Source organism: Pseudomonas siliginis (genome assembly GCF_024072275.1).
In the GTDB taxonomy this organism is placed as follows: Bacteria; Pseudomonadota; Gammaproteobacteria; order Pseudomonadales; family Pseudomonadaceae; genus Aquipseudomonas; species Aquipseudomonas siliginis.
The window spans coordinates 4354120-4468243 of the sequence record NZ_CP099598.1 but is presented as its reverse complement, the minus strand read 5'-3'; the positions used below and the strand labels follow the sequence as shown (position 1 = coordinate 4468243).

The following is a 114124-nucleotide window of genomic DNA, read 5'->3' as shown; positions in this document are numbered from 1 at the left end:
CCATATTGCCTGCAAGCGGCGATTGCAGCGGTGCATGCGGAAGCGCCGTCGGCGGCGCAAACGGACTGGCAGCAGATTGTCGGTCTGTACGACGTGTTGCTGCGCGCGGTGCCGTCGCCGGTGATCGAGCTGAACCGCGCGGTGGCGGTGGCCAAACGGGATGGAGCGTTGGCCGGGTTGTTGTTGGTTGAAGGGATTTTGGCGCGTGGGGAGTTGCAGGATTACCACTTGGCGCATTCGGCGCGGGCGGAGTTTTGCCGGCAATTGGGCCGAGTGGAGCAGGCGCGGGCGGCGTATCAGCGGGCGCTGGAGCTGACGCGGCAGGAGCCGGAGCGGCGGTTTATTCGAGGACGGATCATGGCGCTGGAAATGCTCTGACCTTGGCGCTCTGGCGATTGTGGGCAGTCTGTGGATTGCCCTCACCCTAACCCTCTCCCAAAGGGAGAGGGGACTGATCGGGGGATATTGGAGGGATTCACCGACTTGAACGAATTGTCTTGAATCCATAATCGATAAGGTTTTTCAGGTCGATGCATAACGCCAGACACTTCGGTCGGCCCCCTCTCCCAAAGGGAGAGGGGGCTGATTGGGGATATTGGAGGGATTCACCGACTTGAACGAATTGTCTTGAATCCATAATCGATAAGGTTTTTCAGGTCGATGCATAACGCCAGACACTTCGGTCGGCCCCCTCTCCCAAAGGGAGAGGGGGCTGATTGGGTGGATATTGGAGGGATTACCGACTTGAACGAATTGTCTTGAATCCATAATCGATAAGGTTTTTCAGGTCGATGCATAACGCCAGACACTTCGGTCGGCCCCCTCTCCCAAAGGGAGAGGGGGCTGATTGGGGATATTGGAGGGATTCACCGACTTGAACGAATTGTCTTGAATCCATAATCGATAAGGTTTTTCAGGTCGATGCATAACGCCAGACACTTCGGTCGGCCCCCTCTCCCAAAGGGAGAGGGGGCTGATTGGGGATATTGGAGGGATTCACCGACTTGAACGAATTGTCTTGAATCCATAATCGATAAGGTTTTTCAGGTCGATGCATAACGCCAGACACTTCGGTCGGCCCCCTCTCCCAAAGAGAGAGGGGACTGATTGGGGGGATATTGGAGGGATTCACCGACTTGAACGAATTGTCTTGAATCCATAATCGATAAGGTTTTTCAGGTCGATGCATAACGCCAGACACTTCGGTCGGCCCCCTCTCCCAAAGGGAGAGGGGGCTGATTGGGGGGATATTGGAGGAATTCATCGACTTGAACGAATTGTCTTGAATCCATAATCGATAAGGTTTTTCAGGTCGATGCATAACGCCAGACACTTCGGTCGGCCCCCTCTCCCTCCGGGAGAGGGCTGGGGTGAGGGGCTTTTGATCTTATTCGAGCATCTTGCTGAGCAACCAGCTCCCCGCCGGCCCCGGGGGATACAAGCGCGACCACAAGGCGTCGACAAACACCGGTTTCGGCCAGCCGCGCACGTCGAGCTCTATCAGCAAGTCATTGGCATAGCGCTGTACCAGCCACCTCGGCAACGGTGCCCAGCCAAAGCCTTTTTCCGCCATTTCCAGCAGCATCAGATAACTCGGCGCCGACCACACCCGGCCTTTGCCACGACTGTCATACGGATTGACGATGGTCGCCAGGCGCAGCTCGCGATGTTGCTCGAGAATCTGCTGATCGACATGCTCAAGCTTCGCCAACGCATGCTCGCGGCTGACGAACAAGGCAATCTCCGTGCGCTCGGCCACCGTCGAGGTCACAAGGTCCGGCGGGTAGCTGTCCTGCATTTCCGCGAAGGCCAAATGCGCCCGGCCGCGCTGGACCAGTTCGATCAGGTCTTCGCATTCGGCAATCAGGCATTCCAGCTCAAGCTCCGGATAACGCTGCTCGAAACCCACCAGTGCCGCCTCGAAACGATACGACTGATAAGTGTCGGAAATCGCCACGGTCAGCTTCGGCTCGACGCCCTGCGCCAATTGCCGTGCGCTCATCTCTAGGCGGCTGGTGGCGGCCAGAATCGCCTCGGCTTTTTGCAGCATCACGTGGCCGGCAGGGGTGAGCGTGGGCTTGCGGCTGCTGCGGTCGAACAGCTGCAGATCCAGATCGATCTCCAGGCTTGCCACTGCCGCGCTGATGGTCGACTGACTGCGCCCCAACTTGCGCGCCGCCGCTGAGAACGAGCCTTGCGTCGCCGCTTGGACAAACGCCAACAGCACTTCTTGCGAAGCCATGAACTATCGCCTTGGTCGATGGTTATTGGTTATGAAGTATCGGTATTCAGTTGGATCATGGCAACCATCGTCAAACAAGGAGTCAGGCCATGACTGCCCACAAGTCCATTACCGAACGTGTTTTCCAGGCGGTTGGTTTCGAGTTTCTCGCGATCCTGATCTGCACGCCGCTGCTCGCATGGATCATGCAAAAGCCGCTGCTCGACATGGGCGCGGTGACCGTGTTGATCGCGCTGTTGGCGCTGGCGTGGAATGTGGTGTTCAACCGTTTTTTCGACCGTGCTCTGGCGCGGATGAATCTGCCGCACAACGCCTGGGTGCGGGTGGTGCATGCGTTGCTTTTCGAAGGTGGACTGATCGTGATGGGCGTGCCGCTGATTGCCTGGTGGCTGTCGGTCAGCCTGTGGCAGGCGTTGTTGCTCGATATCGGCGTGCTGCTGTTTTTCCTGCCGTACACCTATGTCTATCACTGGGGTTATGACGTCCTGCGCGAGCGCTTCATGGCCCGCCGCACATGTGAAAGCTGAGGTAAACCTGTGGTGAGGGGATAAATTCCCTCACCACAAAGGTGAGTCATCGCACACAAAGTCAGAGGAACATGCCGCCGGATGCCTCGACCCGCTGACCATTGATCCACTGTCCACCCTCTGACAGCAGCAGCGCCAGTGCACCGCCAATATCATCTGGTTGGCCGACGCGACCCAGCGCAGTGTTGCTGGCAACCATCGCGTTGACCGCGCTGTTATCGCGCACCGTGCCACCGCCAAAATCGGTTTCAATCGCGCCCGGCGCCAGAACGTTCACGCCAATCTGCCGCGCACCCAGCTCTCTCGCCTGATAACGCGTCAGCACTTCCATCGCGCCTTTCATCGCCGCATAGGCGCCATAACCCGGCAGGCTGAAGCGGGTCAGGCCGCTGGAAATATTGACGATGCGCCCACCATCATTGATCAGCGGCAGCAGTTGCTGAGTCAGGAAGAACGGTCCTTTCAACTGCACGTTCATCAGCAGATCGAACTGCTCAGGGGTGGTCTCGCTGAACAGCGCATGCACGCCGACCCCGGCGTTGTTGATAAGGAAGTCAAAGCGCTGGCGCTGAAAAGTCTGTTCCAGTGCTTGTTCAATCTGCTCGGCAAACGCGGCGAAGTTTTCGCTGCGGCCGACGTCCAGTTGCAGCATCGCCGCGTTCGCGCCGCGTGCCTGTAATTCGCTGACCAGAGTTTGCGCCTCGTCGGCGCGGCTGTTGAAGGTGCCGATGATGTCGATGCCTTGCGCGGCGAGGTGCAGTGCGGCGCTGCGGCCGAGGCCACGACTGGCGCCGGTGATCAGTGCGATTTTGCGATTCATGCGGACTTCCTCGATTGCGTTGAGTGGGGATGGAAGAAGTTTATTTATCCGCCCTGAGGTGATAAACACGGCAAAAGCGGAATCACTGATCGGCGGCCGAACAATCACCGGGGCTTGTCATGAACAAACTGGAACTGCTGCGTACCTTCGTTCGGGTCAGCGAACTGTCGAGTTTCACTCTCGCCGGTGAAAGCCTCGGCCTGCCGCGCTCCACGGTCTCCGAACAGGTGCAGGCGCTCGAAGCCTTGCTCGGCACGCGACTGTTGCAGCGCACCACGCGCAAGGTGCAGGCCACTCAGGACGGCATGGTGTTGTATGAGCGCAGCAAGGATCTGCTCTCGCACATGGATGAAATCGAGGGGCTGTTTCGTCAGGACGAGGCGTCGCTGACCGGGCGTATTCGTGTCGACATGCCGAACATTCTCGCGCGAAGGCTGATCCTGCCGCGCCTGCCGGAATTCATGGATCGCCACCCGAATCTGCAGATGGAAATCAGCAGCACCGATCGCCGTGTCGATCTGCTGAGCGAGGGTTTTGACTGCGTGTTACGCATCGGCGCGCAGCCGGATCAGTCGGTGGTCGCCCGGCATCTCGGCGACTTCCCGATGGTCAACTGCGCCAGCCCGGCTTACCTGCAACGTTACGGCGTGCCGCAGACCATCGAGGATCTGGCGCGGCATCGACTGGTGCATTACGTCGGCGTACTGGGCTCGCGTTCGGAAGGGTTTGTCTATGAGGAGGGTGGCGAAGTGCGGCGCGTGGCGATGGCCGGCAGTGTCACGGTCAACAGCACCGATGCCTATGAAGCGGCGTGCCTGGGCGGCTTCGGGCTGACCCAGGTGCCACGTACCGGCATGCAGCCGCATCTGGAAAATGGCGAACTGGTGACCGTACTGCCGCAACACACCGCACCGCCGATGGCGATTTCCTTGCTGTACGCACGGCAACGGCATTTGCCGCTGCGGGTGCGGGTGTTTATGGATTGGCTCGGCGATGTCGTTCGTTCAACGCTCTGACTTCTCACCTTGGCCAGAACTGTGGGAGCGAGCCTGCTCGCGAAAGCGCCATGTCATTCAACATTGATTTATCTGACACACCGACTTCGCGGGCAGGCTCGCTCCCACAGGGAGGGCTGTGTTGCGTGTGGGATATGCGCTCAGTAATCGCCACGCTTGCGAAACGCCCAGCGCCCGGCAATCACGGTGAACGTCGCCACCAGCGCAACCAGTACCCAAAATCCGTGCGGATCCTGGGACAGCGGCACACCGCCGACATTCATCCCGAAAAAACCGGCGATGATGTTGATCGGCAAGGCCAGCACTGTCACCACCGTCAGGGTGAACAGCGTGCGGTTGCTCTGTTCGTTGAGGTTGGCGGCGATCTCTTCCTGCAGCAATTTGATGCGCTCGCCGAGGGCGGTGAGGTCGTTGATGATCAGCGCAAACTCCTCGGTGGATTTGCGCAGTTCCTTGACGTCCTCCTTCTGCAACCACGGCGGCGGACGATTGAGCAGGCGCAGCAGCGAACCCGGCTCCAGCGCCAACAGCCGTTGCAGACGCACCAGCACGCGACGGTTGGCACCAAGTTCGGCGCGGTTGGTCGACAGGCGCGAGGAGAGCAGTTCGTCTTCGACCTGATCAACACTCAGGCTGGTCTTGCGCACGATTTGCGTCAGCACCTCACCTTGATCGCGCAGCAGATGCACGAGCAATTCCGAGGGCGAGCGAAAGCACTCGCCGGCCTTCACTGACGAGCGCAATTTGTCTACCGAATGCAGCGGTTGCAGGCGCGCGCTGACGATCAGTTTGCTGCGCACGCAGACCCACAGCGTCGACACGTCGGAGGAGACCATGCTGCTGAGGTTGAACACCACATCGTTGACCACCGCCAGCAGCGCCGAATCGACATGCTCGATGCGTGTCGAACGCGAACCTTCGTGCAACGCCTCGAAAAATTCCTCGGGCAATTGCAGATGACTTTTCATCCAGCGCTCGCACGCGGCGTGGGCCAGGTTCAGGTGCAGCCAGAGGAATTCGCCACTGTCGCTGTCGTCCTGCAAACAGCGCAACGCCGTCGCCGAATCGATCTCGCGACCGCGCTCCCCGGGCAGAAAACGAAAGCCGTAGAGCAAGCCAAACAGGTCCGGGTCGCGATGGCTGATATCGAGGCTGTGGTTCATGGCGGCTCGCTGCGAGGAGGGTGTCTGGGGCAGGATTTTCAGGTTCACCGGAGCGGCATCATCGCAAGCTCACATGACCGTTTTGTGACAGCAAAGTGACTGCAAATCAAAGCGTTACCGGCTGTCGGAAGTTTCTCAAGGAAGGCTCTGGCATGCCGATCACGGGTGAGTTAGGTTGCGCGCCATTGGCCTTGGTCATGGTACGTCGACAGGGAAGTCCGGCCATTTTTCACGTCCGTTCGGGCGTGCCTCATCCCTGCTTCGAGTACCTTGCAATGCTGCAAAAATCCCTGAGAGCGCAAATTCTCGCCCTGTTGAGCGGCAGTCTGCTGGCGATGCTGTTGATCGCTCTGGCCTGCTTTCATTTCCTCTCCAACGGCGTGCAAAGCTACAGCCAGTTGATCGCCGGCCCGCTGCACACTTCGCAACTGATCGATGAAGCCAACCTGCAATTCAAGGTGCAGGTGCAAGAGTGGAAAAACGTTCTGCTGCGCGGCAAGCAACCAGCGGATCTGGCGAAATACTGGAGCCAGTTCGAAGAGCGTCAGCGCGACGTGCAGAACATTCTCGGCGAACTGGCCGGCCAGAAAGGCATCGAGGCCAATCTCAAATCCCGCATCGAACGCTTGCGCGACGAGCATCGCCAGTTGGGTACTGCCTACCAGAAAGGCCGCGATGCCTACGTGGCTGCCGGTGGTGATCCGAGCGCCGGCGACGCAGCTGTCAAAGGCGTCGACCGCGCCACCAGCGAGCAGATGAGTGCATTGGTTGCCGAACTGCGCGAGCAGGGCACCGCGCAGTCGGCATTGATCAGTGCCAGCGCTGACCGTACCGTGTGGCTGGGCCTGTTGGTGATGCTCGCATCAGGCTTGCTGATCGGTCTGCTGAGCCTGTGGCTGGTCAGCCGCAACCTGATCGAACCGATCCGCAACCTCATCGATTACGTCACCCGCTTGAGCCGTGGCCAGTTGGCTGAACGTGTTGTCAGCGAGCGTCGCGATGAACTGGGCAACCTCGCTGCCGCAGCGAACACTCTGCGCGATTTTCTGGCGGACACCTTCACTCGCTTGCAACGCAGCGCCGGTGATCTGGACAGCGCCAGCGGCGAGTTGAACGCCATTGCCACGACCATGGCCGGCGGCACCAGCGAGCAATTCAACCGCACTGATCAAGTGGCCACGGCGATGAACGAAATGTCCGCCACGGCCCAGGAAGTCGCCCGTCACGCCGCCGATGCCGCACGTGCTGCCGACGATGCCGATCAGTCGGCGCAGCAGGGTGAAAAGGTCATGCAAACCACCATTCACTCGATCACGCAGATGCGCGGCGAAATCGCCAACACCGCCACGGTGATCCGTCGACTGGAAGCCGACAGCGGTCGTATCGGCAAGGTGCTGGAAGTGATTCGTGGCATTGCCGAACAGACCAACCTGCTGGCGCTCAACGCGGCCATCGAAGCGGCGCGGGCGGGTGAGGCCGGGCGCGGTTTTGCCGTCGTCGCCGATGAGGTGCGCAACCTCGCTCAGCGCACGGCGGAGTCGATCATCGAGATCAACCAGATCATTCAGAACGTGCAGACCGGCGCCGTCGATGCCGCGCAGGCTATCGAGAGCGGCCAGGCGCGCAGTGATGAAAGTGTCGAGCAAGTCACCCAGGCCGGCGCGATGCTGGAGCGCATCACCTTGGCGGTGGAGGCGATTCGCGACATGAACCGGCAGATCGCCACAGCGGCAGAAGAGCAGACGTCGGTGGCCGAGGATATCTCGCGCAACCTGACTGAAATCACCGCGATTGCCAGCACCAACCTGGACAACGTGCAGCGCACCGAAAGTGCCAGTCAGAATTTGCATGGGTTGTCGGGGCAGTTGAATGAGGTGACGGCGCGGTTGAGTGCTTGATTTTGGGTGGTGGTTTGTCAGCCCCTCACCCTAACCCTCTCCCAGAGGGAGAGGGGACTGACCGTGTTGATTGTTCGAGATTCGCCGACCTGAAATGCCGAGGCGTACTCAGGCTGGTAGTCGTTTGTGATGGCTTTTTAATTTTGAGGCGAACTCAGGCTCCGAAATTTCCCCGATCTGCTCCCTTTCCCCCTCGCCCCCTTGGGGGAGAGGGCTGGGGTGAGGGGGATCGAGTTCACAGAACACACAAAGTTTGCGCCTCAATCCGCAACCACAAAAAAGCCGCACGATCGTTAAATCGTGCGGCTCTTTAACAGCGGTCTATCAAGTGTCTTGCTTGTCGCTCAGCACTTTACCGGTGGTGGCATCAAAGTCCACGTCGAACTCTTTGCCGTCAGCAGTTTTAAGTTCAACTTCATACTCATAACCATTGAAGTGGTTATCCAGGTCGGTGTCGGTAATCGTTGCGCCCGGGTGCAGTTTCAGTGCTTCGGCGTTCATCGATTCCAGCGACTTGATCTTGCCGTCCTTGACCAGTTGCGGGATCTGGTCAATGCGAACATCAGCCTGAGCCAGGCCAGCGGTGAGGGTCAGGGCAGCGGCGGTAAACAGGGCAGTCAAAGTTTTCATCGGTTCATTCCTTGGCAGTGCGTTGAAGTGGTTGATCTGTGTAAGTGGGTTCAGATTAACCAGCGCAACTTAATTCACCCTTAAATCTCTGCTCCGCGATAAAACTGCTCTTTGCGGGAGCGAGCCTGATCGTGAAGCAGGCGACTCGATTACAAATCAGAAACCGTTCTTCTTCAAAACATCGTCAATGCTGCCAGCCGCCGGACGCTTATAAAACTTCAACAGTTCACTGGCGCGGTTGGTAAAGATGCCGTCGACACCCGCGGCCATGACTTTCTCGTAGTCCACCGGCTCGTCGACCGTATAAACATGCACCAGCATGCCCTGATCATGGGTGTACTGATTCATCCATGGCTGCACCAGGTCGGAGTAACTCTGGTCACCACCATGGGTCAGCTTCGCCGAAGGGCCGGTGCCGATCGCGCCCTGGGCCTTGGCGTAATCGACCCATTGCTTGAATTCCGCTTCTGACTTCGGTTCCTGCTTGCCGTAGAAAACGTTTTTGTCTTTCTCGCCGGACGCGGCAAACGTCACCGCAGATTTAGGCTCGATGCTGCCTTCGCCGACCCACAACAGCAGGATCTTCGGCACTTGCGGCATCTCTTTTTCCAGCAATTGCAGGCTGTTCTTATCGAAGGTCTGCAGGATCACCTTGCCTTTGCCCTGACCGACGCCCAGCGCACTTTTCGCCAGTTTCGAGCCGGCCGGACTGAGCCAGCCGCGATCCTGCAGTTTTTCCTTCAGGTCATGTTCGATGCCGGGAAACAGCTGCGGCTCTTTGGTTTCGATGTACAGGCCCGGCTTGTGCTGCGGGTTGGCGCGGGCGATGTCGATGATTTCATCGAGGGTAAGAATTTTCAGCCCGGCGTAGGACAGGCGTGCGCGGTCAGGGTATTTGGTGTTGAACCAGCTGCCGGCATCGAGGGTTTTCAGTTCGGCCATGGTGAACGCGGTGGCCGGGCTGTCCTTGCGCTCGGGGAATTTGCTGGCGACGTCGGTGGTGCGTTGCAGGTTGTCGTCGTGCAGGGCGAAAAGCACGCCGTCCTTGCTGCGCTGCAAATCCATTTCCAGGTAATCGGCGCCGAGGTCACGGGCGAGTTTGTAGGCCGCAGCGGTGGATTCCGGGGCATCGAACGACGCGCCACGGTGAGCAATCACCGCTGGATGCGGAATGCCGTTGGCGGCAGCGATTGCCTTGGGCTCGGGGTGGCTGGTGGCATGCGCCTGACCGAGGCCGAACAACAGACTCAGCACCAGAGCGCTTCGGGTAAAAGTGGCAGGCATGGTCGAGTTCCTTTCGCAGGTTTTTTTCGAGACGTACCTTTTAACAATTGAAGCGCCGCAGGGCTATCGCCAGACCGACATAAAGCGAGCAAAACGGAAATTTCCTGCACTTTTGTGGCGCTGTTTGCAGTACGCTTGCCCACGGCATATGCCCCGGCAGAGGGCGCGCCGCTACATTGCCCTGCGTGTAAACCATCGATCATCTTTCGTGAGGTTTACCATGCGCATCACCTCCCAACTCATCTGCCAGGCCGCCGACGACCTCAAAGGCTTCGTTGGCCTCAACCGCAAGACTGGTCAGTACATCGTGCGCTTCAGCGAAGATTCGTTCGGCATGGACGTCGCCGACGACGGCATCATCCCGGCCAATGAATTCGTCTGGGTGACGGCGTCGGAAACCACCATGACCCTCAAGCGCGAATTGATTCAGTTGCTGCTCGATCAACACATCGACGACCGCATCAACGTCACCGAGCCGCTGCGGGTTTACATGAGCAAGGTTGAAGTGCCGGAGATTGTTGCGGTGCGGAGTCTGGTGCGCGGTTGAAGTTTTGCTGTGTGGTTGCGGGCCTCTTCGCGAGCAGGCTCGCTCCCACAGGGATTTCGTGAACGCCACAGATCCAATGTGGGAGCGAGCCTGCTCGCGAAGGCGACCTTAGTTCTGGCACACGTGAGCGTGCAATTCGCTGGTCAGGCTTTCGATGCGTTCGGTGAGGGTTTTCGTCATTTCGGTGAGGCGGGTGTTTTGTTCCAGCAATGCCAGCAATTGCGCGGAATTCTTCGCCGCCTCTGCCTGACGTTCGGTATTGGCCAATGCCAGAGCTTCGCGGTGCTGCGCATCGGCGTCGGCCTGCGCTTTGTCGCGCGCGGCCTGACGGGTTTGTGCAAGCAGGATCAATGGCGCGGCGTAGGCCGCCTGCAGGCTGAAGGCCAGGTTCAGCAGGATGAACGGGTAGACGTCGAATTGAGTCACGCCCCATACGTTGAGGCCGATCCATACCGCAACGATCAAGGTTTGCGCTCCAAGGAACAGCGGCGTGCCGAAGAACCGCGCAAAGGCTTCGGCGCGCAGGGCGAAGGCGTCGTTGCCGAAGGTCGTATTCAGGTGGGCGTGGGGGCGGTGGAAGCGCAGGTGATCGATGGGGGCGTTGGTTACTTCGGGTTTTTCGTTATTCATGGGGCACTCGGCGGGGCTTGGGACGTGTCGTCACTATAGCTCTGCGTTGTGGCGGCCGACCTTCGCGGGCTGCCCACGAAGGTCGCGACTCGTTCTATCGACCCTGCACAAACCTCAATTCGGCACCCGCTCATTGGCAAACATGCTCACCGCATCCACCGCCTCACTGGCGCCATCGCGAATCTGCAGAATCACCGTGCCGGCCTGATTGGCCAGTTCCACGCCTTCTGCGGCGCGGTCGCGGGTGCCTTGCATGCTCTTGATCGCCTGCCGTGTTTCGCTCTGGATCAGACTGATCATGGTGGAGATTTCTGCGGTGGAACCGCTGGTGCGCGCCGCCAGTTGCCGCACTTCATCGGCGACCACGGCAAACCCGCGACCCTGTTCACCGGCGCGTGCCGCCTCGATGGCCGCGTTGAGGGCGAGCAGGTTAGTCTGATCGGCGATCGCGCGGATGGTGTTGACGATGGCGGTGATCTGCTCGGAGCGGTCGCCCAGTTGCGCGATCAACGTTGAAGATTGGCTGATGTCCTCGGCGATTTCGCGCATTTCGCTGGCAGCCTGTTGAATCACTTGCGTACCTTGCTCGGCGACTTTTCGCGTTGCTACCGAGATGTGGTAAGCGGTGCTGGCACTGCGCGCGTCCTGCTCGTGTTGCTCGACACGGGCGGTAACGTCAGACGCGAACTTCACGACTTTGTACAAGCGCCCCGAAGCGTCATATACCGGGTTGTAGTTGGCCTCCAGCCAGACGATCTGACCGCGCTTATCCACGCGCTCGAACTGTCCGTGGAAGAACTCGCCCTGATTCAGGCGCCGCCAGAAATCCTGATAGGCGCCGCTGTTGACCAGCGCCGGAGTGCAGAACAGGCGGTGATGCTGGCCCTTGAGCTCTGCGAGGCTGTAACCCATGCGCGTGAGAAAATTCTGGTTGGCGGTAAGAATATTGCCGTCGAGATCGAACTCGATCACCGCCATCGCGCGATCGATCGCCTGCAGCTTGGCGTTGGCCTCGTTCTCCTGCTGCACCTTGGCGGTGACATCCATCGCGTACTTGACCACTTTGATCACCCGTCCCGACGCATCCTTGATCGGGTTGTAACTGGCCTCCAGCCAGATCGGCTGGCCTTTGCTGTCGACCCGTTCAAAAGTGCCGGACTGGAACTGACCGTTTTTCAGGCGCGACCACAGCTCAGTGTATTGGGCACTGCGACCGAACTCAGGTGTGCAGAAATGCCGGTGCGGCTGGCCAATCGCCTGGGCAGCCGTGTAACCCATGGTCTTGAGGAAATTGTCATTGGCACGCAACACCACGCCATCAAGATCGAACTCGATCACCGCCATCGAACGGTTGATCGCTTCGAGCATCGCGGCCTGGTCAAAAACGGTGTGTTGCAGTTCAGCGAGGGCGGCTTTCTGGCGATTGAAAAACATGCTTGCGATACTCGGGAAGTGGGGAAAATCAAAAGGATTCAGTCCCTATTCCTGCGCCGGCAAACCGAAATGCACAGGCGGCATTCGGTGGTGACTGCTCAATGCCAACGTTCCGTTACTGGCAGATGGCTACTTATACAAAACTTAATAAAGTTGTACAAGAAAGGAATTTTTCGCGAGGTTGTATAACTTTTTACGAAATTAGTTGTACACGGCTCGACGAGCCGGTGATTCACCGCTGATACAGTGCCAGGAACATCTCCAGCGCCGACTCGGCAACTGCATTCTGCGCGTCTGGATCAAGGGCCGCGCGACCCAGCGAGATCTGCGGCCAGAACGCGAATGCCTTGAGCAAACCTTGTACTTGATGCGCGGCAAATTCCGGATCCACCGGTTTGAGCCGTCCGTCGGCTTGCGCCGCGCGTATCCAGACGGTCAGGCCTTCCTCGCGCTCGCCCATGCGCTCGATCATATTCTGCGCACGTTCAGGGGAATGAATGGTTGCGGCAATCGCCACCCGGGCGAGGGTGAGAAAATTCTCGTCAGCCATCATCTGCACTTTTTCTCGCAGCATCAGGCGCAGCTGCTCATGCAGCGGTTGCTCGCGGTCGTAGTGCACCGATGGCTCGGCGATGATCCGCGCCCACAACTGATTCAGGATCTCGGCGAACAGCTCTTCCTTGCTGGGGAAGTGGTTGTACACCGTACGCTTCGACACGCCGGCCGTAGCGGCGATCTTGTCCATGCTGGTGATTTCGAAACCGTGGGCACGGAATTCGGCGATCGCCGCCTGGATGATGGCTTCGCGTTTGCGGTCAGTGAGGCGTTGTGGAGCGGTCATGAGCGGGCTTCGGCCGAGAGGAATGAAATTACACTCGGCAGTTTACTTGGCGTCGGCTTTGATGCAACCTAGAAACTACACCGCTCAGTGTAATGTTGCGTTAATCCTCGCACCTTACAAACCAGAGCGTTTGGCCCTTGCGTGCAGCTTGGCCATTTTCATTTCCCATGGAATACCGTGCAGCACACGGTTTTTCGGAGTCGTTCAGTCATGGCCAATCCAGTCTCACTCCCGGATAAGACTCCCACGCCTGAGGCCTCGCGCCAGGATCAAGGGCTGTTTCGCAATCATGCGCCGGTGCAGCGCGAAGGGGTACGCAAAATGCTGCGGATCATGTGGAACATGATTTTCCACAAACCGCGCGACACCCGTCCGAGCGCCGCCATTCCTGTGCAGCCGCTGACCCGTGAAGATCTGCTCGCAGCGCCCAATCACAGCGTTTACCGCTTGGGGCACTCGACGCTGTTGTTGAAGATGCGCGACAAATTCTGGATCACCGACCCGGTCTTCGCCGAGCGCGCCTCGCCAGTGCAATGGGCTGGCCCGAAACGCTTCCACCAACCGCCGATCAGCATTGACGAGTTGCCACCGATCGAAGCGGTGATCCTCTCCCACAATCATTACGACCATCTCGACTACGAAGCGGTACTTAAACTCGCCGCCAAAACCACTTACTTCCTGACTCCGCTGGGCGTGGGCGACACCCTGATCAAATGGGGTATCGACGCCAGCAAGGTGCGCCAGTACGACTGGTGGCAGGGCACCGAAATCGCCGGTATCCGTTTCGTCGCCACCCCTTCGCAGCACTTCTCCGGCCGTGGCCTGTTCGACGGCAACAGCACGCTGTGGGCGTCGTGGGTGATGATCGACGCCGACACACGAATCTTTTTCAGCGGCGACAGCGGTTACTTCGACGGCTTCAAACGCATCGGCGAACAATACGGCCCGTTCGATCTGACCCTGATGGAAACCGGCGCCTACAACGTCGAATGGCCGCACGTGCACATGCAACCGGAAGAAACCCTGCAAGCCCACATCGACCTCAAGGGCCGCTGGCTCTTCCCGATCCACAACGGCACCTTCGACCTGGCCATGCACGCCTGGCACGAACCCTTCGACCGCATCCTCGCCCTCGCGTGGGAACGCAGTATTGCGATTACCACACCGCGAATGGGGGAGGCGTTCAACCTTGCGCATCCACAACGGGGGAGTGCGTGGTGGATGGCGGTTGAAGAGGAGAGTGATGCGGTGGTACAGAACGCATGAATCCGTTCAGTTGGTGAGGGGCGTCCCCCTCGCCAGCTTAATCAGCCATCGCAAAATCCCCACGCCCCACCGATTCCCCTGCCATACCCTGCGCCCTGACACTGCGCCCCGGTGCGAACCCCGGAAAGAACACCAACCCCTGCGCTTCAAACCGATAAGCCAGTGCCAGTCTCGCGGCGTCCGCTACGTCCTGCTGCGCTTCGAACCGCTGGATATCTGCCACCGCCACCTCGGCCTCGCGCGACAGTTGTTCAACGCTCCAGCCCAGCATGGCGCGGGCCTGGACGCAGTGGGTCGGGGTGAACTGGAAAAGGGCAATGCGTTCGAGGACGTGGTTCATCGCAAGAGAGGCCATGGTGTGCTCCGGGCTCAAAAGTGCTGATTGAAAATGTACTGTGTTTTTGTACAGTTGTTTTCGGCCGGGATCAAATGCATTTTTCGAGTTTGCCTAGTTCGTCGGCTCCAACCAGACGGACGGTGCCTGTCCCAGCACTCGCCGAAACATCGTCGAAAACGCCGCCGGGCTCTCATAGCCGAAGTCCAGAGCAATCCGCGTCACCGCTTCCCCCGCCGCCAACCGTGCCAACGCCTGCACGACGCACGCCTGCTGGCGCCACTGACGAAAGCTGAGCCCGGTCTGCTGCCGAAACAATCTGTTAAAGGTACGCAAGCTTATGTGTAACTGGTCGGCCCAATCCTGCGGCGATTTGTGGGCATTGGGCATGTTCAGAAAGGTCTGACACAGACTGAGGAGCTTTCCTTCGGCGGGCATGGGAATGTGTAGGGCAAGGGGCGCGCAGCGTGTCAGTTCATGCAACAGCAAGTTGATCAGCACACCGTCGCGTCCGGCCTGGTCGTACATCAGTGGCACGTCCACCGCTTCCATCAGCAAATGCCGCAGCAGCGGCGACACATTGAGCACTTGGCAGTCCGGCCCCAATTCCACGTTTCCCGGCTCGATATATACACTGCGCGTGCTCACCCCGAGCATCAATACCTCGTGGGCCACGCCCGGCGGAATCCACACCGCGCGTTGCGGCGGCACCAGCCAATTACCGTTCTGAGTGCTGACCTGCATCACGCCGGTGGCGCCGTAGAGCAATTGCCCACGGCGATGCGTATGAAACGGGAGTAGGTGGCCGTGGGGATAATCGGTACCGATGGCCACGACCGGGCGAGGCGTGTCATCGAGCTGATTGATCGAAATATTGCGCATCAGGCGTATTCCAGCGATTGGCGTAAACGCGAACATTATTGGCCCAACTACTGAAGCCGGCCAGTGCATCACGCTCTAATGTCCTGGGCTCCCCCGATCCTGGACGCCCACCATGTTCTACCTCCTGCTTACATTGTTCGGTTGCCTCGCCGGCATCAGCGCCGTGCTTTTCGGTTTCGGCGGCGGCTTCGTCATCGTGCCGCTGCTCTATCGCATGCTCACCGCCAGCCACGCAGCTGACGACCCCATTGCCCAGTCGGCCATGCACATCGCCGTGGCCACCTCGACCTGCGTAATGATCGTCAACGCCCTGATCGCCACACGCAAACACCAACGCGCCCGCAATCTGCTCCGGGACTACCTCTGGCCATTGGGCGGGTTTATCGGCGTAGGCGCGGTCGTCGGCGCCATCGCTGCGATGTGGGTCAGCGGTCAAGTGATCCGCTACGCCTTCATCGCCTACCTGGGCGTGACCATCGTCGATTGCCTGCTGCGCCGAGGGTTTCTCACACAGTCCCAAACCACATTCCCACGGCGACTGACCTCAACAGAAACGTCCGCCGGCGGTGTAGGCATCGGCGCCATCGCGACGTTTCTCGGTGTAGGAGGAAGCGTCATGACTGTGCCGCTGCTACGCCGTTGCGGGCTGAGCATGTCGCAAGCGACCTCCATGGCCAATCCGCTCAGCGTGCCAGTGGCGCTGGCCGGCACACTGACGTACATGGCGCTGGCCGGGTTCACCGAGGCTGATCTGGGGGGTTGGTATATCGGGTACGTCAATGTGCTGGCGTTTGCGCTGCTGACGGTTGGCTCGTTGCTGGGGATCAGATTGGCTGCGCGGTGGATTGGGCGGATACCGGATCGGGTGCATGCCTGGATCTATATTGGTTTGCTGATCCTGGTGCTGCTGAGCATTTCGCTGAAATGAATCGTTGATTGACGCAGGCGAAAGAAATCAGAATCAGCGGCAGAGCGTCGCCCTCCAGTCTTCAGCAGAGAACCAGGATGTTGATCTTCAATTGCACCGAAGCCGCCAGTAAGTTCTTCAGCCGTGTCCATAAAGGCAAAACGATCACGCCGGTGGACACCAAACCGCCGTCATCAGTTATTGAGGATGATGAGCTGAACGGCGCGGACGAACAGTGGTTGGTTCATGCGATCACTGTGCAGCGCAAACATGCGTTGTTGGTCCTGCACATCAAAACCCGCTATTGCGTGATCCTGGCTGATGCCAAAAAGGCCGACGCCGAAGGGTTTGTAGCGTGGTTTAACGAGCGTTGGCGCGAAGGTCTGATCCGCGATGCAATCAATCATGACCTCATGCAATGGGTTGATGCGGGGACAATGACCGATCGTCTCGAGCTGAGTCGCGAGTATCGTTTTTATCGCCGTGGCCATCGCAGCGCACAAAAGCACATCGAACAAATCGCCTGGTTTTTCGAGGATTGCGCGGCAGAGTGGGGCTGTTTGCCCCAAGGCGAACGTGCAGCTATCGGTTTAGATGCGCGGATGAATTCGCAAATTCGAAACACCAAGGACCGAAAAGATTACTTTCGCCCTGATGAAGAAATGCTCGCTCATTGGCTGCTCCAGTATTGCGGAGTGGAAGATCTGGGCGTTCAGGCTGCACTTGAGCGACGCAGGGAGGCGGAGCGGGAGATTCGAGCGTTTGAAGAAAGGGCACGCATCAACTGAGCTTCACTTCAACCCCGGCGCTTCACGAATAATGAAGTGATCCAGGTTCTCGATATTGGCATTGAAGACCTCGAAAGGTTTTTCGGGGTTCTTCTTGCCGGGCACCTGCTTCAACTCCGGCGTCACCCCATAGAAGAAACAGAACAACGTCTTGTCGCTATCCACCGCGTGCTTGATCTCCTCCAGAAAGGCCTTGCGCTTGCGGTAGTTGTCGATCAGCTTCTTGTTCAGATAAACGCTGACCGGATACGGCTTCTTCTTACTGTCCTCGGGCTTCTTGAACCAGACCTTGTCCTCGAAGTCGATCCGAAAACTGGCACTGTGGAAGTCCTCGATCTTCTTGATCCGCCCCCAGTAAATCAGCCCCTTGTTGTCCGTCAGATATTCGATCTTCTTGAAGAACGAACTGTACGGCGCCGTATGCTCGCCGACCTTCAACGGCATGCGCTTGAGCAAATCCTTGTCGGCGAAGTTGGAAACAAAACACTCCACCGGATGCGCAAACACACTGGTCTTGTCCGGCGCCGACTCACGACTCGCCGACTCTTTACCATTGCCCGCCGCCGCCCGCACCGAGTCATCGCGCAACACATCCGCCGCCCCCGCTGGCGCGACAGGCTTGCGCACATACTCACGCCGGGTCAGCAACAACTCCGATGGGAAATGCTCCTCACGCCCGTCATCCACCTCGCCATCCGCCGTCTCAACACCCGACGCCGACGCCTTCAAACTCGCATACGGACAACCCGTCACATGCTGCGTCGTGGGCAGATTCTTGAAGTGCGGCGTGCGCACGTAATTCACATTCTTGGCATTGAACGTACCCAACTCATTGGAAGCCTCGAACGCCGCACGACAGGCATCGTTGGGGCACTGGAAGTGTTCCTTCGCCGAGTCAAACGCCACCGTCTCATCGAAATTGAGATCGCGAACGTCATAGATCGACAACTTGTCGTCGAGGCTGAGGCAGTAGGCGAGATCGAATTTCATGGTGGGGCTCGGATCCTTGAGTGGGGGAGGGGTATTAATAGCGGGAGGTGCGTGGTAGTGCACCTACTAATTCTTTTTTTGCTGCAGTGAAGTGGGCATTTTCTAGGCTTCGCTAAAGCATTCTAGAGAGAGATGTGGAACACATGTCTCACCGAACGGCTGAAGCGTTGGCTTGAGTCAGTCGTGAGAGCCTTCCGTAAGTCGTGTAGGACTTTTCTCAGGATTTGGTAATCTCTAGCCTCTGATAAGAGGATGAGTGGATGCCAGCCGTAATTGCCGAGAATGATTTGTCAAAATGGGCCGATCAAACTGGGGTCCTCTACCACTTCCCGAAGCGGTACAAGGAAATCCTTATCCAGGGAACAGAGGTTATTTACTACAAAGGGAAACTGAAAAATAAGGCTTTCTCAGCGTTACGTCTGAGTTCTGCGCCTCACTATTTTGGCTTAGCCCGCATAGGAAGGGTGTATGCAGACAGGAACAGTAAGCGAGGAGACCTGTTTGCTTCTATTGAGGATTTTCGTCAGTTTGAGTCGGCAATCCCAATAAAGCTTGAGGGGGAGTACCTTGAGCAAATTCCCTCAAATCTAAAGAACAATTACTGGCGTAACGGTGTTCGGTCCATTGACCAAACTGTGTTCGACCGGATCTCATCCAATGCTTTGCTGGCGCCATTGCAGGCAGATGACTTCAGCCAGGTTGACGGTACGGAGGATTTTGAAACTGTAATCGTTGGTACTGAAGGTAAAAAATCCACTTATTACGGTGTGAGATACGAGCGCTGTCCCAAGCTTAGACGTCAGGCTATCGCTATTCATGGCCTTCTATGTAAAGCATGTGATTTTGACTTTGAGAAAGCCTATGGGGCGCACGCGAAGGGCTTTATTCATGTACATCACGTGAAGCCCATTTCAGAATTTGAAGAGGAACAAGTTGTCGATCCACTGACTGACCTTATTCCTCTCTGTGCAAATTGCCACGCAATTGTTCATAGAAAACCTCAGCAATTACTGAGTGTTGAGCAATTGAAAGGGCTTCTCAACGGCCGCTGGGTTTTCGATGATTTGACCTAAATGAATGCGTAGATAACTGCAACGTATTTACGACCCGCCGCCACCAAGGATTAGCTTCGATCGTTCGTCGTCGTGGCTGATCATTTAATAGGTGCGGCATATCCCGCAGCCGAATCCAGCCCTCATCCTGCCAATGCAGCAAACTCAAAGACATTTCCGGCCAATCCAACAAACTCAACATTGGCCGATTTGAATCTCCCGAATCCGCAGCGTCACGCAAGGTTGGCACGACCTCATTGGTGAGCCATTCACGCAATAACCGATTTCCCGGTACGTAGTGATAGATCAATAGCGCATACACCCCCGATTGACTGAGCATCAGATGCTGTTCTGGTTCTCGAAAGTACTCGATCCGCATGACGCGGCGTTGATCGCTATCTAGCTTGTGGACCACCCGATCATTCAGGTGGAAGCCCATCAAACGGCCAACATCCCGGGCGGAGAACCATGGCTGATTTTCGAGTAGAAGGGCATGTAGAAAAAGGTTGTGGCGAGAGAAGACTGTTACCGAGCATGGATCAGACATATCTGTGACCTCTACGTTTTGGATTTTGGGAGGGCCGGACCCCAACGTAGAGCGGACTTAAGAAATCCCAACGAGCAGAGCAGTTGCCACCGACGAATTACACGTCTGTGTCACTGACCAAGCTTTCTACGTTGGGCGTTTCTTAGGCACCTGCGATAGAGCTTAGTAGTGCTCGCAGCACGCTTCAATGGGAAGCGACTGCAAGTGCTGTAGGAGATTGAGCGCTGTGACGTAGGCGTAAAGAGGATTACCGATCGCCCATAAAAAAGCCCCGATCAGATCGGGGCTTTTTGCTTTCTCGATTCGCCGACTTAAACCGCAATCGTCAAATCGCGCCAAGCGAGACTATTAGTCCCAGCTCAGAGCACCACCAGTTTGGTATTCGATCACGCGAGTCTCAAAGAAATTCTTCTCTTTCTTCAAGTCCATAATCTCGCTCATCCAAGGGAACGGGTTAGTCGTCCCTGGGTATTCTTCCTTCAAACCAATCTGCGACAAACGACGGTTGGCGATGAACTTCAGGTAGTCCTCCATCATCGCCGCGTTCATACCCAACACCCCGCGAGGCATGGTGTCGCGCGCGTATTCGATCTCCAGCTGGGTGCCCTGCAGAATCATTTGGGTAGCTTCTTCCTTCATTTCGGCATCCCACAGGTGCGGGTTTTCGATTTTGATCTGGTTGATCACGTCGATGCCGAAGTTCAGGTGCATGGATTCGTCGCGCAGGATGTATTGGAACTGCTCGGCGACGCCGGTCATTTTGTTGCGGCGGCCCATGGAGAGAATCTGGGTGAAGCCGCAGTAGAAGAAGATGCCTTCCAGAACGCAGTAGTAGGCGATCAGGTTGCGCAGCAACTCTTTGTCGGTTTCCGGGGTGCCGGTTTCGAACTTTGGATCGGAGATCGAACGGGTGTACTTCAAGCCCCAGGCTGCTTTCTTCGCGACCGATGGGATCTCGTGATACATGTTGAAGATTTCGCCTTCATCCATGGCCAGCGATTCGATGCAGTACTGGTAGGCGTGGGTGTGGATCGCTTCTTCGAACGCCTGGCGCAGGATGTACTGGCGGCATTCCGGGTTGGTGATCAGGCGGTACACGGCCAGGACCAGGTTGTTGGCAACCAGGGAGTCGGCGGTGGAGAAGAAGCCGAGGTTGCGCATGACGATGCGGCGCTCGTCGTCGGTCAGGCCTTCCGGGTTTTTCCAGAGGGCAATGTCGGCGGTCATGTTGACTTCTTGCGGCATCCAGTGGTTTGCGCAACCGTCCAGATACTTCTGCCAGGCCCAGTCGTACTTGAAAGGTACGAGTTGGTTGAGGTCGGCGCGGCAGTTGATCATGCGCTTTTCGTCAACGGCGACACGGGCGGAGGCGCCTTCGAGTTCGGCGAGGCCTTCGGCGACGTCGAGGGAGTTCAGTGCAGCCTTGGCGCGGGCCACGGCGGCCGAGTCGTCGGCGGTGACGGCGCGGGCTTCCAGCGCTGCGGCACCGCCGGCGTTGTCGAGGCGGTCCATGTTGGCTTCGCTTGCGTGGCCGGCGTTGGCGCCTTTCACGGTTGCGACTTCACTGTCTTCTTTATCGAATTCGTCCCAGCTCAGCATGACGTGTCGTCTCCTGCGTGAGGGCTTGTGCCCGTGTGAAACCTGAAGGGTTGGTTTTTCACACGGCCAAACAAGCCGCGTTGGATGTCGTTTTTTGCAGCGCTGCACGCAGGCAAATAAACAGAAATTTTGACGGGTTCCGAGAGCCTCTGATGGGCGCAATCAGCGTATGGCACTGTTGCGGGGCTTCAGAATGGCTTTTGCTCCCTGTAAGGGAATATTGCTGACCCGTATGGGGCGGCATTATAGGGAAATTTTTACCGGCGTGGTGCGGCGAATCGGCTCATGGCGAGGCCGAGGAGGCGGTGGATTTCGGTCCGACCGAGGGATTACAGGGCTTTGCGCGGAATCGGCCCCGGCAGATTTTTTTTCGTTAATTTTTTGCCAGGTGGTTTTTTGTTTAAAAAATAGCCAGAAAAGCGGGTTTTTCACTATATCTAGTGTTTTGCAAGCGTTTTTCACGGCTCCAGACACAACTGAGCCCGACCGTAGCCGGGCTGGAATCGACCCTCAATGTAGCGCTGAGCGATCCGATTCGGTGCAGTCTGGTTCAGTTCGTGCAGCCGTTGCCCATGATGCTGTAGCGCAGGATGTGGCGTTGGCCTTTGGAGTCGTCGTATTCCATTTTTGCCGGTACTACTTCGCAGACATTTGGCACTTCGCTCATCGATACAACTTTGGCGATGTCCAGATGTGTGGAGTAAGTGTATTCCTCGATTACCGGTTGTTGCTGTGCGACATCAGTCGGGACCTCGTCTGCCATGGCGGTTGCGCACAGACTGCTGAGGGCCAGAACCAATAAAGCTTTCATTTCTAATTCACCTTTTTGAGGTCGAGTGGGGTCACGCAACCTTTTTAGGGTTGCGTGTGGAGCTTGAGTATTTGATGCGTTACTTGGAGAGCTGGATTAACGGCCTTCGTGGGGGCTGTAACGTTGTTAATCGCGGTTGCCTTGTTGGCGAGGTGAATTTTAGGGTGGTGGGGCCGGGGTAAACAGAGCGGGTTTTGATAAACACTTTTGGCATATTTGGTAACAATCCCCCAAACACCCCATTCCCTGTAGGAGCTGCCGAAGGCTGCGATCTTTTGACTTTGATCTTGAAAACAGATCAAAAGATCGCAGCCTTCGGCAGCTCCTACAGGGGCGCGTGCGCAGGGGGAGGGTTGTTACTACCATCGTCGAATGGTTCTATGGGGCCCACCCGGCTACAACAGGGTCATACAAAAACAACTATTACACCGAGGTAGGAAAGATGAGTGCGGCTTCTCTGTATCCCGTTCGTCCCGAGGTTCTGGCTAACACGCTGACTGACGAGGCGACCTACAAAGCCATGTACCAGCAGTCGGTCGTCAACCCTGACGGCTTCTGGCGCGAGCAAGCCAAGCGTCTGGACTGGATCAAGCCTTTCACCACGGTGAAGCAGACGTCGTTCGACGATCACCATGTCGACATCAAGTGGTTTGCCGACGGCACCCTGAACGTTTCCTACAACTGCCTCGACCGCCATCTGGCTGAGCGCGGCGATCAAGTCGCGATCATCTGGGAAGGTGACGATCCTTCCGAGAGCCGCAACATCACTTACCGCGAACTGCACGAACAAGTGTGCAAACTCGCCAACGCCCTGCGGGGTCAGGACGTGCACCGTGGCGATGTGGTGACCATTTACATGCCGATGATTCCCGAAGCCGTGGTCGCCATGCTGGCCTGCACCCGGATCGGCGCGATTCACTCGGTGGTGTTCGGCGGTTTCTCGCCGGAAGCCCTGGCCGGTCGCATCATCGACTGCAAATCGAAAGTGGTGATCACCGCTGACGAGGGTATTCGCGCCGGCAAGAAGATTTCCCTCAAGGCCAACGTCGACGACGCGCTGACCAACCCGGAAACCAGCAGCATCCAGAAGGTCATCGTGTGCAAGCGCACCGGTGGCGACATCAAGTGGAACCAGCATCGCGACATCTGGTACGAAGACCTGATGAAGGTCGCGGGCACCGTTTGCGCGCCGAAAGAGATGGGCGCCGAAGAAGCGTTGTTCATCCTTTATACCTCCGGCTCCACCGGCAAGCCGAAGGGCGTGCAGCACACCACCGGCGGTTATCTGCTGTATGCGGCCATGACCCACGAGCGCGTGTTCGACTACCGGCCGGGCGAAATCTACTGGTGCACCGCCGACGTCGGTTGGGTCACCGGCCACAGTTACATCGTCTATGGCCCGCTGGCCAATGGCGCGACCACCGTGCTGTTCGAAGGTGTGCCGAACTACCCGGACATCACCCGGGTGGCGAAGATCATCGACAAGCACAAGGTCAACATCCTCTACACCGCGCCGACCGCGATCCGCGCGATGATGGCCTCGGGTCAGGCCGCCGTGGAAGGCGCCGATGGCAGCAGCCTGCGTCTGCTCGGTTCGGTGGGCGAGCCGATCAACCCGGAAGCCTGGGACTGGTACTACAAGAATGTCGGCAAGTCGCGTTGCCCGATCGTCGATACCTGGTGGCAGACCGAAACCGGCGGCAACATGATGAGCCCGCTGCCGGGTGCCCATGCGCTGAAGCCGGGGTCGGCGGCGCGTCCGTTCTTCGGTGTGGTGCCGGCGCTGGTCGACAACCTCGGCAACATCATTGAGGGCGAGGCTGAAGGCAATCTGGTGATTCTCGATTCGTGGCCAGGCCAGGCGCGTACGCTGTACGGCGATCATGATCGTTTCGTCGATACCTACTTCAAGACCTTCCGTGGCATGTACTTCACCGGTGACGGCGCGCGTCGCGATGCCGATGGTTACTACTGGATCACCGGGCGTGTGGACGACGTGCTCAACGTCTCCGGCCACCGCATGGGCACCGCCGAAATCGAAAGCGCGATGGTCGCGCATCCGAAGGTGGCCGAAGCTGCGGTGGTGGGTGTGCCGCATGACATCAAGGGGCAGGGCATCTATGTCTATGTGACCTTGAAGAACGGCGAGGAACCGACCGAGCAGTTGCGTCTGGAGCTCAAGAATTGGGTGCGCAAGGAGATCGGCCCGATCGCTTCGCCGGACGTGATCCAGTGGGCGCCGGGGCTGCCGAAGACCCGTTCGGGCAAGATCATGCGCCGTATTCTGCGCAAGATTGCCACGGCGGAATACGATGGGCTGGGCGACATCTCGACCCTGGCGGATCCGGGTGTGGTGCAGCATTTGATTGATACGCACAAGACCATGAATGTTGCTTAAGCGTTAGAAGCATAGGAGCCCTGTCCGGTAATGCCGGATGGGGCTTTTTTGTGCCTAGTGGATTTGTGTTGATCGGGCTGGCCTCTTCGCGAGCAGGCTCGCTCCCACAAGGAAACGGGCGCATTTCAAATGTGGGAGCGAGCCTGCTCGCGAAGGCGACCTGTCAGACACCGCAGTAGTCAGCTGTAGGAAACCGCAACACCCCAACCAATAATTATCGATCTGCACCGTCAGACCTTTCCCGCTGTTACCCGCCACAACCCAATGTGTAACCGCCCGCGCCAAACCGGGGCGAAGGGAAACGCGGTGCGCCGTTTTAGAGCCTCAAAACCTGCGCTAAAAAATAAGACATAACGCTGCGCTTGCCGGATTAGAAGGGTTTACGAATAATAGGCCCGCAACTTGCAATATGTATCGGTTCACTGTCTTTCGCTCTTGCATGAATTTGCAGGGCTGTCAATGAGCTCAAACCGCTTTCTCGGTGCATCTGTAATTAGTTGTCGCATTGAAGAAATATCGGCTTCGGGCCTGTCGTTAGAATGCCGATCACTCGCTCATCGTGGCTGACGTTGAAATCGCCTGCGGTTCCAATGGGAAATTTCCGTCGATGCGCAACCGATTTCCGATTCACCCATTCGCATATTGGGCTGTCGCTCACTCTGCCGTTTTTGCCCTTTACCGATGGAGTCCCAAGATGAAGAAACTTGTGCTGCTTGGCGCCCTGGCACTGTCCGTGCTGTCGATGAATGCCTTCGCTGACGAAAAACCGCTGAAGATCGGCATCGAAGCGGCTTACCCTCCATTCGCTTCGAAAGCACCGGACGGCAGCATCGTCGGTTTCGACTACGACATCGGCAACGCGCTGTGCGAAGAAATGAAGGTCAAGTGCGTGTGGGTCGAGCAAGAGTTCGACGGTCTGATCCCGGCTCTCAAAGTGCGCAAGATCGACGCGATCCTGTCGTCGATGTCGATCACCGAAGATCGCAAGAAGTCGGTCGACTTCACCAACAAGTACTACAACACCCCGGCGCGTCTGGTCATGAAGGCCGGCACTCAGGTCAGCGAAGGTCTGGCTGAACTGAAGGGCAAGAACATCGGCGTACAGCGTGGCTCGATCCACGAGCGTTTCGCCCGCGAAGTTCTCGCTCCATTGGGCGCCGAGATCAAGCCGTACGGCTCGCAGAACGAAATCTACCTCGACGTGGCTGCCGGTCGCCTCGACGGTACCGTGGCTGACGCTACCCTGCTCGACGACGGCTTCCTGAAAACCGACGCCGGCAAAGGCTTCGCGTTCGTCGGCCCGGCCTTCACCGACGTCAAATACTTCGGCGACGGCGTAGGTATCGCGGTGCGCAAGGGCGACGCCCTGAAAGACAAGATCAACACTGCCATCGCGGCCATCCGCGAAAACGGCAAATACAAAGCAATCCAGGACAAGTACTTCGCCTTCGACATCTACGGCAAGTAAGACGTCTCTGCGACAATTCCGAAATGGCGCAAGCAACAGAATCTCTGCGGTTTGCGCCATTTTTTCATCCCAACTTTCGAGGACCTGAATCATGTTGAAAGGCTACGGGGCTGTCATCCTCGATGGCGCATGGCTGACGCTTCAGCTCGCCTTGTCGTCCATGGCTCTGGCCATCGTTCTCGGGCTGATCGGTGTCGCGTTGCGCCTGTCGCCGGTGCGCTGGCTGGCGTGGCTGGGCGACCTGTATTCGACGGTGATCCGCGGCATTCCCGATCTGGTGCTGATCCTGCTGATCTTCTACGGCGGTCAGGACTTGCTCAACCGCGTCGCGCCGATGCTCGGCTATGACGACTACATCGACCTGAACCCGCTGGCCGCCGGTATCGGCACCCTCGGTTTCATCTTCGGTGCGTACCTCTCGGAAACCTTCCGTGGTGCGTTCATGGCGATCCCCAAGGGCCAGGCCGAAGCAGGCATGGCGTACGGCATGAGCAGTTTTCAGGTGTTCTTCCGGGTGATGGTGCCGCAGATGATTCGTCTGGCGATTCCCGGCTTCACCAACAACTGGCTGGTACTGACCAAGGCCACCGCGCTGATTTCCGTGGTCGGTCTGCAAGACATGATGTTCAAGGCCAAGCAGGCGGCGGATGCCACGCGCGAGCCTTTCACCTTCTTCCTCGCAGTGGCGGCGATGTACCTGGTGATCACCAGTGTTTCGTTGCTGGCATTGCGTCACCTTGAGAAGCGCTACTCGGTAGGCGTAAGGGCGGCTGATCTATGATCTTCGACTACAACGTCATCTGGGAGGCACTGCCGCTGTACTTCAGCGGCCTGCTGACCACCCTCAAACTGCTCGCGCTGTCGCTGTTCTTCGGCTTGCTCGCGGCGTTGCCGCTGGGGCTGATGCGCGTCTCGAAAAACCCGTTCGTCAACGGCGCCGCGTGGCTGTACACCTACGTGATTCGCGGCACGCCGATGCTGGTGCAGCTGTTCCTGATCTACTACGGTCTGGCCCAGTTCGAAGCGGTACGCGAAAGCTTCCTGTGGCCGTGGCTGTCCAGCGCAACGTTCTGTGCCTGCCTGGCGTTTGCGGTCAACACCAGCGCCTACACCGCAGAAATCATCGCCGGTAGCCTCAAAGCCACGCCGAACGGTGAGATCGAAGCGGCCAAGGCCATGGGCATGTCGCGCTTCAAACTGTACAAGCGCATCCTGCTGCCGTCGGCCCTGCGCCGCGCGCTGCCGCAGTACAGCAACGAAGTGATCATGATGCTGCAGACCACCAGTCTGGCGTCGATCGTGACCCTGATCGACATCACTGGCGCGGCACGTACCGTCAACGCGCAGTTCTACCTGCCGTTCGAGGCATACATCACTGCCGGCGTGTTCTACCTGTGCCTGACCTTCATTCTGGTCAAGCTGTTCAAACTGGCCGAGCGTCGCTGGTTGAGCTACCTCGCGCCACGGAAGCACTGATATGCAACGCATCGACCACGTATTGCCGTGGAGCCACCTGGGCAGCGAGCGCAAGGTTTCGGTTTTCCGTTTTGGTAGCGGCGAGCGCAAGGCCTACATCCAGGCCAGCCTGCACGCCGATGAACTGCCGGGCATGCGCACTGCCTGGGAGCTGAAAAAGCGCCTCGGCGAACTCGAAGCCCAAGGCTTGCTCAACGGCGTGATCGAGCTCGTGCCGGTGGCCAATCCGATCGGCCTCGGGCAATTGCTGCAAGGCAATTTCCAGGGCCGTTTCGAGGCGGGCAGCGGCAAGAATTTCAATCGTGATTTCGTCGAGCTCAGCGCGCCGGTCGCGGCGGCGCTGGGCGAAAAACTCGGTGATGATCCCCATGCCAATGTGCGCCTGATCCGTCAGGCAATGGCCGACCACCTGGCCGGATTGCCTGAAGCGAGCAGCCAGTTGCAAGGCATGCAACGTGTGCTGCTCAGCCACGCCTGCACCGCCGATGTGGTGCTGGACCTGCACTGCGATGCCGAAGCCGCGCTGCACATGTATGCGCTGCCGCAGCACTGGCCGCAGTGGCGTTCGCTGTCGGCACACCTGAACGTCAAGGTAGGTTTGCTCGCGGAAGATTCCGGCGGCAGCTCCTTCGATGAAGCCTGCTCGTTGCCATGGCTGCGCCTGTCGCGGCAGTTCCCCGAGGCGCAGATTCCGCTGGCGTGTCTGGCGACGACCATCGAGCTGGGCGGGCAGGCCGACACCGGCCGCGTCGAAGCCGAGGCTTATGCTGAAGGCATTCTGGCGTTCCTTGCCGAGCAAGGTCTGATCACCGGCGAGTGGCCGGACCCGGCCTTCGAACCGTGCGAAGGCATGCCGTTCGAAGGCACCGAATTGTTGTTCGCACCGCACCCCGGTGTGGTGAGTTTTTCCCGCAGGCCTGGCGAATGGGTCGAGGCGGGCGATGAGATTTTTCAAGTGATCGACCCTGTGTCCGATCGGGTCAGCACGGTATGTGCTGGTACGTCCGGGGTGCTGTTTGCCATTGAACGGCTGCGCTATGCCCAACCCGGTTTCTGGCTGGCCAAGGTGGCGGGGCGCGAAGCGCTGCGTCACGGGCGCTTGCTCAACGACTGACTGACTGTTTTTGTGAGAACCGACCGCATGTACAAACTTGAAGTCCAAGACCTGCATAAACGCTATGGCAGTCACGAAGTGCTCAAGGGCGTGTCCCTGAAAGCCGCCGCCGGCGATGTGATCAGCATCATCGGCTCCAGTGGCTCCGGCAAAAGTACTTTCCTGCGTTGCATCAACCTGCTCGAGCAGCCGCACGCCGGCAAGATCCTGCTCAACAACGAAGAGCTGAAACTGGTGGCGAACAAGGATGGCGCGCTGAAAGCCGCTGATCCAAAACAGCTGCAACGCATGCGTTCGCGCCTGTCGATGGTGTTCCAGCATTTCAATCTGTGGTCGCACATGACCGCGATTGAAAACATCATGGAGGCACCGGTGCACGTGCTCGGCGTACCCAAGTACGAAGCGCGCGAAAAAGCCGAGTACTACCTGAACAAGGTTGGCGTGGCCCATCGCAAAGACGCGTTCCCGGGGCACATGTCCGGCGGCGAACAGCAGCGCGTGGCGATCGCCCGTGCGCTGGCGATGGAACCGGAAGTGATGCTGTTCGACGAACCGACCTCGGCCCTCGATCCGGAACTGGTCGGCGACGTGCTGAAAGTCATGCAGGCGCTGGCGCAGGAAGGCCGCACCATGGTCGTGGTGACCCACGAAATGGGCTTCGCCCGTGAAGTGTCGAACCAGCTGGTGTTCCTGCACAAAGGCGTCGTCGAAGAAAGCGGCAACCCGCGCGAAGTGCTGGTCAACCCGCAGTCGGAGCGCTTGCAGCAGTTCCTGTCGGGCAGCCTGAAATAAATCAGGGCTGCCGTTGTGCACCAGATTAGGTCATGCTTCGCGATCTTCTGGCTGGCTCAGATCCCTGTGGGAGCGAGCCTGCTCGCGAAAGCGGTACAACAGCCAGCAATTATGTTGACTGGTACACCGCCTTCGCGAGCAGGCTCGCTCCCACATTCTGATCTTCACCGGTTTCAGGATTTGTGTTCATTTCCGGGCTAGCATTGGCCCATGCCTTCATCACCGTTGTTCGTTTCGGATTGCCCGCCCATGACTGCCCATCGAATTGGTTTCCTGATTTGGCCCAGCACTAAAGCGTTGACGCTGGCGCTGGCGGAGGAGGCCTTGCGTGTTGCGCAGCGGGTGCACCCGGACGTGGTTTACGAACTGTCGTTCTTGCAGGCCGAGCCGCAGACCGAAGGGGCCTGGCAATTGCCCGGCGAACCCTGGGCCGGCAAGCTCGAGAATTTCCAGAAACTGTTCCTGCTCGCCGACGAGCCGCCGACCACCCTGGCGCCGGCGCTGAGCAGTGCGCTCAAGCAACTGGTGCGTGCCGGTTGCGTGATCGGTGGTCTGTCGGCCGGTGTCTATCCGCTGGCGCAGCTCGGTTTGCTCGACGGTTATCGCGCCGCCGTGCACTGGCGCTGGCAGGACGATTTCGCTGAGCGCTTCCCGAAAGTCATCGCCACCAGTCATCTGTTCGACTGGGATCGCGATCGTCTGACCGCCTGCGGTGGCATGTCGGTGCTCGACCTGCTGCTGGCGGTGCTGGCCCGCGATCACGGCGCGGAACTGGCCGGTGCGGTGTCGGAAGAACTCGTGGTCGAGCGCATCCGCGAGGGCGGTGAGCGTCAGCGCATCCCGTTGCAGAATCGCCTCGGCTCCAGTCATCCGAAGCTCACCCAAGCGGTGTTGCTGATGGAAGCCAACATCGAAGAGCCGCTGACCACCGACGAAATCGCCCAGCACGTGTGCGTATCCCGTCGGCAGCTGGAACGGATCTTCAAGCAATACCTCAACCGCGTGCCGAGCCAGTACTACCTGGAATTGCGCCTGAACAAGGCCCGGCAGATGTTGATGCAGACCAGCAAGTCGATCATCCAGATCGGCCTCTCGTGCGGCTTCTCCTCGGGGCCGCATTTCTCCAGCGCCTATCGCAATTTCTTCGGTGCCACGCCGCGCGAAGATCGCAACCAGCGGCGCAGCAGCAGCCCGTTCGAATTGTCGTCAGTGCCGCCGGAGCGTGGCTGAGCGCGGATCGACCCTCAATCGATTTCCATGCCGCCGGAGAAATCATGGAAATCCTCAATCGTCTGATACGCGGTGTCGTTGCTCGACTGCTGCTCCAGCAGGCGCAATTGATACGCCGCCTCATACCGCTGCAGGCGCTGCAAACTTTCGGCAGTCAGCGGGTTGTCGCTGAAGTCGTATTCGGTCAGCACGTCGCCGGGCTGTAAAGGAAACTCGCCCGGCAACTCGGTGATCGCGTTTCCGGACAAGTCCGCGTACATCAATCGAGGCAGTTCGAACAGGCCGTCAGGCACCTTGCTCAAGGCACAGTTGCCCAGACGCACATCGGTCATCTGCGGGAAATGACTCAGATCCGGAGCGATGTTGAGCGGATTGTCGCTCAGGTCCACCGAACTCAGGTTTCTCAGCGTTGCGAATGCTTCTGCGGTCTGCGCAGTCAGCGTGATTTCACAGCCCGGCAGATACAGGCTGCGCAGCCTTTCCATGGCGAAAATCGGGGCGGGAATCTCGCCCAGCGGATAATTGCGGATGTCGATGCCTTTGAGCTTCGGGAACAGCTCCAGCAGACGAACGATCCGAGGCGCAGCGGACGCTGTGGTGGTCAGTTTCAGTTGTTCGATGTGGTCGAAACGCGCAGTCAGCGGCGGCAGCTCACCGGTAAACGACAACTCGCAGCTGACCCTTGGCCCTGTCAGGAACGAGGGCGCACGGCGCAGGTCGTCTTCGAGGTTTTGCCTGAAGTGCTGGCGGTTGAGTCTTTCCCTGGCTGCCGCTTCGGTCGCAAGCGGCATCTGCGTGTCAGTATCGTTGGGAGTCTCGTTGGCCCAGCTATCCAGGCGTTCGAGCAGGCTGGTGAGTTCGGTTTTGCGGCGCATCAGCTCAACACGTCCATCGGCCAGCGTGCCCGCAAGCTTGTAGACCAGATCGTTGGCATCGAAGCCGAACAGCGATGGATAAAGGCTTTGCGCCAGATCGATGTCTTGCTGTTGGACCCAGACACCGAAGTTGTCAGCCTTGGCCTGGAATGCGGCCTTGATCCGTTCTCTGGAAGCAACCGACAACGGGTTGCCGCCCAGTTCAATGCCGCGATCGGAATACTGCGTCAGTTGCGCCGGCAATTCGCTGATGTTGTTGTCGCTCAGCAACGCGACTTCCAGGTGCGGCAGCTGTTCCAGCCCGGCGGGAACACTATCGATGCCGGTGTTGATCAGGTCGATGAACGTCAGGTTCTGCAGGGTCGATAGATCGGGCGTCACCTGCAGAGGGTTGCTATACAAGTCCAGAGATTTCAATCGGGTCATCGTGGACAGGATCGCTTGTCCGGCAGGATCCAGAGTGATCTGGCACTTGCTCAGCATCAACCTCTCAAGCAACGGCAGGCTTGGCAACGATTGGGGTATCCGGCCCAAGGCGAAATCCTGCAGTTCCAGTCCGCGCAGGCCGCTGAAGCTTCGGAAAAACCCATCTGGAATGTTCAGCCCCGGATTGCCCTGAAGGTTGAGATGCGTGATGTGGCTGAAGTCAGCGGTCAGTTCCGGCAATTCGCCGGTGAATGTCGCATCGGCTTCGAAAGTATTGAACCGCAGGGCTGAGTTTTCGTTTTGCCGGCCGCGCCAGAGTTTCTCAAGGTCGCTGCTGAATCTTTGTCTGGCGGCGAGTTCTGCAAATCTTTCCGGCGCAGTCCAGGGCAGCTCTGTCGAAGGGTTGTTGACCGGCAAGCGCGCGCTCCATGTGTTGAGATCACTGGTCATGCGGGCGATTTCCGCCTCCCATCTGATCAGTTGCGCCGTGCCGGTCTGTAATGTCCCGGGCAGGCGATAAATCATGTTGATCGCAGCGTTTTCGCCCAGTCGCGGGAACAGTCTCTGCGCCATGGCAATGTCAGCCGATGCCGGCTTGATCCGGAAGTTGCGCCCTTGTGCGGCGTAGTAGCGCTTGACGCGCTCGCGGGCATTCATGGACAGAGGATTGTCGTTCAGATAGACGCTGTCGGCCCGCTCGGGATGCAAACTGAAGACAGCGTCGGGCAGCACGGTTATCTGGTTGTTATTGAGATGGAGCTCTCGCAGTAGCGGATGCTCGGCGATGCCCTTCGGCACGCTCGTCAGTTCGCTATGGCCGAGCGAGAAGTTCGTCACCTTGGGCAGGATTGTCAGGTCTGGCGCGTTTGTCAGTGGGTTATGGCTCAGATCGAGCAACCGCAACTCGGGCAGCGCGCCAAGTACCTGCTGCCCGGCAGGGGTAAGCGTCAGCGCGCAGTCATTGAGTTTGAGCTCTTTGAGATAGTGCAGACGGCTGACGAATGAAGGGATGTCATAGAGTGTGAAAGCTTTCAGTTCCAGCATCTGAAGATTCGGGAACAAGGCAGCGAACGGCTCCAGTCCCGCGATCGTCACGTTGCCCGCGAGCTTGAGGCTGGTAACGTGATCGAAGTTGACCGTCAGGCGCGGCATTTCGCCGAGGAACTTGAGGTCTGCCGCGAAAGAAGTCGTGCGCCTGCCGGTTCCCATCGATCTTTCGCCCCAGAAATCCTTTATCAATTGCTTGAAGTCCGAGCGTGCGGATCGTTGCGCCAAACGTTCGCTTGCGCTCAAGGCTTGACGCGTAACCGGGTGCGCAGACGGCGTTGCCAAGGCCCAGCGGGTCAGGTCATCGCGCATCTGTTGCTGTTCTGCTTGCCAGCGAAGCAGCTGTTGGCGACCGTCGGCCAGGTCGCCGGGCAAGTCGTAAATCATCTCGCTGGCCTCTTGCTTGTTCAAACCGGGAAACAACTGCCGGGCGAGGCTCACGTCCGGCTCGGCCGCCAATACGTCGAAGTCGTTGCGATGGAGGCGGTAGTAGTTTTTGATCTGGTCGCGGGTGGCGGCCGATAGCGGGTTGTCGGCAAGGTCAATGCCGTCACTGCGCTCGGCGGGGAGGTCGAACAGCGCCTCGGGCAGTTGCGTGATGCGGTTGCCTGCGAGCACTGCGGTTCGCAACCCCGGATGGCTGGCCAGTCCTTCGGGAACGACGGTCAGCCCGCAGTTGGACAGATCGAGATAGATCAATTCGGGCAACAAATTCAGGTCGGGGAACGTACCCAACGGATTGTCGCTCAGGTCCAGTGAGTCGAGGCTGCCAAGTGACAGCAGCGCAGCCTGGTTTTCCGGGGTCATGACCACGCCACAATTTTTCAGCTCCAGATCGCTCAGTTGAGGCAGTTTTGCTTCGCCCAGCGCAAGCGGTCCCAGTTCGAAACCGTTCATTTTCAGCTTGGCAAGGTTGGGGAAGCACTCCACGAAGCGCAGGGCAGCGGTGCTATTGGCGGTGCCGGTGAGGTTCAGCTGCGTCGCGCGCTCGAGACCGGCGCTGAGTATCGGCATATCCCCACTGAACGTCGCCGTTGCCCTGAGTTCTTCAAGGCGCGGGTACAGGGGCGGGCTGCGCCAGAATTGCTCGATCTGTTGCGCAAAGGATCGCCGGGCCTCCAGTTCGCGGGCCTGTGCCTCGAGGGGAAGACGTTCCCCCGACTCAGAGGCGGTCACGGTGGCCTGGTTGATCCATTGACTGAGTTCGAGATTCAGCACGCCGAGTTCATTTTCCCAGCGGGACAACTGTGCGCCGCACTCCGCCAATGGCCCGGGCAATCGGTACAACACCTGTGTTGCGCCTTCCGTGTCGAGGGATGGAAACAAGGCGATGGTGCGTTGCAGATCCTCCTGCACGGGCCGGACGCCGAAGTGCCTTCCGGTGTGCTCGTAGAATACTTTTACCCGCTCGCGAGAAGCCGCCGTCAACGGGTTATCGGCGAAGGTATAACCATCGCTGAGGGAGCTTGCCAGGTTGAAAAAACTGTCCGGTATCCGCGTGATGCGGTTGCGATCGAATTGCGCCGAAATCAGGCGCGGATGATCCAGCAGATCGTCGGGCACCGTGTGAATGCCGGTATCCGACAGGTTCACGTAGCGCAATGAAGGCAGTGTGTGCAGGTCCGGAGGCAGGCCCAGCGCATTGCCTTGCAGATCGAGCAGGGTGAGCTGCGGCATGGCCGCGAGCACTGACTCTGTGACCGTCGTCAGACTGATCCGACAATTGCGTAAGCGCAATTCGCGCAGCGAGCGCATCGAAGTCAGTGCTTGCGGCAGGCTCGACAGATTGAGGTTGCGCGCATCGATATTCTGCAACTGGCTGAAGGACTGCAGAAAGCTGTCGACAGATGTGGTCATCGGGCTGCCATCAATGGCGAGCGAGGTGATATGGCTGAAGTCTGCTGACAACACGGGCAAGTCGCCCATCACCGCAGGTGTAAGGCGCAAGGCGTATCCGGCGGCAAAGCCCCGGTGATTGATACCCGTGACGTGCTCCCGTCTCCAGGCTTTGAGCAATTGCTCCCGTAGCAGCCTGCGATTCTGGATTTCGGCGCGCTTCTCCAGCGAGGTGGGCGCCGTGCCGGTTTCCGGGTGCACGGCGGGCGGATTGTTGGCCCAGACATGCAGTTCGTTCTGCAATTGCAGGTAGTCATTTTGCAAACGAAGCATTTCGGTGCGCGGGCCTGCGGGACTGCTTCGCATGCTTTCGGCGAGGAAGCGCACTTCATGGTTCGACATGCGTGGATAGAGCACCCGGATGTCTTCTTCGAGGGTGTGCGGCTGGTAAGCGGGGCGCGGCGGACGCGGAGCATGGGCATAACCATCGGTACCGAGCAGGCGCAGGGTGTCGATAGCCGGCGCTCGGGACGGCGTATCGGCAATCACCTGACGCCACTCGTTGCGCTCGAGCGTGCGTTCACGAATGGCCGCCTTCAGCGCCTGACCCTGGCCGATCCGCAGGTCCAGGCTCTGGCGCTCGCTGTCGGGCAATGCGTACAACAGGCTGGAATAGAAATCAGCGAACGAATGCAGCTGCTGCCCACGATCGTCATAAGGTTGGTATTGGCCATCGTCGCGGCGAACCAGCACCTTGTATTCGGGCGCATCGTCACGGCCGATCGTGTCCAGTAACCGGCCCTCGTAGCGCCCGCCGCGGATTTCGATGCGTACATCGCCGCTCCAGCCCGGCAACAATTTGAGGCTGTGCAGCGCCAGAGAATCAGAGTCGTGATTGCTCATCGAATCCAGCTCGAGGCCCTCATATGCGCGGGCAACGCGCACCTCCTCACTGGCCATCTGCATGAGTGCCTGCTGGCGCGGGGGCAATTGTCCTTCGCTGATCTGCAACAGTTCGCTGCCGGTCGCGGTATCGAGCAGTTCGCGGGTAATGCTGGCCGGCAATTGCGGAGGGTGAATCTTGAGTCGAGCGGCCAGCGGGTCGTCGAGGTGCTGGAGGGCTTGATAGCGCGACTCGAACAGCGCGCTGGTGTTGCGTCTGGCGAGGTCGGCCACTTGTTTGCGCAGGTTGTGGCTGCGGACCTCGATGGACGGCGTCGGTCCCGCGAAGGGCTCGTCCAGCAAGGTTTTGATCTGCGTCTCGTCGAGGGCTTGGAGCAGGGTTTTGAGCACGTCGCCACCGGCCAGCGTGTCGTGGCGTAGTTCGATTACCGGCAGGCTTGTGTCGGCAGACGATTGCCACAGTTGCTCGCCTTGGCGATCGAGCAGACGCACGCACTGGTCGGCTGGCCAGCGGCCGTATTCGCTGAGCACCTCCAGTTGCATGGCCGGGTCGGCGCGCAAGAAGACTTCAGCGTCAGCGCTGTCGAGCTGGTCGATGAAGCGTTGCAACTGCTGATCAATCTTGAAGCGCTGGATGCTGTCGGCCAGTAGAGGCGGAACGCTTTCCTGCTCGACATGCATTTTGCGCAACGCGTCTTCGCTGGTTCCGCTGACCTGCAGCACGGTTTCGCGCTCGCTCGCGGACAAGCTCTCGACCGCAGGGCCGATACGGCGCAGCGCGGTTGCGCCATCCCATTCCAGCGGTTGCTCGAGTTCAGTGTGCCAGGCACCTTCGCCATTGTGGCGCAGCACCGGTTGGTATGCGTCGGGGCGACTCGGATGTTCGATGCGGTACTGCCCCGGCACCTGACTTTCCGTGACCGCAAAGTGCGCGTCCTCCAAGGGCAGCAGAAGCTTGTCCTCATGCGCATGCAAACCCAGGGCATCGGGTTGCGAATCGGCACTCGGGCGCTGCGGATGTTTGTAGCGTTCGAGATCCGGTTGCCAGTAGCGGGTGTCACCATTGGCCAGTTGTACCGGTTTGAAGCGGTCGATGAACGCCACGATTTCCTTGGGCAATATCTTGCGGAACTCGGCCGCGCCAATCGCACCGCCGACGGCGAACATGCCCAACTGGATCATCGATTCCACGGTTCCCATCAGGTGTTCGACCGCCTCGGTCGTGCGTCCCTGCGCCCACTCGACAATGCCTTCGAATACTTCATCGAGCATCTGATAGGCCATGTACGCCATCATCGCTTCACCGAGCACCGGCACGAACGGCGCGACGATCATTGTGGCGGTCTGGGCGATGGAAGAGAGGATGTTGACCAGCGAATCCCAGAACGCCCAGCGCGCCCTTTGATCAACCAGGGCAGTCGGTACGGCAATGGTTCGGGCGTCATTGAAAATCTTGTTCAGTTTTGCCTGATACAGGTGTTGCCACACATCGTCGTGAAACGGCGTCAGCGCAGTCTGCAGATCGGGTCGCTCCACTGCGGCTTCGCGCCACGCCGGCCGAGGGTCGCCGGGTTCGTGCGGGTGCCAGCGGATTTCACTCAGCCGGCTGTTGAGGGTGCTGAAGAAGAAGCCGCGCTGGTCGTGATTGACGAAGCGGCTGAAGAACTGCTGATAGTCCCTGGAGCGCAACTGGCGCGTCAGTTCCACGACCATTTCCAATGGCGAGGCGTACTCCTTGAACGGATGTTCGGGGTCATCCGGAACGTAGGCGACGACGCGCGCTGCATTGCGTGTCATGTACAGGTCCGGGGCGAATACCACGATGCCGGTGAGCGGTGCGCAAAGCATCGTCATGTCATGACACAGCAGCGGGGCGCCGTGCACATGCAGGCCTTTCACACCGTCGAGCATGGCTTCGATCAGGCGTACCGCGTTTTCCGACACGTCGCGGTTCATCCGCGCCCATTGCAGGGCCGATTTCATCGCGGCCTTCTGGCTGGCGTCGATCTTGCCGCGCAAGACCGACGCGACCATCGGATCGGAGTAGCCCAGATTGTCTTCCAGACTGGCTTTGTATTTCGCGCCGATATCCAGTCGACGGCACAGTTTTGTGAATGCGGGAATGCTCAGTTTCGCCTTGATCTCGGGCAGGGTTTCAAACTGTCCTGTAGCCGAAGGTGCGCTAGTGAATGTCGACTCGGCTTCGAAGGCGTCGTCTTCGGTTTCCTTGTCTTCGAAGTTATGCAACGCCGCCTCAAGCAGTGACACGGACCAGGCGCGGGCGCCGGTGCGGATCGGAAACCATGGGGTGGTGGCAGGAATGTACAGGCGCACGTAGGTGTTTCTGACATCCAGTTCCAGATCGAAGCAGCTTTTCAGCTCGGCCTTGAGCAGGGGCTCGGCGAAGGCCGCAGCGTCCTGCAAGTGCTCAAGGCTCTTGTCGACCCGGCTCTGCGCGGTGATATGCGCCGCCCCAAGACTTTTCATCAACGCATGCTGTTCGGCTGGCGCGACCTGGAGCGCGGCCGGCTGTTGCGGGGCGCTGGTCTTCAGCGCTTCGCGCCGAGTGGCTGAGGTGTCGCCCAGCCAGGGCGGAATCGCGTTTTTCAGTGGTTGGTAATGCTCGTCCGCATGTTGCGCGTCATGTGCGGCATCCGGGGTTGCCGATGGGGGTGCTTCAGACAAATGCATGGCCATTCCTTGGCGTTGGGAAGAACCCTCAGCAAATCAGCGGCAAGCGACCACCGTGCGGTAGATATTTATGTCTCTGCCGTGGGGGCTGACTTGGTATCCTGCGCGGCCTGCCGCAAATCGGCCGCGCCCGGTAAACTGCGCCTTTGCGACGCTATATGTCGCATTGCCGTAAACCCGGGAAAATCCGGGGTTTGCGCTATAAGAAGTTGTCGCTTGGCGACAAGGCCGGGCACCCAACTGTCCTTACAATCCCCTCATCGCTCGCCAGTTCCAGGCGGGTGTTCCTCTTCAGGAGACTCCGATGTCCGTTGAGCACGCTGCGGTACAACGCGCCGATTTCGACCAGGTAATGGTTCCCAACTACGCGCCTGCCGCTTTCATTCCGGTGCGTGGCGCCGGTTCCCGGGTCTGGGATCAGGCCGGCCGCGAGCTGATCGACTTCGCCGGCGGGATTGCCGTCAACGTTTTGGGCCATGCGCATCCGGCGCTGGTCGGCGCGTTGACCGAACAGGCGAACAAGCTGTGGCACGTGTCCAACGTGTTCACCAACGAACCGGCCCTGCGTCTGGCGCACAAGCTGATCGACGCCACGTTTGCCGAGCGCGTGTTCTTCTGCAACTCCGGCGCCGAAGCCAACGAGGCCGCGTTCAAGCTGGCCCGTCGCGTCGCATTCGACCGTTTCGGCACCGAGAAATACGAAATCATCGCCGCGCTGAACAGCTTCCACGGCCGTACCCTGTTCACCGTCAACGTCGGTGGCCAGTCGAAGTACTCCGACGGTTTCGGCCCGAAAATCACTGGCATCACCCACGTTCCCTACAACGATCTGGCCGCACTGAAAGCCGCAGTGTCCGAGAAGACCTGCGCGGTCGTGCTGGAACCGATCCAGGGCGAGGGCGGCGTGCTGCCGGCCGAGCTGGCTTACCTGCAAGGTGCCCGCGAACTGTGCGATGCGAACAACGCGCTGCTGGTGTTCGACGAAGTGCAGACCGGCATGGGCCGCAGCGGCAAGCTGTTCGCCTACCAGCATTACGGCGTGACCCCGGACATCCTCACCAGCGCCAAGAGCCTGGGCGGTGGTTTCCCGATCGCGGCAATGATGACCACCGAAGCGCTGGCCAAACATCTGGTCGTCGGCACCCACGGCACCACTTACGGCGGCAACCCGCTGGCCTGCGCCGTCGCCGAAGCGGTGATCGACGTGGTCAACACCCCTGAGGTGCTGAACGGCGTGAACGCCAAGCACGACAAGTTCAAGACCCGCCTGCAACAGATCGGCGAGAAATACGGCCTGTTCACTCAGGTGCGTGGTCTCGGTCTGCTGATCGGTTGCGTGCTGAGCGAAGCGTGGAAAGGCAAGGCCAAGGACATCTTCAACGCCGCCGAACAGGAAGGCCTGATGATTCTCCAGGCTGGCCCGGACGTGATCCGTTTCGCCCCGAGCCTGGTGGTGGAAGACGCCGATATCGACGCCGGTCTCGACCGCTTCGAACGTGCTGCAGCGAAGTTGACGCAAGCCTGATGGACCTTTCGGCGCCTGGAGTTTTTCCGGCGCCGAACCAATTTTTGATACCGGGCACATCCACCTGTTGGATTGAACCTGTGGTGAGGGGATTTATCCCCGATGGGCTGCGCAGCGGCCCCAGATTTTTGGGGGTGCTTCGCCCCCCAGCGGGGATAAATCCCCTCGCCACAAGTCCCATTCCTGCATCGATCTTTATGTGGGCCCGGTTTTTTCTGTGAATATTGAAGAGAAAGGAGTGACACCATGCTGGTGATGCGCCCCGCGCAAATGGCTGATCTGGGCGAGGTACAGCGTCTGGCTGCGGACAGCCCGATTGGTGTCACTTCCTTGCCGGATGACGTGGAACGTCTGAGCGACAAGATCGCCGCGAGCGAAGCTTCGTTTGCCGCCGAAGTGAGCTTCAACGGTGAAGAGAGCTACTTCTTCGTCCTCGAAGACTCGAGCACCGGCAAACTGGTCGGCTGCTCGGCCATTGTCGCTTCCGCCGGTTATTCGGAGCCGTTCTACAGCTTCCGTAACGAGACCTTCGTCCACGCCTCCCGCGAGCTGAAGATCCACAACAAGATCCACGTGCTCTCGCAGTGCCACGACCTGACCGGCAACAGCCTGCTGACCAGTTTCTATGTGCAGCGCGAACTGGTCGGATCGCCGTGGGCCGAGCTCAATTCCCGTGGCCGTCTGCTGTTCGTCGCCAGCCATCCAGAGCGTTTTGCCGATTCGGTGGTGACCGAGATCGTCGGTTACAGCGACGAGAATGGCGACTCGCCGTTCTGGGATGCGATCGGGCGTAACTTTTTCGACCTCAACTACGCCGAGGCCGAGCGCCTGTGCGGGCTGAAAAGCCGCACCTTCCTCGCCGAGCTGATGCCGCATTACCCGATCTATGTGCCGCTGCTGCCGGACTCCGCCCAAGAGGCGATGGGCCAGGTGCACCCGCGTGCGCAGATCACTTTCGACATCCTGATGCGCGAAGGCTTCGAAACCGATCACTACATCGACATCTTCGACGGCGGCCCGACCCTGCATGCACGGGTTTCCGGGATCCGTTCGATCGCCCAGAGCCGCGTGGTGCCGGTGAAGATCGGCGAGCCAGTGAAGGGTGCCGGGCGTCAGTACCTGGTGGCCAACGCGCAGTTGCAGGATTACCGCGCGGTGTTACTTGAGCTGGATTACGCGCCGGGCAAACCGGTGACGCTGGATATGGAAGCGGCCGAAGCCCTGGGCGTCGGTGAAGGTGCCAGCGTGCGCCTGGTGGCGGTTTAACGCCTTAGCGAGTTTCACGGGTGGCGCGAGCGGCCCGTTTGAGGAGATAGCATGATTGTTCGTCCCGTACGCAGCAGCGATTTATCCGCGCTGATCGACCTGGCCCGCAGCACCGGCACCGGCCTGACTACCTTGCCGGCCAACGAAGAGCGCCTGACCCACCGGGTCGGCTGGGCCGAGAAGACCTTTCGCGGCGAAGCCGGGCGTGGCGATGCCGACTATCTGTTCGTGCTCGAAGACGATGACGGCCGCGTGGTGGGGATTTCCGCCATCGCCGGCGCGGTCGGCCTGCGTGAGCCCTGGTACAACTTCCGCGTCGGTCTGACGGTCAGCGCTTCGCAAGAGCTGAACATCTACCGCGAAATCCCGACGCTGTTTCTGGCCAACGACCTGACCGGCAATTCCGAGCTGTGCTCGCTGTTCCTGCACGCTGATTACCGCAACGGCCTCAACGGCCGGATGCTGTCCAAGGCGCGCATGCTGTTCATCGCTGAGTTCCCGGAGCTGTTCGGTAACAAGATCATCGCCGAAATGCGTGGCATGTCCGATGACGCCGGGCGCTCGCCGTTCTGGGAAAGCCTCGGCCGGCACTTCTTCAAGATGGAATTCAGCCAGGCCGATTACCTGACCGGCGTCGGCAACAAGGCGTTCATCGCCGAACTGATGCCGAAATTTCCGCTGTACACCTGCTTCCTTTCGCCGGACGCGCGCAACGTCATCGGCCAAGTGCACCCGGACACCGAGCCGGCGCTGGCCATGCTCAAGAGCGAAGGCTTCAGCTACCAGGGTTACGTCGACATCTTCGACGCCGGCCCGGCCATCGAATGCGAAACCAGCAAGATCCGCGCGGTGCGTGACAGCGAAGCACTGGTGCTGGCCGTCGGCACGCCGGGCGATGACGCCACGCCGTTCATCATCCACAACCGCAAGCGCGAGGATTGCCGCATCACGGCTGCACCAGCGCGACTGGCTGCGGGCACCCTGGTGGTCGATCCGCAAACCGCGAAACGTCTTCAACTCAGCGCCGGCGATCAGGTTCGCGCCGTGGCGCTGTCCGCTGCACGGGAGTCGAAATAATGAATTCGCTATACATTGCAGGTGAGTGGCTGGCCGGTCAGGGCGAGGCCTTTCAATCGCTGAACCCGGTGACCCAGCAAGTGCTGTGGGCGGGCGAGGGCGCCACTGTCGCGCAGGTCGAATCGGCGGTTCAGGCCGCTCGTCAGGCCTTTCCCGGCTGGGCGCGCCGTACGCTCGAAGAGCGCATCAGCGTCCTCGAAGCTTTCGCCGCGTCGTTGAAAAACCACGCTGACGAACTGGCTCGCACCATCGGCGAAGAAACCGGCAAACCGCTATGGGAAGCTGCGACCGAAGTCACCAGCATGGTCAACAAGATCGCGATTTCGGTGCAGAGCTACCGCGAGCGCACCGGGGAAAAGAGCGGCCCGCTGGGCGACGCCACCGCCGTATTGCGCCACAAGCCGCACGGCGTGGTCGCGGTGTTCGGCCCTTACAACTTCCCCGGTCACCTGCCTAACGGTCATATCGTCCCGGCGCTGTTGGCCGGTAACAGTGTGCTGTTCAAGCCCAGCGAACTGACACCGAAAGTCGCCGAGCTGACGGTCAAGTGCTGGATCGAAGCCGGTCTGCCGGCAGGCGTGTTGAACCTGCTGCAGGGCGCGCGGGAAACCGGTATCGCTCTGGCGGCGAACCCGGGTATCGACGGTCTGTTCTTCACCGGTTCGAGCCGCACCGGCAATCACCTGCACCAGCAGTTTGCCGGGCGTCCGGACAAGATTCTTGCGCTGGAGATGGGCGGCAACAACCCGCTGGTGGTCGATCAGGTCGCTGATCTGGACGCGGCGGTGTACACCATCATTCAGTCGGCATTCATTTCCGCCGGCCAGCGCTGCACCTGCGCCCGCCGTCTGCTGGTGCCGCAAGGCGCGTGGGGCGACAGCCTGCTCAAGCGACTGGTGGAAGTCAGTTCGACCATTGAAGTCGGTGCGTTCGATCAGCAACCGGCACCGTTCATGGGCTCGGTGATTTCCCTCGGCGCGGCGAAAGCGCTGATGGATGCGCAGGAACAACTGTTGGCCAACGGCGCGGTGGCGCTGCTGGAAATGACTCAGCCACAGGCGCAGTCGGCTTTGCTGACCCCGGGCATTGTCGATGTGACGGCCGTGGCCGAGCGTCCGGACGAAGAACTGTTCGGGCCGCTGCTGCAAGTGATCCGCTATGCCGATTTCGGCGCGGCGATCACTGAAGCCAACAACACTGCTTATGGGCTGGCCGCCGGCTTGCTCTCCGATTCCGAAGCGCGTTACCAGCAGTTCTGGCTGGAAAGCCGCGCCGGCATCGTCAACTGGAACAAACAGCTGACCGGCGCCGCGAGCAGCGCGCCGTTCGGCGGTGTCGGCGCCTCGGGCAACCACCGCGCCAGCGCCTATTACGCAGCGGATTATTGCGCGTACCCGGTGGCGTCGCTGGAAACCCCGAGCCTGGTGTTGCCATCGGCTCTGACGCCTGGCGTGAAAATGGCGTAGCGCCCATTCGCGAGCAGGCTCGCTCCCACAGGTTCAGTGGTGTTCACACATTTTGTGTCCAACCTAAATCCTGTGGGAGCGAGCCTGCTCGCGAAGGCCGCGCCTCGGTCGCAAAGAATAGTTACTGAAGCCTATAACAACAGATTCTCGTGGAGCCTCGCTGATGAAATCCTATGAAGTCAATTTTGACGGTCTAGTGGGGCCGACCCATAACTACGGTGGTCTGTCCTACGGCAACGTCGCCTCGCAGAGCAACAGTCAGCAATCCTCGAACCCGAAGGAAGCGGCGCTGCAAGGTCTGGCAAAAATGAAAGCGCTGATGGACATGGGCTTTCAGCAAGGCGTGCTGGCTCCGCAGGAACGTCCCGACGTGGCGGCGCTGCGTCGTCTGGGCTTCAGCGGCACTGACGCGCAGGTGATCGAGCGCGCCGCCAAAGAAGCGATGCCGCTGCTGGTCGCCAGTTGCTCGGCGTCGAGCATGTGGGTGGCCAACGCCGCCACGGTCAGCCCAAGTGCCGACACCGCTGACGGCCGTGTGCACTTCACCGCCGCCAACCTCAATTGCAAATATCACCGCAGCATCGAACACCCGACCACCAGTCGCGTGCTCGGCGCGATGTTCGCCAATCAACAGCACTTCGCCCATCACGCCGCATTGCCGGCGGTGGCGCAGTTCGGCGACGAAGGCGCGGCCAACCACACGCGTTTCTGCCGTGAGTACGGCGAGGCGGGCGTCGAGTTTTTCGTGTTCGGCCGCAGTGCGTTCGACAACCGTTTCCCGGCGCCGCAGAAATACCCAGCACGCCAGACCCTCGAAGCCTCGCAAGCCGTCGCGCGTCTGCACGGTCTGCGTGACGAAGGCGTGGTCTACGCGCAGCAGAATCCCAACGTCATCGATCAGGGTGTGTTCCACAACGACGTGATCGCTGTGGGCAATGGTGAAGTGCTGTTTTATCACGAGGACGCGTTCCTCGAGACCGACAAGATGCTCGCCGAACTGCAAGGCAAACTGGCCAAGGTCGGCGGTAACTTCCAGTCCGTTTGCGTGCCGCGTTCGGCAGTCACCGTGGATGACGCGGTGCGTTCCTACCTGTTCAACAGCCAGTTGCTCTCGCGTCCTGACGGTTCGATGCTGCTGATCGTGCCGCAGGAATGCCAGGCCAACGAACGCGTCTGGGCTTATCTGCAAAGCCTGACCAGCTCCGGCGGAATGATCCGCGAAGTTAAAGTCTTCGATCTCAAGCAAAGCATGCAGAACGGCGGTGGTCCGGCGTGCCTGCGTCTGCGCGTGGCGCTGAATGAAACCGAACTGGCGGCGGTCAACCCAGGGGTTATCATGACGGCCCCGTTATACGGTTCGTTGACCGCATGGGTTGAAAAGCACTACCGCGACCGCCTGAGCGAAACCGATCTGGCGGACCCGCAGTTGCTGCTTGAATGCCGGACGGCACTGGATGAACTGACGCAAATCCTTAAACTGGGCGCGGTTTATCCCTTCCAGATCAATTGATCGCCAGCGCGCTGCCTGAACGCGGCGCGCGGCGCGTCACCCCAAGAGAGTAAAAACATGAGCGATTCCCTGCAGCTGATCCTTGAAGACACCGACGGCACGCAATTGCAAACCTCGTGCACCCGCGTTGCGGTCATGTGGCAAGGCAAAGAGCTGTGGATCCAGCAGGACGGCCGTGGCCAGCTGCTGATCGGCGTCGACGTCGAGGAAGGTGACGAAGAGTACGCCAACCTGCTGCTGCGCCCATTGGCGACTAATCTGGTAAGTCTGCAACTGGAAATGGAACCGGCTGACCTCGGCGCTGACGAGGATCACGTACACGGCCCGGATTGCAACCACGACCACTAAGGAAACCGCTCTATGCTCGCCCTCGGCAAACTGCTTGAACTGACCCTCGCCGGCCGCGAACCGGCGGAGAAGACTCAACTGACTGTCGAAGGCGTGCGCATGCGCTGGTTGAGCGAAGGGGCGCTGGAAGTCCGGCCCCCGGAAGCGCGCGACAATGGCCTGGACCTGCTGCTGTCGGCAGGCATCCATGGCAACGAAACGGCACCGATCGAGTTGCTCGACCGGCTGCTGCACGACATCGCACGCGGCGATCTGAAGCCGCGCGCACGTATTCTGTTCCTGTTCGGCAACCCGGAAGCGATTCGCAAGGGTGAGCGTTTCGTCGAGCAGGACGTCAATCGACTGTTCAACGGTCGCCACGAACAAAGCAGCGGCTCGGAAGCGTTGCGCGCCTGTGAGCTGGAACGGCTGGCGGCGAGTTTCTTCAGCAAGCCCGATCGCGAGCGTCTGCACTACGACCTGCACACCGCGATTCGTGGTTCGAAGATCGAACAGTTCGCCTTGTACCCGTGGAAGGAAGGGCGCCAGCATTCCCGTCGCGAACTGGCGCGCCTGCGCGCCGCCGGCATGGAAGCAGTGCTGTTGCAGAACAAACCATCCATCGTGTTCAGTTCGTACACCTACGACAAACTCGACGCCGAGGCTTTCACCCTGGAACTGGGCAAGGCGCGGCCGTTCGGGCAGAACGACGGCGTTAACGTTTCACTGCTGGAAACCCGCCTGAAGCAGATCATCGAAGGCGCTGAGCCGGAGACAGAAGAAGGGCTGGATGGTTTGCAGCTGTTCAGCGTGGCGCGGGAAATCATCAAGCACAGCGATGCGTTCCGCCTGAATCTGCCGGCGGATATCGAGAACTTTTCCGAGCTGGAGCCGGGTTATGTGTTGGCCGAGGATCTGGCCAATACCCGCTGGGTGATCGAAGAGCAGGGCGCGCGGATCATCTTCCCCAACCCCAAGGTCAAGAACGGCCTGCGCGCCGGCATCCTGATCGTCCCGAGCACCGACGAAAACCTCGCCTGACGTTCCGATTAACGCGAAGCACTGTGGGAGCGAGCCTGCTCGCGAATGCTGACTGTCTGCCAACTTCTTTGGTGGCTGACACGGCGCCTTCGCGAGCAGGCTCGCTCCCACATTTGAATTCGGGTGGGGCTTAAGTCCCCACCCGGCCTGGTGCAGTCAGACCGCTACAGCGCGCGGCTCCGTGCGACGCAACGCGCGAATCTTCTGCAACGTATCCGCGCAAGTCCGCGCCGCTTCCTGACCCTTGTGCACAAAGTGCTCGAAGAAGAACTTCTGATGCTCTTCGCCCGAATGGAAGTGGTGCGGGGTGAGCGACACCGAGAACACCGGCACTTCGGTTTCCAACTGCACCTGCATCAGGCCGGTGACCACCGATTGCGCGACGAATTCGTGGCGATAAATGCCGCCGTCCACCACCAAAGCGGCGGCGACAATGCCAGCGTAACGGCCTGACTTGGCCAGCAGCTTGGCGTGCAGCGGCATTTCAAAGGCGCCGCCGACTTCAAAAAAGTCGATGTCCGATTCCTGATAACCCTGCACCAGCATTTCAGCGACGAAGCCTTTGCGGCTCTGGTCGACGATTTCCTTGTGCCAGCAGGCCTGGATGAACGCGACGCGCTCGCCCTGTGGGTGTTTGCTTTTGCTGTCGATAGCGGTGGGTTGCATGTTCTGACTCCTGTTTGTGTGAAAAACAGGGCGTTATGAATCGAAAGGGATGCAAGGGTGCGAGCGCAGGCACGAGTGCACGCGGACGGCCCTTTGGCGTCGATCCCGTTCTCTCTTCATCCGGACTATGACCGTCGGCCCCGGGATCACACCGGGTCTGCTGACCTTGCCGACGCACCCGATCCAAGCCGTGTGCAGCGCCAAGCGCTCGCGGGCTATGCGCGTTGCGCGCAATTACCGCCGGTGGGGAATTGCACCCCGCCCTGAGAACGTTTTCGCCGCCCATAGGCGGGCGGCGGCAAGTTTGTAACACATATTTCCCGGCCATGCACATGACACTGTGGGAGCGAGCCCGCTCGCGAAAGCGGCTTCACATTCAACGAAGATGCTGACTGTTACTCCGCTCTCGCGAGCAGGCTCGCTCCCACATGGGCTTTGTCTGCTCGAGGAAGAATGGGGTTTTTCCGCGTTCAAGGGTTGATTAATCCGCGCCATGACCGCAGTAATCCCACTTCACAAAGGGATTTCCCCATCTGACCAGAGGCCAGGTTCATGAGCGTTATCGATCTTCGCAGCGACACCGTCACCCAACCGACTCCCGCCATGCTCGACGCGATGACCGCAGCGGACACCGGCGACGATGTGTACGGCGAAGATCCGACGGTCAATCGCCTCGAGGCCGAACTGGCCAAGCGCCTGGGCTTTGCCGCCGCGTTGTTCGTGCCGACCGGGACCATGAGCAACCTGCTCGGCCTGATGGCGCACTGCGAGCGTGGCGACGAATACATCGTCGGTCAGCAGGCGCACACCTACAAGTACGAAGGTGGCGGGGCGGCGGTGCTCGGCTCGATTCAGCCGCAGCCGCTGGAGGTGCAGGCCGACGGTTCGCTGGATCTGGATCAGGTCGCCGCCGCGATCAAACCGGACGATTTCCATTTCGCCCGCAGCCGTTTGCTGGCGCTGGAAAACACCATGCAGGGCAAGGTGCTGCCGCTGGAGTACCTGGCGCGCGCGCGACGCTTTACTCAGGAACACGGCCTGCAATTGCACCTGGACGGCGCGCGGCTGTACAACGCGGCGGTCAAGCTTGGCGTCGATGCCCGGGAGATCACCCAGCATTTCGATTCGGTGTCGGTGTGCCTGTCCAAAGGCCTCGGCGCACCGGTCGGTTCGGTGCTGTGCGGTTCCGAGCAACTGATCGGCAAAGCGCGGCGTTTGCGCAAAATGGTCGGTGGCGGCATGCGTCAGGCCGGGTTGCTCGCGGCGGCTGGCTTGTACGCACTGGATCATCACGTCGAACGGCTGGCGGACGACCATGCCAACGCACAGTTGCTGGCCGAGGGCTTGCGTGAAGCCGGTTTCATCGTCGAGCCAGTGCAAACCAACATGGTTTATGTGCAAATGGGCGACAGGGCCGCAGCACTCAAGGACTTTGCCGGCGAACGCGGGATCAGGCTCAGCGCCGCTGCGCGCTTGCGCATGGTCACGCACATGGACGTCAGCCGCGCGCAAATCGAGCAAGTGATCGCGACATTCGTCGAGTTTTCACGCAAGTGACAGCGTCAGCCGTCCAATTGACCGTTTCTATCGTATAAACACGCTGTACCCCGCGCGCAGGGCCGATATAATGCGGCCCTTTGCCGTCGCTTCGTCTCATGACGTTTCGAACAGGCCTTTGGCCGCAGCCTCCGTGGAAGAACCTAATGAAAAGCGCAGAAATCCGTGAAGCCTTCCTTCGCTTCTTCGAAGAGCAAGGCCACACCCGTGTAGCCTCCAGCTCTTTGATTCCGGGCAACGACCCAACCCTGCTGTTCACCAACGCGGGGATGAACCAGTTCAAGGACTGCTTCCTGGGCCAGGAAAAACGTGCGTACACCCGTGCCACCAGCAGCCAGAAATGCGTGCGCGCCGGCGGCAAGAACAGTGACCTGGAAAACGTCGGTTATACCGCGCGTCACCACACGTTCTTCGAAATGCTCGGCAACTTCAGCTTCGGCGACTACTTCAAGCACGACGCGATCACCTTCGCCTGGACCTTCCTCACTGGCGTGCTCAAGCTGCCGAAGGAAAAGCTCTGGGTCACCGTCTACGCCACCGACGACGAAGCGTATGACATCTGGACACAGAAAATCGGTGTGCCAGCCGAGCGCATGATCCGCATCGGCGACAACAAGGGCGCGCCGTACGCTTCCGACAACTTCTGGACCATGGGCGATACCGGCCCGTGCGGCCCGTGCACCGAGATTTTCTACGATCACGGCGAGCACATCTGGGGCGGCCCGCCGGGCTCGCCGGAAGAAGATGGCGACCGCTACATCGAGATCTGGAACAACGTATTCATGCAGTTCAACCGCACCGCCGATGGCGTGTTGCATCCGTTGCCAGCGCCGTCGGTGGACACCGGCATGGGCCTGGAGCGGATCAGTGCGGTGATGCAGCACGTCAACTCCAACTACGACATCGACCTGTTCAAGAATCTGCTCAAGGCTTCGGCTGAAGCGATCGGCTGCGAAAACGGCGATCAGTCGTCGCTCAAAGTCGTTTCCGACCACATCCGTTCCTGCGGTTTCCTGATCGCCGACGGCGTGCTGCCGTCCAACGAAGGTCGCGGTTACGTGCTGCGCCGGATCATCCGTCGCGCCTGCCGTCACGGCAACAAGCTCGGCGCCACCGGCAGCTTTTTCTACAAGATCGTCGCGGCGCTGGTCGCCGAAATGGGCGAAGCCTTCCCGGAACTGAAGAAGCAGCAAAGCAACATCGAGCGCGTGCTCAAGGCTGAAGAGGAGCAGTTCTCCAAGACCTTGGAGCACGGCCTGAAAATCCTCGAGCAGGATCTGGCCGAGCTCAAAGGCACCGTGGTGCCGGGCGACGTGGTGTTCAAACTCTACGACACCTACGGTTTCCCGATGGACCTGACCGCCGACATCGCCCGCGAACGCGGCCTGACCGTCGACGAAGCCGGTTTCGAGCGTGAGATGGAAGCGCAGCGTGTTCGCGCGCGTTCGGCCAGCTCGTTCGGTCTGGACTACAACACACTGGTCAAGGTCGACGTGGCCACTGAGTTCACCGGCTATGCCGCCACCCGCGGCTCGGCGAAAATCGTTGCCATCTATAAGGATGGTCAGTCGGTCGACGTGCTGAGCGAAGGTCAGGAAGGCGTGATCGTGCTCAACCAGACGCCGTTCTACGCCGAATCCGGTGGCCAGATCGGCGACTGCGGTTTCATTCAGGCCGGCGACAGCCGGTTTGACGTGCGCGATACCACCAAGACCGGCGGCGCATTCCTGCACCACGGTGTGCTGGCCTCGGGCAGTCTGACCATCGGCGCACCGGTGGAAACCCACGTCGACGCCGAAGTACGTCACGCCACCGCGCTGAACCACTCGGCTACTCACTTGCTGCACGCCGCGCTGCGTCAGGTGCTGGGCGAGCATGTGCAACAGAAAGGTTCGTTGGTCGACAGTCAGCGTCTGCGTTTCGACTTCAGCCACTTCGAAGCGATCAAGCCAGAGCAGATCAAGCAGCTGGAAGACATCGTCAACGCCGAGATTCGCAAGAACTCCGCCGTTGAAACCGAAGAAACCGACATCGAAACCGCTAAGAACAAAGGCGCCATGGCGCTGTTCGGCGAGAAGTACGGCGACAGCGTGCGCGTGCTGAGCATGGGCGACTTCTCGGTCGAACTGTGCGGCGGTATCCACGCCAACCGTACCGGCGACATCGGCCTGCTGAAAATCATCAGCGAAGGCGGTGTGGCATCGGGCGTGCGTCGTATCGAGGCAGTCACCGGTGCTGCGGCGCTGGCCTACTTGAACGCGGCAGAAGAACAACTCAAGGAAGCGGCCAGCCTGGTCAAGGGCAGCCGCGACAACCTGATCGACAAGCTCTCGGCGGTACTGGAGCGCAACCGTCTGCTGGAGAAACAACTCGAGCAGTTGCAGGCCAAGGCAGCCAGCGCTGCGGGCGACGATCTGTCGGCCTCGGCGGTGGACGTCAAGGATGTGAAGGTGCTGGCTGCCCGTCTGGACGGTCAGGATGGCAAGGCGCTGCTGGCGCTGGTCGATCAGCTGAAAAACAAACTCGGCCGCGCAGTGATCCTGCTCGGCGGTGTCCATGAGGAAAAGGTCGTACTGGTTGCAGGCGTAACCAAGGACCTGACTGGCCAACTCAAAGCCGGTGATTTGATGAAACAGGCTGCTGCGGCAGTGGGCGGGAAGGGCGGTGGTCGTCCGGACATGGCGCAGGGCGGTGGTGTCGATGCCGCTGCGCTGGATGGCGCACTGGCGCTGACCGTTCCATTCGTCGAGCAGGCTTTATAAGACGGCTCGCCAGGCCCGCAGTCTAGTGGCGGGCCTGGCGACTGTTCGAAAGATTATTGGGCGCCCTTCATGGGCAGAGGCGGCTTTGAAATGGCTTTGATCGTACAGAAATTTGGAGGCACCTCGGTCGGCACTGTCGAGAGAATCGAGCAGGTCGCCGACAAGGTTAAGAAATTCCGCGATGCCGGCGATGACCTGGTGGTTGTGCTGTCTGCAATGAGCGGCGAAACCAACCGTCTGATCGATCTGGCCAAGCAAATCAGTGGCGAGGCACAACCGGTTCCGCGCGAGCTGGACGTGATCGTCTCCACCGGTGAGCAGGTGACGATTGCCCTGTTGGCCATGGCGCTGATCAAGCGCGGTGTGCCGGCGGTGTCGTACACCGGTAATCAGGTGCGGATCCTGACTGACAGTGCGCACAATAAAGCGCGTATCTTGCAGATTGATGACCAGAAGATTCGCGGTGATCTAAAGGCTGGTCGCGTGGTGGTTGTCGCCGGTTTCCAGGGTGTCGACGAGCACGGCAACATCACCACCCTCGGTCGCGGCGGTTCCGATACCACCGGCGTGGCACTGGCTGCGGCCTTGAAAGCGGATGAATGCCAGATCTACACCGACGTCGACGGTGTCTACACCACCGACCCGCGTGTGGTGCCGGTCGCTCAGCGTCTGGACAAGATCACCTTCGAAGAGATGCTGGAAATGGCCAGCCTCGGTTCCAAGGTCCTGCAGATCCGTGCGGTGGAATTCGCCGGCAAGTACAACGTTCCGCTGCGCGTACTGCACAGCTTCAAGGAGGGTCCGGGCACCCTCATTACTATTGATGAAGAGGAAACCATGGAACAGCCGATCATTTCCGGCATCGCTTTCAACCGCGATGAAGCCAAGCTGACCATCCGTGGCGTGCCAGACACCCCGGGCGTGGCGTTCAAGATTCTCGGCCCGATCAGTGCCGCGAACATCGAAGTCGACATGATCGTGCAGAACGTCGCGCACGATAACACCACCGACTTCACCTTCACCGTGCACCGCAACGACTACCAGGCTGCACAGACCGTGCTGGAAAACACCGCTCGCGAGATCGGTGCCCGTGAAGTGGTTGGCGACACCAAGATCGCCAAGGTCTCGATCGTCGGCGTCGGCATGCGTTCTCACGCAGGCGTGGCCAGCCGCATGTTCGAATCCCTGGCAAAAGAAAGCATCAACATCCAGATGATCTCGACTTCGGAAATCAAGGTTTCCGTAGTGATCGAAGAGAAGTACCTGGAACTGGCCGTGCGCGCGCTGCACACGGCTTTCGAACTGGATGCGCCGGCCCGTCAGGGCGAGTAATCCGCTTCTGTGAAGGGCGCGGTCTGACCGCGCCCTTTATTTTTGAATGGCGCGGGCCCTGAACTGTTCTTTTGCTCGCGCTGGTCAATACTCAGGCATGTAGGGCTACGATCGCTGCGGTTGTAGGTCGGGTGCCTTTTTTTTGCAGACTGTTGTCCCTGAAATGAATGGCGTAAGGAGAAAGGTATGCTGATTCTGACTCGTCGGTGCGCGGAAAGCCTGATTATCGGTGACGGCGAAATCACCGTGACCGTGCTCGGCGTCAAAGGAAACCAGGTGCGTATCGGCGTCAACGCTCCGAAAGAGGTTGCGGTGCACCGTGAGGAAATTTACCTGCGTATAAAGAAAGAGAAGGACGAAGAACCAAGCCATTAATTTTTATCGATTTTTATGTTTGCAAACGGGGAAGAAGCTGGTTAATATACGCCCCGTGTTGCGGAGAGCTGGCCGAGTGGCCGAAGGCGCTCCCCTGCTAAGGGAGTACACCTCAAAAGGGTGTCGGGGGTTCGAATCCCCCGTTCTCCGCCATTATTTGCTTAGTACGTCGTAATCTGGCTTCTTCTGTAAGTTGTTGAAATTACTAGAAAAAGTGTTTGACATAGAGATTAGACGGCCTATAATGCGCGGCAACAAATGCACTCGTAGCTCAGCTGGATAGAGTACTCGGCTACGAACCGAGCGGTCACAGGTTCGAATCCTGTCGAGTGCACCATTTAAGAGTTATTTGCTGTAAGGTGAGTAACTCGGCTTCAGCCAGTTGTGGTCTGGTTTAAAAACACAAAATGCACTCGTAGCTCAGCTGGATAGAGTACTCGGCTACGAACCGAGCGGTCACAGGTTCGAATCCTGTCGAGTGCACCATATACCAAGAAGCCCGCGTTTAACGCGGGCTTTTTGCTGTCCGGGATTTGGCTTTTCCCTTCACGCAGCCTCTTTCATCAAAATCAATTTGAGCACTGCGGCCTCGCTTGAGGTCGTAACGATAGCTCGTGGTCGATGTGCGGGTGTTGATCTTGTCGGGCTTGCCCAGTGCGCTTTCGACGTCCCGCTGACTCATGCCGGCAATCACTCGACGGTTGATGATCGCTTCGCGCCGCTGTCTGTTGTCGATCAGGTTTCCACATTTATGTTCAGTGCCGCCGACGATGCCCGGTTCGCGTCCGCTGTCTTTCATGCCGGTCACAGCTTCGTGATTGAACTCCGGCATGATTGCGACCCAGCCGGGTGAATACGGGTGGACCTCCTGAGTTGAGAGTTGCTCGCCAGTTGCGCAGCTCATCGACGTAAACGTGACGCTGCCGTCAGCAGCCTGGCAGCGATGAAGTGTGGTGGCGTGGGCAGGCGTGATGTGGAGCAGGGCGGTCAGTAGAAAAAGCGCTGGTTTTGCTGGCATTCGATGTCCTCCATGACGATCTAAGCTCAAGGGTAGTCGCTGCTTTTTGCATTGCCGGTGTGTTTTCTTTTCAAGATGAGTCGTCGCATTTGCACGGGTCAGGCAGGCGCTCAGGTTTGTTTCGCAAGCGCTTGTTTCAGCCGTGATTTTTTCAACGTTTTAAACCGTCAGGCGTGTATCATTGCGCCCGTCAGCCCCGCCGGGGCTTATGGAAAACCTCCATGGACTTACCCAGTAGTTGTTCAGTAAACCGTTTCACCAATCATGAATTGACTGATTGATCCTTCCGGCGTGCCCCGCTGCTGGGAGTGGAGTTCGCCTATGTCCGAAATCGAAGTAAAAAAAACACAGGAAAGCCTGCAGGACCGCCTGGCTCAGGTCGTCGAGTTGCTGCAGCGCCAGCGTGTCGTTGAAGACCTGACTCATCGCCAGGAAGGTCCGCACCACGACCGCGTGGAAAACCTGGTTCACCGGCAAAACCTCGTCGAGCTGCAACGCAAGCTCGATGATCTGCACTCCGCCGACGTCGCCTACATTCTCGAAGCCTTGCCGCTGGACGATCGCCTGACGCTCTGGCAACTGGTCAAGGCCGACCGCGACGGCGACATTCTTCTCGAAGTATCCGATTCCGTCCGTGAAACGCTGATCGCCGACATGGACGATCACGAGCTCCTGGCTGCCGCCAAGGACATGGACGCCGACGAACTCGCTGACCTGGCCTCCGAGCTGCCGCGAGACGTTGTCCATGAGCTGATGGAGAGTCTGGATAACCAGCAGCGCGAACGCGTGCGCTCGGCGCTGTCCTATGACGAGGATCAGGTCGGTGCGCTGATGGACTTCGAGATGGTGACGATCCGTGAGGACGTCAGCCTTGAAGTGGTTCTGCGCTATCTGCGTCGCCTCAAAGAGCTGCCCGGTCATACCGATAAATTGTTCGTGGTCGATTACGACGGCGTGCTCAAGGGCGTGCTGCCTATCAAACGTCTGCTGGTCAACGATCCGGAGAAGCAGGTCGCGGAAGTGATGGCCAGCGATCCGGTGAGCTTCCATCCGGACGAAGATGCCTACGACGCTGCTCAGGCGTTCGAGCGTTACGACTTGATCTCCGCGCCGGTGGTCGACAAGAACGGCAAGCTGATCGGGCGTCTGACCATCGATGAAATGGTCGACCTGATCCGTGAGGAAAGCGAAAGCGAAGTCCTCAACATGGCCGGTCTGCGCGAAGAGGAAGATATCTTCGCCTCCGTGTGGAAATCCCTGCGTAACCGTTGGGCGTGGCTGGCGGTGAACCTGATCACTGCATTTGTGGCATCGCGGGTGATCGGTCTGTTCGAAGGTTCGATCGAGAAATTGGTGGCACTGGCGGCGCTCATGCCGATCGTGGCGGGTATCGGTGGCAACTCCGGTAACCAGACCATCACCATGATCGTGCGCGCCATGGCGCTGGATCAGGTCAGCACCGGCAACACTTCGCGCTTGATGCGCAAAGAGCTGGCGGTCGGTTTGATCAATGGTCTGGTCTGGGGCGGGGTGATCGGTGTGGTCGCGTACATGCTCTACGGCAGTTGGTCACTCGGCGTGGTAATGACGGCGGCGATGACACTCAACCTGTTGCTGGCGGCGTTGATGGGGGTGTTGATTCCGATGACGCTGGCGAAGATGGGCCGCGATCCGGCGATGGGTGCCAGTGTGATGATCACCGCAATGACCGACAGCGGTGGCTTCTTCATCTTCCTCGGGTTGGCGACAATCTTCCTGCTCTGACCTTGTGCAATGAAAAGCCCGTCAAATCGACGGGCTTTTTTGTGCCTGCCAAACAAATACGGGCGCAAGTACAAGTAACGGTGGCGAGGGGATTTATCCCCGCTGGACTGCGCAGCAGTCCCATTGTTTTTGGGGCTGCCATGCAGCCCAGCGGGGATAAATCCCCTCGCCACACTCCATTGCCAAGCGGCCATCTGTCATATCGCGGGCAAAAAAAAGCCAGCAATCATGCTGGCTTCAATATGTTCGGTATAACTCAGGACGCGTCTGCGGCCATTTCAGCGTCGTGGGCGATCAGCGACACCAGGGCGTTCTGCTGACGGTGCGACAGCTGACGGAAGCGCTGCAACAGCTCGCGCTCGTGCAGCGACAGCTCCGGGCTGTCCAGGCGCATGCTCAGCTCTTCGCCCAGTGCGCCTTCCTGAATAAGACTCTGCTCAAGGCGCGCAATGATTTCGGAGTTCATGCTGCGATGATGATTGCGAGCCACCTCGGCAATGCGTTCACGCATTCCGTCTGGCAGACGTACGACAAACTTGTCAGCCGTACGGCTGGAATAAATTGCCTGTTTCAATGGGCGCATATATTTAACCGGTTAGTTCAGGGGAGCGGTTCTCGGGATTGGCCGCAGGATGTGTGGTAGGACAAGCATCCGGACCAATTGGTTCAACCTGAATTGTTAAGAGGCCGGCATCATGCCTCAAAATTGCCAGATCATTGGCGTCAATTCTGTGACAAATATTGAGCCGGGTAAAGGCGTAATGCCAGCACCAGTTGTCAGAAATGCGGACTGGTTGGAAAACTTTCCATCCTTCCGTATCGCTGCCCGCTTTCGCATGCACATCTGTTGATGTCCGAAGACCTTAGAACGTGCATGCTATGCGGCTCGCTATTCTTGATCCCTATGTGTACAGGATAGTGGCAATTTGCCGATTTACTAGAGGCAGGACCCGTCGGAGGGCGTTTTCGGGATGGATGGCAAGCTTTTTTACCTGATGGGGCCGTCCGGTTCGGGCAAGGACAGCCTGATCGAAGCAGCGCGTGAGCCACTGCGTGAGTTGAACTGTGAAGTGATGCGCCGGGTGATTACCCGATCGGCGGAGTCAGTCGGCGAAGATGCAATCGGCGTGACGCCTGAAGAGTTCGACCGGCGACAGCACGCTGGCGCTTTTTCCTTAGCCTGGCAAGCCAACGGCCTCTCTTACGGCATTCCAAGGGAAATGGATGAATGGTTGCAAGCGGGCCGGCACGTATTGGTTAACGGGTCGAGAGCGAACCTGCGTCAAGCAATGGAGAAATATCCAACGCTGGTGCCGGTTCTGCTGACAGTCAACGATGAGGTCCTGCGTAAGCGCCTGCTCAAGCGTGGCCGGGAAACCCCTGAGCAAATCGACGCAAGACTCGCGCGCAACGCACTGTTCAAAGACCGCAGATCCAGCGACAGCCCCGTTCATCAGATCGAAAATTCTGTTGATCTTGCTGAAGCTGTCTCTGCATTACTTGAGCTGATCCGGCTCAACGCAGAACCGGATCAAACTTGATCTTGCGCCCTGCAATCAGCGCCAGCACAAACAGCACCGCAAACACGCCACAGCCAACCAGAGGCAAGGTGACTTCCGTCTCCTCGAACAGCGCCAGATGGGTAACGCCACTCAGTAAAGCGAGGATCAGAAATCCCGTCGCTGATTTGGACATGTTGTACTCCTGAAGATATTTCAAAAAACCAGACGTTCGGTGGTCGGCGCCGAGGCTAGCTCAGGCTCGCTGACCATTTGCGTAGAGGCATCGCTCCGATCACTCAGCACCGCCCACTGCGGCGCTTTCTGCACCTGCAAGTAATGCGGCATGCGCTGCGCCACTGGCTGCTCGATGTCCGCCTTGGGAAAAAAATGCGATCCGAGCAAGAAGGCCAATGCCGCTGCGTTTGCAAGCAAGAGGGTGCTGTTCATGGCACGACGCTCCAAATTGTTCTTTTTGATAGAACAGCCATAGCAGTCGCCGTGCCAACAGTGTAACGGCTGATAAGTCCTTTAAAAACAAGGGTTTGGTAAGGTTTTTCGGGCGGCACTGATTGCAAACTGCAATGACCGCTTTTTCGCGTAGTGCAAATTGCCCGGTAAAAGTTCCCACAATCTTGCACGGCGCCTGCCTACACTTAAAAAGCCCTACGGACGACATGACAAAACAGGGGCCGGCCGTTAACATGCACGCCGTCTGTCGCCCCGCGTACAGCGCGCTTCAATCAGTGTCTCAGTAGCTCAATTGGATAGAGCATCCCCCTCCTAAGGGGAAGGTTGCAGGTTCGAACCCCGCCTGGGACACCACTTCTTGAAAACGAAAAGCCCCGTCGCATTTATCCATTGCGACGGGGCTTTTTGGTTTGGTCGACGAACAGGCGTTCTGCACTGTTACAAACTCCGGGGTTCCACCTCTGCGGTTGCAGCGGATCATCCTGCGCCGGTGCTGACTGACGATCAGTCGCCGTTCAGTTCGACTTTGCCGAGAGTGCTGCTGACGTCTGTGACATGCCTACGGCCGTGGACTTCGTAAGTAGTCCCGCTCGCCTCGACGCCCGGCTTGCGCACGGCCAGTTGAGCGAATAACCCCGTCTTTTCGCTGTAACTTCCGAACCAGTCAATCAGCGCCCCGATGTAGCATTCGCCGCCGATCATTACCGGCAAATCGGCGATCTTTTCGATGGTGTAGTGCCCTGGACCGTAGCTGTAGTAATCGTCGTCTCCGGCACCCGTGGGAGGAATTGGGCAAAGGGGCGCGTCAGGGTTTGAGTCCGATGCGATTTTCATTGCCTGAGTGATGGCTTGGTTGAGTGCCTCGTGCAGATCCGCGTCAAGCTCGTAGGTGCTGGTGCCATCCTCTTTATGTTGAGTCGTGGGCACCTGCAGGGCGTAACTGTAACGCACGGACACCTTCGGCACCTGACGATTGACCTTCAGCGGATTGAGCAGATAAAGGTTGTCGACACCGTAGGCGCCGTTTCGGTAGGCGGCATAGATTCTGTCGTGAAGCTTGATCCAGCTGATTGCCTGATTGGCGCCACGGTCGTTGGTGTAGAACAGCGAGCTTTCCGGCTCGACCGATCTTTTGACGAACCGCTCGCCCGTGCGGCGCCAGGTTTCCACGTAGGTGAACAAGCCGGTGCCGCCTGCGTATGTGTCGACGATAAGGTCGCGCTGGCCATCATTGTCCAGATCCAGCAGTGCGTAGGAAGACCGTCCGGTCTCGGCGGCGCCGTCGATGCTTGAGGCGTTCAATGCTTTCCATTCGTCCTCGCTCACGCCTTTGGGACGCGACTTGGGGAAGCTGGTTTGCTCGCCGTAGCTGTCGACTGGATCGCCCGCGAACGATGTCTGCGAAGACTCGAAAGCCCGTGCGGCCAAGGCATGTTCCAGCGCAAATTCCGGGTGGCTTTTGCTCTCGGCACGAATGCTTTCCTGCAGATCGTTCATCGCCTGAAGATCCACGGCGTCCGGCTGCCACATTGCGGCTTGCGTCCATTGTGCCTGCAACGCTTGCAGGCGCTGGCGGTAGCTGCCATCCAGGCAAGCGACATCGTCTGCGCAGGTGTTGCGGGTTTTCAGCCAGGCGCGCTGGGTGCGCTTGAGCTCAGGTTGCGTCGCTGTGGCAGTTGTCAGCAGTTGGCGATACAGCGTGCCCATCTGCGCGTCTAGCTCATACAGCGATTTATTCGCGCAAATCATGTTTTCCACGTCGTTCGACGCTTTTTTGCAATCCATCGCCGCCGCTGTCGCTTGCTGGATAAAGACAAGCAAACACGCTGACAGGATGTAGCGTCCCTTGATGTACACGATTCAGTCCTTATGCAAATCCTTGAGCAGGCGCGCAGAGTAATACTCCAGGCAACATTCTTGAAGCACCACCCTCAGGCCCGGGCATTTTTGGCCGATAACCCGAACGGTGAGTTCAGACTCCAGCGAAATCGCTTGATGGCGCATGGCCTCCGGCTATCATCTGCGCGCCTGAAATCGCCTCGGTTCGTTTTCTTCAATTGCCTGGAAATCCTTGATGTCGTCGTATCACCAAAAAAGCTTTCTGATCGTCGATGATTTTTCCGATTTCCGCAGTTCCGTGCGTTCGATGTTGCGTGAGCTCGGCGTCAAGGATGTCGATACTGCCGACACTGGCGAGCAGGCGCTGAAGATGTGTTCGCAGAAGTCCTACGATTTCATTCTTCAGGACTTCCACCTCGGCGACGGCAAGAAGAACGGCCAGCAGGTGCTCGAAGACCTGATGTCGGAAAAGCTCATCAGCCACGAAGCCGTTTTCGTCATGGTCACCGCCGAGACCAGTCAGGCGATGGTGCTCAGCGCGCTGGAGCACGAGCCGGATGCGTACCTGACCAAGCCGTTCAACCGTTCCGGGCTGGCCCAGCGCCTTGAGCGTCTGGAACAACGCAAGACTTTGCTCAAACCGATTCTGCAGGCCCTTGATCGCGGTAAGCCGGTCGAGGTGCTCAATGCCTGTATCGCCCTGTGCAAGCAGGACATCCGCTATTCGCCGCTGTGCCTGCGTTACCGCGCCGATGCGCTGCGCGACATGAATCAGAACGAAGCGCTGGAGCGACTCTACGACGGCATCATTGCCGACCGTCCGTTGCCGTGGGCCTTCGCCGGATTGGGCAAGTTGCTGTTCAAACGCGGGCAGGTAACGCAGGCCAAAGAGGTCTATGAAAAGGCCTTGAAAGTCTTTCCGATGATGCCGGCGCTGTATGACGGCATGGCTGATGTGCTGGTGGCCGAAGGCGACAGCAAAGGCGCGCAGCGAGTGCTGGAAGAAGCGATCCGTCTGTCGCCGCTGGCGGTGCGCCGTCAGGCTCTGCTTGGCAAACTGGCGATGGCCAACGAAGATTTCGAAACCGCCTCGCGGGCTTATCGTCAGGCCGTGGCGCAGGGCGCGCAGTCGCGTTTCAAGGACCCGGAAAGCAATCTCGGCCTGGCGCACGCGCTGATCAGCAAGGGTAGCGATCGCGGGCTCGACACGCGTACGCGACTGGAGATCAACACCACCCTCAGCGCTGTGGCCAAAGAAAACCCGAGCGACCCCGGTCTGCAGATTCGCGCGCGTTTGATGAAAGCCACCAGCCTGTTGCTCAACGACGCCGAAACCGCCGACAAGCTCACCGAACAGGCGCTGATGCGCCTCGATGGCATGGAGCAATTCATGAGTCCCGAGGCGGCGTTGCTGGTGGCCAAGCAGTTGCAGATGCTCGGTCAGGCCGAGGCGGGCACTTCGATGCTCAAGAGTTGCGCGGAGATCTACGGTGATGACCCGGCGGTGATGAAAGACATCGCCAAGCTCACCGACGATCCGACGATTCTCAGTTCGAGCAACGCTGCGGCCGATCTCAACCGTCAGGGCGTGCGGGTGTACAAGACCGGCAATCTGGTCGAGGCCCGCGAAGTGTTCCGCAAGGCGCTCAAGCTGCAACCGAAAAACATCAGTATCGCGCTGAACCTGGCCCAGTCGCTGCTGCACGGCACCGACACCAGTGTGCCGTCGGCGGAGCTGGAAGAATGTCGGGCCTGCCTGAAACTGGTGGGCCTGATGCCCGACACCGACGCGCGGTTTGCGCGTTATCAGAAGCTGAAAAGCAAGGCGTTTGGCGAATGAACTCAATAGATCCGGCGCTGGATTTTTCCACGGTGATTGCCTCCACCGTTCACGACATGAAGAACTCTCTGGCCATGCTGATGCAGGCGCACAGCCAATGGCTGGCGCGTCTGCCGAAAGAGCTGCGCGACGGCTCGGAGCTGGGCGTGATCGACTTCGAGTTCGCCCACCTCAACGGCATGCTCGTGCAGTTGCTGGGGCTGTACAAACTTGGCGTGAATCAGTTGCCGCTGCAGCCGGCGTATCACGAACTCGACGATTTCATCGAGGCGCAACTGGCCGCGCATCAGGAAGTGTTTGCCAGTCGCGGCATCATCGCCACCTATGAAGTCGATCCGTTGAGCCCGCTGGGTTTCTTCGATCGCGAGCTGATCGCCTCGGTGCTCGGCAACTGCATCAACAATGCGATTCGCTACGCCCGCGAGTCGTTGCTGATTACTGTCAGCGACGAAGCCGGGCAACTGGTGTTGAGCATCAACGACGATGGCGACGGCTATCCGGCAGAGATGCTCGAGCGTCAGGCCGATTATGTGCAGGGCATCAATCACAGCAGCGGCAGCACCGGCCTCGGTCTGTATTTCGCCAATCGCATCGCGGCGCTGCATCAGCGCAACGGCGTGGAAGGGCGCACCGAAATCAGCAATGGCGGGCCGTTGGGCGGTGGGGTGTTCAGCCTCTACTTGCCCTGAGGTCTGGTGTTGGAGCTGCCGAAGGCTGCGATCTTTTGATTTTAAAAAGCAAGATCAAAAGATCGCAGCCTCGTTGCACTCGTCAGCTCCTACGGCTCCTGCACAAGATCGGGATTTTTGTGGGCGCTGCTTGATATTCCGAACAGCCGCAGCCTATTTTGTCCGGGTCGCCGTTCGCGGCTCGCACAACAACAAGGATTGCGTCATGACAACCGATGGCCAGGGTTCACTCGCGCAGCGATTGACCGGCATTGATGAGATTGAATGTGTCACCCCGGATCTGAACGGTGTGCCACGGGGCAAGGTGATGACCGCCGAGGGTTTCCTCGAAGGGCGGCGTTTGCAGTTGGCGCGGGGTGTGCTGCTGCAATGCATCATGGGCGGCTATCCGCCGGCGCGGTTCTACGGCAGCGATGACGGCGATCTGGCGCTGGTCGCCGATCCTGCGCAGATTCACCGTTTGCCCTGGAGCGACGAGCCGCGTGCCATGGCGATTTGCGACGCCGACGAACTGAGCGGGGGGAGCTCAAGTCTCTCGACCCGTGGCCAGCTCAAAGCGGTCATCGCCCGTTACGCCGCGCACGGTCTGGCGCCGGTGGTGGCGACCGAACTGGAATTTTTTGTCTTCGCACCGAACACCGATCCGACTCAGCCGTTCCGTCCGCCGGTGGGCCTCGACGGCCGTCGCGAGGATGGCCAGTCGGCGTTCAGCGTCAGTTCCAACAACGGCCTGCGGCCGTTCTTCAGCGAAGTATATAAATGCATGGCCGCCCTCGGCCTGCCGCGCGACACGTTCATGCATGAAATGGGCGTCAGCCAGTTCGAGATCAATCTGCTGCACGGCGATCCGCTGCTGCTGGCCGATCAGACGTTCCTGTTCAAGCATCTGCTCAAGGAGGTCGCGCTCAAGCATGGCCTGAGCGTGGTGTGCATGGCCAAACCGCTGGCGCACACGCCGGGCAGTTCGATGCATATTCACCAGAGCATCGTTGAGATCGGCAGCGGCAAGAATGTCTTCACTGACTCGAACGGCGAGCCGACGTCGATGTTCCGCCACTTCATCGGCGGGCAACAGGCAGGCCTCGCCGATTTCACCGCACTGTTTGCGCCCAACGTGAATTCCTATCAGCGCCTGTGTCATCCGTACGCGTCGCCGAACAATGCCTGCTGGTCCCATGACAATCGCGCCGCCGGCTTGCGTATTCCCGCCAGCTCGCCGGCCGCACGTCGGGTCGAAAACCGCTTGCCGGGCGCCGACGCCAATCCTTATCTGGCGATCGCCGCCAGTCTGGCCGCGGGTTTGCACGGCATCGAACAGGAGCTGGAGCCGAGCGCAGCGATCCAGGGCGAATTCGCCGTGCCGGATAATCTGGCCTTGCCGTGTACCTTGCACGCCGCGCTTGAGCGTCTGAAACGTAGCCAGTTGGCGAGGGAACTGTTCGGGTCGGAGTTCATCGAAGGCTACATCGCTTCGAAGACCATGGAGTTGACCAGCTTCTTTGATGAAATCACTCCCTGGGAGCGCCGTGTACTGGCCGCCCAGGCCTGACGTATCGCTGCTGCCGGGCTGTCGATCTGACCGCCCGGTATTTACTGCAAGGAGCCGCTCGGAACGCCGATGCGCCAAATCTGGAAATCCTTTCGAGCGCTGTATTTCGCCTCGCTGATGATGTTGATCGGCTCAGGCCTTCTTTCTACTTATCTGGCTTTGCGTCTGGCCGCCGACAATGTCGACGGGCTGTGGGTCGGTGCGCTGATGGCGGCCAACTATTTCGGTCTGGTGCTGGGCGGCAAGATCGGCCATCGCCTGATCGCCCGGGTCGGGCATATCCGTGCCTACTCGGCGTGTGCCGGGATCGTCGGCGCGGCGGTGCTCGGTCATGGTCTGGTGGACTGGCTGCCGGCGTGGCTGGTGCTGCGGACGATCGTCGGTCTGGGCATGATGTGTCAGTACATGGTCATCGAGAGCTGGCTCAACGAGCAGGCCGATGCCAATCAGCGTGGCCTGGTGTTCAGCGGTTACATGATCGCCTCTTATCTGGGCCTGGTGCTGGGCCAGCTGATTCTGGTCATGCATCCCGGCCTCGGGCTGGAACTGCTGATGCTGGTGGCGCTGTGCTTTGCCCTGTGCCTGGTGCCCGTGACGCTGACTCGACGGATTCACCCGGCGCCTCTGCACCCCGCGCCGATGGAGCCGCGCTTCTTTATCAAACGTGTGCCGCAATCGCTGAGCACGGTGCTCGGCGCCGGTTTGATCATCGGTTCGTTCTACGGTCTGGCGCCGCTGTACGCCTCGCAACAGGGGCTGACGACCGAGCAGGTCGGTCTGTTCATGGGTAGCTGCATTTTTGCCGGCTTGCTGGTGCAGTGGCCGTTGGGCTGGTTGTCCGACCGTTATGACCGCGCATTGCTGATTCGCTGCTTTGCCGGGTTTCTGGCGGTGGCGGCGTTGCCGTTGGCGATCATGCCGCAGGTGCCGCTGGAGGTGCTGTTCGTCGTCGGCTTCTTCTGTTCGCTGGTGCAATTCTGCCTGTATCCGCTGGCGGTGGCGTTTTCCAACGACCACGTCGAAGGCGATCGCCGGGTGTCGCTGACCGCCATGCTGCTGGTGACTTATGGTGTTGGTGCGAGCATCGGGCCGCTGCTGGCGGGTGTGCTGATGAAGTTTCTCGGCAGTCAGAGCCTGTATGCGTTCTTCAGTTTCTTCGCGTTGGTGCTGGTCTGGCGGATTCGTCCGAAAGCAGTGACCAACCTGCACCAGGTCGACGACGCACCGCTGCATCACGTGGCAATGCCGGACAGCATGTCGAGCTCGCCGCTGGTGGCGGCGCTTGACCCGCGTGTCGATGAGCAGGTGGTGCAGGAGCAGATGGTCCAGGACCCGGCGCCGGTCACTCCTGAGCCTGAGCCCGAAGCGCAGCCGGAAGCAGTCGTTGAAACCGAACTGGACAGCGGCAATGACGACAAGCCTGCGCCGGATATCAGTGGTGGCAGGCCCTGAGCCGAAGATAAACACCGGCGCATAAAAAAGGGCAGTCCCGCACAGGACTGCCCTTTTTATTGGTCGCTGCGACTCAGAGATCGTCTTTGTCGAAACGCCGTGCTTCACGCTGCAACTGGTAAACGAAACGCTCGACGTTGCGCGCAGCCTGGCCACTGATGTTGTGGAAGCGCAGACCGGCGAAGGTGATGTTGAGTTTTTCTTCGAAGTGCAGGTAGCGCAGCTCGACCGATGTTGGCTGATTGCCGAACAGCGGCGGGGCGATCAGGCGGTCGTAGACCTGGCCCAGTTGCAGGCGGTCAGTGATGTCGCCTTCGAAGCGGAATTTGCAGCCGGTGGCGGAGATGTCCAGCAGCTTGCCGTGCAGAGGAACCTTGAGCTTTTCGCCGCCCAGTTCAACGCTGACCAGGTCGGTGAGTTTCAACGCAGCGCGGAAGGCGTTGCGGCGCTGGTGGTAGACCACTTCGCTCGGCAGGTCGCCGGTGTAGAAACGGTCGCCGTCGGATTCTTCGATGTTCAGTGTGCCGTTGCATTCCCAGGCGATGCGCACGCCGTCATGAAAGCCTTCGACCTTGAACGGCTCGCCCGCTTGCAGGAAGCGCTCGCCATCGCGCGGGATCATTTCGTCCAGGGCGATCGTCGCGGTTTCGCGGTCGACCTTGATCAGGTAACTCTGAAAGCGCTGGCTGCGTTCATGGAAGGTGATGATCAGCGGATCGTGGCTGTCTTGCAGCTGGCGCAGGTTGCTGGAGATTTCCAGTGGCGTGGTGAGCACCTTCGGAGGCTGCGGAGCATCATCCGCGCTTAGGGTGTTGGACACGGTTCTTCAATCTCCAGACAAAATAAGACGACTGGCCAGTATTTTGCCAGCATGTTGCGCAGGTGGATAGTGCAGGGTCAGCGAATGGCTCATGCCTGGCTGAGCGTTCGCGGCTTGACCGGTTTGGCAAAGGTGCCGCTGGCGTCGTACAACGCTGGCGGCTCACCGCCGGTGAGGATCTTCAGCTGATTGGCCGTGGTCGCCTGCTGGATCTGGATCGACTGGCCATTCTTGACGTTGGCAGCCTGGCACTGGGCGATCAGCGCGGTCAGGGCGTCGCCCTGGGTCAGCAACTGTTCGCCAATGCTCGAGTGACTGGCCAGTTGCTCAAGACCTGTGCGATCGGTCGGCAGGTTGAGGCTGGCGAGGATTTCGCTGCGCTTGCGGCCATGCTGCTCGAGCAGAATGATCAACGCTTGCTTGGTCGCCAGAATTTCTTCCAGCAACGGCATGTCGCGACCATGCAAAGCGAGGGATTCGGTTTGCAATAACTCCAGCAATTGTTGCGCTGGAGCAAAGTCGTCGTTGATCAGTTGCAATAAGTTAGTGTCGTGCATGGCTGGCCTTGGGGTTTAAGCGTCCAAAAGCCTGGCGCCGGCAAAAGCCTAGCGCTGGGCTTCGAAGTTGAGCAGTTTGCTGGCTACACGGTTGCTGTCGACTTTATAGCTGCCATCGGCAATCGCGGCTTTCAACTCGGCCACACGGGCTTTGTCGACAGCAGGCTGATCGCGCAGCTTGTCAGTGACCTTCTGCAACTGTTGAGCCTCATTGCTGAGGTGTACCGACTCCCCGCTTTTGGCGACATTGGCCTGTTCGGCCTGGGTATTCAGCGGCGCGGAGGGGCTGTTTTCAGCGCTTTCCTTGGCGTTGCTGGTACGTGTGCTGCCGGTTAGTGACGAGGAACTGTTCAATCGGTTGAAATCGATAACCATGATAAAAAACCTCTGGGAATTTGGACGCTTGCCATGTTTTCGGCTATCCCCTGAAAAACTTTAGGCCCAATCAACCATAAGCTTGCATGCGCCGTTGCGAGACCTGCTGCGGCACAGTTTAGGGAAGCGACGGGATCGGCGCCAGTTTTCTCCACGAGGCTTTTACATGGCCACTTCGACCTGTCCCGGCGCAATCACCTGCGCCTTGATAACTCTCTGAGAATTAAGGTTTTTTACTCGAATCTGTTCTTTCATGCCGCCATTGGAGAGCGCTTCACCCGGCATGCGTACGGCAAGGGTGCCGCTGCGCGCAGTGATCACCACCTGGTCACCCTTGCGCACCACTTCGGCCTGTTCCAGATGCACCAGGGTGATGACCTGATCGGCGACCGTTGGTCGGGTAAGTTTCTGCCCGATCGCTTCGTCGACCGAGGTCAGGAAACCCTGGTTGATCGTGCTGACGTCGCGCTCGCGCAAGGTCACATCCTGCGGCTCGATAATGCCGGCGCGTTTCAGCGGACGAGTGGTCGTCACGATCTCGCGAAACAGGCGGACTTGAGCGGGTACGAACACCGTCCAGGGCGAACTGCCTTCGCAGCGAACCTTCACCGTAACGCGGCCCAGCGGGCGTGCCGGGCTCTCCAGCGTGGCTGTCAATTCCTTGTCGCACATGGGCATGCGCATGCGCGGGTCGAGCTGGTTGACTTCGATTTCGTAGCGGCCTTCGGTTTGACTGGAAGCCAAATAGTCTTCTACGGTGAATTCAAGAAAGCCCTGAGTCACGCCGATAAGCATATCAGGCAAGGTAACCGCATCTGCATGGGCAGGACTGCCAGCAAGCAAGCAGCAAACGGCGGACACCGCGCAAAGCCCTTTGCGAAGGGAGGATGTCAGGCGTCGGGAAAATGTCGTTTGAGCGTTCATACGAGTTAAAAAGCAAGCGCCGTGCCGTTTAGCAATGAATGTGCGTCGCAACAACACTTGGCGTTGGTGTAGGAGTCTGGGCATGGCTGGTGTAATGGATTCGGTGAACCAGCGCACGCAACTGGTAGGGCAGAATCGCCTCGAGCTGCTGTTGTTCCGTCTCGACGGGCCGCAGCTCTACGGGATCAACGTGTTCAAGGTACGGGAAGTGTTGCAGTGCCCGTCCCTGACGTTGATGCCCAAATCCAGTCCTGTCGTGTGCGGGGTAGCGAATATACGGGGAGCGACCATTCCGATCCTGGATCTGGCAATGGCAACGGGCTCCGGTGCGTTGAAAGACAAGAACAGTCCGTTCGTGATCATCACGGAGTACAACACCAAGACCCAGGGTTTCCTGGTCCGCTCGGTGGAGCGCATCGTCAACATGAACTGGGAAGAGATCCATCCGCCACCCAAGGGTACCGGCCGCGATCACTACCTGACCGCTGTGACGCGGGTTGACAATCAGTTGGTCGAAATCATCGACGTCGAGAAGGTGCTGGCCGAAGTGGCGCCGACGCCGGAAGCGATTTCGGTGGGCGTGGTCGATGTCGAGACGCAGACCAAGGCGTTGTCGCTGCGGGTGCTGACGGTCGATGACTCGTCGGTGGCGCGCAAGCAGGTCACGCGTTGTCTGCAGACCATCGGTGTCGAAGTGGTGGCGCTGAACGACGGCAAGCAGGCGCTGGATTACCTGCGCAAGCTGGTCGACGAGGGCAAGAAGCCGGAAGAAGAGTTCCTGATGATGATTTCCGACATCGAGATGCCGGAGATGGACGGGTACACCCTGACGGCGGAAATCCGCGGCGACGCACGCATGCAAAAGCTCCATATCATCCTGCATACTTCGTTGTCGGGGGTATTCAATCAGGCGATGGTGAAGAAAGTCGGTGCTGATGACTTCCTGGCCAAATTCCGTCCTGATGACCTCGCATCCCGGGTAGTCGACCGGATCAAAGCAGCAGATATCAGCTAGGGGCCTTCTGCCCCTGGCGGTCAACACGATTTAAGAGGCGGCATCATTGTCTACGGGTAATTTGGATTTCGAACAGTTCCGGGTCTTCCTGGAAAAAGCCTGTGGCATTCTGCTCGGTGAAAACAAGCAGTATCTGGTCTCGAGCCGTCTCAACAAACTGATGGAGCAGCAAGGCATCAAGTCCCTGGGTGAGCTGGTACAGCGCATCCAGACCCAGCCGCGCAGCGGTTTGCGCGAGCAGGTGGTCGATGCCATGACGACCAACGAAACCCTGTGGTTTCGCGACACCTATCCGTTTGAAGTCTTGAAGAACAAGGTACTGCCGGAAGCGATCAAGGCCAGCCCCAACCAGCGTCTGCGGATCTGGTCGGCGGCCTGCTCGTCGGGACAGGAACCGTACTCGCTGTCGATGTCGATCGACGAGTTCGAGCGCAGCAACCTGGGTCAGTTGAAGATGGGTGTGCAGATCGTTGCCACCGATCTGTCGGGCCTGATGCTCAACAACTGCAAGACCGGCGAGTACGACAGCCTGGCCATCGGTCGCGGTCTGTCGCCGGAACGCCTGCAACGCTACTTCGACCCGAAAGGGCCGGGGCGCTGGGTGGTCAAGGCGCCGATCAAGAGCCGGGTGGAATTCCGCTCGTTCAACCTGCTCGACAGCTATGCGGCGCTGGGCAAGTTCGACATCGTGTTCTGCCGCAACGTGCTGATCTACTTCTCTGCCGAAGTGAAGAAGGACATCCTGTTGCGCATTCACAGCACGTTGAAGCCGGGTGGGTACCTGTTCCTTGGCGCTTCGGAAGCGTTGAACGGATTGCCGGATCATTACCAGATGGTTCAGTGCAGCCCGGGGATTATCTACAAGGCGAAATAAGCGGTTTGCGCTGATACAAAAACGGGAGGCCCGCAAAGGCCTCCTTTTTTTATGCCCGAATTCTTTTCCACGAACCCCCTGTCGGAGCGAGCCTGCTCGCGAAAGCGGTCTGTCCATAAGACAGTTGGCGCCTGACACGCCGCCTTCGCGAGCAGGCTCGCTCCCACAGGGATCTGCGCTGACCTGGCAACGACGGCAAGCGGCAGAAAAGCGGCATCCGGCGGTAACCGGTTGCCGCTTTTCTGGCATTGCCGCTTTGCCTGTCAGGCGCAAAGCCCCGGAATACGGGGCTTTGTTCATTTGGCACGGCGCTTGCTAAAGCTCAGATACGAAAAACCGGTCACCTGAAGGTTCCCGACATGAGCATCAGCTTCGACAAAGCGCTGGGCATTCACGAAAAGGCATTGGGCTTCCGCGCCCAGCGTGCCGAAGTGCTGGCCAACAACATCGCCAACGCCGACACCCCGAACTACAAAGCGCGGGATCTGGATTTCTCCAAAGTGCTCGAAGCACAGACCGAGAAGACCAAGACCGGCGGCCACTTTGCCCTGAACATGACCAACAGCCGGCACATCGAGGCTGAAGGGCTGGGCAACGGCGACGAGTCGCTGATGTATCGCACGCCGATGCAGCCTTCGATCGATCAGAACACCGTCGACGCTCAACTGGAACAGTCGAACTACGCGGAAAACGCTGTCGGCTTCCAGGCCAGCTTCACCTTGCTCAACAGCAAATTCAAAGGGCTGGTGTCAGCCCTGCGCGGAGAATAATCCATGTCCCTGTCCAGCGTTTTCAACATTGCCGGCAGCGGCATGAGCGCGCAGACCACGCGTCTGAACACCGTGGCTTCGAACATCGCCAACGCCGAAACCGTTTCGTCGAGCATCGACCAGACCTACCGCGCCCGTCATCCGGTGTTCGCCACCATGTTCCAGGGCGGCCAGGCCGGCGGCAGCAATTCGCTGTTCCAGAACCAGGACGCGGCCGGGCAGGGCGTGCAGGTGCTTGGCGTCGTCGAAGACCAGAGCAACCTCGAAGCGCGCTACGAGCCGAACCATCCGGCCGCCGACGCCAAGGGCTACGTCTACTACCCGAACGTCAACGTGGTGGAAGAAATGGCTGACATGATTTCCGCGAGCCGCTCGTTCCAGACCAACGCGGAAATGATGAACACCGCCAAAACCATGATGCAGAAGGTACTGACCCTCGGTCAGTAATAAGGGGCGACTGCAATGAGCGTTACGGATACCACCAGCAGCCTGAGCATGAACGACATCCTGGCCAACTCGTCGAAGAAGGCCAGCAGCACGACGTCGGGCGGCATCGCTTCGGCGACCAACAGTGCCACCGGCGGCCAGGCGCTGGGCAAGGATGCTTTCCTGCAATTGCTGGTCACCCAGCTGAAAAACCAGAACCCGCTCGACCCGCAGGACAACAGTGCCTTCGTCGCGCAGTTGGCGCAGTTCAGCAGCCTTGAAGGCATCACCACGCTGAACTCCACTGTCAGTGGCCTGGCCGGCAACTACAACTCGTCGCAGGCGTTGCAAGCGTCGTCGCTGGTCGGTCGCAACGTGATCGTGCAGACCAACACCGCCCAGCTCGATGACCCGAGCAAAGGCCTGACCGGTTCGGTCACCGTGCCTTCGTCGATTGCCGGCGGCACCGTGACCATCACCGACAAGGACGGCAAGACCGTGCGCACCATCGACCTGGGCAGCCGCGCTGCCGGCGATGCCAGCTTCACTTGGGACGGCAAGGACACCGCCGGCACCGTGGTTCCGGTCGGCACTTACACGTTCAAGGCCAACGCACCGATCAACGGCACCGCGACCGACCTGGCGACCTACCTGCCGGCGACCGTCAACAGCGTGACGATCAGCCAGACCGGTGGCGAGCTGATGCTCAACCTGGCCGGCAAGGGCACCGTTGCCCTGTCCAAAGTACAAACCATTGGTATATAGAGCCGACTAACCCGGCACGAAGGAGTGGAACATGTCTTTTAACATCGGCCTTAGCGGTCTCTATGCCGCCAACAAACAACTCGACGTCACCGGCAACAACATCGCCAACGTCGCCACCGCCGGTTTCAAATCCTCGCGCGCAGAATTCGAAGACGTCTATTCGTCGACTCGTCTGGGCAGCGGCAGCAAAGTGATCGGCAACGGCGTGCGCCTGGCCAACGTTTCCCAGCAGTTCACCCAGGGTGACATCAACAACACTGGCAACGTGCTGGACATGGGCATCAACGGTTCCGGTTTCTTCACCATGAGCAACAACGGCTCGATTTCGTACACCCGTGCCGGTACGTTCAAGGTCGACAACGCCGGTTACATCACCAACACCGACTACACCTCGCGTCTGCAGGGTTACGGTGTGGATGCCAACGGCAAGATCATCAACGGCGTGTTGACCGATCTGAAGATCGACACCTCGAACCTGGCGCCGAAGTCGTCTTCTTCGGTGACCTCGAGCATCAACCTCAATTCGTCTTCGCCAGTGATCGTTGATACCGGCGCCAGCGCCGTCAAGTTTGATCCGTCGAAGCCTGAGACTTACACCAAGTCCTTCAGCACACCGATCTATGACACCCAGGGCAACGCCCACGTCATGGACCAGTACATGGTCAAGACTGGCGGGAACACCTGGAAGGTTTACACCCTGGTCGATGGCCGTAACCCGGACGCTACCGGCAGCAACCCTGTGACCACTGCGCCGGTTGCCTCGACATTGTCGTTCGACAGCTCCGGCAAGCTGGTTCAGGTGAGCACGCCTAACCCGGCGGATCCGGCCAACCCGATCATCAGCAGCGATCTGAAGATGACCGGCTGGGTGCCGGGCACTGTGACCAATGGCGTGTTTACGCCTAACGGCGCGGCAGCGAACCCGAATGGCGTGACCATCTCGATGGCCAACACCACTCAGTACAACGCTGATACCTCGCGTACGATCCCGACTCAGGATGGTTACGCCACTGGCCAGATCACCAACCTGACCATCGACGGCACCGGTACGCTGTTTGCCAACTTCAGCAACAACCAGAGCAAGGCGATTGGTCAGGTTGCACTGGCCAGCTTCACCAACGAACAGGGCTTGCAGGCTGTCGGTGGCACCAGCTGGAAAGAGACTTTCGCTTCGGGTATTCCGGGCTATGACGCGCCGAAGACCGGTACGTTGGGTGAGGTGGTGTCCAACTCGCTGGAAGAGTCGAACGTTAACCTGACCAATGAGCTGGTTGATCTGATCAAGGGTCAGAGCAACTATCAGGCGAACGCCAAGACCATTTCGACGCAGAGCACGATTATGCAGACCATTATTCAGATGACCTGATTCGGGTTTCTGACTGGTTTTTTGGGCCCCTCGGTTTTGAGGGGCTTTTTTTTTTGGCCGTGGCGGCCTTTGGGCCGACCAGGCTGTTGGGGTTTTGGGTGAATATCCGTTGCTGCGGGTGTTGCTGATTACGGTTTCGCCCTTACGGCGACTTACTTTTTTACAAGCGCCAAAAAAAGTAAGCAAAAAACGCTAGCTCCTGCGTTCGGCCCTCGCAGGCTCGGGTTCCTTCGCTGCGGGATCGATCCGGGCGCAGCGGCTCCGGTTTGCTTCGCTGCACCTACACTCGCTGTGTCTGGCTGCGCCAGACGGTCGCTGCGCTCCCACCCCCGGATCAATCCCTCCGCTCAGCCTTCCGACGTCGCCGGTGGATCAAGATCAAGAGCACTCGAGCTTGCGCTCATTGTTGAGTGGGGCGGCTTCGCCGCGGGCAGCTGCGCTGCTTTTGCCTTTTTGTGGGAGCGAGCTTGCTCGCGAAGGCGGCCTGTCAGCCGACCTGTTCTTGAAGTGGTACCCAATCCAACTGTAGGAGCTGCCGAAGGCTGCGATCTTTTGATCTGGCTTTTGCTTTTGCTTTTGCTTTTGCTTTTGCTTTTGCTTTTGCTCTGGCTTTTGATCCGGCTTTTGATCTTTTGCCCCTTCGGCAGGCTTCGTTACGGGATCGATCCGGGGGTGGGAGCGCAGCGACCGTACGACGCAGTCGTACACAGCGAGTGTAGGTGCAGCGAAGCCAACCGGAGCCGCTGCGCCCGGATCGGTCCCGTAACGAAGGTACCCCGAGCCCCAGCGAGCGGGCCGTACGCCGGGGCAAAGCCTTTTGGGTTACCTTTTTGGCGTCTGAAAAAGGTGACTCGCTGTAAGAGCGAAACCATAAGAAGCCGTTACCGCAGCAACGGATATTCACCCAAAACCCCAAGAGCCTGGTCGGCCCAGAGGCCGCCAAGGCCGCCAAAAAACAAAACCCCCGACAAACCAGAAGTCTGTCGGGGGTTTTCTTTTGTCTCGAGATCCCAGGCGTCTCGCAACGCCTGATCTCAGCTCAGCTTATTGGCAAGCTTCGCAATCCGGCTCGTCGATCGCGCAAGCCTTTGGCACTGGCGCCGGACCTGCCGGAGCGGCCAGGACCGAATCGTCGCCGTGGTTGCCGCCGCTGGAAACAGCGTTCAGCTTGCCGGTGTTGATGGTCGACTTCTCGGTGCTGGTCGCGGCCAGGGCACGGAGGTAGTAAGTGGTTTTCAGACCACGGTACCAGGCCATGCGGTAGGTCACGTCAAGCTTCTTGCCCGATGCGCCGGCGATGTACAGGTTCAGCGACTGGGCTTGGTCGATCCACTTCTGACGACGGCTGGCGGCGTCAACGATCCACTTGGTGTCCACTTCGAACGCGGTCGCATAGAGCTCTTTGAGTTCTTGCGGAATGCGCTCGATCTGCTGCACCGAACCGTCGTAGTACTTCAGGTCGTTGATCATCACCGAGTCCCACAGACCGCGAGCCTTCAGGTCGCGAACCAGGTACGGGTTGATCACGGTGAATTCGCCCGACAGGTTCGATTTCACGTACAGGTTCTGGTAGGTCGGTTCGATCGACTGCGAAACGCCAGTGATGTTGGCGATGGTCGCGGTCGGTGCGATGGCCATGATGTTCGAGTTACGGATGCCTTTCTGTACACGGGCGCGAACCGGTGCCCAGTCAAGGGTTTCCTTCAGGTCGACATCGATGTACTTCTCGCCACGCTGTTCGATCAGGATCTGTTGCGAATCCAGCGGCAGGATGCCCTTGGACCACAGCGAGCCGTTGAACGTCTCGTAGGCGCCGCGCTCGTCGGCCAGGTCGCAGGAAGCCTGGATCGCGTAGTAGCTGACCGCTTCCATCGACTTGTCGGCGAACTCGACGGCAGCGTCGGAGCCGTAAGCGATGTGCTGCAGGTACAGAGCGTCCTGGAAGCCCATGATGCCCAGACCGACCGGACGGTGGCGGAAGTTGGAGTTCTTCGCTTGTGGCACCGAGTAGTAGTTGATGTCGATCACGTTATCGAGCATGCGCACGGCGGTGTTCACGGTGCGTTGCAGCTTGGCGGTATCGAGCTTGCCGTCGACGATGTGGTTCGGCAGGTTGATCGAGCCCAGGTTGCAAACGGCGATCTCGTCCTTGTTTGTGTTCAAGGTGATCTCGGTGCACAGGTTCGAGCTGTGGACCACGCCGACATGCTGCTGCGGGCTGCGCAGGTTGCACGGGTCCTTGAAAGTCAGCCATGGGTGGCCGGTTTCGAACAGCATGGACAGCATCTTGCGCCACAGGTCTTTGGCCTGGATGGTCTTGAACAGCTTGACCTTGCCCGGGTACTCGGTCAGCGCTTCGTAATACTCGTAGCGCTCTTCGAAGGCTTTACCGGTCAGGTCGTGCAGGTCCGGTACTTCGGATGGCGAGAACAGGGTCCACTTGCCGTCATCGAAGACACGCTTCATGAACAGGTCAGGGATCCAGTTGGCGGTGTTCATGTCGTGGGTACGACGACGATCGTCACCGGTGTTCTTGCGCAGCTCGATGAACTCTTCGATGTCCATGTGCCAGGTTTCCAGGTAGGCACACACAGCGCCTTTGCGCTTGCCACCCTGGTTCACGGCGACAGCGGTGTCGTTCACTACTTTGAGGAACGGCACAACGCCTTGCGACTTGCCGTTGGTGCCCTTGATGTACGAACCCAGCGCACGAACAGGCGTCCAGTCGTTGCCCAGACCGCCGGCAAATTTCGACAGCATGGCGTTGTCGTGGATCGCGTGATAGATGCCCGACAGGTCATCCGGCACGGTGGTCAGGTAGCAGCTCGACAGCTGTGGACGCAGGGTACCGGCGTTGAACAGGGTCGGGGTCGAAGCCATGTAGTCGAACGAGGACAGCAGGTTGTAGAACTCGATCGCACGGTCTTCTTTCTGCTTCTCTTCGATCGCAAGACCCATGGCCACGCGCATGAAGAAGATCTGCGGCAGTTCGAAACGCACGCCATCCTTGTGGATGAAGTAGCGGTCGTACAGGGTCTGCAGGCCCAGGTAAGTGAATTGCTGATCGCGCTCGTGGTTGATCGCCTTGCCCAGTTTTTCCAGGTCGAAGGTGGCCAGCACAGGGTTCAGCAGTTCGAACTCGATACCTTTGGCGATGTAGGCCGGCAGGGCCTTGGAGTACAGGTCGGCCATTTCGTGATGGGTGGCGCTTTCGGCGACTTCGAGGAAGTTCAGGCCTTCGGCACGCAGGGTGTCCATCAGCAGGCGGGCGGTAACGAACGAGTAGTTCGGCTCGCGCTCAACCAGGGTACGGGCGGTCATCACCAGCGCGGTGTTGACGTCGGTCAGGGCCACGCCGTCGTACAGGTTCTTCAGGGTTTCGCGCTGGATCAGGTCGCCGTCGACTTCTTCCAGGCCTTCGCAGGCTTCGGTAACGATGGTGTTCAGGCGGCCCATGTCCAGCGGCGCGAGGCTGCCGTCGGCGCGGGTGATGCGGATCGACGGGTGCGCGTTGACTGCTGCTTCGGCAGGAGCGTGAGCTGCGCGCTCTTTCGAACGGCCGTCACGGTAGATCACGTAGTCGCGTGCAACTTTCTGCTCGCCGGCACGCATCAGGGCCAGTTCGACCTGGTCCTGGATTTCTTCGATGTGGATGGTGCCGCCCGATGGCATGCGACGCTTGAAGGTCGCAGTGACCTGTTCGGTCAGGCGCGCAACGGTGTCGTGGATTCGCGACGAAGCGGCAGCGGTGCCGCCCTCAACTGCGAGGAACGCTTTGGTGATAGCGACGGTGATCTTGTCATCGGTGTAAGGAACGACAGTGCCATTACGCTTGATCACGCGCAGCTGGCCAGGCGCGGTGGCTGCCAGATCCGAAGTCGAATCGGCGGCCTGCGGCAAGGTGCCCTGCGGGTTCTCGCGAGTTGTGTCGGTTTGCATGGGGGGTGGTCTCCACATTCTCTATGTTTGTTTGGCACCGTCATGGTGCTCACCGTTCTGTACCGAAGCACTGCAACCGACGGGCGTCGGCATTACAAACTTCGGAACAGTAGGAAAAAGGCTGCAACGCCGCATCCTTGCCGAAGTTTTGGTTACGAGCCGAAGCTCGCCACCGGATTCCTTCGCGGGTGGCAGTCATGACTGCAACACCCATACCGTTTTGTCCGTTTCGGACCAAATAAAACGGTGCCAACCGCCAGTGCGGTTTGGGCTTGAAAAAACTCGCTTGTTCTACCGGAAACCGGCCATAAAGCGCTTGAGTTTCAGGTCTGAAATGTGGTTGGGCGTTTTAGGTGAAAACCCTATATGTAGGGTCTCCGTTTTCGCCGTGCTACAAGATAATGCGTTTCAGGGGGGGATTGCAACGTACTACCTGTGGATAAGCCTGTGCGTAATTTGTGTAAGAAACAGGGAAAACGCGTGTAGGCCGCGAACCTGCTGAGCCAGACCGTTTGTCACTGTTTTTTTGCCTGGAAAAACGCTTCAGCGGTTTTTTAAGGGCGCGAACCCTATCACAGAATTCCGCCTTGTCCGAACGCATTTACCGACTTGTTTTCCGGGTGATCGGCGTTTATACAATCGCTGGGCGCATGAGCATTTTTATCCTCCTGAAACATGACAGATGATCGGGAGATACACGCAGGATTGTGGGAGCGAGCCTGCTCGCGAATCGGTTGACCACTGAGCATTCAGGTTGAAGCAACAGACGCTTTCGCGAGCAGGCTCGCTCCCACAGGTTTTGTCCGTGTCAGGCGATTGTCTTTCTTCTTTTAATAAAAACAGCAAGCAGAGGTCACCGGTGGAGCAACAAACCTGGCAGGTATTGATCGTCGAGGATGACCAGCGACTGGCCGAGCTCACCCGCGATTACCTGCAAGCCAATGGCCTGCGCGTCGAGATCGAAGGCAACGGTGCGCTGGCGGCGGCGCGGATCATCAAGGAGCAGCCGGATCTGGTGATCCTCGATCTGATGCTGCCCGGCGAAGATGGCCTGAGCATCTGCCGCAAGGTGCGCAGCCAGTACGACGGGCCGATCCTGATGCTCACCGCGCGCACCGATGACGCTGATCAGATCCACGGCCTCGACCTCGGTGCCGACGACTATGTGTGCAAACCGGTGCGCCCGCGCTTGTTGCTGGCGCGCATCCAGGCGTTGCTGCGACGCAGTGACACACCGGAGCCGGTCGCGGAAAAATCCCGGCGGTTGCAATTCGGTCCACTGGTGGTCGACAACGCATTGCGCGAAGCCTGGCTGAGCGACAACGGCATCGAGCTGACCAGCGCCGAGTTCGACCTGCTCTGGCTGCTGGTGTCCAATGCCGGGCGGATTCTTTCCCGGGAAGAAATCTTCACTGCATTACGCGGCATCGGCTATGACGGCCAGGACCGCTCGATCGACGTGCGCATCTCGCGCATCCGCCCGAAAATCGGCGACGACCCCGATCATCCGCGCCTGATCAAGACCATTCGCAGCAAAGGCTACCTGTTCGTCCCTGAGGCCTGCGCAGACCTGGCGCTGTGAATTCGATCTTCCTGCGCATCTACGGCGGCATGTGCGCCGCGCTGATTCTGGTGGCGGTGCTCGGCGTGCTGGCGCTGAACCTGCTCAATCAGGTGCGCAGCGAGCAATATCGCGAACGCCTGGCCCACGGCACCTTCTCGCTGATGGCCGACAACCTGCAACCGATGAACCAGACCGAACGCCATCGCGCGCTGCTGGTGTGGGAGCGGCTGCTCGGTATACCGCTGACGCTGAAGAAATTCTCTGAAACCGACCTTGATCTGGCCCAGCGCACCCGTGTCCTGCGCGGTCAGGCGCTGGTCGAGCAAACCGGGCCACATGCCGCCAAGGTCTATCGGCTGATCAGCGAAAAAGAGCAGCTTGTACTGGTAGGAGAGGTGCAGCAGATCAGCGAGCAACTGGCCCGGGCGACCATCTATTTGCTGGCCGATGAGCTGGTGCGGGTACCGGTCGGCGAACAGCCCAAGCGTCTGGCGCAGATAAAGCAGGAAAAGGGCTTCGGCTTCGATCTGCGTCTGGTCACGGTAAATGACGCCGACATGGACGAAGACCAGAGTCGTCGCGTGGCCGAGGGCGACACGGTGATGGCGCTGGGCAAGGGCGGCGATTCGATCCGCGTGTTTGCCGGCATGGTCGGCACGCCGTGGGTGCTGGAAATCGGCCCGCTGTATCAGATGAATCCTTACCCGCCGGAATGGCTGGTATTGATTGCCGCGCTCGGTCTGACGCTGATCGGTCTCATCGTTTATCTGCTGGTGCGTCAGCTTGAGCGGCGTTTGCGCGGTCTCGAAGCAGCGGCCACGCGCATTGCCAAGGGCAGCCTGGAAACTCGTGTGCCGGCGCGCGGCGCTGACTCTGTCGGGCGGCTTGCGTCGGCGTTCAATGGCATGGCTGAGCACTTGCAACAGTTGCTGGCGATCCAGCGTGAACTGGTGCGCGCGGTGTCTCATGAACTGCGTACCCCAGTGGCACGGTTGCGTTTCGGGCTGGAAATGATCGGCACGGCCACCACCCCGCAGGCACTGGAGAAATACCGTGAAGGCATGGATCACGACATTGAAGACCTCGATAAGCTGGTCGACGAAATGCTCACCTACGCACGACTGGAGCAAGGCTCGCCGGCGCTGACTTTCCAGCGAGTCGATCTGGATGCGCTGGTCAATCAGGTGATCGAAGAATTGGCGCCGCTGCGCGCCGAGGTCACGGTGCAGCGCGGTTTGTGTCTTTCATCTGCCGACAATGACGGCGCCTGGGTCGAGGCCGAACCGCGTTATCTGCACCGAGCGCTGCAGAATCTGGTGGGCAACGCGATGCGCCATGCGCATTCGCAGGTGACGGTGAGTTATCAGGTCGGCCAGTTGCGCTGCCGGATCGACGTCGAGGATGACGGGCCGGGCGTGCCGGAAGTGGCTTGGGAGCGGATCTTCACGCCGTTTCTGCGCCTCGACGATAGCCGCACGCGCGCCTCGGGCGGGCATGGTCTGGGGTTGTCGATTGTGCGGCGGATCATTCACTGGCACGACGGCCGCGCGATCATTGGCAAGAGCAAGAGCCTGGGCGGGGCGTGTTTCAGTCTGAGTTGGCCGAGGAATCAGGAGCGCCGCTGAGATTCGGTATACCGCCTTCGCGAGCAGGCTCGCTCCCACATTTGAAATGCAATCCCCTGTGGGAGCGAGCCTGCTCGCGAAGGCGCCATTACAGGCAATGCAAAACTTCAGGCAGGAATACTGACCAGGCTCAACAACTGCCCATCCTGCACGCCGAACTGCGCCTCCAGCTCCGATCCATTGCGCCATTCGCTCGACAGATCCGTCAACAACCGCAGCCTGACCTGTCCCGCCTCAGTCCACTCCAGCACTTCGGCATGCTCGAAATAAAAGCGCTGCTGCACGATCGGGTACAGCGCCTTGAACAAACTCTCTTTGACCGAAAACGTCAGGGTCACCCGCAGCGCCAGTTGCTCCTGAGAACCCGCCGCCATGCGTTGCAGTTCCGCTGGCGTGAGGATTTCCCCGGCCAAGCGTTCGGCGCGCTCATGGCTCAACAGGTTTTCCAGATCCATGCCCAAGCCGCGCCAGTGCTGCTTGTTGGCAACAATCGCCGCCGCACGGCCGGTGCTGTGAGTGATCGAGCCGCAGATATGCGCCGGCCACACCGGGGCGCGGTCTTCGCCGATCGGCGGGACGATATACAGGCCTTCGAGTTGTTGCAGCGCGGCCCGGGCGCAGATGCGTCCAGCGAGAAACTCGGCCTGGCGCTTGGCCACCGAGCGCTGAATGCTCGGCGGCGCCAGCACAGCGCTGCGCTGGAAGTCATCGCCAAGCAGGCGTGCCGGGTCGAAGTGGGTACTGAGCAGCACGGTATCGGCCAGGACCGTCGGCAACGGCCAGTGGCTGTCGAGCGCAGTGCAGCAGGCGGGCAGGGCGGGGGTGAAGTTCATGGCGGGCATTTTGCCGGTTAGTCGGGGCGAGGTCGAGATCGGCGGTGAAGCCTTCGCGAGCAGGCTCGCTCCCACAAGGGATCTTCTGCGCGACAGATATCCGGTGTGGGAGCGAGCCTGCTCGCGAAAGCCGCGCCTCGGCGTTACTGACTCAGCCGAAAATCTTCTTGAAGAACGCCTGCATATCCGCCCAGGATTTTTCATCCGCCGCCTTGTTGTAACCAATGTCCGGCCCGCCATGCTCGCCATGGCTCAAACGATCGGCATCCGGATTGCTGAAACCATGCTTGGCGCCATCCAGACTGACGAACTTGTAGTCCGCCCCGGCCTTGTCCATTTCTGCCTTGAACGCGGTGACATTGTCCTGAGTGACCATGCTGTCCAGCGCCCCATGCTCGACGAGGATTTTCGCCTTGACGCTGCCCGGAGTCGCCGGGGTCTTGGTCGCCAGCGCTCCGTGGAAACTCACCACACCGGCCAGCGGCACACCCTGACGCGCGGCATTGAGCACCACGGCGCCACCGAAGCAATAGCCGATGGCGGCGATTTTGTTCGGGTCGGTCTGCTTTTGCTTCTTCAACAGATCGAGCCCGGCGGCGAAGCGTTTACTGGCGGCATCGGCATCCTTGGTCGCCGCCTGCATGAAGGCCATGGCGTCTTTCGGGTGCTCGGTGTTCTTGCCTTCGCCATACATGTCGATGGCCAGCGCGCTGTAGCCGAGTTCGGCGAGATCCCGCGCGCGGCGCTTGGCGTAATCGTTCAGCCCCCACCATTCGTGGACCACGACAACGCCGGGGCGTGGGCCTTTGATCGCGTCGTCGTAGGCGTAGTAGCCGATCAGTTTGCTGCCGTCGGCGCTTTGGTAGGGGATTTCTTCAGTCTTGATCGCAGCCTGGGTGAGGCTGCTGACCGCCAGCAAAGTGAGGGCGAGGAACAGTCGCATGGTCGGGTGTCCTTATTGAAAGTGGTCAGAACAGCCTAGTCGATCTGGTTCAGGTCAGGTTCAGAGACGGTTCAGGGGCCGTACAGGGGCGGCTCAGTAACCTTGCGCCATACCCAAACAGCACTGTGAAAGAGGAAATACCCATGACTCGTTTAAACAAATTGCTGCTGGCTTTTACCCTGTTAGGCTCCAGCATCGCGGCGAATGCCGACGACACCAGCAACTTCGCCGGCCTGACATTCGGCCAGACCAGCGACAAGATCGACAAGTCCCACGCGCTCAACAACAACCTCGGCAACCCCAACGTCACTGGGGCCATCGACGGCAACAACACCTACGGCATGCGCCTCGGTCAGCAAAACAGCCAGGGCCGCTACTACGCCACCTATGACAACGTTTCCGGCTCGCACAATGGCGTTAAACTGCGCCAGGAAAATCTGCTCGGCAGCTATGACCTGTTCTATCCAGTAGGCGGCAGCACCAAATTGTTCGGTGGCGCCACGGCCGGTCTGACCAAACTGACGCAGGATTCGCCCGGCTTCAGCCGTGACAGCGACATCGGTTACGCCATCGGTGGCCAGGTCGGTGTGTTGCAGCAAGTTTCGCAGAACACCTCGGTGGAACTCGGTTACCGTTACCTTCGCAGCAACGCCAGCACCGAAATGAAAGAAAGCGGCGGCAGCAAACAGGGCTCGCTGGACTTGACCAGCAGCGCGCAGACCTACCTGTCGGCCAACTACTATTTCTAAGCGGTTGTCGCAGTTTGAAGTGTGGGAGCGAGCCTGCTCGCGAAAGGGGTGTATCGGCCGACACTTGCTTGGCTGATCCACCGTATTCGCGAGCAGGCTCGCTCCCACAGGTAGTTGCCTGGAGAGTTCAAGTGATAGGGAGAAAGGCATGAAACTGTTGGTCGTCGAAGACGAGGCGCTGTTGCGTCATCACCTGCAAACCCGTCTGACGGAGAGCGGTCATGTGGTCGAGTCCGTGGCCAATGCCGAGGAGGCGCTGTACCAGACCGGCCAGTACAACTTCGATCTGGCGGTGATTGATCTCGGCCTGCCGGGCATGGGCGGCCTCGACCTGATCCGCCAGTTGCGCTCGGGCGGCAAGACCTTCCCGATCCTGATCCTCACCGCGCGCGGCAACTGGCAGGACAAGGTCGAAGGCCTCGCCGCCGGTGCCGACGATTACGTGGTCAAGCCGTTCCAGTTCGAAGAACTCGACGCACGCCTGAACGCATTGCTGCGCCGCTCCAGCGGCTTCACCCAGTCGACCATCGTTGCCGGGCCGTTGCTGCTCGACCTCAATCGCAAACAGGCCAGCCTCGATGAACAACCGCTGGCGCTGACTGCTTACGAATACCGCATCCTCGAATACCTCATGCGCCATCATCAGCAAGTGGTGCCCAAGGATCGCTTGATGGAGCAGCTCTATCCGGACGATGACGAGCGCGATCCGAATGTCATCGAAGTGCTGGTCGGCCGTTTGCGCCGCAAGCTCGAAGGCCCGGCCGGGTTCAAACCGATCGACACCGTGCGCGGCCTCGGTTACCTGTTCAATGAGCGCTGCACTTGATCCGTTCCCTTCGCGTTCGCTTGATGCTCGCCGCCACCACGTTGGCGGTGTTGTTCATGCTTGCCTTGCTGCCGGCGATGCAGGGTGCCTTCAGCCTTGCCTTGCAGGACTCGATCGAGCAACGTCTGGCCTCCGACGTCACCACATTGATTTCCGCCGCACGGGTGGAAAACGGTCGGCTGGTGATGCCGTCGCAATTGCCCGACGAACGCTTCAACCTCACCGATTTCCGTTTGCTCGGCTATATCTACGACCGCGACGGCAAGTTGGTGTGGCGTTCGAAAGCCACCCAGGAAGAACAGATCAACTACAAACCGCGCTACGACGGCCTCGGCAATGAGTTTGCGCGGATCCGTGAAGCCAGCGGTCAGGAATTTTTTGTCTACGACGTCGAAGTCAAATTGCTCGGCGGCAAAAGCGCAGCGTTCAGCATCGTCGCCCTGCAACCGGTGCGTGAATACGAAACCACCCTCGAAGGCCTGCGCGAAAATCTCTATCTGGGCTTCGGTGCGGCATTGCTGGTCTTGCTGGCGCTGCTATGGATCGGCCTGACCTGGGGCCTCAAGGCCTTGCGCCGTTTGAGCCAGGAACTCGACGAAATCGAAGGCGGCACCCGCGAAAGCCTGACGGAAAAACACCCGCGTGAACTGCTGCGCCTGACCGGCTCGCTCAACCGCTTGCTGCTCAGCGAGCGCCAGCAACGCAGCCGCTACCGCGACTCCCTCGACGACCTCGCCCACAGCCTGAAAACCCCGTTGGCGGTGCTGCAAGGCGTCAGCGAAGACATGGCCCAGCGCCCCGAAGACCGCGACCAGGCCTGGGTTCTGCAAAGCCAGATCGAACGCATGAGCCAGCAGATCAGCTACCAACTGCAACGGGCCAGCCTGCGCAAAAGCGGCCTGGTCCGCCATCAGGTGCGCCTGCGACCGGTGCTCAAAAGCCTGTGCGATACGCTGGACAAGGTCTACCGCGACAAACACGTGCGCGTGACCTTTGATCTGCCCGAGCACTGTTACGTGCCGATCGAGCAGGGCGCCTTGCTGGAAATGCTCGGCAACCTGCTGGAAAACGCCTATCGCCTGTGCCTCGGCGAAGTGCGGGTCAGCGTGCGCGAATCACTGGCCGGGATCGAGTTGTGTGTCGAGGATGATGGCCCGGGTGTTCCACTCGATCAGCGTGCGCGGATTCTCGAACGCGGCGAACGCCTGGATGCCCAACATCCGGGGCAGGGCATCGGGCTGGCGGTGGTCAAAGACATCATCGAAAGCTACAACGCGCGTTTGGCTTTGGGTGATTCACCGATGGGAGGGGCGGCGTTCAGGATTGATTTTCCTGCGGTGTGATTGCGAGCTGCCCTCACCCTAACCCTCTCCCAGAGGTAGAGGGGACTGACCGAAGTGTCTTTGGAAAATTATCGACCTGAGCGATTTGCAGCGAATATCGATTCAATAGAGAGCTTGCAGGTCGGCGTATTTCTCAAGCATCCCCCAATCAGTCCCCTCTCCCTCCGGGAGAGGGTTAGGGTGAGGGGCTTTTGATTTAGCGCCTCATTGCTCCTGCGACCGATAAGCCCCCGGTGTCAGCCCCGTCCATTTCTTGAACGCCCGATGAAACGCCGAAGGCTCAGAGAACCCGAGCTGCTCGGCAATCTGTTGCAACGACAGCTCCGCCCGGCCCAGATGGTAGATGGCGATATCCCGCCGCAGCTGATCCTTGAGCTCCTGAAAACTGCTGCCTTCCTCGCGCAAGTGCCGGCGCAAGGTTTGCGGACTGATATGCAGATGCGCCGCAACCGCTTCCAGATCAGGCCAGTGCGCAGCGTCGCGACTGAGCAAGCGGCGCAGACGGCTGCTCAGGCTGTCGCCGTCGTCCGGGCGTGAGAGCAGGTCGGCGGGGGAGCGTTCGAGAAAATGCTTGAGCGTGCGTTCGTCCTGCAACAGCGGCATGGCCAGATAGCGACTGTGAAACAGCAGGCTGCTTTGCTCGGCATCAAAGGTCAGCGGGCAGGGGAACAGCAGGTCGTATTCGCTGCCGTGCTCGGGGCGCGGATAGCTGAAGGTTGCCTGCTCGAGGCGAATGCGCTGGCCGATCAGCCAACTGCCGAGGCGGTGCCAGATCACCAACAGGCTCTCGCTGAGAAAATGATCCGGGTCCCACGACTGCGCGTCGTCCAGGCTCAAACGCACCCATTCGTCTTCGCGACGCAGGGTCAGGCGTGGGGCGTCGGGGAACAGGCTGTAAAACAACAAGCCACGTTGCAGAGCCTTCTCCAAGTTACGGCAGTGAATCGAGGCGTGGCACATCATGGCGAAGCTGCCGGGCTTGCTCGGCGCATTGCCGAAACCCAGGTATTCGTCGTCCAGCGCCAGCCACAGCCCTTGAATCAGCCGGGTGAACTGCTCCGGGGCAATCCGCGCGCGGGGCTCGTCGAGCAACTCCGGGCTGATTCCCAGTTGCTGCAACAAGCCTGAATAATCCAGGCCACGCCGGCGTGCACCGCCAAGGGCGGCGCGGGCGAAATGGCTGGCGATGGTGCGTTCGCGCATAAGCGGCAATCCTTGTTCAGGCACCGATCGTAATGGCGGGCCGGCAACGCCACAAGGCGGATTTCCGCCAAATTGCAGGACGCTGAACGCTCAGTTGGCGGAAATCCGCCATGCCTCAAGTCGCTGATTGGTGACAGGGAACTCCCGCAGGCCCTGATATCAAAAGGCTTGCTGCCATTCGCACCAATCTGGCACGACGTTTGCGATACAAGCCACAGAAGCGTGCATTCTCCGACCGGGAAAAATGCCGTTCCAACAACAAATCCCTCCAGTGCAGGAGGGTTCGCAATTAAGGTTCGGCGCTCGACAGATGGATGTTGCCGCTGGACGCTTGAGGAAACCTGCAATGACGACTCGTCAGCCACTGTACAAATCCCTGTATTTCCAGGTGATCGTTGCCATCGCCATCGGCATCCTGCTTGGTCACTTCTATCCGCAGACCGGTGTGGCCCTCAAGCCACTGGGTGACGGCTTCATCAAGCTGATCAAAATGGTCATCGCCCCGATCATCTTCTGTACTGTTGTCAGCGGCATCGCCGGCATGCAGAACATGAAATCGGTAGGCAAGACCGGCGGTTACGCGCTGCTGTACTTCGAAATCGTTTCCACCATTGCCCTGCTGATCGGTCTGATCGTGGTCAACGTTGTGCAACCGGGCGCCGGCATGCACATCGACGTCACCACCCTGGACGCCTCGAAAATCGCCACCTACGTGACGGCCAGTAAAGACCAGAGCATTGTCGGTTTCCTCCTCAATGTGATCCCGAACACCATCGTCGGCGCGTTCGCCACCGGTGACATCCTGCAAGTGCTGATGTTCTCGGTGATCTTCGGCTACGCCCTGCATCGCCTCGGCTCGTACGGTCGTCCGCTGCTGGACATGATCGATCGCTTCGCCCACGTGATGTTCAACATCATCAACATGATCATGAAACTGGCGCCACTGGGTGCGTTCGGTGCCATGGCGTTCACCATCGGTGCCTACGGTGTCGGCTCGCTGGTGCAACTGGGCCAGTTGATGATCTGCTTCTACATCACCTGCGTCCTGTTCGTCGTGCTGGTGCTGGGTGCGATCTGCCGTGCTCACGGTTTCAGCGTGTTCAAACTGGTGCGTTACATCCGTGAAGAGCTGTTGATCGTACTGGGTACGTCCTCGTCGGAATCGGCACTGCCACGCATGCTGATCAAGATGGAGCGTCTGGGCGCGAAGAAATCCGTCGTGGGTCTGGTGATCCCGACCGGTTACTCGTTCAACCTTGACGGTACTTCGATCTACCTGACCATGGCCGCCGTGTTCATCGCCCAGGCGACCGACACGCACATGGACATCACCCACCAGATCACTCTGCTGCTGGTGCTGCTGCTGTCCTCCAAAGGCGCGGCAGGTGTAACCGGTTCGGGCTTCATCGTTCTGGCCGCGACGCTGTCGGCGGTTGGTCACCTGCCGGTTGCCGGTCTGGCGCTGATCCTCGGTATCGACCGCTTCATGTCCGAAGCCCGCGCACTGACCAACCTGGTCGGTAACGCTGTAGCGACCATCGTCGTCGCCAAGTGGGTCAAGGAACTGGACACCGATCAACTGCAGACCGAGCTGGCTTCCGGCGGTCGCGGTATCTCCGACGAGCGTGAAGAAGACGACCTGGGTGTGGCTGAAGGCCCAACCCCGAGCAATGTGAAGTAAGCATCGCTTGCACAGAAAAACCCGCTTCGGCGGGTTTTTTCTTGCCCGGAATTTGAGCGCAACGGTCACACCTGCTGACATTTGCGGTGATTGCCGCATCGCCGATGGCTGCCTAGGCTGAGTACATCGCCCAAGGAGTTCGCCCATGTCTGCACCGCTGGCCTCACTGAAGATTCTCGATTTCTCGACCTTGCTGCCGGGGCCGTTCGCCTCGTTGCTGCTGGCGGACATGGGCGCCGAGGTGCTGCGCATCGAATCGCCGACGCGTATGGATCTGCTGCGGGTGCTGCCGCCGCATGATGGCGGGGTCTCAGCCAGCCACGCTTATCTGAACCGCAACAAGCGCAGTCTGGCGCTGGACCTGAAACAGCCCGAAGCGCTGCAGATCATCAAGCAACTGCTGGGCGAGTACGACATCGTCCTCGAGCAGTTTCGCCCCGGGGTGATGGAGCGTCTGGGCCTGGGTTATGAAGCGTTGAAAGCGATCAATCCAAAGCTGATTTATGTGTCGATCAGCGGTTACGGCCAGACCGGGCCGTACAAGGAGCGCGCCGGGCATGACATCAACTATCTGGCGCTGGCCGGGCTGGCTAGCTACACCGGTCGCGCCGACAGCGGGCCGTTGCCGCTGGGCATGCAGGTGGCAGACGTGGCGGGCGGCTCGCTACACGGCGTGATCGGCTTGCTGGCAGCGGTGATTGCCCGTCAGCAAACCGGGCAGGGCACCCATCTGGATGTGAGCATGACCGACTGCGCGTTCAGCCTGAACGCCATGGCCGGCGCTGGCTATCTGGCCTGCGGCGCGGAACCGGGCCGCGAAGATCAGATGCTCAATGGCGGCAGCTTTTACGATTATTACCGCACCCGGGATGGGCGCTGGATGTCGGTGGGCAGTCTGGAGCCGGCCTTCATGCAGCAATTGTGCACGGCGCTGGGCCGGCCGGAGCTGGCGGCGCAAGGGTTGTCGCCCAGGCCCGAGCAACAACAAGCCTTGAAAGAGGCGTTGCGCATCGAATTCGAGCGGCACGATTTTGCAGAACTGTGTGAATTGTTCGCCGGGGTCGATGCCTGTGTCGAGCCGGTACTGAGTCTGGGCGAGGCGTTGCGCCATCCGCAGTTACAGGCGCGGGAGCTGGTGACCCAGGTGCCGCGCGGCGATGGCACGACGCAGGCGCAGATGGCCTGTCCGTTGAAATTCTCTGAGGCGTTGCCGGCGCCAAGGCATGTTGGTGCGGGGTTGGGGCAGCATACGGATGAGGTGTTGGGGGAGTTAGGGTTGAGTGCTGAGCGGATCGCCGAGTTGCGTTCGGCCAGGGTGATTCTGTAGCGCTCATGCCGCCGCCTTCGCGAGCAGGCTCGCTCCCACATTGAAATGCATTCCCCTGTGGGAGCGAGCCTGCTCGCGAAGGGGCCCGCCGATACTCTACAAAACTGTCATTCCACCCGCATTTCACCACTGAACACCAGCGTACTGCGGCAGCGCCGGCATAAATACCGCCGCCCTTGCCGCACCAGGCCATGGCGCTGGGCGGTAAACGGGAAATCACTGTCGGGGCACGGGCATTTGTAGATATAGCGGGTCACGCTGCGCCGCTTGATTTCATAGGTGTGGCAGCGATCCGGCGGCAGTTCGTAGACGCCGCGCATGATCAGTTGCCACTCCTCGCCATGGGGCTGGATGCGGTCGCCGAACAGTTGATGAGCGATCAAGTGGGCGACTTCGTGGGCCACGGTCTGCTTGAGGAAGTGTTCGGTGTTTTCCCGGTACAGCTGCGGGTTGAAGCGCAGCAGGTTCTCGTGCAGATGCGCGACACCGGCTTTCTGCCCGCGCAGCTTGAGACTGACCACGGGGCGTTTGAAGGAACGTTTGAAAAAGGATTCAGCGAGTTGGTAACAATCTTCGACGCGGGTATTGAGTTGCTCGGGCATGCTTGATGGATCTCCAGAGACGCCGAGTATGCCGCAACCCCGGCGACTTGCGAATCGCCGACCTGCCGAATGGTCGTCGCTCCAACAAGAAGGCCGCCTTGCGGCGGCCTGTATTGGCAGATGTTGTTTTTCTCAGGGAGGAAACAGGTCAGTTGGTATAGACCGGGCCGACACCCAGGCCCCAGACAATCACGGTGAACGCCATGATCGCCACCAGCACCACCAGCCCAACCGCGAGCACCGAGCTGGAAAACAGAAAACCTTCATCCGAAGGGATGTTCATGAACGTCGGCAAGCCGACGTACAGCAGATACACCGTGTAGCAGATGGCGGCCGTGCCGACGATCATCCCCAGCCACATGTGCGGATACAGCGCCGCCAGGCCGCCGACGAACAACGGTGTCGCCGTGTAAGTGGCAAACGCCACGCAACGGGCCAGGCTTGGATTGGCGTCATAGGTGCGCGCCATCCAGTGCACGAAAGCGCCCATCACCGCGACCCCGCCGAGCATCGCCAGGTAGGACATGATGGTCATCCACAAGGCGCTTTCAAACGTGAGCATTACCGGCGCGCGATTGCCGATCACCCAACCGACCTGGGTCGTGCCGATGAACGCCGAAACAGCGGGGATCGCCGCTAGAATCAGCGTATGCGTCAGGTACATGTGGCTGATGCTTTCCTCTTGGTCGCCACGGATCTCCTTCCATTCCTGATCGGGGTGGGTAAACAGTCCCACTACGTGATGGATCATGCCATTCACTCCTCTTGTCATTGCCATCGCCCCCCAACGGAGCGCCTACGGGCCAAGATGGCCGAGCAAATACAGGTCTTCAGATGTGTGCGACCTTATGTCGCAGTATAGAAAGGACTCCAGCGCACCGGTATGCCGGGCTTAGAGCAAATCGCGCTGTAAATATTGCAGGTAATCGCCTCGGGGTCTTGCGGGGCAGGCATTTTTGGGGTTGAAACACTTTTGTGGCGAGGGGATTTATCCCCGTTCGGCTGCGGAGCAGTCGCCAAGCCATACACCGCGCAGTGTCAGGCAATACGAGTTCTCAGGTTTAGGGGCTGCTTCGCAACCCAGCGGGGATAAATCCCCTCGCCACAGATGCTTCGCGCTACCAGGGTTTTTGCGTAAAATGCCGGCCTTTCGTCACACCTCACGGATTTCGCGTCATGGGCACTCTTACGGTCAACCAGAACAAACTGCAAAAGCGCCTGCGCCGCCTGGCCGGCGAAGCGGTCGCCGATTTCAACATGATCGAAGATGGCGACAAGGTCATGGTCTGCCTGTCCGGGGGCAAGGACAGCTACACCATGCTCGACGTGCTGATGCACCTGCAGAAGGTTGCACCGATCAAGTTCGACATCGTCGCGGTGAACATGGACCAGAAACAGCCGGGCTTTCCTGAGCACGTGCTGCCGGCCTACCTGAAAGAACTGGGCATCGAGTACCACATCGTCGAGAAGGACACTTACTCGGTGGTCAAGGAACTGGTGCCGGAAGGCAAGACCACCTGTTCGCTGTGCTCGCGCCTGCGTCGCGGCACGCTGTACACCTTCGCTGACGAAATCGGCGCGACGAAAATGGCCCTCGGTCATCACCGCGACGACATCGTCGAAACGTTCTTCCTCAACATGTTCTTCAACGGCACCCTCAAAGCGATGCCGCCGAAGCTGCGCGCCGACGATGGCCGCAACGTGGTGATTCGCCCGCTGGCTTACTGCAACGAGAAGGACATTCAGGCCTACTCGGACTTGAAGCAATTCCCGATCATCCCGTGCAACCTTTGCGGCTCGCAGGAAAACCTGCAGCGCCAGGTGGTCAAGGAAATGCTTCAGGACTGGGATCGCAAGACCCCGGGCCGTACCGAATCGATTTTCCGCAGCCTGCAGAACGTGGTGCCGTCGCAACTGGCCGACCGCAACCTGTTCGACTTCACCAGCCTGAAGATCGACGAAACCGCGGCTTCGCGTTTCGTCAATGTCGTCAATCTGTAAACACCTTCAAATGTGGGAGCGAGCCTGCTCGCGAAAGCGGTGTGTCATTCAACTGATTGGTTGACTGAGACTCCCTCTTCGCGAGCAGGCTCGCTCCCACATTGGTTTCTTCGCTTCATTCAATAGGAGAGGGCATGCGCGATTACAAGTGGCTGCACGAATACTGTCTGAACCGTTTCGGTTCGGCGGCTGAACTGGAAGCCCATCTGCCCGTTCCCAAGACCCCCGCACAACTGCGCAAGATCCGCGACGACCGCTACCTCTCGACCATGGCCCTGCGGGTTTTTCGCGCCGGGCTCAAGCACAGCCTGGTCGACGCCAAGTGGCCGGCGTTCGAAGAGGTGTTCTTCAAGTTCGATCCGGAAAAAGTCGTGCTGATGAGCGCCGAGCACCTTGAGCGGCTGATGCAGGACGCGCGGATCATCCGCCATCTGGGCAAGCTGAAAAGTGTGCCGCGCAATGCGCAGTTCATTCTCGATGTGGAAAAGGACAAGGGCAGCTTCGGCGCATTGATCGCCGACTGGCCGGTGACCGATATCGTCGGTCTGTGGACGTACCTGAAAAAGCACGGCCACCAACTCGGCGGGCTGTCGGCGCCACGCTTTTTGCGCATGGTCGGCAAGGACACGTTCGTGCCGAGCTACGACGTGGTTGCGGCGCTGAATGCGCAGAAGATCGTCGACAAAGTGCCGACCAGCCAGCGCGATCTGGCGACGGTGCAGAACGCGTTCAACCAATGGCACGAACAGAGCGGCGGACGGCCGATGAGCCAGATTTCGATGATGCTCGCCTATACCGTCAACCATTAAAACCGCGTCGCTGCATTCGCGAGCAGGCTCGCTCCCACCTCTGGAATGCATTCCCTGTGGGAGCGAGCCTGCTCGCGAAAGCGGTTGGTCAGGCGACGCTGATCTCGCCTTCGCCAGCCAATTTGCGATTCAACTGATAGCGCCAGCGCACATACAGCAGCGCCGAGCAGAACACCGCCAGGCTCGCGGCCATTTCCAGCAGGCCGAACAACTGCCGGTTGGGGTCGTACGCCGCCAGGGCGCCTTTGATGAAGTACAGGTTCACCACAAAACACATCCACGAATGGCCACGGGCGCTGCCCATGATCATCGCCGGGGCGAGGACCAGCCACGGGATCAGTTCGACCAGCAGAATCACCCAAGGCCGCGCGCCATGCAGATCGGCGAACAGCAGGTAATAAACAGCGAGCAGACCGGCGAGGGCGAAAAAGCTCAGCAGGCTGAGCACGCGCATCGCCTTCACCCGTGGCTCTAGCCACTCTATCGAGGGCAGGACTTTCGGCTTCTTCGCCATCAGCCCACCAGCTTCTGTGCGGTTTTCGCCAGGCGCAGACCGAGTGCGCGACACAGCGCCACTTCGTGCTGATCAAGACCGTTCTTGCCGTCGGCACCGGCGTGATGGCTGGCCCCGTAAGGCGTGCCGCCACCTTCGGTTTCGAGCAGGGCCGATTCGCTGTAGGGCAGGCCGGTGATCAACATGCCGTGATGCAACAGCGGCAACATCATCGACAGCAGCGTGGTTTCCTGACCGCCGTGCAGGCTGGCGGTGGAGGTAAACACGCCGGCCGGTTTGCCGACCAGCGCGCCAGTCAGCCAGAGGTTGCTGGTGCCGTCGAGGAAGTACTTGAGCGGCGCGGCCATGTTGCCGAAACGCGTCGGACTGCCCAAGGCGAGGCCAGCGCAGTTCTTCAGATCGTCGAGGCTGGCGTAGAGCGCGCCTTCGGCGGGAATCTCCGCCGCTACCGCTTCGCATTCGGTGGAAATCGCCGGCACTGTGCGCAGACGCGCTTCCATTCCGGCCTGCTCGACGCCACGGGCGATTTGCCGGGCCATCTCGTTGGTCGAACCGTTGCGGCTGTAATAGAGAACCAGAATGTACGGCGTGCTCATGGCAACAACTCCAGCACGTTTTCCGGTGGGCGACCGATGACGGCCTTGTCGCCGACTTCGAGAATCGGCCGCTCCATGAGTTTCGGGTGCGCGGCAATGGCGTCGATCAGCTGCTGCTCGCTGAGGCTGGCGTCGGCCAGGTTCAGGGTTTTGTATTCCTCTTCACCGCTGCGCAGCAGCTGCCGCGCGCTGATTCCGAGCTTGCCGAGCAGGGCCTTGATCTGCGCGGCGCTGAGCGGCGTTTCCAGGTAGCGCACGACGGTCGGATGCAAGCCGCGGGCTTCGAGCAGTTCCAGCGCGCCGCGGGATTTCGAGCAGCGCGGATTGTGATAAAGCGTCAGATCGGTCATGGCGGGTCGCTTCTGGCGTAAAGTGGCGGCTATTCTAACTGTGCGGCGCGCAATCCAGAACCGTCAGAGGCGATGGGTCGCAGGCGCTTTCGAATTTTCACAAGGAACACGACATGACACGGCGATTGGCAGCGGCATTGACGATTCTCGGGGCGTTGATGCTGGGGGGCTGCGGTAATGATTACGGCATCGACCAGAACGGCCAGAAGGTAGCGTCCGAACGTCTGGACAAGCAGTGGGTGGTGCTCAATTACTGGGCCGAATGGTGTGGCCCATGCCGCACGGAAATTCCCGAGCTGAATCATTTGGCTGATGAGCTCAAGAGCAAGAACGTCGGGGTGTTCGGGGTCAATTTCGACAACGTGCAGGGCGCGGAGCTGAAAGAGGCAAGCGAGAAACTCGGCATCAAGTTCACCGTGCTGGCGCAGGATCCGGCCGAGCTGTTCGACCTGCCGCGCAGTGAGGCGCTGCCGGTGACGTTCATTATTGATGACAAGGGCAAGGTGCGTGAGCAGTTGCTCGGTGAGCAGACGGCGGCGGGGGTGATGGCGAAGCTGGAGGCGTTGCAGGCTACGAAGTAAACCGCCAGAAGCCCCTCACCCCAGCCCTCTCCCGGGGGGAGAGGGGGCCGACCGAGGTGTCTTTCGTCGTACATCGACCTGAGACACCGAGTTGATTATGGTCCCGTCAGACAGGATCCAGTCGATTATGGATTCGGCGAAGAATTACCACGTCGACATAACTCTTCAATATGCCCCAATCAGTCCCCTCTCCCTCTGGGAGAGGGCTAGGGTGAGGGCCTTGGCGATTCAGGGCGGATCAACCCTCTTCGAGCCACCAGCGCAACGGTTTGCCTTGAGCCGGCCAGAAGCGTATCTGCTCGATTGGCGAAATGTCCCAGCGCTCGACTTTTTCCAGCGCCTGCAAGAACCGTTGTTCCTGCTCCATCAGCGCCGGGGCGCAGAGCTTGCGGGTCTTGCCGATCTTGCCGAAAGTCAGCTTGTCGCCGTCCTGCGTGTACGGCGCGAACCAATGATTACAGCCGCCGTTGCCGTAGGCGCGGCCGTCATCGCCGAGGGTCACGGTCAAATGGCTGTAATCCATCAGTGGCCGCTCGCCGATCCATTCCAGAATGTAGCTGCGGTTGTGCTGCAGTTGTACCGGCTCTGCGGCGCAACCAGCCAGGCCGACACCGATCAGTGCGGTCAGGGCGAGGCGTTTCATCATGCAGGCTCCTGGCATTGCGGGCACAGGTGCTTGTCGCCAGCGGTTTTCCAGCCGAGCTCGGCGATGCGCGCGGTGGCGGCGGGTTTCTCGGCGATCTTGCCGAGTTTGGCATCCACGGCGAATTCGAAACTCAGCTCTTTCGCGCAGCTGTCGCAGTTGACCTGCCAGGTGTGAATGGCCAGTTCGCCAAACACCGGGCCTGTGGTCATTGCGGTCCATTGGCCTGGCGGATTGATCAAGTGGCGGACCGTGTCGACGGTCAGGCGCATGGACAAATCCTTGCTGCCTTTGAGGGTGACCAACAGGGCATCGCCGATGCGGATCGAGCCACCGTTACCGGTCACCTGATAGCGGCCCGGAACGAGGGCGCGGCATTCGGTGAGGGTGTGTTGCGGGTTCATCAGGGTGTAGCGGAAATCGTGTTCGACCATGGGTCCTCCAAATATGCGCGACATGCTAGCACGGGCTCGATTGCAGAATGATGCACGCGTGCGACCTTCGATCCGGTTCAAATGCAGCGACAGTCATGGCAAACTGCCGGCCCCCGAATCTGAAGGAACGGAACATGGCGCTGATCGAATGTTATGAATGCAAGCGGAACATCAGTTCCGAAGCGCTGGTGTGCATTCACTGCGGCGCGCCGATGGCCGAACATGCCGCCATGCAGGCGCAATCGACGGCGGCACCGGTGCAAGCCGCGACGATTTCCTTCGGCAGCCTGCCACGCAACAACGCAGTGCCCGAGGCGGTTGCGCCGCCAGTGTCCGAGCCTTTACCCAAAGTGATGCCGGCAGCAGCAGGGCGTCGCCGTCGTCAGCAGGCCGCAGAACAGGCCCGCGAGGAGCAGCAACCGCTCAACGCCGATGGCAGCCGCCCGGTGGAGGGCTGGCTGAAAATCATGGTGTTTCTGCTACCGGCGTTTTTCGTCTGGTTCCTGCTGCGCAACGGCCACTCCAGCAAGCAGCGCCTGCTCGGGTTCGGCTGGCTGGGCTTGCTGATCCTGGCGTCTTCGCTGTCCAAGTAAAACCGTTCAACCCTCGACCTGGTTCTGCGGCGCACCTGCCGCCCAGGTCGCGATGTTGTGCAGGGTGGTCGCGGCAATCGCGCCCAATGCTTCGCGGGTCAGAAACGCCTGATGCGCGGTGATGATCACGTTGGGAAACGTCAGCAGACGCGCCAGCACATCGTCCTGCAACGGCAGGTCGGAGCGATCCTCGAAAAACAGCTGCGCCTCTTCCTCGTAAACATCCAGCCCCAGATACCCGAGTTGACCGTCCTTGAGCGCGTCGATCAGCGCCGGCGTGTCCACCAGCCCGCCACGCCCGGTGTTGATCAGCATCGCCCCCGCCTGCATGTGCGCCAGTGAGTCGCGATTGATCAGGTGCTTGCTCTGCTCGTTGAGCGGGCAATGCAGGCTGATGATCCGCGACTGCGCGAGCAATTCCGGCAGGCTCAGATAACGTGCGCCCAAGGCCAGCACCTCGGGATTGGGATACGGATCGTAAGCGAGCAGTTCACAGCCGAAGCCGTGCATGATTTTCGCGAAGGTCGCACCAATCTGCCCAGTGCCGACGATGCCGACGGTTTTGCCGACCAGATCGAAACCGGTCAGGCCATGCAGGCTGAAATCGCCTTCGCGGGTGCGGTTGTAGGCACGGTGCAAGCGACGATTGAGGGCGAGGATCAGCGCCACGGCATGTTCGGCCACGGCATGCGGCGAGTAGGCCGGCACACGAACCACGGCCAGGCCGAGGCGTTTCGCCGCCGGCAGGTCGACATGGTTGTAACCGGCCGAACGCAGGGCAATCAGCCGCGTGCCGCCAGCCGCGAGGCGTTCGAGCACCGGGGCGCTGAGGTCGTCATTGATGAACGCGCAGACCACCTCGTGCTGCTCGGCCAGCGCCGCCGTATCGAGGCTCAGTCGCGCAGCTTGAAAATGCAATTCGAGCCCGGCCGGGCAGTCGGCGCCGAGAAAGCTGTCGCGATCGTAGGTCTGACTGCTGAAAAAAATTGTGCGCATGAATCCTCCTGGAACATCGACGCGGGCCGCAATGGCCCGCGACAACTGTAGCGCTTTGCGTGTGCAGCGCCTTGCCGTGGATCAGGCGCTGATGCGCGCCTGCGCGGCGAGTCGATTGATCGAGCGCTCCAGTTCATCCAGCGCGGCGGCGGCTTTCGGATCGTCCTGCTTGAGCAGGGTTTCGCTGCGCTGGCAGGCGGCGCGCAGTTGCGGCACGCCGCAATAACGGGTGGCGCCGTGCAAGCGGTGCACGCGTTCGAGCAGGGCATTCTGGTCGTGGCTGTCACGCGCGGCGCGAATCGCTTCGCGGTCGGCTTCCAGCGAGGCCAGCAGCATGGCGAGCATGTCTGCCGCCAGATCCGCTTTGCCCGCCGCCAGGCGCAAGCCTTCTTCGTGATCGAGCACCGGCAGTTCCTGCTGACTCGCCGCGCTGTCGCCGTTGCGCTCCGGCGCCTGATTGCGCAGGGCCAGCCCGGTCCATTTCAACACCACCTGCGCCAGTTGCCGCTCGCTGATCGGTTTGGTCAGGTAGTCGTCCATGCCGCTTTGCAGCAGCGCGCGTTTTTCGTTGGCCATGGCGTGGGCAGTGAGGGCGACGATCGGCAGCGGAGTGCAATGCCGCTCGCTTTCCCACTGGCGAATGGTTTCAGTGGTCTGGCGACCGTCCATGCCCGGCATCTGCACGTCCATCAGCACCAGGTCGAAAGATTCGCTCTGCACGGCTTTGACGGCCGCGTAACCGCTTTCCACCGCGAGCACTCGAGCGCCCATGTCTTCGAGCAGGGTCTGCACCAGCAACAGATTGGCCGGGTTGTCGTCGACACACAGCACGCGCGGCGCACGGCTGGACAGCGGCTCGCCCGGTTCGCTGCGGGTCTGGCGCGGATTGACCAGATCGGACAACGCTCGGCGCAGCTTGCGGGTACACGCCGGTTTGGCTTGGAGCTGGCTGTGCGGGTTGGGCACCGACAGATGAAACAGCGTCTGTTCGGTGGTCGGGCACAGCACCAGCACTTTGCAGCCCAGATGTTCAAGGTCCCAGATGTGCTGGTTCAAGCGTTCCGGGAGCATGTCGTTGCTGGTGATGCCGATCACCGCCAGATCGATCGCCTGATCGGTCTGATGCGCGCCGGTAACGCCATTGCTCAGGCTCTCCAAAGTATTGAACGGCGTAACTTGCAGTCCGCAGTCTTCCAGCTGATGTTGCAAGGCCTGACGCGCCAGTTCGTGATTTTCCAGCACCGCCACACGGCGTCCGAGTAATGGCGCGGCGGGCAGGTCTTCGGCGTCGTCGCGAGTCTTGGGCAGGCTCAGGCTGATCCAGAATTCCGAACCTTCGCCCGGCGTGCTGTCGACGCCGATCTCGCCGCCCATCTGCTCGATCAGGCGCTTGGAAATCACCAGCCCCAGGCCGGTGCCGCCGGGTTGGCGCGACAGCGAATTGTCGGCCTGACTGAAAGCCTGGAACAGCGCGCGCACATCCTGATTCGACAGGCCGATGCCGGTGTCCTGAATGCTGATGCGCAGTTGCACGCTGTCTTCGTGTTCGTCTTCGAGCATCGCCCGGGCGACGATGGTGCCTTCGCGGGTGAACTTGATCGCGTTGCTGACCAGATTGGTGAGGATCTGCTTCAGGCGCAGCGGATCGCCGACCAGCGACAGCGGCGTGTCGCGATAGACCAGACTGACCAGCTCAAGCTGCTTGGCGTGCGCGGCCGGGGCGAGAATGGTCAGGGTGTCTTGCAGCAGGTCGCGCAGGTTGAACGGAATGTGATCGAGCACCAGTTTGCCGGCCTCGATCTTCGAGAAATCGAGAATCTCGTTGATGATCCCCAGCAGACTGTCGGCAGACTTTTCGATGGTGCCGAGATAGTCGAGCTGGCGCGGGGTCAGTTCGCTTTTCTGCAACAAGTGAGTGAAGCCCAGAATGCCGTTGAGCGGGGTGCGGATCTCGTGGCTCATGTTGGCAAGGAATTCGGATTTGATCCGGCTGGCTTCCAGCGCCTCTTTGCGCGCCAGGTCCAGTTCGATGTTCTGGATCTCGATGGTTTCCAGATTCTGCCGCACGTCTTCGGTGGCCTGATCGACGCTGTGCTGCAACTCTTCGCGAGCATTCTGCAGGGTGCCGGCCATGCGGTTGATGCCCGAGGCCAGTTCGTCCAGCTCCTGGCTGCCGAGGGGCGGCAAGCGGGTTTCCAGATGACCGTCCTTGAGCTGCGCAACTGCTTGTTTGATCTGGCTCAGCGGACGGTTGATGGTGCGGCCCATGCGCAACGCGAGGAGGGCGGCGCCGGCAAGTCCGGCGGCGATCAGCAGCAGGCTGGCGAACAGGCTGCGATAGCCGCGCAGCAACATGCCGTTGTGCGACAGCTCCAGCTCGACCCAGCCGAGCAGGCGTTCGGATTCTTCGGGAATGATTTCACCGGCGAGGTTGCGGTGCTTGCCGAACACCGGCATCAGGTAGCGCGTCGCGTCATTGCCGCTGCGTCGTTGCAACAGCGCGCTGTCGCCGCTCGGGGCCTGATTGAGCATGGTCGGGCCGGCGTGGGCCAGTGGCGAGCGGTCCGCCGCGAGGAAGGTCACCGCGCGCACGTCGGGTTGTTCAAGGGACTGGGTGGCGATGCGTTCGAGCAGATCGGAGTCGCCGTGGCCCATCGCCGGCGCCACCAGCGGCGCCAGTTGCTCGGCGATCATTTCGCCGCGCTGCATCAATTGGCTGTGCAGGTCGGTCTGCTGCGTCCAGGTGAAATAGCCACCCAGCACCAGCGCCATCAGGCTGGTCGGCAACAAGGTCAGCAACAGCACGCGACCTTTGATTCCCAGTTTCTTGAGCACGCCTATCTCCCGCATCCCGCTGATCTGTTGACACATGCGTGCATCCGGCACGCGACATGGGCGCAGTGTAGCGATTTGCAGGCGGGCAATCTTGCGGAAAATGCAGCGCCGCCGACGCACTCGTTCGTCCGACAGGCCAAGCTTGTGTTGCCCGCTGTCGGACAATCTTGAATAATCCGCCAACTGAGAATTACTTGCAGATACTCATGACTCCTGTTTCCGTTGGCCAGCCACGCATCCTTTCCATTGAAGACGACCCGGTCCTCGGCGCGTATGTGCACGAGCATCTGGGCCGCAGCGGTTTTCAGGTGACCTGGTGCCAGAACGGCCAGGAAGGTCTGAACATCGCCCAGCGTCAGCCTTTCGACGTGGTGCTGATGGATATTCTGCTGCCGGGGCTCGATGGTCTGCAGTTGTTGACGCAATTGCGGCAGAGCCATTCGACGCCGGTGCTGCTGATGTCGGCGCTGGGTGCCGAGGCCGATCGCATCAGCGGTTTCCGCCTCGGTGCCGATGACTATCTGCCCAAGCCGTTCAGCATGGCCGAGTTGCATGTGCGCATCGAAGCGATCCTGCGCCGGGTGGCCCTGGATCGGCGCCCGCCTGCGGTTACCGCTGCGGTGGTCAGCGGCACCCTGCGTTTCGATGACGAACACTGCGACGTGTTCTTCGGCGAGCAAGCGGCCGGGTTGACCCGCAGCGAATTCCGTCTGCTGGAAACCCTGCACCGCAACACCGAGGAAGTGTTGAGCAAGGCCTTCCTTTATCAGCACGTCCTGCAACGCGGCTTTGCGGCGCACGACCGCAGCCTCGACATGCACATCAGCCAGATCCGCCGCAAACTCAAAGCCATCGGTTATACCGAGCGCGAAGTGCGCACGGTGTGGGGCAAGGGCTACGTCTTGAGCGGCGCCGATGAAACTGTCTGAGCTGCCGGGGCGGCATTCGCTGTTCTGGAAACTGGCGTGCCTGCTGGTGGCATTCTGTCTGCTGATGATCTGGTTGAGCTGGTCGTGGGGCCGCTACATGGAGGAGCGCAATCAGTTCCTCTCCAGTGACGCGCGCAGCACCCTCAGCCGTTACGCCGCGCAAGCCGAACAGGCGTGGCAGCGCGGCGGGCGCAATGGCGTCGATGACTGGTTGCAGAGCATGGAATTGCGCGAGGCCAGTTGGGTCGGCGTGATCGGCGCTGATTTGCAGTCGCTGAGCAGCCAGCCGTTGAACGCGGCAGAGGTGCAGCACCTGACCTTTTTGCGCGGCCTCGACTGGCCGATCCACAAGAAGGGCCGACCTTGGCTGCGGGTACCGTTCCCGCAGGATCCGGCCGCCGGCATTCTGGTCATCGAGTTGCCTGAGCGCTTTGTTCCGGGCAAGTACCGGGTGTTCTGGCGGGTGATCACCAACGGCGTGATTCCCGGGCTGTTCACCCTGTTGCTCTGTGTCGGCCTGTATCGCCTGCTGGTGGTGCCGCTGAACAACCTGCGCGAACAGGCCAACGCCTGGCGCGCCGATCAGTTGAACGTGCGCCTGTCGAGCGGCATCACCCAGCGCCCGGATGAACTCGGTGAGCTGGCGCGGGCCTTCGATTCCATGTCCGAGCGCCTGCAAAGCACAGTCGCCCTGCAGCAGCAGTTGTTGCGCGACCTTTCTCACGAACTGCGCACGCCGCTGAGCCGCCTGCGTGTGGCCAGCGAAAGCGAACAAGGTCTGCCGCAGCTACGCGAGCGCATCGGCCGCGAGGTCGACGGCATGCAGCGGCTGGTCGAAGACACCCTGCAACTGGCCTGGCTCGACACCGACCGCTCGCCGTTACCAAATGAAGCGATCCAGATTCAGGCACTGTGGGAAATGCTCACCGACAACGCCTGTTATGAAAGCGGCTGGCCGAGCCTGCAATTGCAATGCTCGGTCGAAGCATCGTGCTGGGTGCGCGGCAACCTCAATACCCTCGCGCAAGCGCTGGAAAACATCCTGCGCAACGCCATTCGTCACTCGCCCGAGGGCGGCATCGTGCGTCTCGATGCACGGCGTGATGGCGAGTATTGGCATTTGTGGCTGGAGGATCAGGGCGGCGGCGTGGCTGACGAAGATCTGCAGCGGATCTTTTCGCCGTTCATTCGATTGGACGGATCGAGACCCGGGGATGGTGGTTTTGGTTTGGGCTTGAGCATTGCGCGTAATGCGGTGCAGCGCCAGGGCGGGTTGCTCTGGGCGCAAAACACGGGGGCGGGGCTGCGGTTGAATTTGCGCTTGCTGGCGGATGATGGCGTCGCCCATGCGGACGCCTTCGCGAGCAGGCTTGCTCCCACAATGGCTGTGCATTCACCGCAGATCGCATAAGCAAAATTCATCCCCTGTGGGAGCGAGCCTGCTCGCGAATTCAAGCATCACCACAAGAACTGAGTGTTACTCAAATAAAAGTCGCACCACTGGCGCGACTTTTATTTGCTTATTCCCATAAACCATAAGCACCGCACTTTGCGTGATATGGCCTGCGCGGGTTTGCCGGTATGATAGGCGCCCCCGCACGTCTGGATTGCGAATACGCCATGACCCTGCAGTACCCAACCATCGCCGATTGCGTCGGCAACACGCCGCTGGTGCGTTTGCAGCGCCTGCCCGGCGCCACCAGCAACACCCTTTTGCTCAAGCTCGAAGGGAACAACCCGGCGGGTTCGGTCAAGGACCGCCCGGCGTTGTCGATGATCACTCGCGCCGAGTTGCGCGGGCAGATCAATCCCGGCGATACGCTGATCGAGGCGACCTCCGGCAATACCGGTATCGCGCTGGCGATGGCCGCTGCGATCAAGGGTTACAAGATGATCCTGATCATGCCGGACAACTCCAGCGCCGAGCGCAAAGCGGCGATGACCGCTTACGGTGCCGAGCTTATCCTGGTGACTCAGGAAGAGGGCATGGAAGGCGCACGCGATCTGGCCCAGCGTATGGAAGCCGAAGGCCGTGGCAAGGTGCTCGATCAGTTCGCCAATGGCGATAACCCGGAAGCGCACTACACCACCACCGGCCCGGAAATCTGGCGTCAGACCCAGGGCAGCATCACCCATTTCGTCAGTTCGATGGGCACCACCGGGACCATCATGGGCGTGTCGCGCTACCTCAAAGAACAGAGCGACAGCGTACAGATCGTCGGCCTGCAACCGATGGAAGGCTCGGCCATTCCCGGCATCCGCCGCTGGCCGCAGGAATACCTGCCGAAGATTTACCAGGCTGACCGCGTCGATCGCATCGTCGATATGGCGCAAAGCGAAGCCGAAGACGTTACCCGGCGTCTGGCCCGCGAAGAAGGCATCTTCTGCGGCGTGTCCTCGGGCGGTGCGGTGGCAGCGATGCTGCGCCTGTCCAGAGAAGTTGAAAACGCGGTGATCGTTGCGATCATCTGCGACCGTGGCGACCGTTATCTGTCGACCGGCATTTTCGACGCGCCGAACTGATGGCCAAGCACGAACGAGGCCTGCGCTTCCAGCCCACCGGCGGGAGCAAGGCGCCACAGATCCCGACCGGTAAAAAGCAGCGCTTGAGTATCGAGCGCCTGGCCAATGACGGTCGCGGTATCGCGTTTTTCGAAGGCAAAACCTGGTTCGTCCTCGGCGCCCTTGCCGGTGAAGAGGTCGAAGCACGGGTGCTCGGCGCCCACGGCAAAGTGGTCGAGGCGCGTACCGAGCGCGTGTTCACGGCCAGCGACGTGCGGCGCCCGGCAGCATGCCCACACTTCGGCCGCTGTGGCGGTTGCAGCGTTCAGCACTTGCCCCACGACGAACAGCTTGCCCTGAAACAGCGCATGCTCGCCGAGCAATTGTCGCGGGTGGCCGGTGTCGAACCGGAAGAGTGGGCGGCGCCGCTGACCGGCCCGGAATTCGGTTACCGTCGGCGCGCGCGCATCGCCGTGCGCTGGGACATGAAGGCAAAAAAACTCGAAGTGGGTTTCCGCGCTGCCGGCAGTCAGGACATCGTCGCGATCAGCGAATGCCCGGTGCTGGTACAGCCCTTGCAACCGATCATGACCCGCTTGCCAGAGATGCTGCGGCGCTTGAGCAAACCGCAGGCGCTGGGCCATGTCGAGTTGTTCAGCGGCTCATCTCTGGCGCTATTGCTGCGACACATGGCGCCGTTGTCCGAAGCGGATCTGACCATTCTCAAGGATTTCTGCCAGTTCCATGAAGCGCAGTTGTGGCTGCATGGCGAAGGTGAACCGCAACCGGTCGAAGCCGGTCAGAGCCTCGGCTATCGCCTGGAACAGTGGGATCTCGAGCTGGCGTACCGGCCGGGTGACTTCGTTCAGGTCAACGCCGGGGTCAACGAAGCGATGATCGCTCAGGCGCTGGACTGGCTTAAACCGACGGCTGAAGAACGTGTGCTCGACCTGTTTTGCGGGTTGGGAAATTTTGCGCTACCGCTGGCCAAAAGCGTCCGTGAAGTGGTGGCGGTGGAGGGTGTGCAGACCATGGTCGAGCGGGCCGCTGCCAACGCCGTCAGTAACAATTTGCATAACACAAAGTTTTTTCAAGCCGATTTATCCCAGCCTTTGAGCGATGCCCAGTGGATCGGAAACGGCTTTTCTGCGGTACTCTTGGACCCACCGCGTGACGGTGCTTTCGAGGTGGTGCGCAAGCTCGCGACCCTGGGTGCCAAGCGGTTGGTATATGTGTCGTGCAACCCGGCCACGCTGGCGCGCGACACGCAGGAATTGATCAAGCAGGGCTACCGGTTAAAACGTGCCGGGATTCTCGATATGTTTCCTCAGACGGCACATGTCGAGGCCATGGCGTTATTTGAAGCGAGCCAGGACGGCTCGTCTGAATCCGTCTGATCTGTCCGCGCAGCGCTCGCCTGAGCCCCGCGAGCGCGAACGGACACTGAGGATCAGCGATTTGACGCATTGAATCTGCGTCGTAGGGAAGGTAAAGCAGCATGGTACAGGTGAGAGCACACCAGCCGATCAACACCGACGGCAGTATCAATCTCGAGGCCTGGCTCGATCACGCGGTCAGTGTCGATCTGGCACTGGATCGCGAGGCCTTGAAAGAAGCCTGCGAGTTCGCTCGCGAGGCCGAACAGCAGTCCAATGCGAAGAAGAATCTGTGGGCCGAAGGCTCCGGCAGTTTCAGCACTGGCCTTGAGATCGCCGAGATCCTCGCCGACCTCAAGCTCGACCAGGATTCGCTGGTCGCAGCCGTTTTGTATCGCGGCGTGCGCGAAGGCCAGATCGAGCTGGCGGCCATCGGCCAGCGCTTCGGTCCGGTGGTGGCCAAGCTGATCGACGGCGTGCAGCGCATGGCGGCCATCAGCGCCAGTCTCAGCCCACGGCAATCGATGGTCATGGGCACCCAAGGGCAGGTCGAAAACCTGCGCAAGATGCTCGTGGCCATGGTCGATGACGTGCGCGTTGCGCTGATCAAACTGGCCGAACGCACCTGCGCCATCCGTGCGGTGAAAACCGCCGACGATGAAAAGCGCAACCGCGTCGCTCGCGAAGTCTTCGACATCTATGCGCCACTGGCGCATCGCCTCGGCATCGGTCACATCAAATGGGAACTGGAGGACCTGTCCTTCCGTTATCTGGAACCCGATCAATACAAACAGATCGCCAAGTTGCTCCACGAGCGGCGGCTGGATCGCGAGCGCTTCATCAGCGATGTGATGACCCAGCTCAAGGACGAACTGCAGGCCACTGGTGTCGATGCCGACATCAGCGGCCGGGCGAAACACATCTACTCGATCTGGCGCAAAATGCAGCGCAAGGGTCTGGAATTCAGCCAGATCTACGACGTTCGCGCCGTGCGCGTGCTGGTGCCGGAAATGCGCGACTGCTACACCGCGCTCGGTATCGTCCACACCCTGTGGCGGCACATCCCGAAAGAATTCGACGACTACATCGCCAACCCGAAAGAGAACGGCTACCGCTCGCTGCACACGGCGGTGATCGGCCCGGAAGGCAAGGTCCTCGAGGTGCAGATCCGCACCCACTCCATGCACGAAGAAGCCGAACTTGGCGTCTGCGCGCACTGGCGCTACAAGGGCACCGACGTCAAATCCGGCTCGAACCATTACGAAGAGAAAATTTCCTGGCTGCGTCAGGTGCTCGAATGGCATGAAGAGCTGGGCGATATCGGCGGTCTGGCCGAACAGTTGCGCGTCGACATCGAGCCTGATCGCGTTTACATCTTCACTCCCGACGGACACGCCATCGACTTGCCGAAAGGCGCGACGCCGCTGGATTTCGCCTATCGGGTGCACACCGAAATCGGCCACAACTGCCGGGGCGCGAAGATCAACGGGCGTATCGTGCCGTTGAACTACAGCCTGCAGACCGGCGAGCAGGTCGAGATCATCACCAGCAAGCACGGCACGCCGAGCCGCGACTGGCTGAACCCGAACCTCGGTTACGTCACCACCTCGCGCGCGCGGGCGAAGATCGTTCACTGGTTCAAGCTGCAGGCTCGCGATCAGAACGTTGCGGCCGGTAAAACCCTGATCGAGCGCGAACTCAATCGCCTCGGCCTGCCGGCGGTGGATTTCGACAAGCTGGCCGAAAAGGCCAACATGAAAACCGCCGAAGACATGTTCGCCGCCCTCGGTGCCGGCGACCTGCGTCAGGCGCATCTGGTCAACCTTGCGCAGCAATTGGTCGAACCGGAGCGCGGCAACGAGCAACTGGAGCTGATCCCGCGCAAGGCGACCGGTTACAAGCCGGGCAAGCGCGGCGATATCCAGATCCAGGGCGTCGGCAACCTGATGACGCAAATGGCCGGTTGCTGCCAGCCACTGCCGGGCGATGCGATTGTCGGTTACATCACCCAGGGCCGTGGTGTGAGTATTCACCGCCAGGACTGCGCCTCGGTGCTGCAACTGGGCGGGCGCGAGCCGGAGCGGATCATCCAGGTCAGCTGGGGGCCGGTGCCGGTGCTCACCTATCCGGTGGACATCATCATCCGCGCCTACGACCGTTCCGGGCTGCTGCGTGACGTCTCGCAGGTGCTGCTCAACGAGCGCATCAACGTGCTGGCGGTCAACACCCGCTCGAACAAGGAAGACAACACCGCGCTGATGTCGCTGACCATCGAGATCCCCGGTCTGGATGCGCTGGGGCGGCTGCTGGGGCGGATTTCGCAATTGCCGAACATCATCGAAACACGGCGTAACCGTACCCCGTGATGCAATTGATTGTTCCCTGTGGGAGCGAGCCTGCTCGCGAAGAGGGCGTGTCAGTCGACATCTTTGTTGCAGACACAGCGCTTTCGCGAGCAGGCTCGCTCCCACAATGGTTTTGTGGTGAGACAGAAAAATGATGTACAGCCTCGAAGACCTGCTCCATTTGATGAGCCGTCTGCGCGATCCGCAGTTCGGTTGTCCGTGGGACATCAAGCAAACCTACGCGACCATCGTCCCGCACACCCTCGAAGAAGCCTATGAAGTGGCCGATGCCATCGAGCGTGGCGATCTCGACCATTTGCAAGGCGAGTTGGGCGATCTGTTGTTTCAGGTGGTGTATTACAGCCAGTTGGCCAAGGAAGAGGGGCGGTTCGAATTCGCCGGGGTGATCGATAGCATCACGCGTAAACTGATCCGTCGTCATCCGCATGTGTTCCCGACGGTCGATCTGTACGCGCCGCTCGACGTGCCGCGCTTGAGCGAGGAGCAGGTCAAGCAGCGCTGGGAAGAGATCAAGGCCGAAGAGCGTGCCGAGAAAGCCTCCGCGCCCGAGCAGTTGTCCTTGCTCGACGACGTGCCGGCCACCTTACCGGCACTGTCGCGCTCAGCCAAGTTGCAAAAACGCGCCGGGCAGGTCGGTTTCGACTGGCCGGACGCTTTGCCGGTGCTCGACAAGGTTCGCGAAGAGCTCGATGAAGTGCTCGAAGCCATGTCCGAAAACGATCCGGTGGCGGTGGCCGACGAGATCGGCGATCTGCTGTTTTCCGTGGTCAATCTGGCCCGGCATCTGAAGGTCGATCCGGAAACCGCCTTGCGCGGCGCCAACGGCAAGTTTGAAAGACGTTTCCGTTTTATCGAACAGGCATTGCGCGACACCCACCGTCCCATGGAAGATTGCACCCTCGAAGAGTTGGACGCCCTGTGGGGCGAAGCCAAACGCCAGGAAAAGAATGAGCCCAGCTGCGGCTGAGCCGTTGCCCAAGTGAGTAAGCATTGATGAGCCTTTCCCTTCGCGACCAGTTGCTCAAAGCAGGCCTGGTCAACCAAAAGCAGGCCAAGCAGGTCAGCAAAGACAAGCAGAAGCAACAGCGCCTGGCCCACAAAGGCCAGGCCGAGCTGGACGATTCGCAGCAGCGCGCCGCCCAGGAAGCCATGGCCGAGAAGGTCAAGCGCGACCAGGAACTGAACCGTCAGCAGCAGGAGAAGGCCGAGGCCAAGGCCCGCGCTGCGCAGGTCAAGCAGTTGATCGAAGTCTCGCGTCTGCCCAAGCTGACCACCGAGGACTACTACAACTTCGTCGACGACAAGAAGGTCAAGCGCATCTCGGTCAACACGCTGATGCGCAACAAGCTCAGCAGCGGTTCGTTGGCGATCGTGCACCACAACGGCGGCTATGAAGTGATCCCCCGTGAAGCGGCGCTGAAGATCCAGGAGCGCGACCCGCAGCGCATCGTCCAGCTCAACGTGCAGACCGAAGAGGTCAACGCTGAGGACGATCCGTACGCGGCGTACCAGATCCCTGATGATCTGATGTGGTAAATCCACGGCTGTAAAAACGACGAACCCCGCTCATGGCGGGGTTTGTCGTTTTCAAATGCTGTGTTGTTTCAGGCGGACTTCAGTTCTCTTTGCTGTTCCTGCACTTCCAGTTCAGCCTTGTAGTTGTGGGCATCGATCTCGTTGTGGAACATGCCGACCAGCAAGCCTTGTTGATGCACATCCCAGATACGGATGCCGGCGGCCAGGCCTTCGTGGGACATGTGTGAATCGTCGCGTTCAGTTACTTTTACAGTCATCTGCTAGCTCCAGATCTCAAGTTACTGCACCAAGGCATGTGCAGGACTCTGTTATAGGATTTGGTAGCCAGCTAAGTAAACCGCCAATTGGCGCAAGGTGTTGTTGCGAATTTCGCAACAAAGCTGCAGGCCGCGTAAACCGCGACATTCGGTCGCAGGGTAGTAAGTTTCATGACAGAAGTTTCATCTCCAGAACACCCTGAAACCCTGTGGGAGCTGGCTTGCCAGCGATGACGTCGGCACAGCAAACATCTCCGTTGCCTGACACTCCGCTATCGCTGGCAAGCCAGCTCCCACAGAGATCAGCGGTGTCCTAGCTAATTTTCAGGCAAAAAAAACGCCCCGAACCAGTCGGGGCGTTTTCAGGTGTGGCTCAGCAGCGGGGAATTACTTGCCTTCCCAGCGCTTCAGTACCAGCGTGGCGTTGGTGCCGCCGAAGCCGAAGCTGTTGCTCATCACGGTGTTGATGGTGGCGTTCTCGCGGGTCTTGGTCAGCACCGGCAGATCGGCCACTTCCGGGTCGAGCTCGTCGATGTTGGCGGAGCCGGCGATGAAGTTGCCTTCCATCATCAGCATGCAGTAGATCGCTTCGTGCACGCCGGCGGCGCCCAGGGAGTGACCGGACAGGCTCTTGGTCGAGCTGATCGCTGGAGCCTTGTCGCCGAACACTTCACGCACACCTTTCATTTCCGCAACGTCGCCGACCGGAGTCGAAGTGCCGTGGGTGTTCAGGTAGTCGATCGGGGTGTCGACGGTGGACAGCGCCTGCTGCATGCAGCGGATCGCGCCTTCGCCGCTCGGGGCAACCATGTCGTAGCCATCGGACGTTGCGCCGTAGCCAACGATCTCGGCGTAGATCTTCGCGCCACGGGCCAGAGCGTGTTCCAGCTCTTCAACGACAACCATGCCGCCGCCGCCAGCGATGACGAAACCGTCGCGGTCCTTGTCGTAGGCGCGGGAAGCTTGTTCCGGGGTGTCGTTACGCTTGCTGGACAGGGCGCCCATCGCGTCGAACAGGAACGACTGGCTCCAGTGCTCTTCTTCACCGCCACCGGCGAAGACGATGTCCTGCTTGCCCATCTGGATCTGTTCCATGGCGGTACCGATGCAGTGAGCACTGGTGGCGCAGGCAGAAGCGATGGAGTAGTTCAGGCCCTTGATCTTGAATGGCGTGGCCAGGCAAGCGGAAACGGTGCTGCTCATGGTCCGCGTTACACGGTACGGGCCAACGCGCTTCACGCCTTTCTCGCGCAGGATGTCCAGCGCTTCCATCTGGTTCAGCGTGGAAGCACCACCGGAACCAGCGATCAGGCCAGTACGCGGGTTGGACACTTGCTCTTCGGTCAGGCCGGAGTCAGTGATGGCGTCTTTCATGGCCAGGTAGGCGTAAGCCGCTGCATGACCGACGAAGCGATAGATCTTGCGATCGATCAGCTCTTCAAGGTTGAGGTCGATGGAGCCGGAAACCTGGCTACGCAGACCCATTTCAGCATATTCCGGGTTGAACCGGATGCCAGGGCGGCTTGCACGCAGGTTAGCGGAGACGGTCTCTTTGTCATTGCCCAGGCACGAAACGATGCCCAGACCAGTGATAACGACGCGGCGCATGCGAATAACCCTTAGAAGTTGTCAGTGGAGGTGAACACGCCGACGCGCAGGCCTTCGGCGGTGTAGATTTCGCGTCCGTCGACACTGACCGAACCATCGGCGATGGCCATGTTCAGCTTGCCCTTGAGGACGCGTTTGATATGAATGTTGTAAGTGACTTTCTTGGCGGTCGGCAGCACCTGACCGAAGAATTTCACCTCGCCCGAACCCAGCGCACGACCGCGGCCCGGCAGGCCTTGCCAGCCCAGGAAGAAGCCGACCAGTTGCCACATGGCATCCAGACCCAGGCAGCCCGGCATCACCGGATCGCCTTCGAAATGGCAGGCGAAGAACCACAGGTCAGGGTTGATATCCAGCTCGGCGACCAATTCACCTTTGCCGTACTTGCCGCCTTCTTCGCTGATATGGGTGATGCGATCCACCATCAGCATATTCGGGGCGGGCAGTTGCGCGTTACCTGGGCCGAACAGCTCACCGCGACTGCAGCGCAGCAGGTCTTCCCGAGTAAAGGCGTTTTGTTTGGTCATGCGAGCTCCTCAATAATCCCATGCGGCAGGTGGGGCAGATCTTCCCGACCGTTCAAGGCATTCATGCCTCGAACCGGCAGCCTACTCATAGACTATTGCGTTGTGGTGAAAGTCACAGCACCAAGGACATGAATGTACACTTGTGCACTGAAATTTTTAATCAAGCCCCTTTTGGGGCTCGTTCGGGTGCCTAAGACTGCCGCACTTTCGCTTTTCACGCCAGTCGCAGATGGTCGAAAGGCCCACACTACGACACCCAGCGCTGCAAAATCTGCTGCAGGTCATTGCGTTTGAACGGCTTGGCCAGGTAATCGTTCATCCCCGCTGCCAGACAGGTTTCGCGATCGCCCTGCAAGGCGTTGGCGGTCAGCGCGATGATCGGCACATCGCGGCGTCCGGGCAGGTCGCGGATCTGCCGTGTGGCCTCGTAGCCGTCGATGATCGGCAGCCGGCAGTCCATCAAAATCACTTCGAACTCGCTGCCCTCGGCACTGCGCACCGCCTGCGCGCCATCGGTTGCCACACTGACGGCAAAACCCAGACTGCGCAGCATCGCTTCGATCACGGTCTGGTTGACCGGGTTGTCTTCGACCAGCAACACATGGCGTCCTTCACCCTGACCACTACCGTTCGGCGCTCGCGGCGCGGCCAGCGCTGGCATTGCCTGCTTATATAGCGCCAATGGAATTTCCAGAGTGAATACCGAACCGCGTCCTTCCTCACTCTGCGCGCGCAACGTACCGCCCATGCGTTCGGCCAGAGTCCGTGCGATCGGCAGACCAAGCCCGGTGCCACCGTAACGACGGGAGATCGAACTGTCGGCCTGCTGGAAGGCATTGAACATCAGCTCCAGACTTTCCGAAGAAATGCCGATGCCGCTGTCACGCACCGAGCAGGTGAACCACAGCAGTTCATGGTCCAGCGACTGCCATTGCGCCTCGATGCTGACCCGGCCCTGCTCGGTGAACTTCAAGGCATTGCCAACCAGGTTGACCAGAATCTGCCGGATCCGCGTCGGATCGCCCTGCACCTGCAAGCCGCGCATGTCGTCGGGAATGCGCAGATTCAGTGCCAGGCCTCGCTGCACCGCGCTGTGCTGGAACGATTGCGCGCAGGCGCCGATCAGCTCGGCGAGATTGAACGGGATGTGCTCCAGCTCCAGCTCCGAACGCTCGATTCGCGAGAAGTCGAGAATGTCATTGATGACCTTGAGCAAGTGCTCGGTCGACTCCGAAGCAAGCGCGGCGTATTCGACCTGCTCCTCGGTCATCTCGGTGGTTTCAAGCAACTGCAACATGCCCAGCACGCCGTTCATGGGCGTGCGCAGTTCATGGCTCATCATCGCCAGAAAGTCGGATTTGGCGTTGTTGGCCTTCTCCGCTTCTTCGCGGGTCTGGATCAGTTGCGCCATCGCTTGCTGCTGTTCGCGACTGGCCTGCTCCAGCGCTTGGGCGAGGTTGTTGATGTGCTGCGACAGTGCGCCCAGTTCGGTGTCGTCGACAATCGGCAGCGGGGTTTTGTAGTCGCCTTCCTGAATCGCCTTGACCGCATCGCCAATATCACGGATCGGCTGCGACAGACTGCCGGCCAGACGACGGGCGACGACGAAGGTGAAGAGCAGAGCGAACAGCGCGAGAACCCCGGCTTTGAACAGGATCTCCTGCTGGCGCTGACTGAAAGCGTCATTGGACAGCCCGACGATCACTCGCCCGAGATAATCCTCGCCGGCGGCGCTGTTGCTGACTTTGCCGTCCTGGAAGAAATCGTTGTGCAAGGCGATTCGTTGCAAACGCACTGGTGCCTGGAACACTTCGACCTGGTGCGGGCGGCTGTGGCTATCGGCCGGTTGTTCGACGTACACCAGGATCCGATTGGCGCTGTCCTGCACTTCGAGAAAGCGCACGTTGGGCGTGGCGAGTGTCGCCTTGAGCAGGCTTTCCAGCACTTCGTTGTTGCCGGAGATCACCCCGTATTCCGTGGCCGGGGCGAGTTGGTTGGCGATCAGTTGGCCAGTGTGGTTCAGCTCCTGGCGCAAATCCTGAATGCGCACGAAGGTAAAGAAACTGATCAACAGCAACGTCAGCAGCAGCGCCGGGCCGAGGCTGATCAGCTGCGTGCGGGTGTTGATGTCCCAACGGCGGCGGAAATTCATGGGCGGCGCTCTCCTTCGGCCAAGGCACTGGCGACAGATGCTTCATTCAGCGGTTCGATGCCTAAGGAACGAGCCACCTGCGCATTACTTGAGACTTTGAAACGAGCGGGGTAAAGCGTTCGCGGCCATGCGCTGGTGGGCTGATCGAGCAAATGATCGAGAATCGCCAGCCAGTCGCTCTGGTCGCTGTAGGTACTGGCGAGGCTGCCAGCGCGAACGAATGCAATGTTGGGGCCGATCAGCGCAACCTGCCGCGAGTAGCTGCTGAGCAAGAGGTTTTTTGCCGTCTGCGAGTTGTACAGGTCGGGATCGTCGAGGCCGAGCAAGACGTCGCTGCTTTTCAACACCGCTTGCAGCGGACGGCTATCGTGAATGTTGTCCCAGCGCTGACTGACAATCTCCAGGTTCAATGGCCGCGCAGCCACGCGCAATTCGTCGAGCAGGAACTCGCCGTGTTCATCGAACAGCACACCGACCCGCCGGGCATGCGGCAGAATCCGCCG

100 protein-coding genes, 4 tRNA genes and 1 riboswitch (2 of these 105 running past the window's edge) are annotated in these 114124 nt (G+C 59.8%); of the genes, 61 read left to right on the top strand and 43 right to left on the bottom strand.

Features of this window, described 5'->3' with window-relative positions; genetic code table 11:
* Positions 1-378: the 3' portion of an RNA polymerase sigma factor gene (locus tag NF676_RS20545; RefSeq protein WP_252886687.1), read on the top strand. It extends 858 nt beyond the left edge of the window; the window shows 378 of its 1236 coding nt (coding positions 859-1236); its start codon lies beyond the left edge, outside the window; it ends in the stop codon at positions 376-378.
* 1009 nt (positions 379-1387) lie between these two features.
* On the opposite strand, the gene NF676_RS20540 is transcribed toward NF676_RS20545, so the two are convergent.
* Positions 1388-2242: a LysR family transcriptional regulator gene (locus tag NF676_RS20540; protein WP_056788010.1), complete on the bottom strand. Its 855-nt coding sequence runs from the start codon at positions 2240-2242 to the stop codon at positions 1388-1390.
* Positions 2243-2331: 89 nt separating this feature from the next.
* Here NF676_RS20540 and NF676_RS20535 point away from each other — a divergent pair, with 89 nt between their 5' ends.
* The gene (locus tag NF676_RS20535) at positions 2332-2769 is read left to right on the top strand and encodes a multidrug/biocide efflux PACE transporter (protein WP_041479212.1); all 438 of its coding nucleotides are present in this window, start codon (positions 2332-2334) and stop codon (positions 2767-2769) included.
* A 61-nt stretch (positions 2770-2830) separates the two neighbouring features.
* Here NF676_RS20535 and NF676_RS20530 read toward each other — a convergent pair whose 3' ends face one another.
* A complete protein-coding gene (locus NF676_RS20530; protein WP_252886686.1) occupies positions 2831-3589 on the bottom strand; it encodes an SDR family NAD(P)-dependent oxidoreductase in 759 nt (252 codons plus the stop codon).
* 119 nt (positions 3590-3708) lie between these two features.
* On the opposite strand from NF676_RS20530, the gene NF676_RS20525 reads away from it, so the two are divergent.
* Positions 3709-4605 (top strand): LysR family transcriptional regulator, encoded by an 897-nt coding sequence (locus NF676_RS20525; protein WP_252886685.1) that lies wholly within the window; start codon positions 3709-3711, stop codon positions 4603-4605.
* Positions 4606-4745: 140 nt separating this feature from the next.
* Here NF676_RS20525 and NF676_RS20520 read toward each other — a convergent pair whose 3' ends face one another.
* Positions 4746-5768 (bottom strand): transporter, encoded by a 1023-nt coding sequence (locus NF676_RS20520; protein ID WP_039758494.1) that lies wholly within the window; start codon positions 5766-5768, stop codon positions 4746-4748.
* 275 nt (positions 5769-6043) lie between these two features.
* Between NF676_RS20520 and NF676_RS20515 the strand changes: the two genes are divergently transcribed.
* Positions 6044-7666 carry a methyl-accepting chemotaxis protein gene (locus NF676_RS20515; protein ID WP_252886684.1) on the top strand — a complete coding sequence of 541 codons (1623 nt, stop codon included), beginning with the start codon at positions 6044-6046 and terminating at the stop codon, positions 7664-7666.
* A gap of 324 nt (positions 7667-7990) precedes the next feature.
* Here the strand turns inward: NF676_RS20515 and NF676_RS20510 are convergent, their stop codons facing one another.
* Together NF676_RS20510 and NF676_RS20505 are read right to left on the bottom strand one after the other, a co-directional pair.
* Positions 7991-8296 (bottom strand): PepSY domain-containing protein, encoded by a 306-nt coding sequence (locus NF676_RS20510; RefSeq protein WP_016773566.1) that lies wholly within the window; start codon positions 8294-8296, stop codon positions 7991-7993.
* Between the two features lie 156 nt (positions 8297-8452).
* Entirely contained in the window at positions 8453-9580 is a 1128-nt protein-coding gene (locus tag NF676_RS20505; RefSeq protein WP_252886683.1) for a glycerophosphodiester phosphodiesterase, read from the bottom strand.
* Positions 9581-9800: 220 nt separating this feature from the next.
* Here NF676_RS20505 and NF676_RS20500 point away from each other — a divergent pair, with 220 nt between their 5' ends.
* Positions 9801-10127, top strand: coding sequence for a DUF2025 family protein (locus NF676_RS20500; protein WP_252886682.1), 327 nt, complete (start codon positions 9801-9803; stop codon positions 10125-10127).
* A 108-nt stretch (positions 10128-10235) separates the two neighbouring features.
* On the opposite strand, the gene NF676_RS20495 is transcribed toward NF676_RS20500, so the two are convergent.
* The 3 genes from NF676_RS20495 to NF676_RS20485 form a co-directional block, all read right to left on the bottom strand.
* Positions 10236-10757: a DUF1003 domain-containing protein gene (locus NF676_RS20495; RefSeq protein WP_252886681.1), complete on the bottom strand. Its 522-nt coding sequence runs from the start codon at positions 10755-10757 to the stop codon at positions 10236-10238.
* A 114-nt stretch (positions 10758-10871) separates the two neighbouring features.
* Positions 10872-12191: a methyl-accepting chemotaxis protein gene (locus tag NF676_RS20490; protein WP_122704239.1), complete on the bottom strand. Its 1320-nt coding sequence runs from the start codon at positions 12189-12191 to the stop codon at positions 10872-10874.
* A 232-nt stretch (positions 12192-12423) separates the two neighbouring features.
* Positions 12424-13032, bottom strand: a complete 609-nt coding sequence (locus NF676_RS20485) for a TetR/AcrR family transcriptional regulator (RefSeq protein ID WP_252886680.1) — start codon at positions 13030-13032, stop codon at positions 12424-12426.
* A 210-nt stretch (positions 13033-13242) separates the two neighbouring features.
* Here NF676_RS20485 and NF676_RS20480 point away from each other — a divergent pair, with 210 nt between their 5' ends.
* Positions 13243-14298 (top strand): MBL fold metallo-hydrolase, encoded by a 1056-nt coding sequence (locus NF676_RS20480; protein WP_252886679.1) that lies wholly within the window; start codon positions 13243-13245, stop codon positions 14296-14298.
* A 37-nt stretch (positions 14299-14335) separates the two neighbouring features.
* Here the strand turns inward: NF676_RS20480 and NF676_RS20475 are convergent, their stop codons facing one another.
* Together NF676_RS20475 and NF676_RS20470 are read right to left on the bottom strand one after the other, a co-directional pair.
* A complete protein-coding gene (locus tag NF676_RS20475; protein ID WP_056788034.1) occupies positions 14336-14653 on the bottom strand; it encodes a helix-turn-helix domain-containing protein in 318 nt (105 codons plus the stop codon).
* A gap of 93 nt (positions 14654-14746) precedes the next feature.
* Positions 14747-15514 carry an AraC family transcriptional regulator gene (locus NF676_RS20470; RefSeq protein ID WP_252886678.1) on the bottom strand — a complete coding sequence of 256 codons (768 nt, stop codon included), beginning with the start codon at positions 15512-15514 and terminating at the stop codon, positions 14747-14749.
* Positions 15515-15626: 112 nt separating this feature from the next.
* On the opposite strand from NF676_RS20470, the gene NF676_RS20465 reads away from it, so the two are divergent.
* Together NF676_RS20465 and NF676_RS20460 are read left to right on the top strand one after the other, a co-directional pair.
* Positions 15627-16442, top strand: coding sequence for a sulfite exporter TauE/SafE family protein (locus tag NF676_RS20465; protein ID WP_252886677.1), 816 nt, complete (start codon positions 15627-15629; stop codon positions 16440-16442).
* Between the two features lie 77 nt (positions 16443-16519).
* Positions 16520-17209, top strand: a complete 690-nt coding sequence (locus tag NF676_RS20460) for a DUF6933 domain-containing protein (protein ID WP_252886676.1) — start codon at positions 16520-16522, stop codon at positions 17207-17209.
* A 3-nt stretch (positions 17210-17212) separates the two neighbouring features.
* On the opposite strand, the gene NF676_RS20455 is transcribed toward NF676_RS20460, so the two are convergent.
* Positions 17213-18199, bottom strand: a complete 987-nt coding sequence (locus NF676_RS20455; RefSeq protein WP_252886675.1) for a hypothetical protein — start codon at positions 18197-18199, stop codon at positions 17213-17215.
* Between the two features lie 260 nt (positions 18200-18459).
* Between NF676_RS20455 and NF676_RS20450 the strand changes: the two genes are divergently transcribed.
* Positions 18460-19272, top strand: coding sequence for an HNH endonuclease (locus tag NF676_RS20450; protein ID WP_252886674.1), 813 nt, complete (start codon positions 18460-18462; stop codon positions 19270-19272).
* Here the strand turns inward: NF676_RS20450 and NF676_RS20445 are convergent.
* The 3 genes from NF676_RS20445 to NF676_RS20435 form a co-directional block, all read right to left on the bottom strand.
* Positions 19238-19798, bottom strand: a complete 561-nt coding sequence (locus tag NF676_RS20445; protein ID WP_252886673.1) for a BRO-N domain-containing protein — start codon at positions 19796-19798, stop codon at positions 19238-19240. The genes NF676_RS20450 and NF676_RS20445 overlap by 35 nt on opposite strands.
* Before the next feature lie 348 nt (positions 19799-20146).
* Positions 20147-21397: a ribonucleotide-diphosphate reductase subunit beta gene (locus NF676_RS20440; protein ID WP_016773579.1), complete on the bottom strand. Its 1251-nt coding sequence runs from the start codon at positions 21395-21397 to the stop codon at positions 20147-20149.
* Positions 21398-21947: 550 nt separating this feature from the next.
* Positions 21948-22208 carry a DUF2790 domain-containing protein gene (locus NF676_RS20435; protein WP_007912695.1) on the bottom strand — a complete coding sequence of 87 codons (261 nt, stop codon included), beginning with the start codon at positions 22206-22208 and terminating at the stop codon, positions 21948-21950.
* A 442-nt stretch (positions 22209-22650) separates the two neighbouring features.
* Here NF676_RS20435 and acs point away from each other — a divergent pair, with 442 nt between their 5' ends.
* The 7 genes from acs to argR all read left to right on the top strand — a co-directional run bounded on the left by acs (position 22651) and on the right by argR (position 30686).
* Positions 22651-24606 (top strand): acetate--CoA ligase, encoded by a 1956-nt coding sequence (gene acs / locus NF676_RS20430; protein ID WP_056788049.1) that lies wholly within the window; start codon positions 22651-22653, stop codon positions 24604-24606.
* 694 nt (positions 24607-25300) lie between these two features.
* Positions 25301-26074: an ABC transporter substrate-binding protein gene (locus NF676_RS20425; RefSeq protein ID WP_041479236.1), complete on the top strand. Its 774-nt coding sequence runs from the start codon at positions 25301-25303 to the stop codon at positions 26072-26074.
* Positions 26075-26165: 91 nt separating this feature from the next.
* Positions 26166-26855 (top strand): ABC transporter permease, encoded by a 690-nt coding sequence (locus NF676_RS20420; RefSeq protein WP_016773583.1) that lies wholly within the window; start codon positions 26166-26168, stop codon positions 26853-26855.
* Positions 26852-27550 (top strand): ABC transporter permease, encoded by a 699-nt coding sequence (locus NF676_RS20415; protein WP_024014019.1) that lies wholly within the window; start codon positions 26852-26854, stop codon positions 27548-27550. The genes NF676_RS20420 and NF676_RS20415 overlap by 4 nt, the downstream gene beginning before the upstream one ends.
* 1 nt (position 27551) lies before the next feature.
* Positions 27552-28664, top strand: a complete 1113-nt coding sequence (locus NF676_RS20410) for a succinylglutamate desuccinylase/aspartoacylase family protein (protein WP_041479240.1) — start codon at positions 27552-27554, stop codon at positions 28662-28664.
* 27 nt (positions 28665-28691) lie between these two features.
* Positions 28692-29456 (top strand): ABC transporter ATP-binding protein, encoded by a 765-nt coding sequence (locus tag NF676_RS20405; RefSeq protein WP_007912705.1) that lies wholly within the window; start codon positions 28692-28694, stop codon positions 29454-29456.
* A gap of 249 nt (positions 29457-29705) precedes the next feature.
* Positions 29706-30686 (top strand): transcriptional regulator ArgR, encoded by a 981-nt coding sequence (gene argR / locus NF676_RS20400; protein ID WP_041479242.1) that lies wholly within the window; start codon positions 29706-29708, stop codon positions 30684-30686.
* Between the two features lie 14 nt (positions 30687-30700).
* On the opposite strand, the gene NF676_RS20395 is transcribed toward argR, so the two are convergent.
* Positions 30701-38464, bottom strand: coding sequence for a dermonecrotic toxin domain-containing protein (locus NF676_RS20395; RefSeq protein ID WP_252886672.1), 7764 nt, complete (start codon positions 38462-38464; stop codon positions 30701-30703).
* Positions 38465-38768: 304 nt separating this feature from the next.
* Between NF676_RS20395 and NF676_RS20390 the strand changes: the two genes are divergently transcribed.
* The 7 genes from NF676_RS20390 to astE all read left to right on the top strand — a co-directional run bounded on the left by NF676_RS20390 (position 38769) and on the right by astE (position 46676).
* Positions 38769-39989 (top strand): aspartate aminotransferase family protein, encoded by a 1221-nt coding sequence (locus tag NF676_RS20390; RefSeq protein ID WP_016773586.1) that lies wholly within the window; start codon positions 38769-38771, stop codon positions 39987-39989.
* A 246-nt stretch (positions 39990-40235) separates the two neighbouring features.
* A complete protein-coding gene (gene aruF / locus NF676_RS20385; RefSeq protein WP_024014015.1) occupies positions 40236-41255 on the top strand; it encodes an arginine/ornithine succinyltransferase subunit alpha in 1020 nt (339 codons plus the stop codon).
* A gap of 51 nt (positions 41256-41306) precedes the next feature.
* Entirely contained in the window at positions 41307-42332 is a 1026-nt protein-coding gene (gene astA / locus NF676_RS20380) for an arginine N-succinyltransferase (RefSeq protein ID WP_252886671.1), read from the top strand.
* Complete coding sequence (gene astD, locus NF676_RS20375) at positions 42329-43798, top strand: succinylglutamate-semialdehyde dehydrogenase (RefSeq protein WP_236168387.1); 1470 nt, start codon at positions 42329-42331, stop codon at positions 43796-43798. Before astA ends, astD begins: the two co-directional genes overlap by 4 nt.
* Before the next feature lie 163 nt (positions 43799-43961).
* Positions 43962-45308, top strand: a complete 1347-nt coding sequence (gene astB / locus NF676_RS20370; protein ID WP_095181525.1) for an N-succinylarginine dihydrolase — start codon at positions 43962-43964, stop codon at positions 45306-45308.
* A 57-nt stretch (positions 45309-45365) separates the two neighbouring features.
* Positions 45366-45656 carry a hypothetical protein gene (locus tag NF676_RS20365; RefSeq protein WP_016773591.1) on the top strand — a complete coding sequence of 97 codons (291 nt, stop codon included), beginning with the start codon at positions 45366-45368 and terminating at the stop codon, positions 45654-45656.
* A gap of 12 nt (positions 45657-45668) precedes the next feature.
* A complete protein-coding gene (gene astE / locus NF676_RS20360; RefSeq protein WP_252886670.1) occupies positions 45669-46676 on the top strand; it encodes a succinylglutamate desuccinylase in 1008 nt (335 codons plus the stop codon).
* A gap of 156 nt (positions 46677-46832) precedes the next feature.
* On the opposite strand, the gene NF676_RS20355 is transcribed toward astE, so the two are convergent.
* Complete coding sequence (locus NF676_RS20355; RefSeq protein ID WP_252886669.1) at positions 46833-47342, bottom strand: 6,7-dimethyl-8-ribityllumazine synthase; 510 nt, start codon at positions 47340-47342, stop codon at positions 46833-46835.
* A gap of 103 nt (positions 47343-47445) precedes the next feature.
* Positions 47446-47617, bottom strand: a riboswitch (FMN riboswitch).
* A gap of 277 nt (positions 47618-47894) precedes the next feature.
* On the opposite strand from NF676_RS20355, the gene ltaE reads away from it, so the two are divergent.
* From ltaE to NF676_RS20320, 7 genes are all read left to right on the top strand, one after another.
* The gene (gene ltaE, locus NF676_RS20350; RefSeq protein ID WP_252886668.1) at positions 47895-48899 is read left to right on the top strand and encodes a low-specificity L-threonine aldolase; all 1005 of its coding nucleotides are present in this window, start codon (positions 47895-47897) and stop codon (positions 48897-48899) included.
* 146 nt (positions 48900-49045) lie between these two features.
* Complete coding sequence (gene alaS / locus NF676_RS20345) at positions 49046-51661, top strand: alanine--tRNA ligase (protein ID WP_236168361.1); 2616 nt, start codon at positions 49046-49048, stop codon at positions 51659-51661.
* Positions 51662-51751: 90 nt separating this feature from the next.
* Complete coding sequence (locus tag NF676_RS20340; protein ID WP_016773595.1) at positions 51752-52993, top strand: aspartate kinase; 1242 nt, start codon at positions 51752-51754, stop codon at positions 52991-52993.
* Between the two features lie 186 nt (positions 52994-53179).
* Positions 53180-53368 (top strand): carbon storage regulator CsrA, encoded by a 189-nt coding sequence (gene csrA, locus NF676_RS20335; RefSeq protein ID WP_002554426.1) that lies wholly within the window; start codon positions 53180-53182, stop codon positions 53366-53368.
* A 62-nt stretch (positions 53369-53430) separates the two neighbouring features.
* Positions 53431-53521: transfer RNA gene (locus tag NF676_RS20330), tRNA-Ser, on the top strand.
* 107 nt (positions 53522-53628) lie between these two features.
* Positions 53629-53705: transfer RNA gene (locus NF676_RS20325), tRNA-Arg, on the top strand.
* A gap of 72 nt (positions 53706-53777) precedes the next feature.
* Positions 53778-53854, top strand: a tRNA-Arg gene (locus NF676_RS20320).
* A 19-nt stretch (positions 53855-53873) separates the two neighbouring features.
* Here NF676_RS20320 and NF676_RS20315 read toward each other — a convergent pair.
* Positions 53874-54386 (bottom strand): cell envelope protein SmpA, encoded by a 513-nt coding sequence (locus NF676_RS20315; protein ID WP_252876753.1) that lies wholly within the window; start codon positions 54384-54386, stop codon positions 53874-53876.
* Positions 54387-54707: 321 nt separating this feature from the next.
* Between NF676_RS20315 and mgtE the strand changes: the two genes are divergently transcribed.
* Positions 54708-56150, top strand: coding sequence for a magnesium transporter (gene mgtE, locus NF676_RS20310; protein ID WP_016773597.1), 1443 nt, complete (start codon positions 54708-54710; stop codon positions 56148-56150).
* A gap of 256 nt (positions 56151-56406) precedes the next feature.
* Here mgtE and NF676_RS20305 read toward each other — a convergent pair whose 3' ends face one another.
* Positions 56407-56733 carry an Arc family DNA-binding protein gene (locus tag NF676_RS20305; RefSeq protein WP_003178899.1) on the bottom strand — a complete coding sequence of 109 codons (327 nt, stop codon included), beginning with the start codon at positions 56731-56733 and terminating at the stop codon, positions 56407-56409.
* 388 nt (positions 56734-57121) lie between these two features.
* Between NF676_RS20305 and phnN the strand changes: the two genes are divergently transcribed.
* A complete protein-coding gene (phnN, locus tag NF676_RS20300; protein ID WP_056788074.1) occupies positions 57122-57691 on the top strand; it encodes a phosphonate metabolism protein/1,5-bisphosphokinase (PRPP-forming) PhnN in 570 nt (189 codons plus the stop codon).
* Here phnN and NF676_RS20295 read toward each other — a convergent pair.
* Positions 57666-57845 (bottom strand): PA3371 family protein, encoded by a 180-nt coding sequence (locus tag NF676_RS20295; RefSeq protein WP_016773599.1) that lies wholly within the window; start codon positions 57843-57845, stop codon positions 57666-57668. The genes phnN and NF676_RS20295 overlap by 26 nt on opposite strands.
* A gap of 20 nt (positions 57846-57865) precedes the next feature.
* Positions 57866-58099 (bottom strand): hypothetical protein, encoded by a 234-nt coding sequence (locus NF676_RS20290; protein WP_056788077.1) that lies wholly within the window; start codon positions 58097-58099, stop codon positions 57866-57868.
* 298 nt (positions 58100-58397) lie between these two features.
* Between NF676_RS20290 and NF676_RS20285 the strand changes: the two genes are divergently transcribed.
* Positions 58398-58474: transfer RNA gene (locus NF676_RS20285), tRNA-Arg, on the top strand.
* A 150-nt stretch (positions 58475-58624) separates the two neighbouring features.
* Here NF676_RS20285 and NF676_RS20280 read toward each other — a convergent pair.
* Positions 58625-59977, bottom strand: a complete 1353-nt coding sequence (locus NF676_RS20280) for a lysozyme inhibitor LprI family protein (protein WP_252886667.1) — start codon at positions 59975-59977, stop codon at positions 58625-58627.
* 217 nt (positions 59978-60194) lie between these two features.
* On the opposite strand from NF676_RS20280, the gene NF676_RS20275 reads away from it, so the two are divergent.
* From NF676_RS20275 to NF676_RS20260, 4 genes are all read left to right on the top strand, one after another.
* Entirely contained in the window at positions 60195-61799 is a 1605-nt protein-coding gene (locus NF676_RS20275; RefSeq protein WP_042607193.1) for a tetratricopeptide repeat-containing response regulator, read from the top strand.
* A complete protein-coding gene (locus NF676_RS20270; RefSeq protein WP_252886666.1) occupies positions 61796-62488 on the top strand; it encodes a sensor histidine kinase in 693 nt (230 codons plus the stop codon). Before NF676_RS20275 ends, NF676_RS20270 begins: the two co-directional genes overlap by 4 nt.
* Before the next feature lie 307 nt (positions 62489-62795).
* Positions 62796-64037: a glutamine synthetase family protein gene (locus tag NF676_RS20265; protein ID WP_191637002.1), complete on the top strand. Its 1242-nt coding sequence runs from the start codon at positions 62796-62798 to the stop codon at positions 64035-64037.
* A 69-nt stretch (positions 64038-64106) separates the two neighbouring features.
* Positions 64107-65489 (top strand): MFS transporter, encoded by a 1383-nt coding sequence (locus NF676_RS20260; protein ID WP_071173273.1) that lies wholly within the window; start codon positions 64107-64109, stop codon positions 65487-65489.
* A gap of 73 nt (positions 65490-65562) precedes the next feature.
* Here NF676_RS20260 and NF676_RS20255 read toward each other — a convergent pair whose 3' ends face one another.
* The 4 genes from NF676_RS20255 to flgA form a co-directional block, all read right to left on the bottom strand.
* Positions 65563-66309, bottom strand: coding sequence for a flagellar brake protein (locus NF676_RS20255; protein WP_041479276.1), 747 nt, complete (start codon positions 66307-66309; stop codon positions 65563-65565).
* Between the two features lie 89 nt (positions 66310-66398).
* The gene (locus tag NF676_RS20250) at positions 66399-66866 is read right to left on the bottom strand and encodes a flagella synthesis protein FlgN (RefSeq protein WP_095181572.1); all 468 of its coding nucleotides are present in this window, start codon (positions 66864-66866) and stop codon (positions 66399-66401) included.
* A gap of 48 nt (positions 66867-66914) precedes the next feature.
* On the bottom strand, positions 66915-67241 hold the full coding sequence (flgM, locus tag NF676_RS20245) for a flagellar biosynthesis anti-sigma factor FlgM (protein ID WP_016773609.1): 327 nt from the start codon (positions 67239-67241) through the stop codon (positions 66915-66917).
* A gap of 162 nt (positions 67242-67403) precedes the next feature.
* A complete protein-coding gene (flgA, locus tag NF676_RS20240) occupies positions 67404-68165 on the bottom strand; it encodes a flagellar basal body P-ring formation chaperone FlgA (protein WP_073472167.1) in 762 nt (253 codons plus the stop codon).
* A gap of 82 nt (positions 68166-68247) precedes the next feature.
* Here flgA and NF676_RS20235 point away from each other — a divergent pair, with 82 nt between their 5' ends.
* From NF676_RS20235 to flgE, 6 genes are all read left to right on the top strand, one after another.
* Positions 68248-69180, top strand: coding sequence for a chemotaxis protein CheV (locus NF676_RS20235; protein WP_016773611.1), 933 nt, complete (start codon positions 68248-68250; stop codon positions 69178-69180).
* A gap of 46 nt (positions 69181-69226) precedes the next feature.
* Positions 69227-70054 (top strand): protein-glutamate O-methyltransferase CheR, encoded by an 828-nt coding sequence (cheR, locus tag NF676_RS20230; RefSeq protein ID WP_016773612.1) that lies wholly within the window; start codon positions 69227-69229, stop codon positions 70052-70054.
* Positions 70055-70413: 359 nt separating this feature from the next.
* Positions 70414-70824, top strand: coding sequence for a flagellar basal body rod protein FlgB (flgB, locus tag NF676_RS20225; RefSeq protein WP_016773613.1), 411 nt, complete (start codon positions 70414-70416; stop codon positions 70822-70824).
* 3 nt (positions 70825-70827) lie between these two features.
* Entirely contained in the window at positions 70828-71271 is a 444-nt protein-coding gene (gene flgC, locus NF676_RS20220; RefSeq protein WP_016773614.1) for a flagellar basal body rod protein FlgC, read from the top strand.
* A 15-nt stretch (positions 71272-71286) separates the two neighbouring features.
* Positions 71287-72015, top strand: coding sequence for a flagellar hook assembly protein FlgD (gene flgD / locus NF676_RS20215; protein WP_016773615.1), 729 nt, complete (start codon positions 71287-71289; stop codon positions 72013-72015).
* A gap of 31 nt (positions 72016-72046) precedes the next feature.
* A complete protein-coding gene (gene flgE, locus NF676_RS20210) occupies positions 72047-73381 on the top strand; it encodes a flagellar hook protein FlgE (RefSeq protein WP_252880650.1) in 1335 nt (444 codons plus the stop codon).
* A gap of 1044 nt (positions 73382-74425) precedes the next feature.
* Here flgE and NF676_RS20205 read toward each other — a convergent pair.
* On the bottom strand, positions 74426-77320 hold the full coding sequence (locus NF676_RS20205) for a ribonucleoside-diphosphate reductase subunit alpha (protein ID WP_150637564.1): 2895 nt from the start codon (positions 77318-77320) through the stop codon (positions 74426-74428).
* Between the two features lie 859 nt (positions 77321-78179).
* Between NF676_RS20205 and NF676_RS20200 the strand changes: the two genes are divergently transcribed.
* Positions 78180-78902, top strand: coding sequence for a response regulator (locus tag NF676_RS20200; RefSeq protein ID WP_056788095.1), 723 nt, complete (start codon positions 78180-78182; stop codon positions 78900-78902).
* Positions 78899-80509: an ATP-binding protein gene (locus NF676_RS20195; RefSeq protein ID WP_252886665.1), complete on the top strand. Its 1611-nt coding sequence runs from the start codon at positions 78899-78901 to the stop codon at positions 80507-80509. The genes NF676_RS20200 and NF676_RS20195 overlap by 4 nt, the downstream gene beginning before the upstream one ends.
* A 107-nt stretch (positions 80510-80616) precedes the next feature.
* Here the strand turns inward: NF676_RS20195 and NF676_RS20190 are convergent, their stop codons facing one another.
* Together NF676_RS20190 and NF676_RS20185 are read right to left on the bottom strand one after the other, a co-directional pair.
* Positions 80617-81342 carry a 4'-phosphopantetheinyl transferase family protein gene (locus tag NF676_RS20190; protein WP_252884700.1) on the bottom strand — a complete coding sequence of 242 codons (726 nt, stop codon included), beginning with the start codon at positions 81340-81342 and terminating at the stop codon, positions 80617-80619.
* Between the two features lie 151 nt (positions 81343-81493).
* Positions 81494-82285 carry a dienelactone hydrolase family protein gene (locus tag NF676_RS20185; protein WP_095181575.1) on the bottom strand — a complete coding sequence of 264 codons (792 nt, stop codon included), beginning with the start codon at positions 82283-82285 and terminating at the stop codon, positions 81494-81496.
* A gap of 143 nt (positions 82286-82428) precedes the next feature.
* Between NF676_RS20185 and NF676_RS20180 the strand changes: the two genes are divergently transcribed.
* From NF676_RS20180 to NF676_RS20170, 3 genes are all read left to right on the top strand, one after another.
* Positions 82429-83034: a membrane protein gene (locus NF676_RS20180; protein ID WP_041479569.1), complete on the top strand. Its 606-nt coding sequence runs from the start codon at positions 82429-82431 to the stop codon at positions 83032-83034.
* A 148-nt stretch (positions 83035-83182) separates the two neighbouring features.
* Complete coding sequence (locus NF676_RS20175) at positions 83183-83860, top strand: response regulator transcription factor (RefSeq protein WP_016773623.1); 678 nt, start codon at positions 83183-83185, stop codon at positions 83858-83860.
* Positions 83857-85203, top strand: a complete 1347-nt coding sequence (locus tag NF676_RS20170) for an ATP-binding protein (protein ID WP_150637571.1) — start codon at positions 83857-83859, stop codon at positions 85201-85203. The genes NF676_RS20175 and NF676_RS20170 overlap by 4 nt, the downstream gene beginning before the upstream one ends.
* A 204-nt stretch (positions 85204-85407) precedes the next feature.
* Here the strand turns inward: NF676_RS20170 and NF676_RS20165 are convergent, their stop codons facing one another.
* Positions 85408-86406, bottom strand: a complete 999-nt coding sequence (locus tag NF676_RS20165) for an AraC family transcriptional regulator (RefSeq protein WP_056788106.1) — start codon at positions 86404-86406, stop codon at positions 85408-85410.
* A 346-nt stretch (positions 86407-86752) separates the two neighbouring features.
* Here NF676_RS20165 and NF676_RS20160 point away from each other — a divergent pair, with 346 nt between their 5' ends.
* The gene (locus NF676_RS20160; RefSeq protein WP_122707473.1) at positions 86753-88087 is read left to right on the top strand and encodes a dicarboxylate/amino acid:cation symporter; all 1335 of its coding nucleotides are present in this window, start codon (positions 86753-86755) and stop codon (positions 88085-88087) included.
* Positions 88088-88232: 145 nt separating this feature from the next.
* The gene (locus NF676_RS20155; RefSeq protein WP_252886664.1) at positions 88233-89414 is read left to right on the top strand and encodes a CaiB/BaiF CoA transferase family protein; all 1182 of its coding nucleotides are present in this window, start codon (positions 88233-88235) and stop codon (positions 89412-89414) included.
* A gap of 107 nt (positions 89415-89521) precedes the next feature.
* Here the strand turns inward: NF676_RS20155 and NF676_RS20150 are convergent, their stop codons facing one another.
* Both NF676_RS20150 and NF676_RS20145 read right to left on the bottom strand, forming a co-directional pair.
* On the bottom strand, positions 89522-90016 hold the full coding sequence (locus NF676_RS20150; RefSeq protein WP_024013976.1) for a SprT family zinc-dependent metalloprotease: 495 nt from the start codon (positions 90014-90016) through the stop codon (positions 89522-89524).
* Between the two features lie 148 nt (positions 90017-90164).
* Positions 90165-90767, bottom strand: a complete 603-nt coding sequence (locus NF676_RS20145; RefSeq protein WP_016773629.1) for a Yip1 family protein — start codon at positions 90765-90767, stop codon at positions 90165-90167.
* 425 nt (positions 90768-91192) lie between these two features.
* Here NF676_RS20145 and ttcA point away from each other — a divergent pair, with 425 nt between their 5' ends.
* Complete coding sequence (ttcA, locus tag NF676_RS20140; RefSeq protein WP_024013975.1) at positions 91193-92017, top strand: tRNA 2-thiocytidine(32) synthetase TtcA; 825 nt, start codon at positions 91193-91195, stop codon at positions 92015-92017.
* Between the two features lie 134 nt (positions 92018-92151).
* A complete protein-coding gene (locus NF676_RS20135; protein WP_016773632.1) occupies positions 92152-92826 on the top strand; it encodes a DNA-3-methyladenine glycosylase I in 675 nt (224 codons plus the stop codon).
* 88 nt (positions 92827-92914) lie between these two features.
* Here the strand turns inward: NF676_RS20135 and NF676_RS20130 are convergent, their stop codons facing one another.
* The 3 genes from NF676_RS20130 to arsC are packed head-to-tail and all read right to left on the bottom strand — an operon-like array spanning position 92915 to position 94286.
* On the bottom strand, positions 92915-93340 hold the full coding sequence (locus NF676_RS20130; protein WP_016773633.1) for a DUF2069 domain-containing protein: 426 nt from the start codon (positions 93338-93340) through the stop codon (positions 92915-92917).
* On the bottom strand, positions 93340-93936 hold the full coding sequence (gene wrbA / locus NF676_RS20125; protein WP_016773634.1) for an NAD(P)H:quinone oxidoreductase: 597 nt from the start codon (positions 93934-93936) through the stop codon (positions 93340-93342). The genes NF676_RS20130 and wrbA overlap by 1 nt, the downstream gene beginning before the upstream one ends.
* Positions 93933-94286, bottom strand: a complete 354-nt coding sequence (arsC, locus tag NF676_RS20120; protein ID WP_186567721.1) for an arsenate reductase (glutaredoxin) — start codon at positions 94284-94286, stop codon at positions 93933-93935. The genes wrbA and arsC overlap by 4 nt, the downstream gene beginning before the upstream one ends.
* 113 nt (positions 94287-94399) lie before the next feature.
* Here arsC and NF676_RS20115 point away from each other — a divergent pair, with 113 nt between their 5' ends.
* Positions 94400-94867, top strand: coding sequence for a TlpA disulfide reductase family protein (locus tag NF676_RS20115; protein ID WP_095181582.1), 468 nt, complete (start codon positions 94400-94402; stop codon positions 94865-94867).
* Positions 94868-95105: 238 nt separating this feature from the next.
* Here the strand turns inward: NF676_RS20115 and NF676_RS20110 are convergent, their stop codons facing one another.
* Positions 95106-95510, bottom strand: coding sequence for an META domain-containing protein (locus NF676_RS20110; RefSeq protein ID WP_217851866.1), 405 nt, complete (start codon positions 95508-95510; stop codon positions 95106-95108).
* Complete coding sequence (locus NF676_RS20105) at positions 95510-95944, bottom strand: hypothetical protein (RefSeq protein WP_252886663.1); 435 nt, start codon at positions 95942-95944, stop codon at positions 95510-95512. The genes NF676_RS20110 and NF676_RS20105 overlap by 1 nt, the downstream gene beginning before the upstream one ends.
* A gap of 134 nt (positions 95945-96078) precedes the next feature.
* On the opposite strand from NF676_RS20105, the gene NF676_RS20100 reads away from it, so the two are divergent.
* Entirely contained in the window at positions 96079-96537 is a 459-nt protein-coding gene (locus tag NF676_RS20100) for a hypothetical protein (RefSeq protein WP_252886662.1), read from the top strand.
* A gap of 6 nt (positions 96538-96543) precedes the next feature.
* On the opposite strand, the gene NF676_RS20095 is transcribed toward NF676_RS20100, so the two are convergent.
* Both NF676_RS20095 and NF676_RS20090 read right to left on the bottom strand, forming a co-directional pair.
* Positions 96544-97533 (bottom strand): 2-hydroxyacid dehydrogenase, encoded by a 990-nt coding sequence (locus NF676_RS20095; protein ID WP_150637580.1) that lies wholly within the window; start codon positions 97531-97533, stop codon positions 96544-96546.
* Positions 97534-97614: 81 nt separating this feature from the next.
* Positions 97615-100368 carry a response regulator gene (locus tag NF676_RS20090; RefSeq protein WP_095181638.1) on the bottom strand — a complete coding sequence of 918 codons (2754 nt, stop codon included), beginning with the start codon at positions 100366-100368 and terminating at the stop codon, positions 97615-97617.
* Positions 100369-100574: 206 nt separating this feature from the next.
* Between NF676_RS20090 and NF676_RS20085 the strand changes: the two genes are divergently transcribed.
* The 7 genes from NF676_RS20085 to NF676_RS20055 all read left to right on the top strand — a co-directional run bounded on the left by NF676_RS20085 (position 100575) and on the right by NF676_RS20055 (position 109077).
* On the top strand, positions 100575-101297 hold the full coding sequence (locus tag NF676_RS20085; RefSeq protein ID WP_095181586.1) for a response regulator transcription factor: 723 nt from the start codon (positions 100575-100577) through the stop codon (positions 101295-101297).
* Positions 101284-102708 (top strand): sensor histidine kinase, encoded by a 1425-nt coding sequence (locus tag NF676_RS20080; protein WP_252886661.1) that lies wholly within the window; start codon positions 101284-101286, stop codon positions 102706-102708. Before NF676_RS20085 ends, NF676_RS20080 begins: the two co-directional genes overlap by 14 nt.
* Before the next feature lie 209 nt (positions 102709-102917).
* Positions 102918-103820, top strand: a complete 903-nt coding sequence (cysM, locus tag NF676_RS20075) for a cysteine synthase CysM (RefSeq protein WP_041479583.1) — start codon at positions 102918-102920, stop codon at positions 103818-103820.
* Entirely contained in the window at positions 103820-105196 is a 1377-nt protein-coding gene (rlmD, locus tag NF676_RS20070; RefSeq protein WP_252886660.1) for a 23S rRNA (uracil(1939)-C(5))-methyltransferase RlmD, read from the top strand. The genes cysM and rlmD overlap by 1 nt, the downstream gene beginning before the upstream one ends.
* A 101-nt stretch (positions 105197-105297) precedes the next feature.
* Positions 105298-107541: a GTP diphosphokinase gene (relA, locus tag NF676_RS20065; protein ID WP_041479585.1), complete on the top strand. Its 2244-nt coding sequence runs from the start codon at positions 105298-105300 to the stop codon at positions 107539-107541.
* A gap of 133 nt (positions 107542-107674) precedes the next feature.
* On the top strand, positions 107675-108508 hold the full coding sequence (mazG, locus tag NF676_RS20060; RefSeq protein WP_252886659.1) for a nucleoside triphosphate pyrophosphohydrolase: 834 nt from the start codon (positions 107675-107677) through the stop codon (positions 108506-108508).
* A gap of 26 nt (positions 108509-108534) precedes the next feature.
* Positions 108535-109077 (top strand): DUF2058 domain-containing protein, encoded by a 543-nt coding sequence (locus tag NF676_RS20055; protein WP_016773645.1) that lies wholly within the window; start codon positions 108535-108537, stop codon positions 109075-109077.
* A 68-nt stretch (positions 109078-109145) separates the two neighbouring features.
* On the opposite strand, the gene NF676_RS20050 is transcribed toward NF676_RS20055, so the two are convergent.
* From NF676_RS20050 to NF676_RS20030, 5 genes are all read right to left on the bottom strand, one after another.
* Entirely contained in the window at positions 109146-109334 is a 189-nt protein-coding gene (locus tag NF676_RS20050; protein ID WP_095181590.1) for a hypothetical protein, read from the bottom strand.
* A gap of 387 nt (positions 109335-109721) precedes the next feature.
* Positions 109722-110942 carry a beta-ketoacyl-ACP synthase I gene (fabB, locus tag NF676_RS20045; protein WP_016773647.1) on the bottom strand — a complete coding sequence of 407 codons (1221 nt, stop codon included), beginning with the start codon at positions 110940-110942 and terminating at the stop codon, positions 109722-109724.
* An 11-nt stretch (positions 110943-110953) separates the two neighbouring features.
* Positions 110954-111469 (bottom strand): 3-hydroxyacyl-[acyl-carrier-protein] dehydratase FabA, encoded by a 516-nt coding sequence (fabA, locus tag NF676_RS20040; protein ID WP_024013962.1) that lies wholly within the window; start codon positions 111467-111469, stop codon positions 110954-110956.
* Positions 111470-111716: 247 nt separating this feature from the next.
* Positions 111717-113621 (bottom strand): ATP-binding protein, encoded by a 1905-nt coding sequence (locus NF676_RS20035; RefSeq protein WP_252886658.1) that lies wholly within the window; start codon positions 113619-113621, stop codon positions 111717-111719.
* Positions 113618-114124, bottom strand: the 3' portion of a protein-coding gene (locus tag NF676_RS20030) for an ABC transporter substrate-binding protein (RefSeq protein ID WP_252868108.1). Its footprint extends 426 nt past the window's final position; only the last 507 of its 933 coding nucleotides appear in the window; its start codon lies beyond the right edge, outside the window — the gene reads right to left on this strand; its stop codon occupies positions 113618-113620. Before NF676_RS20030 ends, NF676_RS20035 begins: the two co-directional genes overlap by 4 nt.

Excerpts from the sequence above, each read along its gene's own strand:
- NF676_RS20540 (WP_056788010.1), bottom strand. The coding sequence starts at position 2,242 with ATGGCTTCGCAAGAAGTGCTGTTGGCGTTTGTCCAAGCGGCGACGCAA.
- NF676_RS20535 (WP_041479212.1), top strand. The coding sequence starts at position 2,332 with ATGACTGCCCACAAGTCCATTACCGAACGTGTTTTCCAGGCGGTTGGT.
- NF676_RS20530 (WP_252886686.1), bottom strand. The coding sequence starts at position 3,589 with ATGAATCGCAAAATCGCACTGATCACCGGCGCCAGTCGTGGCCTCGGC.
- NF676_RS20525 (WP_252886685.1), top strand. The coding sequence starts at position 3,709 with ATGAACAAACTGGAACTGCTGCGTACCTTCGTTCGGGTCAGCGAACTG.
- NF676_RS20520 (WP_039758494.1), bottom strand. The coding sequence starts at position 5,768 with ATGAACCACAGCCTCGATATCAGCCATCGCGACCCGGACCTGTTTGGC.
- NF676_RS20515 (WP_252886684.1), top strand. The coding sequence starts at position 6,044 with ATGCTGCAAAAATCCCTGAGAGCGCAAATTCTCGCCCTGTTGAGCGGC.
- NF676_RS20510 (WP_016773566.1), bottom strand. The coding sequence starts at position 8,296 with ATGAAAACTTTGACTGCCCTGTTTACCGCCGCTGCCCTGACCCTCACC.
- NF676_RS20505 (WP_252886683.1), bottom strand. The coding sequence starts at position 9,580 with ATGCCTGCCACTTTTACCCGAAGCGCTCTGGTGCTGAGTCTGTTGTTC.
- NF676_RS20500 (WP_252886682.1), top strand. The coding sequence starts at position 9,801 with ATGCGCATCACCTCCCAACTCATCTGCCAGGCCGCCGACGACCTCAAA.
- NF676_RS20495 (WP_252886681.1), bottom strand. The coding sequence starts at position 10,757 with ATGAATAACGAAAAACCCGAAGTAACCAACGCCCCCATCGATCACCTG.
- NF676_RS20490 (WP_122704239.1), bottom strand. The coding sequence starts at position 12,191 with ATGTTTTTCAATCGCCAGAAAGCCGCCCTCGCTGAACTGCAACACACC.
- NF676_RS20485 (WP_252886680.1), bottom strand. The coding sequence starts at position 13,032 with ATGACCGCTCCACAACGCCTCACTGACCGCAAACGCGAAGCCATCATC.
- NF676_RS20480 (WP_252886679.1), top strand. The coding sequence starts at position 13,243 with ATGGCCAATCCAGTCTCACTCCCGGATAAGACTCCCACGCCTGAGGCC.
- NF676_RS20475 (WP_056788034.1), bottom strand. The coding sequence starts at position 14,653 with ATGGCCTCTCTTGCGATGAACCACGTCCTCGAACGCATTGCCCTTTTC.
- NF676_RS20470 (WP_252886678.1), bottom strand. The coding sequence starts at position 15,514 with ATGCGCAATATTTCGATCAATCAGCTCGATGACACGCCTCGCCCGGTC.
- NF676_RS20465 (WP_252886677.1), top strand. The coding sequence starts at position 15,627 with ATGTTCTACCTCCTGCTTACATTGTTCGGTTGCCTCGCCGGCATCAGC.
- NF676_RS20460 (WP_252886676.1), top strand. The coding sequence starts at position 16,520 with ATGTTGATCTTCAATTGCACCGAAGCCGCCAGTAAGTTCTTCAGCCGT.
- NF676_RS20455 (WP_252886675.1), bottom strand. The coding sequence starts at position 18,199 with ATGAAATTCGATCTCGCCTACTGCCTCAGCCTCGACGACAAGTTGTCG.
- NF676_RS20450 (WP_252886674.1), top strand. The coding sequence starts at position 18,460 with ATGCCAGCCGTAATTGCCGAGAATGATTTGTCAAAATGGGCCGATCAA.
- NF676_RS20445 (WP_252886673.1), bottom strand. The coding sequence starts at position 19,798 with ATGTCTGATCCATGCTCGGTAACAGTCTTCTCTCGCCACAACCTTTTT.
- NF676_RS20440 (WP_016773579.1), bottom strand. The coding sequence starts at position 21,397 with ATGCTGAGCTGGGACGAATTCGATAAAGAAGACAGTGAAGTCGCAACC.
- NF676_RS20435 (WP_007912695.1), bottom strand. The coding sequence starts at position 22,208 with ATGAAAGCTTTATTGGTTCTGGCCCTCAGCAGTCTGTGCGCAACCGCC.
- acs (WP_056788049.1), top strand. The coding sequence starts at position 22,651 with ATGAGTGCGGCTTCTCTGTATCCCGTTCGTCCCGAGGTTCTGGCTAAC.
- NF676_RS20425 (WP_041479236.1), top strand. The coding sequence starts at position 25,301 with ATGAAGAAACTTGTGCTGCTTGGCGCCCTGGCACTGTCCGTGCTGTCG.
- NF676_RS20420 (WP_016773583.1), top strand. The coding sequence starts at position 26,166 with ATGTTGAAAGGCTACGGGGCTGTCATCCTCGATGGCGCATGGCTGACG.
- NF676_RS20415 (WP_024014019.1), top strand. The coding sequence starts at position 26,852 with ATGATCTTCGACTACAACGTCATCTGGGAGGCACTGCCGCTGTACTTC.
- NF676_RS20410 (WP_041479240.1), top strand. The coding sequence starts at position 27,552 with ATGCAACGCATCGACCACGTATTGCCGTGGAGCCACCTGGGCAGCGAG.
- NF676_RS20405 (WP_007912705.1), top strand. The coding sequence starts at position 28,692 with ATGTACAAACTTGAAGTCCAAGACCTGCATAAACGCTATGGCAGTCAC.
- argR (WP_041479242.1), top strand. The coding sequence starts at position 29,706 with ATGACTGCCCATCGAATTGGTTTCCTGATTTGGCCCAGCACTAAAGCG.
- NF676_RS20395 (WP_252886672.1), bottom strand. The coding sequence starts at position 38,464 with ATGCATTTGTCTGAAGCACCCCCATCGGCAACCCCGGATGCCGCACAT.
- NF676_RS20390 (WP_016773586.1), top strand. The coding sequence starts at position 38,769 with ATGTCCGTTGAGCACGCTGCGGTACAACGCGCCGATTTCGACCAGGTA.
- aruF (WP_024014015.1), top strand. The coding sequence starts at position 40,236 with ATGCTGGTGATGCGCCCCGCGCAAATGGCTGATCTGGGCGAGGTACAG.
- astA (WP_252886671.1), top strand. The coding sequence starts at position 41,307 with ATGATTGTTCGTCCCGTACGCAGCAGCGATTTATCCGCGCTGATCGAC.
- astB (WP_095181525.1), top strand. The coding sequence starts at position 43,962 with ATGAAATCCTATGAAGTCAATTTTGACGGTCTAGTGGGGCCGACCCAT.
- NF676_RS20365 (WP_016773591.1), top strand. The coding sequence starts at position 45,366 with ATGAGCGATTCCCTGCAGCTGATCCTTGAAGACACCGACGGCACGCAA.
- astE (WP_252886670.1), top strand. The coding sequence starts at position 45,669 with ATGCTCGCCCTCGGCAAACTGCTTGAACTGACCCTCGCCGGCCGCGAA.
- NF676_RS20355 (WP_252886669.1), bottom strand. The coding sequence starts at position 47,342 with ATGCAACCCACCGCTATCGACAGCAAAAGCAAACACCCACAGGGCGAG.
- ltaE (WP_252886668.1), top strand. The coding sequence starts at position 47,895 with ATGAGCGTTATCGATCTTCGCAGCGACACCGTCACCCAACCGACTCCC.
- alaS (WP_236168361.1), top strand. The coding sequence starts at position 49,046 with ATGAAAAGCGCAGAAATCCGTGAAGCCTTCCTTCGCTTCTTCGAAGAG.
- NF676_RS20340 (WP_016773595.1), top strand. The coding sequence starts at position 51,752 with ATGGCTTTGATCGTACAGAAATTTGGAGGCACCTCGGTCGGCACTGTC.
- csrA (WP_002554426.1), top strand. The coding sequence starts at position 53,180 with ATGCTGATTCTGACTCGTCGGTGCGCGGAAAGCCTGATTATCGGTGAC.
- NF676_RS20315 (WP_252876753.1), bottom strand. The coding sequence starts at position 54,386 with ATGCCAGCAAAACCAGCGCTTTTTCTACTGACCGCCCTGCTCCACATC.
- mgtE (WP_016773597.1), top strand. The coding sequence starts at position 54,708 with ATGTCCGAAATCGAAGTAAAAAAAACACAGGAAAGCCTGCAGGACCGC.
- NF676_RS20305 (WP_003178899.1), bottom strand. The coding sequence starts at position 56,733 with ATGCGCCCATTGAAACAGGCAATTTATTCCAGCCGTACGGCTGACAAG.
- phnN (WP_056788074.1), top strand. The coding sequence starts at position 57,122 with ATGGATGGCAAGCTTTTTTACCTGATGGGGCCGTCCGGTTCGGGCAAG.
- NF676_RS20295 (WP_016773599.1), bottom strand. The coding sequence starts at position 57,845 with ATGTCCAAATCAGCGACGGGATTTCTGATCCTCGCTTTACTGAGTGGC.
- NF676_RS20290 (WP_056788077.1), bottom strand. The coding sequence starts at position 58,099 with ATGAACAGCACCCTCTTGCTTGCAAACGCAGCGGCATTGGCCTTCTTG.
- NF676_RS20275 (WP_042607193.1), top strand. The coding sequence starts at position 60,195 with ATGTCGTCGTATCACCAAAAAAGCTTTCTGATCGTCGATGATTTTTCC.
- NF676_RS20270 (WP_252886666.1), top strand. The coding sequence starts at position 61,796 with ATGAACTCAATAGATCCGGCGCTGGATTTTTCCACGGTGATTGCCTCC.
- NF676_RS20265 (WP_191637002.1), top strand. The coding sequence starts at position 62,796 with ATGACCGCCGAGGGTTTCCTCGAAGGGCGGCGTTTGCAGTTGGCGCGG.
- NF676_RS20260 (WP_071173273.1), top strand. The coding sequence starts at position 64,107 with ATGCGCCAAATCTGGAAATCCTTTCGAGCGCTGTATTTCGCCTCGCTG.
- NF676_RS20250 (WP_095181572.1), bottom strand. The coding sequence starts at position 66,866 with ATGCACGACACTAACTTATTGCAACTGATCAACGACGACTTTGCTCCA.
- flgM (WP_016773609.1), bottom strand. The coding sequence starts at position 67,241 with ATGGTTATCGATTTCAACCGATTGAACAGTTCCTCGTCACTAACCGGC.
- flgA (WP_073472167.1), bottom strand. The coding sequence starts at position 68,165 with ATGAACGCTCAAACGACATTTTCCCGACGCCTGACATCCTCCCTTCGC.
- NF676_RS20235 (WP_016773611.1), top strand. The coding sequence starts at position 68,248 with ATGGCTGGTGTAATGGATTCGGTGAACCAGCGCACGCAACTGGTAGGG.
- flgB (WP_016773613.1), top strand. The coding sequence starts at position 70,414 with ATGAGCATCAGCTTCGACAAAGCGCTGGGCATTCACGAAAAGGCATTG.
- flgC (WP_016773614.1), top strand. The coding sequence starts at position 70,828 with ATGTCCCTGTCCAGCGTTTTCAACATTGCCGGCAGCGGCATGAGCGCG.
- flgD (WP_016773615.1), top strand. The coding sequence starts at position 71,287 with ATGAGCGTTACGGATACCACCAGCAGCCTGAGCATGAACGACATCCTG.
- flgE (WP_252880650.1), top strand. The coding sequence starts at position 72,047 with ATGTCTTTTAACATCGGCCTTAGCGGTCTCTATGCCGCCAACAAACAA.
- NF676_RS20205 (WP_150637564.1), bottom strand. The coding sequence starts at position 77,320 with ATGCAAACCGACACAACTCGCGAGAACCCGCAGGGCACCTTGCCGCAG.
- NF676_RS20190 (WP_252884700.1), bottom strand. The coding sequence starts at position 81,342 with ATGAACTTCACCCCCGCCCTGCCCGCCTGCTGCACTGCGCTCGACAGC.
- NF676_RS20185 (WP_095181575.1), bottom strand. The coding sequence starts at position 82,285 with ATGCGACTGTTCCTCGCCCTCACTTTGCTGGCGGTCAGCAGCCTCACC.
- NF676_RS20180 (WP_041479569.1), top strand. The coding sequence starts at position 82,429 with ATGACTCGTTTAAACAAATTGCTGCTGGCTTTTACCCTGTTAGGCTCC.
- NF676_RS20175 (WP_016773623.1), top strand. The coding sequence starts at position 83,183 with ATGAAACTGTTGGTCGTCGAAGACGAGGCGCTGTTGCGTCATCACCTG.
- NF676_RS20165 (WP_056788106.1), bottom strand. The coding sequence starts at position 86,406 with ATGCGCGAACGCACCATCGCCAGCCATTTCGCCCGCGCCGCCCTTGGC.
- NF676_RS20160 (WP_122707473.1), top strand. The coding sequence starts at position 86,753 with ATGACGACTCGTCAGCCACTGTACAAATCCCTGTATTTCCAGGTGATC.
- NF676_RS20155 (WP_252886664.1), top strand. The coding sequence starts at position 88,233 with ATGTCTGCACCGCTGGCCTCACTGAAGATTCTCGATTTCTCGACCTTG.
- NF676_RS20150 (WP_024013976.1), bottom strand. The coding sequence starts at position 90,016 with ATGCCCGAGCAACTCAATACCCGCGTCGAAGATTGTTACCAACTCGCT.
- NF676_RS20145 (WP_016773629.1), bottom strand. The coding sequence starts at position 90,767 with ATGATCCATCACGTAGTGGGACTGTTTACCCACCCCGATCAGGAATGG.
- ttcA (WP_024013975.1), top strand. The coding sequence starts at position 91,193 with ATGGGCACTCTTACGGTCAACCAGAACAAACTGCAAAAGCGCCTGCGC.
- NF676_RS20135 (WP_016773632.1), top strand. The coding sequence starts at position 92,152 with ATGCGCGATTACAAGTGGCTGCACGAATACTGTCTGAACCGTTTCGGT.
- NF676_RS20130 (WP_016773633.1), bottom strand. The coding sequence starts at position 93,340 with ATGGCGAAGAAGCCGAAAGTCCTGCCCTCGATAGAGTGGCTAGAGCCA.
- wrbA (WP_016773634.1), bottom strand. The coding sequence starts at position 93,936 with ATGAGCACGCCGTACATTCTGGTTCTCTATTACAGCCGCAACGGTTCG.
- arsC (WP_186567721.1), bottom strand. The coding sequence starts at position 94,286 with ATGACCGATCTGACGCTTTATCACAATCCGCGCTGCTCGAAATCCCGC.
- NF676_RS20115 (WP_095181582.1), top strand. The coding sequence starts at position 94,400 with ATGACACGGCGATTGGCAGCGGCATTGACGATTCTCGGGGCGTTGATG.
- NF676_RS20110 (WP_217851866.1), bottom strand. The coding sequence starts at position 95,510 with ATGAAACGCCTCGCCCTGACCGCACTGATCGGTGTCGGCCTGGCTGGT.
- NF676_RS20105 (WP_252886663.1), bottom strand. The coding sequence starts at position 95,944 with ATGGTCGAACACGATTTCCGCTACACCCTGATGAACCCGCAACACACC.
- NF676_RS20100 (WP_252886662.1), top strand. The coding sequence starts at position 96,079 with ATGGCGCTGATCGAATGTTATGAATGCAAGCGGAACATCAGTTCCGAA.
- NF676_RS20095 (WP_150637580.1), bottom strand. The coding sequence starts at position 97,533 with ATGCGCACAATTTTTTTCAGCAGTCAGACCTACGATCGCGACAGCTTT.
- NF676_RS20085 (WP_095181586.1), top strand. The coding sequence starts at position 100,575 with ATGACTCCTGTTTCCGTTGGCCAGCCACGCATCCTTTCCATTGAAGAC.
- NF676_RS20080 (WP_252886661.1), top strand. The coding sequence starts at position 101,284 with ATGAAACTGTCTGAGCTGCCGGGGCGGCATTCGCTGTTCTGGAAACTG.
- cysM (WP_041479583.1), top strand. The coding sequence starts at position 102,918 with ATGACCCTGCAGTACCCAACCATCGCCGATTGCGTCGGCAACACGCCG.
- rlmD (WP_252886660.1), top strand. The coding sequence starts at position 103,820 with ATGGCCAAGCACGAACGAGGCCTGCGCTTCCAGCCCACCGGCGGGAGC.
- relA (WP_041479585.1), top strand. The coding sequence starts at position 105,298 with ATGGTACAGGTGAGAGCACACCAGCCGATCAACACCGACGGCAGTATC.
- mazG (WP_252886659.1), top strand. The coding sequence starts at position 107,675 with ATGTACAGCCTCGAAGACCTGCTCCATTTGATGAGCCGTCTGCGCGAT.
- NF676_RS20055 (WP_016773645.1), top strand. The coding sequence starts at position 108,535 with ATGAGCCTTTCCCTTCGCGACCAGTTGCTCAAAGCAGGCCTGGTCAAC.
- NF676_RS20050 (WP_095181590.1), bottom strand. The coding sequence starts at position 109,334 with ATGACTGTAAAAGTAACTGAACGCGACGATTCACACATGTCCCACGAA.
- fabB (WP_016773647.1), bottom strand. The coding sequence starts at position 110,942 with ATGCGCCGCGTCGTTATCACTGGTCTGGGCATCGTTTCGTGCCTGGGC.
- fabA (WP_024013962.1), bottom strand. The coding sequence starts at position 111,469 with ATGACCAAACAAAACGCCTTTACTCGGGAAGACCTGCTGCGCTGCAGT.
- NF676_RS20035 (WP_252886658.1), bottom strand. The coding sequence starts at position 113,621 with ATGAATTTCCGCCGCCGTTGGGACATCAACACCCGCACGCAGCTGATC.